At 67.8% G+C, this 114,709-nt stretch carries 102 protein-coding genes and 2 tRNA genes (2 of these 104 only partly in view); 58 read left to right on the forward strand and 46 right to left on the reverse strand.

What is annotated here, in order from left to right; all coding sequences use genetic code 11:
- The 16 genes from argS to DEW08_RS02115 all read left to right on the forward strand — a co-directional run.
- Positions 1-43, forward strand: partial view of an arginine--tRNA ligase gene (gene argS, locus DEW08_RS02040; RefSeq protein WP_109324063.1) — the final stretch only. Its footprint begins 1,718 nt before the window's first position; the window shows 43 of its 1,761 coding nt (coding positions 1,719-1,761); its start codon lies beyond the left edge, outside the window; the stop codon is at positions 41-43.
- Positions 40-1,038: an SPOR domain-containing protein gene (locus DEW08_RS02045; RefSeq protein ID WP_109324064.1), complete on the forward strand. Its 999-nt coding sequence runs from the start codon at positions 40-42 to the stop codon at positions 1,036-1,038. Before argS ends, DEW08_RS02045 begins: the two co-directional genes overlap by 4 nt.
- Positions 1,010-2,065, forward strand: coding sequence for a beta-N-acetylhexosaminidase (gene nagZ / locus DEW08_RS02050; protein ID WP_109324065.1), 1,056 nt, complete (start codon positions 1,010-1,012; stop codon positions 2,063-2,065). The genes DEW08_RS02045 and nagZ overlap by 29 nt, the downstream gene beginning before the upstream one ends.
- 13 nt (positions 2,066-2,078) lie before the next feature.
- Positions 2,079-2,756 (forward strand): site-2 protease family protein, encoded by a 678-nt coding sequence (locus DEW08_RS02055; protein WP_109324066.1) that lies wholly within the window; start codon positions 2,079-2,081, stop codon positions 2,754-2,756.
- On the forward strand, positions 2,749-3,558 hold the full coding sequence (locus DEW08_RS02060) for a segregation and condensation protein A (protein WP_109324067.1): 810 nt from the start codon (positions 2,749-2,751) through the stop codon (positions 3,556-3,558). Before DEW08_RS02055 ends, DEW08_RS02060 begins: the two co-directional genes overlap by 8 nt.
- A 16-nt stretch (positions 3,559-3,574) precedes the next feature.
- Positions 3,575-4,207: an SMC-Scp complex subunit ScpB gene (gene scpB, locus DEW08_RS02065; protein ID WP_109324068.1), complete on the forward strand. Its 633-nt coding sequence runs from the start codon at positions 3,575-3,577 to the stop codon at positions 4,205-4,207.
- A gap of 104 nt (positions 4,208-4,311) precedes the next feature.
- Positions 4,312-4,563 (forward strand): twin-arginine translocase TatA/TatE family subunit, encoded by a 252-nt coding sequence (locus DEW08_RS02070; RefSeq protein WP_109324069.1) that lies wholly within the window; start codon positions 4,312-4,314, stop codon positions 4,561-4,563.
- Between the two features lie 63 nt (positions 4,564-4,626).
- The gene (gene tatB, locus DEW08_RS02075; protein WP_109324070.1) at positions 4,627-5,145 is read left to right on the forward strand and encodes a Sec-independent protein translocase protein TatB; all 519 of its coding nucleotides are present in this window, start codon (positions 4,627-4,629) and stop codon (positions 5,143-5,145) included.
- Positions 5,146-5,151: 6 nt separating this feature from the next.
- Entirely contained in the window at positions 5,152-5,946 is a 795-nt protein-coding gene (tatC, locus tag DEW08_RS02080) for a twin-arginine translocase subunit TatC (RefSeq protein WP_109324071.1), read from the forward strand.
- 300 nt (positions 5,947-6,246) lie between these two features.
- A complete protein-coding gene (locus tag DEW08_RS02085; protein ID WP_146214614.1) occupies positions 6,247-6,498 on the forward strand; it encodes a hypothetical protein in 252 nt (83 codons plus the stop codon).
- Positions 6,499-6,571: 73 nt separating this feature from the next.
- Positions 6,572-7,330 (forward strand): hypothetical protein, encoded by a 759-nt coding sequence (locus DEW08_RS02090; protein WP_109324077.1) that lies wholly within the window; start codon positions 6,572-6,574, stop codon positions 7,328-7,330.
- A 129-nt stretch (positions 7,331-7,459) separates the two neighbouring features.
- Positions 7,460-9,178: a Na/Pi cotransporter family protein gene (locus tag DEW08_RS02095; RefSeq protein WP_109324081.1), complete on the forward strand. Its 1,719-nt coding sequence runs from the start codon at positions 7,460-7,462 to the stop codon at positions 9,176-9,178.
- A gap of 32 nt (positions 9,179-9,210) precedes the next feature.
- A complete protein-coding gene (gene serS, locus DEW08_RS02100) occupies positions 9,211-10,482 on the forward strand; it encodes a serine--tRNA ligase (RefSeq protein ID WP_109324085.1) in 1,272 nt (423 codons plus the stop codon).
- Positions 10,482-11,264 (forward strand): 5'/3'-nucleotidase SurE, encoded by a 783-nt coding sequence (surE, locus tag DEW08_RS02105; RefSeq protein ID WP_109324086.1) that lies wholly within the window; start codon positions 10,482-10,484, stop codon positions 11,262-11,264. The genes serS and surE overlap by 1 nt, the downstream gene beginning before the upstream one ends.
- A complete protein-coding gene (locus DEW08_RS02110; protein ID WP_109324087.1) occupies positions 11,261-11,926 on the forward strand; it encodes a protein-L-isoaspartate(D-aspartate) O-methyltransferase in 666 nt (221 codons plus the stop codon). The genes surE and DEW08_RS02110 overlap by 4 nt, the downstream gene beginning before the upstream one ends.
- 38 nt (positions 11,927-11,964) lie before the next feature.
- A complete protein-coding gene (locus DEW08_RS02115; RefSeq protein WP_109324089.1) occupies positions 11,965-13,254 on the forward strand; it encodes a LysM peptidoglycan-binding domain-containing M23 family metallopeptidase in 1,290 nt (429 codons plus the stop codon).
- Here DEW08_RS02115 and DEW08_RS02120 read toward each other — a convergent pair.
- Complete coding sequence (locus DEW08_RS02120) at positions 13,211-14,071, reverse strand: ATP-binding protein (RefSeq protein ID WP_109324090.1); 861 nt, start codon at positions 14,069-14,071, stop codon at positions 13,211-13,213. The two genes, DEW08_RS02115 and DEW08_RS02120, sit on opposite strands and share 44 nt — an antisense overlap.
- A gap of 240 nt (positions 14,072-14,311) precedes the next feature.
- On the opposite strand from DEW08_RS02120, the gene yajC reads away from it, so the two are divergent.
- The 5 genes from yajC (at position 14,312) to ltrA (ending at position 19,610) form a co-directional block, all read left to right on the forward strand.
- Entirely contained in the window at positions 14,312-14,731 is a 420-nt protein-coding gene (yajC, locus tag DEW08_RS02125; protein ID WP_109324097.1) for a preprotein translocase subunit YajC, read from the forward strand.
- A gap of 66 nt (positions 14,732-14,797) precedes the next feature.
- Entirely contained in the window at positions 14,798-16,396 is a 1,599-nt protein-coding gene (gene secD, locus DEW08_RS02130) for a protein translocase subunit SecD (protein ID WP_109324101.1), read from the forward strand.
- An 11-nt stretch (positions 16,397-16,407) separates the two neighbouring features.
- The gene (gene secF / locus DEW08_RS02135) at positions 16,408-17,367 is read left to right on the forward strand and encodes a protein translocase subunit SecF (protein ID WP_109324102.1); all 960 of its coding nucleotides are present in this window, start codon (positions 16,408-16,410) and stop codon (positions 17,365-17,367) included.
- Between the two features lie 26 nt (positions 17,368-17,393).
- Positions 17,394-17,771 carry an Mth938-like domain-containing protein gene (locus tag DEW08_RS02140; protein ID WP_109324103.1) on the forward strand — a complete coding sequence of 126 codons (378 nt, stop codon included), beginning with the start codon at positions 17,394-17,396 and terminating at the stop codon, positions 17,769-17,771.
- A 684-nt stretch (positions 17,772-18,455) separates the two neighbouring features.
- A complete protein-coding gene (gene ltrA, locus DEW08_RS02150) occupies positions 18,456-19,610 on the forward strand; it encodes a group II intron reverse transcriptase/maturase (RefSeq protein WP_245986077.1) in 1,155 nt (384 codons plus the stop codon).
- Positions 19,611-19,718: 108 nt separating this feature from the next.
- Here the strand turns inward: ltrA and DEW08_RS02155 are convergent, their stop codons facing one another.
- The 3 genes from DEW08_RS02155 to hpnD are packed head-to-tail and all read right to left on the reverse strand — an operon-like array spanning position 19,719 to position 23,501.
- Complete coding sequence (locus tag DEW08_RS02155) at positions 19,719-20,315, reverse strand: superoxide dismutase (protein WP_109324106.1); 597 nt, start codon at positions 20,313-20,315, stop codon at positions 19,719-19,721.
- A 4-nt stretch (positions 20,316-20,319) separates the two neighbouring features.
- Complete coding sequence (gene hpnE, locus DEW08_RS02160; RefSeq protein ID WP_245986078.1) at positions 20,320-21,693, reverse strand: hydroxysqualene dehydroxylase HpnE; 1,374 nt, start codon at positions 21,691-21,693, stop codon at positions 20,320-20,322.
- Between the two features lie 11 nt (positions 21,694-21,704).
- Complete coding sequence (gene hpnD, locus DEW08_RS31895; protein ID WP_245986080.1) at positions 21,705-23,501, reverse strand: presqualene diphosphate synthase HpnD; 1,797 nt, start codon at positions 23,499-23,501, stop codon at positions 21,705-21,707.
- 122 nt (positions 23,502-23,623) lie between these two features.
- On the opposite strand from hpnD, the gene DEW08_RS02175 reads away from it, so the two are divergent.
- Together DEW08_RS02175 and DEW08_RS02180 are read left to right on the forward strand one after the other, a co-directional pair.
- Positions 23,624-24,478 (forward strand): phytoene/squalene synthase family protein, encoded by an 855-nt coding sequence (locus tag DEW08_RS02175; protein WP_109324112.1) that lies wholly within the window; start codon positions 23,624-23,626, stop codon positions 24,476-24,478.
- Between the two features lie 17 nt (positions 24,479-24,495).
- Positions 24,496-24,900 (forward strand): VOC family protein, encoded by a 405-nt coding sequence (locus DEW08_RS02180; RefSeq protein ID WP_109325240.1) that lies wholly within the window; start codon positions 24,496-24,498, stop codon positions 24,898-24,900.
- A gap of 121 nt (positions 24,901-25,021) precedes the next feature.
- Here the strand turns inward: DEW08_RS02180 and DEW08_RS02185 are convergent, their stop codons facing one another.
- From DEW08_RS02185 to uvrA, 5 genes are all read right to left on the reverse strand, one after another.
- Positions 25,022-27,067 (reverse strand): methyl-accepting chemotaxis protein, encoded by a 2,046-nt coding sequence (locus DEW08_RS02185; protein WP_245986081.1) that lies wholly within the window; start codon positions 27,065-27,067, stop codon positions 25,022-25,024.
- Between the two features lie 156 nt (positions 27,068-27,223).
- A complete protein-coding gene (trmFO, locus tag DEW08_RS02190) occupies positions 27,224-28,561 on the reverse strand; it encodes a methylenetetrahydrofolate--tRNA-(uracil(54)-C(5))-methyltransferase (FADH(2)-oxidizing) TrmFO (RefSeq protein ID WP_109324114.1) in 1,338 nt (445 codons plus the stop codon).
- 51 nt (positions 28,562-28,612) lie between these two features.
- On the reverse strand, positions 28,613-28,957 hold the full coding sequence (locus DEW08_RS02195; RefSeq protein ID WP_109324115.1) for a nucleotidyltransferase family protein: 345 nt from the start codon (positions 28,955-28,957) through the stop codon (positions 28,613-28,615).
- Between the two features lie 135 nt (positions 28,958-29,092).
- Complete coding sequence (locus DEW08_RS02200; protein WP_109324118.1) at positions 29,093-29,296, reverse strand: hypothetical protein; 204 nt, start codon at positions 29,294-29,296, stop codon at positions 29,093-29,095.
- 100 nt (positions 29,297-29,396) lie between these two features.
- Complete coding sequence (gene uvrA / locus DEW08_RS02205) at positions 29,397-32,246, reverse strand: excinuclease ABC subunit UvrA (protein WP_109324121.1); 2,850 nt, start codon at positions 32,244-32,246, stop codon at positions 29,397-29,399.
- Between the two features lie 443 nt (positions 32,247-32,689).
- Here uvrA and DEW08_RS02210 point away from each other — a divergent pair, with 443 nt between their 5' ends.
- Complete coding sequence (locus DEW08_RS02210; RefSeq protein ID WP_109324122.1) at positions 32,690-33,163, forward strand: single-stranded DNA-binding protein; 474 nt, start codon at positions 32,690-32,692, stop codon at positions 33,161-33,163.
- Between the two features lie 101 nt (positions 33,164-33,264).
- On the opposite strand, the gene DEW08_RS02215 is transcribed toward DEW08_RS02210, so the two are convergent.
- The 4 genes from DEW08_RS02215 to DEW08_RS02230 all read right to left on the reverse strand — a co-directional run bounded on the left by DEW08_RS02215 (position 33,265) and on the right by DEW08_RS02230 (position 35,378).
- Positions 33,265-33,717, reverse strand: coding sequence for a hypothetical protein (locus DEW08_RS02215; RefSeq protein WP_109324133.1), 453 nt, complete (start codon positions 33,715-33,717; stop codon positions 33,265-33,267).
- 207 nt (positions 33,718-33,924) lie between these two features.
- Positions 33,925-34,605 (reverse strand): calcium-binding protein, encoded by a 681-nt coding sequence (locus DEW08_RS02220; RefSeq protein ID WP_109324134.1) that lies wholly within the window; start codon positions 34,603-34,605, stop codon positions 33,925-33,927.
- 391 nt (positions 34,606-34,996) lie between these two features.
- Entirely contained in the window at positions 34,997-35,197 is a 201-nt protein-coding gene (locus DEW08_RS02225; protein WP_109324135.1) for a hypothetical protein, read from the reverse strand.
- A gap of 28 nt (positions 35,198-35,225) precedes the next feature.
- Positions 35,226-35,378 (reverse strand): entericidin A/B family lipoprotein, encoded by a 153-nt coding sequence (locus DEW08_RS02230; protein WP_109324136.1) that lies wholly within the window; start codon positions 35,376-35,378, stop codon positions 35,226-35,228.
- Positions 35,379-35,600: 222 nt separating this feature from the next.
- Between DEW08_RS02230 and DEW08_RS33055 the strand changes: the two genes are divergently transcribed.
- The 7 genes from DEW08_RS33055 (at position 35,601) to DEW08_RS33670 (ending at position 42,986) form a co-directional block, all read left to right on the forward strand.
- Complete coding sequence (locus tag DEW08_RS33055) at positions 35,601-36,590, forward strand: MATE family efflux transporter (protein ID WP_281262032.1); 990 nt, start codon at positions 35,601-35,603, stop codon at positions 36,588-36,590.
- Entirely contained in the window at positions 36,587-36,955 is a 369-nt protein-coding gene (locus DEW08_RS33060) for an MATE family efflux transporter (protein WP_281262033.1), read from the forward strand. Before DEW08_RS33055 ends, DEW08_RS33060 begins: the two co-directional genes overlap by 4 nt.
- Positions 36,956-37,098: 143 nt before the next feature.
- Positions 37,099-39,897: a DNA gyrase subunit A gene (gyrA, locus tag DEW08_RS02240; protein ID WP_109324137.1), complete on the forward strand. Its 2,799-nt coding sequence runs from the start codon at positions 37,099-37,101 to the stop codon at positions 39,895-39,897.
- A gap of 26 nt (positions 39,898-39,923) precedes the next feature.
- The gene (coaD, locus tag DEW08_RS02245) at positions 39,924-40,484 is read left to right on the forward strand and encodes a pantetheine-phosphate adenylyltransferase (RefSeq protein WP_109324138.1); all 561 of its coding nucleotides are present in this window, start codon (positions 39,924-39,926) and stop codon (positions 40,482-40,484) included.
- A 186-nt stretch (positions 40,485-40,670) separates the two neighbouring features.
- Positions 40,671-40,746, forward strand: a tRNA-Lys gene (locus DEW08_RS02250).
- Between the two features lie 242 nt (positions 40,747-40,988).
- Positions 40,989-42,464 carry a DNA primase family protein gene (locus DEW08_RS02255; RefSeq protein ID WP_109324139.1) on the forward strand — a complete coding sequence of 492 codons (1,476 nt, stop codon included), beginning with the start codon at positions 40,989-40,991 and terminating at the stop codon, positions 42,462-42,464.
- Between the two features lie 162 nt (positions 42,465-42,626).
- Positions 42,627-42,986 (forward strand): DNA methyltransferase, encoded by a 360-nt coding sequence (locus DEW08_RS33670; RefSeq protein ID WP_109324140.1) that lies wholly within the window; start codon positions 42,627-42,629, stop codon positions 42,984-42,986.
- On the opposite strand, the gene DEW08_RS02265 is transcribed toward DEW08_RS33670, so the two are convergent.
- Both DEW08_RS02265 and DEW08_RS33675 read right to left on the reverse strand, forming a co-directional pair.
- On the reverse strand, positions 42,950-43,180 hold the full coding sequence (locus DEW08_RS02265; RefSeq protein ID WP_109324141.1) for a hypothetical protein: 231 nt from the start codon (positions 43,178-43,180) through the stop codon (positions 42,950-42,952). The genes DEW08_RS33670 and DEW08_RS02265 overlap by 37 nt on opposite strands.
- A 142-nt stretch (positions 43,181-43,322) precedes the next feature.
- On the reverse strand, positions 43,323-43,559 hold the full coding sequence (locus DEW08_RS33675) for a transposase (RefSeq protein ID WP_109324142.1): 237 nt from the start codon (positions 43,557-43,559) through the stop codon (positions 43,323-43,325).
- A 263-nt stretch (positions 43,560-43,822) separates the two neighbouring features.
- On the opposite strand from DEW08_RS33675, the gene DEW08_RS02275 reads away from it, so the two are divergent.
- From DEW08_RS02275 to DEW08_RS30595, 3 genes are all read left to right on the forward strand, one after another.
- A complete protein-coding gene (locus DEW08_RS02275) occupies positions 43,823-44,560 on the forward strand; it encodes a Hachiman antiphage defense system protein HamA (RefSeq protein WP_211107098.1) in 738 nt (245 codons plus the stop codon).
- On the forward strand, positions 44,550-47,666 hold the full coding sequence (locus DEW08_RS30590; protein WP_146214615.1) for a DEAD/DEAH box helicase: 3,117 nt from the start codon (positions 44,550-44,552) through the stop codon (positions 47,664-47,666). The genes DEW08_RS02275 and DEW08_RS30590 overlap by 11 nt, the downstream gene beginning before the upstream one ends.
- Before the next feature lie 208 nt (positions 47,667-47,874).
- Entirely contained in the window at positions 47,875-48,741 is an 867-nt protein-coding gene (locus DEW08_RS30595) for a hypothetical protein (RefSeq protein ID WP_146214616.1), read from the forward strand.
- Positions 48,742-49,163: 422 nt separating this feature from the next.
- On the opposite strand, the gene DEW08_RS02290 is transcribed toward DEW08_RS30595, so the two are convergent.
- The 7 genes from DEW08_RS02290 to DEW08_RS30980 all read right to left on the reverse strand — a co-directional run bounded on the left by DEW08_RS02290 (position 49,164) and on the right by DEW08_RS30980 (position 55,995).
- The gene (locus DEW08_RS02290) at positions 49,164-49,721 is read right to left on the reverse strand and encodes a recombinase family protein (RefSeq protein ID WP_109324145.1); all 558 of its coding nucleotides are present in this window, start codon (positions 49,719-49,721) and stop codon (positions 49,164-49,166) included.
- 836 nt (positions 49,722-50,557) lie between these two features.
- Complete coding sequence (locus DEW08_RS02295) at positions 50,558-50,878, reverse strand: hypothetical protein (RefSeq protein ID WP_109324146.1); 321 nt, start codon at positions 50,876-50,878, stop codon at positions 50,558-50,560.
- Between the two features lie 78 nt (positions 50,879-50,956).
- Complete coding sequence (locus DEW08_RS02300) at positions 50,957-51,853, reverse strand: DNA primase family protein (RefSeq protein WP_109324147.1); 897 nt, start codon at positions 51,851-51,853, stop codon at positions 50,957-50,959.
- A 39-nt stretch (positions 51,854-51,892) separates the two neighbouring features.
- Complete coding sequence (locus DEW08_RS02305; protein WP_146214617.1) at positions 51,893-53,161, reverse strand: hypothetical protein; 1,269 nt, start codon at positions 53,159-53,161, stop codon at positions 51,893-51,895.
- Positions 53,162-53,605: 444 nt separating this feature from the next.
- A complete protein-coding gene (locus tag DEW08_RS02310; protein WP_109324149.1) occupies positions 53,606-53,845 on the reverse strand; it encodes a hypothetical protein in 240 nt (79 codons plus the stop codon).
- Between the two features lie 781 nt (positions 53,846-54,626).
- Entirely contained in the window at positions 54,627-55,787 is a 1,161-nt protein-coding gene (locus DEW08_RS02315) for a tyrosine-type recombinase/integrase (protein WP_168220236.1), read from the reverse strand.
- Positions 55,753-55,995 (reverse strand): hypothetical protein, encoded by a 243-nt coding sequence (locus tag DEW08_RS30980; RefSeq protein ID WP_168220237.1) that lies wholly within the window; start codon positions 55,993-55,995, stop codon positions 55,753-55,755. The genes DEW08_RS02315 and DEW08_RS30980 overlap by 35 nt, the downstream gene beginning before the upstream one ends.
- Here DEW08_RS30980 and DEW08_RS02320 point away from each other — a divergent pair.
- The 9 genes from DEW08_RS02320 to DEW08_RS02365 all read left to right on the forward strand — a co-directional run bounded on the left by DEW08_RS02320 (position 55,970) and on the right by DEW08_RS02365 (position 67,096).
- A tRNA-OTHER gene (locus DEW08_RS02320) sits at positions 55,970-56,042 on the forward strand. The two genes, DEW08_RS30980 and DEW08_RS02320, sit on opposite strands and share 26 nt — an antisense overlap.
- A 201-nt stretch (positions 56,043-56,243) precedes the next feature.
- A complete protein-coding gene (locus tag DEW08_RS02325; protein WP_109324151.1) occupies positions 56,244-56,693 on the forward strand; it encodes a MarR family transcriptional regulator in 450 nt (149 codons plus the stop codon).
- Positions 56,694-56,705: 12 nt separating this feature from the next.
- Positions 56,706-57,449: an MFS transporter gene (locus DEW08_RS33065; protein ID WP_109324152.1), complete on the forward strand. Its 744-nt coding sequence runs from the start codon at positions 56,706-56,708 to the stop codon at positions 57,447-57,449.
- On the forward strand, positions 57,392-58,171 hold the full coding sequence (locus tag DEW08_RS33070; protein ID WP_281262036.1) for an MFS transporter: 780 nt from the start codon (positions 57,392-57,394) through the stop codon (positions 58,169-58,171). The genes DEW08_RS33065 and DEW08_RS33070 overlap by 58 nt, the downstream gene beginning before the upstream one ends.
- 124 nt (positions 58,172-58,295) lie before the next feature.
- Positions 58,296-59,741: an aldehyde dehydrogenase family protein gene (locus tag DEW08_RS02340; protein ID WP_109324154.1), complete on the forward strand. Its 1,446-nt coding sequence runs from the start codon at positions 58,296-58,298 to the stop codon at positions 59,739-59,741.
- Positions 59,742-59,863: 122 nt separating this feature from the next.
- The gene (locus DEW08_RS02345; RefSeq protein WP_109324155.1) at positions 59,864-61,036 is read left to right on the forward strand and encodes an efflux RND transporter periplasmic adaptor subunit; all 1,173 of its coding nucleotides are present in this window, start codon (positions 59,864-59,866) and stop codon (positions 61,034-61,036) included.
- Positions 61,037-61,040: 4 nt separating this feature from the next.
- A complete protein-coding gene (locus DEW08_RS02350; protein ID WP_109324159.1) occupies positions 61,041-64,181 on the forward strand; it encodes an efflux RND transporter permease subunit in 3,141 nt (1,046 codons plus the stop codon).
- Positions 64,182-64,351: 170 nt separating this feature from the next.
- Positions 64,352-65,860, forward strand: a complete 1,509-nt coding sequence (gene scpC, locus DEW08_RS02355) for a succinyl-CoA:acetate CoA-transferase ScpC (RefSeq protein ID WP_109324160.1) — start codon at positions 64,352-64,354, stop codon at positions 65,858-65,860.
- 525 nt (positions 65,861-66,385) lie between these two features.
- The gene (locus tag DEW08_RS02365) at positions 66,386-67,096 is read left to right on the forward strand and encodes a glutamine amidotransferase (protein WP_109324162.1); all 711 of its coding nucleotides are present in this window, start codon (positions 66,386-66,388) and stop codon (positions 67,094-67,096) included.
- A gap of 11 nt (positions 67,097-67,107) precedes the next feature.
- Here the strand turns inward: DEW08_RS02365 and DEW08_RS02370 are convergent, their stop codons facing one another.
- From DEW08_RS02370 to DEW08_RS02385, 4 genes are all read right to left on the reverse strand, one after another.
- Positions 67,108-68,919 (reverse strand): ABC transporter ATP-binding protein, encoded by a 1,812-nt coding sequence (locus tag DEW08_RS02370; protein WP_168220238.1) that lies wholly within the window; start codon positions 68,917-68,919, stop codon positions 67,108-67,110.
- Positions 68,916-70,127 carry a nucleotidyltransferase domain-containing protein gene (locus DEW08_RS02375; protein WP_109324165.1) on the reverse strand — a complete coding sequence of 404 codons (1,212 nt, stop codon included), beginning with the start codon at positions 70,125-70,127 and terminating at the stop codon, positions 68,916-68,918. Before DEW08_RS02375 ends, DEW08_RS02370 begins: the two co-directional genes overlap by 4 nt.
- Positions 70,128-70,129: 2 nt before the next feature.
- On the reverse strand, positions 70,130-71,491 hold the full coding sequence (locus tag DEW08_RS02380) for an O-antigen ligase family protein (RefSeq protein WP_109324170.1): 1,362 nt from the start codon (positions 71,489-71,491) through the stop codon (positions 70,130-70,132).
- 261 nt (positions 71,492-71,752) lie between these two features.
- Positions 71,753-72,988, reverse strand: a complete 1,236-nt coding sequence (locus DEW08_RS02385; RefSeq protein WP_168220239.1) for a glycosyltransferase — start codon at positions 72,986-72,988, stop codon at positions 71,753-71,755.
- 361 nt (positions 72,989-73,349) lie between these two features.
- Here DEW08_RS02385 and DEW08_RS02390 point away from each other — a divergent pair, with 361 nt between their 5' ends.
- The gene (locus tag DEW08_RS02390; RefSeq protein WP_109324173.1) at positions 73,350-75,404 is read left to right on the forward strand and encodes a hypothetical protein; all 2,055 of its coding nucleotides are present in this window, start codon (positions 73,350-73,352) and stop codon (positions 75,402-75,404) included.
- A gap of 94 nt (positions 75,405-75,498) precedes the next feature.
- On the opposite strand, the gene DEW08_RS02395 is transcribed toward DEW08_RS02390, so the two are convergent.
- The 4 genes from DEW08_RS02395 to DEW08_RS02410 form a co-directional block, all read right to left on the reverse strand.
- Positions 75,499-76,137 (reverse strand): hypothetical protein, encoded by a 639-nt coding sequence (locus DEW08_RS02395; protein ID WP_146214619.1) that lies wholly within the window; start codon positions 76,135-76,137, stop codon positions 75,499-75,501.
- An 88-nt stretch (positions 76,138-76,225) separates the two neighbouring features.
- On the reverse strand, positions 76,226-78,463 hold the full coding sequence (locus DEW08_RS02400; RefSeq protein ID WP_109324180.1) for a GumC family protein: 2,238 nt from the start codon (positions 78,461-78,463) through the stop codon (positions 76,226-76,228).
- 47 nt (positions 78,464-78,510) lie between these two features.
- The gene (locus DEW08_RS02405) at positions 78,511-79,866 is read right to left on the reverse strand and encodes an outer membrane beta-barrel protein (RefSeq protein ID WP_168220240.1); all 1,356 of its coding nucleotides are present in this window, start codon (positions 79,864-79,866) and stop codon (positions 78,511-78,513) included.
- A gap of 211 nt (positions 79,867-80,077) precedes the next feature.
- Positions 80,078-80,887 (reverse strand): metallophosphoesterase family protein, encoded by an 810-nt coding sequence (locus tag DEW08_RS02410; RefSeq protein ID WP_109324184.1) that lies wholly within the window; start codon positions 80,885-80,887, stop codon positions 80,078-80,080.
- A 253-nt stretch (positions 80,888-81,140) separates the two neighbouring features.
- Here DEW08_RS02410 and DEW08_RS02415 point away from each other — a divergent pair, with 253 nt between their 5' ends.
- The 6 genes from DEW08_RS02415 to DEW08_RS02440 all read left to right on the forward strand — a co-directional run bounded on the left by DEW08_RS02415 (position 81,141) and on the right by DEW08_RS02440 (position 86,701).
- Positions 81,141-81,623 carry a polysaccharide biosynthesis/export family protein gene (locus tag DEW08_RS02415; protein WP_245986083.1) on the forward strand — a complete coding sequence of 161 codons (483 nt, stop codon included), beginning with the start codon at positions 81,141-81,143 and terminating at the stop codon, positions 81,621-81,623.
- A 148-nt stretch (positions 81,624-81,771) separates the two neighbouring features.
- Positions 81,772-82,827: a hypothetical protein gene (locus DEW08_RS02420; protein ID WP_109324186.1), complete on the forward strand. Its 1,056-nt coding sequence runs from the start codon at positions 81,772-81,774 to the stop codon at positions 82,825-82,827.
- A complete protein-coding gene (locus DEW08_RS02425) occupies positions 82,811-84,250 on the forward strand; it encodes an O-antigen ligase family protein (protein ID WP_109324187.1) in 1,440 nt (479 codons plus the stop codon). Before DEW08_RS02420 ends, DEW08_RS02425 begins: the two co-directional genes overlap by 17 nt.
- 164 nt (positions 84,251-84,414) lie before the next feature.
- Positions 84,415-85,242 (forward strand): hypothetical protein, encoded by an 828-nt coding sequence (locus DEW08_RS02430; RefSeq protein ID WP_109324188.1) that lies wholly within the window; start codon positions 84,415-84,417, stop codon positions 85,240-85,242.
- A complete protein-coding gene (locus DEW08_RS02435) occupies positions 85,161-85,865 on the forward strand; it encodes a sugar transferase (protein WP_146214620.1) in 705 nt (234 codons plus the stop codon). The genes DEW08_RS02430 and DEW08_RS02435 overlap by 82 nt, the downstream gene beginning before the upstream one ends.
- Positions 85,865-86,701 carry a WecB/TagA/CpsF family glycosyltransferase gene (locus DEW08_RS02440; protein WP_109325242.1) on the forward strand — a complete coding sequence of 279 codons (837 nt, stop codon included), beginning with the start codon at positions 85,865-85,867 and terminating at the stop codon, positions 86,699-86,701. The genes DEW08_RS02435 and DEW08_RS02440 overlap by 1 nt, the downstream gene beginning before the upstream one ends.
- 10 nt (positions 86,702-86,711) lie before the next feature.
- On the opposite strand, the gene paaK is transcribed toward DEW08_RS02440, so the two are convergent.
- The 13 genes from paaK to DEW08_RS02505 form a co-directional block, all read right to left on the reverse strand.
- The gene (paaK, locus tag DEW08_RS02445; protein WP_245986132.1) at positions 86,712-87,974 is read right to left on the reverse strand and encodes a phenylacetate--CoA ligase PaaK; all 1,263 of its coding nucleotides are present in this window, start codon (positions 87,972-87,974) and stop codon (positions 86,712-86,714) included.
- Positions 87,975-88,140: 166 nt separating this feature from the next.
- Positions 88,141-88,581, reverse strand: coding sequence for a hydroxyphenylacetyl-CoA thioesterase PaaI (gene paaI / locus DEW08_RS02450; protein ID WP_109324200.1), 441 nt, complete (start codon positions 88,579-88,581; stop codon positions 88,141-88,143).
- A complete protein-coding gene (paaH, locus tag DEW08_RS02455) occupies positions 88,574-90,091 on the reverse strand; it encodes a 3-hydroxyacyl-CoA dehydrogenase PaaH (RefSeq protein ID WP_109324201.1) in 1,518 nt (505 codons plus the stop codon). Before paaH ends, paaI begins: the two co-directional genes overlap by 8 nt.
- Positions 90,091-90,879: a 2-(1,2-epoxy-1,2-dihydrophenyl)acetyl-CoA isomerase PaaG gene (gene paaG, locus DEW08_RS02460; protein WP_109324202.1), complete on the reverse strand. Its 789-nt coding sequence runs from the start codon at positions 90,877-90,879 to the stop codon at positions 90,091-90,093. Before paaG ends, paaH begins: the two co-directional genes overlap by 1 nt.
- On the reverse strand, positions 90,879-92,558 hold the full coding sequence (paaN, locus tag DEW08_RS02465; protein WP_109324203.1) for a phenylacetic acid degradation protein PaaN: 1,680 nt from the start codon (positions 92,556-92,558) through the stop codon (positions 90,879-90,881). The genes paaG and paaN overlap by 1 nt, the downstream gene beginning before the upstream one ends.
- A 67-nt stretch (positions 92,559-92,625) precedes the next feature.
- Positions 92,626-93,705, reverse strand: coding sequence for a 1,2-phenylacetyl-CoA epoxidase subunit PaaE (gene paaE / locus DEW08_RS02470; RefSeq protein WP_109324204.1), 1,080 nt, complete (start codon positions 93,703-93,705; stop codon positions 92,626-92,628).
- Positions 93,706-93,721: 16 nt separating this feature from the next.
- Positions 93,722-94,243 (reverse strand): 1,2-phenylacetyl-CoA epoxidase subunit PaaD, encoded by a 522-nt coding sequence (gene paaD, locus DEW08_RS02475; protein WP_109325243.1) that lies wholly within the window; start codon positions 94,241-94,243, stop codon positions 93,722-93,724.
- An 11-nt stretch (positions 94,244-94,254) separates the two neighbouring features.
- A complete protein-coding gene (gene paaC / locus DEW08_RS02480; protein WP_109324205.1) occupies positions 94,255-95,025 on the reverse strand; it encodes a 1,2-phenylacetyl-CoA epoxidase subunit PaaC in 771 nt (256 codons plus the stop codon).
- Between the two features lie 2 nt (positions 95,026-95,027).
- Positions 95,028-95,330 carry a 1,2-phenylacetyl-CoA epoxidase subunit PaaB gene (gene paaB / locus DEW08_RS02485; protein WP_109324206.1) on the reverse strand — a complete coding sequence of 101 codons (303 nt, stop codon included), beginning with the start codon at positions 95,328-95,330 and terminating at the stop codon, positions 95,028-95,030.
- A gap of 58 nt (positions 95,331-95,388) precedes the next feature.
- Positions 95,389-96,384: a 1,2-phenylacetyl-CoA epoxidase subunit PaaA gene (paaA, locus tag DEW08_RS02490; protein WP_425429089.1), complete on the reverse strand. Its 996-nt coding sequence runs from the start codon at positions 96,382-96,384 to the stop codon at positions 95,389-95,391.
- A gap of 396 nt (positions 96,385-96,780) precedes the next feature.
- Positions 96,781-99,054 carry a hybrid sensor histidine kinase/response regulator gene (locus DEW08_RS02495; protein WP_109324208.1) on the reverse strand — a complete coding sequence of 758 codons (2,274 nt, stop codon included), beginning with the start codon at positions 99,052-99,054 and terminating at the stop codon, positions 96,781-96,783.
- A gap of 17 nt (positions 99,055-99,071) precedes the next feature.
- Positions 99,072-100,268, reverse strand: coding sequence for an ABC transporter substrate-binding protein (locus tag DEW08_RS02500; RefSeq protein ID WP_109324209.1), 1,197 nt, complete (start codon positions 100,266-100,268; stop codon positions 99,072-99,074).
- Between the two features lie 568 nt (positions 100,269-100,836).
- On the reverse strand, positions 100,837-101,262 hold the full coding sequence (locus DEW08_RS02505) for an OsmC family protein (RefSeq protein ID WP_109324210.1): 426 nt from the start codon (positions 101,260-101,262) through the stop codon (positions 100,837-100,839).
- A gap of 275 nt (positions 101,263-101,537) precedes the next feature.
- On the opposite strand from DEW08_RS02505, the gene DEW08_RS02510 reads away from it, so the two are divergent.
- From DEW08_RS02510 to DEW08_RS02530, 5 genes are all read left to right on the forward strand, one after another.
- A complete protein-coding gene (locus DEW08_RS02510; protein WP_168220241.1) occupies positions 101,538-102,116 on the forward strand; it encodes an ANTAR domain-containing response regulator in 579 nt (192 codons plus the stop codon).
- Positions 102,117-102,488: 372 nt separating this feature from the next.
- Positions 102,489-103,835, forward strand: coding sequence for a CmpA/NrtA family ABC transporter substrate-binding protein (locus DEW08_RS02515; RefSeq protein WP_168220242.1), 1,347 nt, complete (start codon positions 102,489-102,491; stop codon positions 103,833-103,835).
- Positions 103,836-103,952: 117 nt separating this feature from the next.
- Positions 103,953-105,302 (forward strand): CmpA/NrtA family ABC transporter substrate-binding protein, encoded by a 1,350-nt coding sequence (locus DEW08_RS02520; protein WP_109324216.1) that lies wholly within the window; start codon positions 103,953-103,955, stop codon positions 105,300-105,302.
- Positions 105,303-105,329: 27 nt separating this feature from the next.
- The gene (gene ntrB, locus DEW08_RS02525) at positions 105,330-106,256 is read left to right on the forward strand and encodes a nitrate ABC transporter permease (RefSeq protein WP_245986084.1); all 927 of its coding nucleotides are present in this window, start codon (positions 105,330-105,332) and stop codon (positions 106,254-106,256) included.
- 13 nt (positions 106,257-106,269) lie between these two features.
- Positions 106,270-107,064: an ABC transporter ATP-binding protein gene (locus DEW08_RS02530; RefSeq protein WP_109324217.1), complete on the forward strand. Its 795-nt coding sequence runs from the start codon at positions 106,270-106,272 to the stop codon at positions 107,062-107,064.
- A 20-nt stretch (positions 107,065-107,084) separates the two neighbouring features.
- Here the strand turns inward: DEW08_RS02530 and DEW08_RS02535 are convergent, their stop codons facing one another.
- Positions 107,085-108,620 carry a sigma-54-dependent transcriptional regulator gene (locus DEW08_RS02535; RefSeq protein ID WP_109324218.1) on the reverse strand — a complete coding sequence of 512 codons (1,536 nt, stop codon included), beginning with the start codon at positions 108,618-108,620 and terminating at the stop codon, positions 107,085-107,087.
- A gap of 252 nt (positions 108,621-108,872) precedes the next feature.
- On the opposite strand from DEW08_RS02535, the gene DEW08_RS02540 reads away from it, so the two are divergent.
- Positions 108,873-110,174 (forward strand): D-amino acid dehydrogenase, encoded by a 1,302-nt coding sequence (locus DEW08_RS02540; RefSeq protein WP_109324219.1) that lies wholly within the window; start codon positions 108,873-108,875, stop codon positions 110,172-110,174.
- Between the two features lie 28 nt (positions 110,175-110,202).
- Here DEW08_RS02540 and DEW08_RS02545 read toward each other — a convergent pair whose 3' ends face one another.
- The gene (locus DEW08_RS02545) at positions 110,203-111,561 is read right to left on the reverse strand and encodes a TylF/MycF/NovP-related O-methyltransferase (protein ID WP_245986086.1); all 1,359 of its coding nucleotides are present in this window, start codon (positions 111,559-111,561) and stop codon (positions 110,203-110,205) included.
- Between the two features lie 2 nt (positions 111,562-111,563).
- Entirely contained in the window at positions 111,564-112,040 is a 477-nt protein-coding gene (locus DEW08_RS02550; protein WP_245986087.1) for a class I SAM-dependent methyltransferase, read from the reverse strand.
- A gap of 383 nt (positions 112,041-112,423) precedes the next feature.
- Here DEW08_RS02550 and DEW08_RS02555 point away from each other — a divergent pair, with 383 nt between their 5' ends.
- Entirely contained in the window at positions 112,424-114,574 is a 2,151-nt protein-coding gene (locus DEW08_RS02555) for a methyl-accepting chemotaxis protein (protein ID WP_109324221.1), read from the forward strand.
- Positions 114,575-114,700: 126 nt separating this feature from the next.
- Positions 114,701-114,709: the beginning of a chemotaxis protein CheW gene (locus DEW08_RS02560; RefSeq protein ID WP_245986088.1), read on the forward strand. 525 nt of this gene lie beyond the right edge of the window; only the first 9 of its 534 coding nucleotides appear in the window; the start codon lies at positions 114,701-114,703; its stop codon lies beyond the right edge, outside the window.

Consider the following 114,709-nt stretch of genomic DNA (forward strand, 5'->3'; position numbering starts at 1 on the left):
CGCCGTGATGGGGGTGGAGCCGGTGGAGGAGATGCGCTCGTGAAGTATGAGGGCGACGTGAACTACGCGACGGATCCCTACGGCTACCGCCCGGCGCAGGCGCCCAACCGGCGCGGGCTGTGGACGCTCGGCTTCGCCGTGGTGGGGATCGTCGCCTTCGCCGGGACCATCCTCGTCGCCTACCGCGGCGGCGACCGCCTGTCGGCCGACGGTACCCCGCCGCTGCTGACCGCCGACCCGTCGCCGGCCAAGTCCAGGCCCGAACAGCCGGGCGGGCTGGAGGTGCCGCACCAGGACAAGCTGGTCTACCAGCGGCTGAACGAGCGTACCACCCAGCCGAACATCGAACGGCTGCTGCCGCCGCCGGAGACCCCGCTGCCGCGCCCGGTGGTGACGCCGTCGATGCCGTCCCCGCCGCCGCTGCCCTCCGCCCCGTCGATCGGGCAGCTTCCGCCGGGTTCGACCGCCACGGTGCCGCGCGAGCAGGTGGAGGCGCCGCCTGCCGGCGATGCCGCCGCTTCGGCCGCTGCGGCGGCATCGCCGGCGCCCGCCGCTGCCGCCCCCGCCGCTCCGGGCGTCAAGCCCGCCCCGGCCGCCAAGCCGGCGGCCCCGGTGCAGAGCGCGGCGCTGCCCTCGCCCCCGCCCGGCGGGAAGCCCGCCGCGGCGTCGCAGCCGGCGGCTCCGCCGGCCGCCAAGGCCCCCGCTCCGGCGCCGCAGGCTGCCGCCCCGCAACCCACCAAATCCGAACAGGCCAAATCCGAACAGACCAAACCCGCTGCGGCCGGCGGATCGGGCGGCTGGCGCGTGCAGCTCGCCTCGGTGAAGAGCGAGACGGAGGCCGCCGCGGAGTGGAAGCGCCTCGCCGGCAAGTACGGCGGCGCGCTCGGCGGGCTGAGCTTCCAGGTCGCCAGGGTCGATCTCGGCGAGAAGGGGATCTTCTACCGCGTGCAGGGCGGCGGGCTGGACGAGACGCGCGCCAAGTCGGTGTGCGCCCAGCTCCGGTCGCAGAATGTGGGGTGCGTGGTTGTCCGTCCCTGAGGCGCAGAGGCCGCGCGCGGTTGTCTTCGGCTGCGCCGGGCTGGAGCTGGAGGCGGCGGAGGCCGCCTTCTTCCGCGATGCCGATCCGCTCGGCTTCATCCTGTTCCGCCGCAACTGCGACACGCCCGACCAGGTGCGGGCTCTGGTCGCCGCGATGCGCGAGTCGGTCGGACGGCCGGACGCCCCGGTCCTGATCGACCAGGAGGGCGGCCGGGTCGCCCGCATGCGTCCGCCGCACTGGGCGGCGCATCCGCCGATGCGCGTCTTCGGCGAACTGGCCGCCCGCGACCGCGCCGCCGGGCGCGAGGCCGCCTGGATCAACGGGCGGCTGCTGGCGGCGATGCTGGCGGACGCCGGCGTGACGGTCGATTGCGCGCCGGTCTGCGACGTGCCGGTGGAAGGCGCCCACGACATCATCGGCGACCGCGCCTTCTCCCGCGATCCCGCCCTGGTGGCCGAGCTTGCCCGCGCCATGGGGGAGGGGCTGCTGGCCGGCGGCGTGCTGCCGGTGGTCAAGCACATCCCCGGCCACGGCCGCGCCTTCGCCGACAGCCATGCCGAGCTGCCGGTGGTCGAGGCCAGCCGGGCGGAGCTGGAGGCGACCGACTTCGCGCCCTTCCGCGCGCTGGCCGACCTGCCGCTGGGCATGGTGGCGCATGTGGTGCTGAAGGCCGTCGACCCCGATGCGCCGGCCAGCACCTCGGCCATCGTGATGCGCGAGGTGGTGCGCGGGCCGGCCATCGGCTTCGGCGGACTGCTGTTCAGCGACGACCTGTCGATGGGCGCCCTGAAGGGCGACATGGGCGAGCGGGCGCGTTCCGTGCTGGCCGCGGGGCTGGATATCGTGCTCCACTGCAACGGCGTCATGGCGGAGATGGAGACGGTCGCGGCCGTCGTCCCGCCGATGGGCGACGAGACGGCCCGGCGCTGGGCGCGGGCCGAGGCGGCGCGCGGCCGGCCGCAGCCGGCGGACCTGGAGCAACTGACCGCCCGCCTTGCCGAGTTGCTCGGCATGGCCGCGGCCTGACGGGAGGGTGCGGGTGGAGCAGTGGATCTTCAGCGTGACCGCGGTGGCGCTTCCGGCCATCCTCGCGATCACGCTGCACGAGGCGGCGCACGGCTATGTCGCCTGGCGTCTCGGCGACGATACCGCCTACCGCATGGGCCGGGTCACCTTCAATCCGTTGCGCCACATCGACCCGCTCGGCACCGTGCTGCTGCCGGCGGTGATGTATTTCACCACCGGCTTCCTGTTCGGCTGGGCCAAGCCGGTGCCGGTCAATTTCAGCCGCCTCGACCATCCGCGCCGCGACATGGTGTGGGTGGCGCTGGCCGGGCCGGGGACGAACTTCCTGCTCGCCGTGCTGTCGGCCGTGGTCTGGGGCTTCACCGGCGAGGACGGCGGTCCGGCCGAGCAGTGGCTCGCCATGGCGATGCAGGTGTCGATCCTCATCAACGTCATCCTGATGGTGTTCAACCTGATCCCGCTGCCGCCGCTCGACGGCGGCCGGGTGGCGGTCGGCGTCCTGCCCGACGCGCTGGCCTTCCCGCTGGCGCGGCTGGAGCGGTTCGGCCTGCCGATCCTGCTGGCCGCCTTCTTCCTGCTGCCCATGCTGGGCCGGCAGATCGGCGTGAACCTGAATCTGGTCGGCTGGGTCCTCGGGCCGCCGGTCGACGCGGTGATCAACTTCATCCTGATGCTGACCGGGAATGACTGACGACGTCGCCGGACAGGTTGGCCAAGGAGCCGGCAAAGGGGCAGACGGCGGTCCCGACCCGGTCCTCGAACCGCTGGTGCTGGTGCTGGACGGGTTCGAGGGGCCGCTCGACATGCTGCTGGCGCTGGCGCGCGAGCAGAAGGTCGACCTGACGCGCATCTCCATCCTGCAGCTCGCCGACCAGTATCTCACCTTCGTGGCCGAGGCGCGGCGGGTCCGGCTGGAACTGGCGGCCGACTATCTGGTGATGGCGGCCTGGCTCGCCTACCTGAAGTCCCGCCTGCTGATCCCCGAGCCCGAGGGGGAGGAGCCGTCCGGCGAGGACATGGCGGCGGCGCTGGCCTTCCAGCTCCAGCGGCTGGAGGCGATGAAGGCAGCGGCCGACCGGCTGATGGCCCGGCCCCGGCTGGGGCGCGACGTCTTCGCGCGTGGTGCGCCCGAGGACATCGACATCCGCCGCAAGTCGGTCTTCGAGGTGAGCCTCTATGACCTGCTGAAGGCCTATGGCGAGCATCGCAAGCGACAGGAGACCTCGGTCCTCCACATCGCGCCGGTGCGGCTCTACTCCATCGAGGACGCGGTGCAGCGCCTGTCGGAGATGCTCGGCCGCATGCCGGACTGGGCGACCCTGTCGAGCTTCCTGCCCGCCGACGGCGGGGGCGAGCTGCTGAGCCGCTCGTCGCTCGCCGCCCATTTCGTGGCGACGCTGGAACTCGCCAAGGCCGGCCGGATCGAGCTGCGCCAGGACGGGGCCTTCGCCCCCCTCTATGTCCGCCGGGCCGGGACGCGTCCGGACGAGTGAACGGGTAGCCGAGACGATGATCAAGGAAGTCACCAACGCCGAAGAGGTCGAGGCCCGCATCGCCAAGCTGCGGCTGCTCGAGGCCCTGCTGTTCGCCTCGGCCGACCCGCTCGACGAGGAGACGCTGGCCGGCCGGCTGGGGGCCGGGACCGACGTCGCCGGACTGCTGGACGAGCTGCGTGCCCATTATGCGCCGCGCGGCGTCAACCTCGTGCGGACCGGGGCGGGATGGTCCTTCCGCACCGCCATGGATCTGGCGCCCCTGCTGCGCCAGGAGGAGGAGGTTTCCAAGAAGCTGTCCCGCGCCGCCATCGAGACGCTGGCGATCATCGCCTACCACCAGCCGGTGACGCGGGCGGAGATCGAGTCGATCCGCGGGGTGGCGACCAGCAAGGGCACGCTCGACATCCTGATGGAGCATGGCTGGATCCGCCCCGGCCGCCGCCGGGAAACGCCCGGCCGGCCGCTGACCTGGGTGACCACCGACCACTTCCTCGACCATTTCGGGCTGGAGACGCTGCGCGACCTGCCGGGGGTCGAGGATCTGCGCGCCGCCGGCCTGCTCGACTCCCGACCCGTGCTGCTCGGGCTGGGCACCGGGGAGGCCGACGGCGGCCCCGCTGCCGGCGAAGCGGACGATGAGGACTGAACGGAAGGTATCACAATACCGCGAGCTGCAATCATTGCGGCTAGGGGGCCTTTCTGCCATAGTGCCGGCCCACCGAAAGGACGTTCGCCTAGGATACGCGTGTCATGGGATTTAGCAGCATCTGGCACTGGGTCATCGTTCTTGTGATCGTCCTTCTGCTGTTCGGCGCCGGAAAACTGCCGAAGGTGATGGGCGACCTCGCAAAGGGCGTGAAGTCGTTCAAGGCCGGCCTGAAGGAAGAGGACGAGCCGGCGGATCCCGCCGCCAGCGCGAAGGTCATCCCCAATCAGCCGGCCAACCACCCGACTCCTGCCGCCGATGCCGGCGTGAAGAAGGACGACGCGGTCCGCGGCTGATCCATCGGGACGCGCCGGCCGGTGCCGCGCGTCCTTCGCCTCCCGCGTTGAAGCCGGAAAACCATGTTCGACATCGCCTGGTCGGAAATAATGCTGATCGCGGTCGTGGCCCTGGTGGTCATCGGACCGAAGGATCTGCCGAAGGCCATCTTCACCCTGGGCAAATGGGTGCGGAAGGCGCGCGTGGTCGCGCGGGAATTCCAGGGCCACCTCGACGACATGATGCGCGAGGCGGAGCTGGACGAGCTGCGGCGCGAGGCGCTGAAGACCCGCGAGATGAACCTGAAGAAGATGATGGAGGACACGGTCGACCCGAAGAACGAGCTGCGGCAGGCGTTCGACGTCGGGCTCGACGGCCACGCCGGCAGCCCGGCGGAGGCGGACGAGAAGCCGGCGGCCCCCGCCGCTGCCGCTCCGGCCGCCGGCTCTGCCACCAGCCCGGCCGCCAGTCCCGCCACGGTCTCTTCGGCTCCGCCGCCCGCCGCCGTGCCGGCCCCGGCGTCTTCGCCGTCGTCCTCCCCGGCTCCGGCCATTTCCTCCACCGCTCCGGCTGAGACGTCCGCCCCGGACAAGCAGGCATAACCACCGATGACCGGCGAAACCGAAGACGAGCTTGAAGAAAGCAAGATGCCGCTGATCGATCATCTGATCGAGCTGCGGAACCGTCTGATGTATTCGATCGCCGCGATCCTCGTGGCGTTCCTGCTGTGCTACGCCGTCTCCGACCGGATCTACAATTTCCTGGTGCAGCCGCTGGCCGACATCCTGGCCGGACAGGGGCGCCGGATGATCTACACCGGCCTGACCGAGGCCTTCTTCACCTACGTGAAGGTGGCGTTCTGGGCCGGCTGCTTCGTCTCCTTCCCGATCGTCGCCAGCCAGATCTGGATGTTCGTGGCGCCCGGCCTCTACAAGCACGAGCGCAAGGCCTTCCTGCCCTTCCTGGCCGCCACGCCGGTGCTGTTCTTCCTCGGCGGGGCGATGGTCTACTACTTCATCTTCCCGCTGGCCTGGCGCTTCTTCCTGGGCTTCGAGTTCCATCCCGGCGGCGACGGCAACGCCCTGCCCATCGAGTTCGAGGCGCGTGTCGGCGAATACCTGCATCTGGTGATGCAGCTCATCTTCGCCTTCGGCATCGCCTTCCAGCTTCCGGTGCTGCTGACCCTTCTGGTGCGCGCCGGCCTGCTGACGACCGAGACGCTGGCGGCCAAGCGCCGCTATGCCATCGTCTTCGTCTTCGTCGTCGCCGCCATCCTGACGCCGCCGGACGTCATCAGCCAGGTCGGTCTCGCCATTCCTCTGCTGGCGCTCTATGAGGTCTCGATCTGGATCGGCCGCGGCATCGAGAAGAGGCGCGCCGAGCGCGATGCGGCCGGGGTGTAGGGGCAGGGCCGATTCCAGGTGGCACGGTTTCATTATGTTCCAAAGACGGTAATGTTCCGAACCCCTGGGATCCCCTTCCGTCGTCTTGCAGTTCTGCCGTGACCACTTAACGGTCAGGATCGCATTCAGTGGGCGCCTCTCTGGAGTGTTCGGCGTTGCTTGTCTACTCCGGCGCGCTGTTCTTGAATACGAATGTAACCGTACATTGAGATTTCCGGCTTTATTGAAACTGACTCTTGCTTGCTGCGGATTGCACGCGCTATAGGTTTCTCTCATCGCTGAAGTTCGAGAGCAGGCCCGATGGCAGCAAAGTCGACCAATGATGGGTCTTTAGCACCCACGACGGACTACGTCTTTCCTGTCGATCTGGTGGGCCGCGAGGGCGAGGGCGCCGATGCCGCCGCCTTCAACGCGGAAAAGAAGATCAATTGGGCAAAGCCTTTCGACGAGCGCAAGGAAGGCTATACCGCTGTCAAGCGCGTCTCCCCGGGGTTCTTCAGGGCTTTGCGTGGCGCGCTGGTCAGCATGAAGGGCGGCTCCGCGAAAAAATGAGATGATCGATGCCGGCTGCTTCGCTTCGGCGCGGAGCAGCCTTTTTTGCGACCTTTTTTGACGAGTAGAAAAAATGGCTCGCGCCACAACGGAAGAAAAAGAGAACCGTATTCTCTTCCTGAGGGACGTGGCTGAAGGTGTAATCGAAAGCGCCATCGCCTCCACCAGGCTGGACTATGGCGAGGATCAGGCGAGACAGGTTGCCGGCTGCATTCGCGTTGATAATCGCAGGCTTGCAGCTGCTGTTGAATACTATTACGATTATCTTCTGTATAACTATAAGAAGTTCAACGGATATATCGATGAGGAGCGTCTGGCCGGCCGCGACAAGATGGCGGCTCTGACGGCCATCGCCCTGCTGACCTTCAAGCCGATCGACGTGAAGCCCTACTCCGGCCGAGCCACCGGAGTCGCGGAAATCAACGAGTCGTTCGCCCTGTACTTCGCGTCGATCGTGCTTCACGTGGACGTCGAGGATCCCTCCCCGACCTTTGTCTCGACCCGGCGGACGGAGTCTCCGAAGCCCTGGTTCAGGTCTCTGCTCCGCCTGAGATCGGGTCTGCATCCGGCGACGTCCTGTTCCTGCGCCAAGGACAGCTGGTGGAGACGGAGGAAGCCGGCGACCTTGCGTCGGGGTCATGCGAATGCGGAGCCGGTTCCCAACATCGTCGTGCGGACTCTCCTGCTGAACTTCCGCGATCTCGGTGCCGAAGCCCGGCAGAGGGCCCACCAGAACAAGCCGGTCCAATCGACCGAGCCGCTGGCGGATTGGGTTATTCAGTCGATGCAGTTGTATGCTCTCGCCTTCGGCATCATCGACTTGCGGCTCTGACGCGGACGCGGGATCAATCCTCGTCCAGTCTCGGATTCGTCGACGTCCGGTCTTTCGCTGTAACATAATCGTCATATTGCCGGACCGCCGCCTGCCCACCACCTTCCCTGTAACGGAAAGGGGGAGGGAGTGTCGGCAACGCATGTCCTGCTGGAACTCGCCGGGAACGTCGTGCTGCTCCTGTGGGGGCTGCACATGGTGCAGAGCGGGCTGACGCGCGCCTTCGGGGCCGACCTGCGCCACATCCTGGGGGCGGGACTGCGCAACCGCTGGAGCGCCTTCCTCGCCGGGCTGGGCGTCACCACCCTCTTGCAGAGCAGCACCGCGACGGGGCTGATGGCCGCCGGCTTCTCCGCCACCGGGCTGATGCCGCTGGCGCCCGCCCTGGCGGTGATGCTCGGCGCCAATGTCGGCACGGCGCTGATCGTCCAGCTCCTCTCCTTCGACGTGGCGCCGCTGGTGCCGGTGCTGCTGGTGACTGGCTTCGTCGCCTTCCGCCGCGGCGGGCGGACGCGGACCCGCGGCCTTGGCCGGGCGGCGCTCGGGCTCGGGCTGATGCTGCTGTCGCTGCAGCTTCTGGTCGCGGCGGTCGAGCGGTCGGCCGAGGTGCCGGGGCTGCGCAGCCTGCTCGGCCTGCTGACGGCCGATCCGCTGGTGGCGCTCGCCCTCGCGGCCGTGCTGACCTGGGCGGCCCATTCCAGCGTCGCGGTGGTGCTGCTGGTCGCCTCGCTCGCCGGCGGGCAGGTGATCGGGGTGGAGGCGGCGCTCGCCATGGTCGCCGGCGCCAATCTCGGCAGCGCCGTCAATCCGGTGCTGGAGGGGCCGGGCGGCAACCCGGCGGCCCGCCGGCTGGCGGTCGGCAACCTGCTGAACCGGCTGGCCGGCTGCGCCCTGCTGCTGGCCGCGCTCGACCCGGCGGTGCGGCTGCTCGGCGGCTGGACGGATCCGGCACGGCTGGTCGCCGACGCGCATGTCGCCTTCAACCTGCTGATGGCGCTGCTGTTCATCGGGATCCTGCCGTGGATCGCCGCCGGCCTCTCCCGGCTGTTCCCCGACAGGGTCACCGCCGTCGATCCCGGCGCGCCGCAGTATCTCGATCCCGCGGCACTGCGGGCGCCGCATGTCGCCATCGCCAATGCGGCGCGCGAGGCGATGCGCATGGCCGACACGGTGGAGGCGATGCTGCGCGGCACGCTGGAAGTGCTGCGCACCGACGACCGCCGCGTCCTCGACCAGGTGCGGGCGATGGACGATGTGCTCGACCGGCTGCACGCCGCCATCAAGCGCTACCTGACGCAGATCAGCCTGGAGGACCTCGACGAGCAGGATGCCCGCCGTGCATCGGACGTCCTGACGCTGACCATCAACCTGGAGCATGTCGGCGACATCATCGACCGCAACCTGATGGACCTCGCCGCCAAGAAGATGCGGCGGCGGCTGCGCTTCTCCGAGGAGGGGGCGGCGGAGATCGCCGGCCTGCTGGAACGGCTGATCGAGACGGGCAGGCTGGCCGCCGCGGTGTTCGTATCGGGCGACGCGCGCTCCGCCCGCGCCCTGCTGAAGGAGAAGGAGGTGGTGCGCACGCTGGAGGCCCGCGCCATCGAGGCGCATGTCGCGCGCCTGCGCGCCGGCCGGATGGAGAGCCAGGAGACGAGTACGCTGCACCTCGACATCCTGCGGGATCTGCGGCGGATCAACGCCCATCTGGCCTCCGCCGCCTACCCCGTCCTCGACCCGCTGGGCGAGCTGCGGTCGAGCCGCCTGAAGGAAGCGGATGGCGGCCTTGCGGCCGTCGCAGCGCCCGATAGCCGGCCGGAGACTGGACCTTCCCCCGGTGGCGCACTATAACCAGCGTCCCACCACCCGATTTGGTCCGAACCATGCACGACCTTCGCGCCATCCGTGAGAATCCCGAAGCCTTCGACCGCGGCCTGGGCCGTCGGGGGCTGTCTCCGGTGTCGTCGTCCGTGCTGGATCTCGACGCCCGCCGCCGCGCCGCGCAGACCCAGCTCCAGGAGATGCAGGCCCGCCGGAACGAGGCGGCCAAGGATATCGGTGTCGCCAAGCGCGAGGGCCGCGATGCCCAGCCGATCCTCGACGAGATGGCCCGGCTCAAGGAGCGGATGCCGCAGGTCGAGGAGGAGGAGCGCGCGCTCGGCGTCGAACTCGACGCGCTGCTCGCCGGCCTGCCCAACATTCCCGGCGACGACGTGCCGGACGGCAGGGACGAGACGGAGAACAAGGAGGTCCGCCGCTGGGGCGAGCCCCGGCCGATCGCCAACCCCAAGCAGCATTTCGAGCTGGGCGAGGCGCTGGGCCTGATGGACTTCGAGGCGGCCGCCCGCATGTCGGGCGCCCGCTTCACCGTGCTGAAGGGCGGCCTCGCCCGCATGGAGCGCGCGCTGGCCGACTTCATGCTGGACATCCACACCAGCGAGCACGGCTACACCGAGGTGTCGCCGCCGCTGATGGTGCGCGACACCGCGCTGTTCGGCACCGGCCAGCTTCCGAAGTTCGAGGAGGATCTGTTCCATACCTCGCCGTCGGACCATTACCTGATCCCGACCTCCGAGGTGCCGCTGACCAACCTGGTCAACGACCAGATCGTGGCGGCGGAGGAACTGCCGCTGCGCGTCACCGCGCTGACCCCCTGCTTCCGGGCGGAGGCCGGTTCGGCCGGCCGCGACACCCGCGGCATGATCCGCCAGCACCAGTTCTGGAAGGTGGAGATGGTCAGCATCACCACCCCCGACCAGTCGGAGGCGGAGCATCAGCGGATGACCCGCTGCGCCGAGACGATCCTGGAGCGGCTGGGGCTGCCCTACCGCACGGTGGCGCTGTGCACCGGCGACATGGGTTTCTCCTCGCGCAAGACCTATGACCTGGAGGTCTGGCTGCCGGGCCAGAACACCTACCGCGAGATCTCCAGCTGCTCGAACTGCGGCGACTTCCAGGCGCGGCGGATGAAGGCGCGCTGCCGGCCGAAGGGCGAGAAGCAGACCCAGTTCGTGCACACCCTCAACGGGTCGGGCGTGGCGGTCGGCCGCTGCCTGATCGCGGTGATGGAGAACTACCAGCAGCCCGACGGCTCGATCCTGGTTCCCGAAGCGCTCCGGCCCTACATGCGCGGAGTGGAGAGGATTTCGCTTTGATGTTCGACCTTCCGGTGGACCTGTCGAAGGCCCGCATCCTCGTCACCAACGACGACGGCATCCACGCCAACGGCCTGAAGGTGCTGGAGCGGATCGCCCGCTCCCTCACCGACGACGTCTGGGTGGTCGCGCCGGAGACGGAACAGTCCGCCGCCAGCCATTCCCTGACCATCAACCGCCCGCTCCGCCTGCGCAAGCTGGAGGAGAAGCGCTTCACGGTCGACGGAACGCCGACCGACTGCGTGCTGCTGGCGGTGAACCATGTGATGAAGGACGCCCGGCCGACGCTGGTGCTGTCGGGCGTCAACCAGGGCTCCAACATCGGCGAGGACGTCACCTATTCCGGCACCATCGCCGCCGCGATGGAGGCGACGCTGCTCGGCGTTCCCGCCATCGCGATGAGCCAGCATTACGAGAACGGCAGCCCGATCGACTGGTCGGCGGCGGAGGCGCACGGCGCCGACGTCGTGCGCCGGGCGGTCACCGTCGCCTGGCCGAAGAACGTGCTGCTGAACGTCAACTTCCCCGCCCGCCCGGCGAGGGAGGTGAGCGGCATGCAGGTGGTCCGCCACGGCAAGCGCAAGATCGGCGACGAGCTGCTGGAGCGGGTGGACCCGCGCGGCAAGCCCTATATCTGGATCGGCACGCTGCGCGGCGAGGCCGACGTGGCGCCCGATACGGACATCCACGTCGTCTTCTCCGGCGGCATCTCGATCACCCCCGTCTATCTCGACCTGACCCATGTGCCGACGCTGCTGACGCTGAAACAGGCCTTCGAGTGACGACGAACGCGCGCAGGATCCGTCTTCTGATGGCGCTTCGCCGGTCCGGCGTGACCGACACGAGGGTTCTCGGCGCCATAGAGACGATCCCGCGCGACGCGTTCGTTCCCGACGCCTTCCAGGATCAGGCCTGGGAGGACACCGCCCTGCCCATCGACCTGGGCCAGACCATCAGCCAGCCGCTGGTGGTCGGGCTGATGACCCAGGCGCTGGAGCTGGGCGAGCGGCAGAAGGTGCTGGAGGTCGGCACCGGCTCCGGCTATCAGGCGGCCATTTTGTCGCGGCTGTGCCGCCGGGTCTATTCCATCGAGCGGCTGAAGCCGCTGCTGGACGAGGCGAACCGCCGTTTCCAGGCACTGCGCATCCACAACATCACCACGCGGCACGGCGACGGGACCAGGGGGTGGCCGGAGCTGGCGCCCTTCGAGCGCATACTGGTCACCGCCGCCGGTGGCCCGGAGCCGCCAAAGGACTTGACGGATCAGCTCGCGGTTGGTGGTGTCATGGTCATTCCGCTGGGTGGGGATTATCGCGAACAGCGTGTGGTCCGCATCCGCCGCACCGACACTGGCTTGACCCGGGAGGATCTGTGGCCCGTCCGTTTCGTTCCCCTGCTGTCCGATCCTCCGGCCGAGGCGTCGCCGCCCGAGCGGCCGGCGTGAGCGTCGCAGCGCGGGAGGCCGGTCGCGCGCACCGGTCCATGGTCAAGACCCTCCTGGTCTCCGCAACGCTCGCGCTGGCGCTCGCCGCCTGCGAGCGGACGGGCGGGCTTGCCCCGGTCACCAGCGTGTCCTCCCTGCCGGAGTCGGCAGGCGGCAGCGTGACGGTGCAGAAGGGCGACAGCGCCTACCTGATCGCCAAGCGCTACAACGTGCCCTTGCGCGACCTGATCGACGCGAACCGGCTGAGCCCGCCCTACAAGCTGGAGGTCGGGCAGCGCCTGACCCTGCCGACCTCGCGGCAGTATGTGGTCCAGAAGGGCGACACGCTCTACGGCATCTCGCGGATGCACAATGTCGACGTCAGCGAGCTGACCCGCATCAACAACCTGACGCCGCCCTATGCCGTGCAGGCCGGCCAGACGCTCCGCCTGCCGGGCGAGGGGCGCGGCGCCGGAACGGCTGTGGCCGAGGGCGGCGAGGGCGCGGGCGCCCCGGTGCCGCTCACCCCGCCGGCCGGCGGGACGGCCAGCCGCGGCTCCGTCCAGGCGACCGAACTGCCGCCGCCGGGCAGCAGCTCCGCCGGCGGTGCCTCCAGCGTCTCCGGCGTGACCGCCACGCCGCTGCCGCCGCCCAAGCCGGGCAGCGGCGCCCCCGCCACGGCCGACGCGCAGCAGCCGGGCGAGCCGGGGACGGCCTACCAGCCGGGGCAGGCCCCGACCTATCTGCGGCCGCCCGGCTCCAAGCCGGCGGATCAGGCGCCGCAGACCGCCCCGCCGGCCGTCGCCCAGGCCCCGGTTCCCGTCCCCTCGCCGCCGCCGGCCAACCGCAACGCCCCGTCGCAGCCGCAGCAGGACGTGGCGGCGGCCGAGCCGCCGAAGGCGGACGCCGCTCCGCCGCCGCGCGGCGGCAAGCGCTTCCTGTGGCCGGTGAAGGGCAAGCTGATCTCGGGCTACGGCCCGAAGCCGGACGGCATGCACAATGACGGGCTGAACATCGCCGCGTCCAAGGGGGCGGCGGTGGTCGCCGCCGACAACGGCGTGGTGGCCTATGCCGGCAACGAGCTGCGCGGCTTCGGCAACCTGCTGCTGATCAAGCACGCCGACGGCTGGATCACCGCCTACGCCCACCTCGACCGCATCGAGGTGGAGCGCGGGGCGAGCGTGAAGCGCGGCCAGCTCGTCGGCCGGGTCGGCCAGACCGGCTCCGTCACCAGCCCGCAGCTCCATTTCGAGCTGCGCAAGGGGAGCCAGGCCGTCGATCCCGGCGACCAGATGGAGCCGAAGCCTAGCGAAGGGGCTTCCCGAGACGACCGGCCAGGTCCTGGATGAACTGCCACGCGACGCGGCCGGACCGGCTGCCGCGCGTCACGGCCCATTCCACCGCCTCCGCCCGGAGCTGCTCGACCGGCAGGTCGAGTCCGAAGCGGCGGGCATAGCCGTCGATCATGGCGAAGTAGGTCGCCTGATCGCAGTTGTGGAAGCCGAGCCACAGGCCGAAGCGGTCGGAAAGCGAGACCTTCTCCTCCACCGCCTCGCCGGGGTTGATGGCGGTCGACCGCTCGTTCTCGATCATGTCGCGCGGCATCAGGTGCCGGCGGTTGGAGGTGGCGTAGAACACGACGTTGTCCGGCCGCCCCTCGATCCCGCCTTCCAGCACCGCCTTCAGCGACTTGTAGTGCGCGTCGTCGTGGTCGAAGGACAGGTCGTCGCAGAACAGCACGAAGCGCCGCGGTTCGCCCTTCAGGCGGCCCAGCAGGCGGGGCAGGGTGGGGATGTCCTCGCGGTGGATTTCGACCAGCGCCAGGGTGCCCGGCTTCTGCGCGCAGACGACCGCATGGACCGCCTTGACCAGGGAGCTCTTGCCGGTGCCGCGCGATCCCCAGAGCAGGGCGTTGTTGGCCGGCAGCCCGGCGGCGAAGCGGCGGGTGTTGTCGAGCAGGATGTCGCGCTGCCGCTCCACCCCCTGCAGAAGGTCGATCTCCACCCGGTTCACGGCGGCGACCGGGTCGAGGCGGTCGGGGTCGGCGTGCCACACATAGGCGTCGGCGGGAGCGAGCGCCAGAGCGTCGGCCGGCGGCGGGGCGAGCCGCTCCAGCGCCTCGGCGATGCGGGTCAGCAGCGGCAGAAGTTGCGTTTCGGTGGTCATCGAAGTCCGGATGTTGCGCAAAATTCCATGGAAACCGGCCGCGCGCGCAGCCATCTTTCCGTCGCGATCGCACGGTATCACAGCCGGACGGCCGCACAAGCCATCCGGGAGCCGCGGGACCCCTCCGGAATCGCCCGGAATCCATTGCATCGCGGATACGGGCGGCTATAGTCGCGGCGTCCCGGTCCGTGGCCCCGTTGGCGGCCAGGCCGTCCCGGGACCAACCACAAGGAGCTCCAGATGTTCGTTTCGACGGCTTATGCACAGACCGCGGCGCCCGCCGGCGGCGGCGACATGATCGTGCAGTTCCTGCCGCTGATTCTGATCTTCGTCGTCTTCTACTTCCTGCTGATCCGTCCGCAGCAGAAGAAGATGAAGGAGCACAAGGCGATGCTCGAGGCGATCCGCCGCGGCGACCGCGTGGTGACCGGCGGCGGCATCATCGGCACCGTGATCAAGGTCGGCCCCGAGGACGAGGTGACGGTGGAGATCGCGGAGAATGTGCGCGTGCGCTGCCTGCGGTCCACCATCAACCTCGTGCTCGCCAAGACCGAACCGGCGGGCAAGGGCGGCGGCGACGCCACGACGGCCGAGGCTGACAAGCCGGCCGACGCCCCGGCCGCCGGCGGCGGGATCGGCAAGCTGTTCGGCCGCAAGTAACCGGTCGTGGCGCTGTCGGCCCCCGGTGGTCCGGCCGGGCCGACGTCCTACAGGATTGATTGACGCATGCTGTATTTCGCGCGCTGGAAGATCTACGCGATCGTCCTGATCTGTGCCCTCGGCTTCGTGCTGAGCCTGCCCAATTTCCTCAGCCGCGAGACGCTGGCGAGCCTGCCCTCCTGGTACGCCAACACGCGGATCTCGCTCGGCCTCGACCTGCGCGGCGGGTCGCACCTGCTGCTGGAGGTCGACATGGCCGCGGTGATCCGCGACCGGGTCGAGGGGGTGGTCGACGGCGCGCGCCAGCAACTGCGTCAGGCCAATGTCGGCTACACCGCGATCAATGCCGGCGAACGGGCGGTCACCGTCCAGCTCCGCGACCCCGCCCAGTCGGACGACGCGGTCAAGGCGCTGCGCTCGCTGGTCAACCGCGTGGGGGGCGGGGCGCTGGGCGGCGGCGTGCCCGATCTGGAGATCGCCTCCAGCGGCAGCACCGTGACCGCGACGCTGAGCGACGTGGCGCTGCGCGACCGCGCCACCCAGGCCATCGAGCAGTCGATCGAGATCGTCCGCCGCCGCATCGACGAGACCGGCGTCAACGAGCCGATCATCGCCCGCCAGGGCACCGACCGCATCCTGGTCCAGTTGCCCGGCGTCGAGGATCCCGACCGGGTCAAGCGGCTGCTGGGCACCACCGCCAAGATGACCTTCCGCCTGGTCGACGTGAATGCCGACCCGACGACCGGCCGCGCGCCTCCGGGCTTCGAGATCCTGCCGTCGGCCGAAGGCGGGCGGACCCAGTCCAGCTACGTCGTGCGCAAGAAGATCGAGGTCGACGGCGCCAGCCTGAAGAACGCGCAGGCCTCCACCAACTCCCAGACCGGCGAGTGGGTGGTGAGCTTCGAGTTCGACAGCGTCGGCTCCAGCCGTTTCGCCGAGATCACCAAGGCCAATGTCGGCCGGCCCTTCGCCATCGTGCTCGACAACAAGGTCATCAGCGCCCCGGTCATCCGCGAGCCGATCACCGGTGGCCGCGGCCAGATCAGCGGCAACTTCACCGCCGCCTCGGCCAACGACCTCGCCGTGCTGCTGCGCGCCGGCGCCCTGCCCGCGCCGCTGAAGGTGATCGAGGAGCGCACGGTCGGCCCCGACCTCGGCGCCGATTCGATCCGTGCCGGCCTGATGGCGGTCGGCGTCGGCTTCGTCATGGTCTGCATCTACATGATCGCGTCCTACGGGCTGTTCGGCTCCTTCGCCTGCTTCGCCCTGCTGGTCAACATCGTGCTGACGCTGGCCGCCCTGTCGATCCTGAACGCCACGCTGACGCTGCCGGGCATCGCGGGCATCCTGCTCGGCCTCGGCCTGTCGGTGGACGCCAACATCCTGATCAACGAGCGCATCCGCGAGGAGACGAAGAAGGGCCGGGGCGTCTTCGCCTCGATGGAGGCCGGCTTCAGCCGCGCCTACAGCACCATCGTCGACTCCAACCTGACGACGGCGATCAAGATGGCGCTGCTGTTCATCTTCGGCACCGGCACCATCAAGGGATTCGCGGTCACCATCACCTTCGGAATCCTCATCTCCATGTTCACCGCGACGGTGCTGGTGCGCCTGATGATGGTGACGTGGCTCCGCCGGACGCGCCCGGCCACCCTGCCGGTCTGAGAGGTATCGCCATGTTCCGGCTTCGCCTGGTTCCCGACAACACCAAGATCCCGTTCATGAACGGCCGCATCGCCGGCCTCGTCGTGTCGGCGGTCCTGTCGATCGCTTCGGTGGTCCTGTTCTTCTATCCCGGCCTGAACTACGGCATCGACTTCCGCGGCGGCATCGTGATCGAGGCCCGCACGCCGCAGGCCGCCGATTTCCCGTCGCTGCGCCACACGCTGGGGCAGCTCGGCATGGGGCAGGTCGCGCTGCAGGAGTTCGGCTCGCCGCAGGACGTCCTGATCCGGCTGGAGCGCCAGCCGGGCGACGACGCCGCCCAGCAGGTGGCGGCGGACCGGGTGCGCAATACGCTGGCCCAGGCGGTGCCCGGCACGCAGGTGCGCCGCGTCGAGGCGGTCGGCGCCTCGGTCAGCGGCGAGCTGTTCGCCAACGGCATGCTGGCGCTCGGCCTCGCCATGCTGGCGATGCTGGTCTACATCTGGTTCCGTTTCGAATGGCAGTTCGGCTTCGGCGCCGTGGTGACCCTGCTGCTCGACATCACCAAGGTGGTCGGCTTCTACGCCGTCACCGGCATGCAGTTCAACCTGACGGCGATCGCGGCGATCCTGACCATCATGGGCTATTCGGTCAACGACAAGGTGGTCGTCTATGACCGGATGCGCGAGAACCTGCGCATTTACAAGAAGATGCCGCTGCGCGACCTGATCGACCTGTCGATCAACGAGACGCTGAACCGCACGCTCGGCACCTCCATGTGCACGCTGCTGTCGATCATCCCGCTGGCGCTGTTCGGCGGCGAGGCGTTGCAGGACTTCGGCATCGTGCTGATCTTCGGCATTTTCCTCGCCACCTCCTCGTCGATCTTCATCGCCGCCCCCATCTTGCTGTTCCTGGGCGAGAACCGGCTGCGCCGCGGCTCGCCCGACGCGTCGGCCTCCGCGTCCGGCGGTGCGGCGGCGTCCTCCTGAGTCCAAGCGGGTAAGGGTCCTTCGCCATGGCGGACATCACGCCGATCATCCCCTCCGACCGGCAGGTCATCGACGGCTACGGCGGCGGGCAGATCTGCGTCTCCGGGGTGTGGCGGGACGGCAGCCTGATCGTGCTGCCCGACCGCACCCTGTCCTGGGAGGTGGGCGACATCGCCTCCCTGTCGGCGGAGGACTTCGCGCCGGTCACCTCGGCGGAGCCGCGGGTGGAGATCCTGCTGCTCGGCTGCGGCCCGACGATGAAGCTGATTCCCCGGGCGCTGAGGCAGGCCCTGCGCGAGGCGGGGGTGGTGGTCGAGCCGATGGATACCGGCGCCGCCTGCCGCACCTACAACGTCCTGCTGGCCGAGGGGCGGCGGGTCGGGGCCGCCCTGTTCCCGGTCTAGGCGCGGGCGGTCCGGCGCCCGGTGGGCCGGATACGAACCGCTCCTGCCCAAATAAAAAGGAGCCCCGGGCGGGGCTCCTTTTCCATGTGCGCCCAGCATGGGCGCGTTCTTGAGGGTGTAAGTCCCTCCGTAAGCTGGTCACGGCGAACGAAGAGAAGCGCAACTGCGGAAGGGCAACCGACCGTGGGAAGGAAGCGTGGATCGCAGCTGCGGGCCGATGAACAAGAACCGGATATGAGGCGGTGCCGACCAGGGCGAGCGGGCATGGAACCGCGAAGCTCTTGTGACCAAGGGTCGGTGGCGTAAATCCGGCGGTCGTGCAGCGAAGGAACGCGTTCTTACCTGGGGAGATCCCGCCTTGCGCCTGAAAGGGCGACGGCGTCGAGCCGGAGCGGGAAGTCAGCAGAGGCCATAGTAGGCGAGGCGCGAGCCGGACCGAAGGGCCGAACGAGGGAGAATGGAGTCCACCCGACGATGCGTGAGGCCATGCGTCAGATGCCGGAGCGATCCGGGAGGCGGGAGAGGAGGACGGGTGAAGCCCGTCCGGAGGCCCGTCTTGACGAAGCCGAGCGCCCGCGCCGGGACACGGACGCCATGGGGCCGGGGCTGCTGGATGCGGTCCTGGCGCGAGAGAACCTTCTGCGAGCGTTGAGGAAGGTGCGGGCCAACGGGGGTGCAGCGGGAGTGGACGGCCTGGACATCGACCAGACCGCCGCACTGCTGAAGAGCCGCTGGCCGGCGATCCGCGACAGCCTGCGGGAGGGGACGTACCGGCCGCAGCCGGTGCGTCGCGTGATGATCCCGAAACCTGGGGGTGGCGAGCGCGCACTCGGCATTCCCCCGGTGACGGACCGCCTGATCCAACAGGCGATGCTGCAAGTTCTCCAGCCGATCCTCGATCCCGGCTTCAGCGACCACAGTTACGGCTTCCGTCCCGGCCGGAGTGCGCACGACGCCGTCCTTGCGGCGCAAAGCTTCGTGCAGTCCGGCCGGCGGATCGTCGTGGATGTGGACCTGGAGAAGTTCTTCGACCGGATCGACCATGACCTTCCGATCGACCGTCTGTCCAAGAGGGTCCCGGACCCGGCCATCATCCGGCTGGTGCGGGCCTACCTGGATGCCGGCGTCATGGAGGACGATGGGGCGGTCGCACGGCGTCGGACGGGCTCCCCGCAAGGGGGACCGCTGTCGCCGCTGCTGGCCAATCTGATCCTGGACGAGGTGGACAAGGAACTGGAACGCCGGGGCCATGCCTTCTGCCGCTACGCCGACGACTGCAACGTCCATGTGCGGTCGCGTCGGGCGGGAGAGCGGGTGATGGCCCTGCTGCGGCGCCTCCATGGCCGGTTGCACCTGACGGTGAACGAAGCCAAGAGCGCCGTGGCCCCCGTCTTCGGCCGCAAATTCCTCGGCTATGCCTTCTGGGCCGGACCGAAGGGAGAGGTCAGGCGGAGGGTCGCCGACAAGGCGATCACGGCGTTCAAGGACCACATCCGCGACCTGACGCCCCGGCTGACGGGACGGTCGATGGCCGCGGTGGTGGCGAGGCTGCGCGATTTCCTGCTGGGCTGGAAAGCCTACTTCCGACTGGCGCAAACTCCAAAGGTCCGGCGAACGCTGGACGAATGGATACGCCACCGGCTGCGGGCCATTCAGCTCAAGCAGTGGAAGCGGGGGAAGACCATCTTCCGGGAACTGACGGCCAGAGGGGCCAAGCCCGCCGTCGCCCAACAAATCGCGGCCAATGGCCGACCCTGGTGGGGCAACAGCGGCAAGCTTCTCAATGCAGTCCTCACGATCAAATGGGCAGACCAACTCGGACTGCCCAGGCTCGCATGACCTCAATCCCCCGAACCGCCCGGTGCGGACCCGCATGCCGGGTGGTGTGGCAGGGGGCGACCTTCTCGGGTCGCCCCCTATGCCGATTTCGGCTGGTCGGCGGACCGATCAGGCCGGGAGCTGCCGGGCGACGAACTCCCAGTTCACCAGATTGTCCAGGAACGCCTTCACGAAATCCGCGCGGCGGTTCTGGTAGTCGACGTAGTAGGCATGCTCCCACACGTCGATGGTCAGCAGCGGCTTGTGGCCCTTGGCCAGCGGGCTGTCGGCGTTGCCGGTCTTGGCGATCTTCAGCGTGTCGCCTTCCAGGTACAGCCAGGCCCAGCCCGAGCCGAACTGGGTGATGGCGGCCTGCGACAGCTCTTCCTTGAACTTGTCCACGCTGCCGAAGGCGTCGTTGATGCGCTTCTCCAACTCCGAGGGGAGGGCGCCGCCGCCGTTCTTCTTCATGCACTGCCAGTAGAAGGTGTGGTTCCACACCTGACCGGCGTTGTTGAAGATGCCGACCTTGCCGGCGTCGCCGGCCGACTGCTGGATCAGCTCCTCCAGGCTGGCGTTGGCCAGCGGGCTGTCCTTGGTCAGGTTGTTCAGGTTGGTGACATAGGTCTGGTGGTGCTTGTCGTGGTGCAGATGCAGGGTCTGCGACGACATGTACGGCTCGAGAGCGTCGTAGCCGTAGGGGAGCGGCGGAAGTTCGAACGCCATTCGGTTACCCTCTCTTCTTGGATTGTCCTTCCGGGCCGAGCCTTTTCGGCGCAGCGCCTCCGTCCGACCAAATAGGCCGATGGCGCAGCAATGTGAAGGCTGGAAAAAGTCCAAACTGCGCAGAAGGGGTATTCCGCCCGGCCAGAAGCGCCCCGGCGGCCCGCTCTCCCGACCTCACGGCAGCCTCCAACGTGGCTGGAAGCCCGGTTTCCGTCCAATCCCCAGCTAGAGTAAGGTTGTCGACGGTCAGGCCTGGGGCCGGTCGCCGCAGCACGCTGTCCGGGGCCTGATCGGGGGTGGCGCGGCGCTCCTTGACGATGCGGACCGGGCGAATCGGGCCGTCGAGTCGCAACGCGGAGGCGACGTCGCGCCACAGCGCCGCAGCGACCTCCTCCGCCGGCCGGGCGGCGAGGGCGTCGGCGTCGCTGACGGTGACGGAGACGATGTCGCCGCGAGCGAACAGCCACTCCGCGGTGCCGCCGACCAGCCCCAGGAAGGGCAGGCCGCCCGGAAGGGAGGCGGGCCGGTCCAGACGGAAATGGGCGTTGACGATGGCCGGCCCCGGCGGCGGCACGGTCAGGCCGGGCAGCAGCCGCTCGGCGGCCCAGGCCGGGGCGGCCAGGACGACGGCGTCGCCCGGCGCCAGCGCCACCCGCTCCCCGGCGACGGACAGGGCCGTCACCCGCCCGCCGGCCAGTTCCATCCCCTCGACCCTCGCACCATACCGGACCTCGGCCCCCTGCCGGGCGAGCCAGTGCAGCGCCGGCTCCACGAAGGCCGCCGACAGCCCGCCGGCGGCGATCATCGGCCGGCAGGCCGCCTCGCCGCGCAGCAGGGTCTCGCGCAGCACGGCGCCGAACAGCCGGGCGGAGATGCGCTCCGGCGCGCCGTTCATCACGGAGACCGCCAGGGGGCGCCACAGCCGCTCGTAGAGCCGCCCGTCCCGCCGGAGCAGGTCGGCCACCGTCGCCCGCCTGCCGGCCACCACGACCCTCAGGGCGGCCAGATAATCGGCTGCCCGGCTGCCCGGCACCCGCCGCCGCTCGTCGAACAGCCACAGCCCGCCCGGCCGCAGGCACCAGGAGGTGCCGTCGCGCAGGTCGAGGAAGGGGAAGGCCGCCGGCCGCAGGACGGTCAGCCGGTCGCCGGCGCCGACGCGGTCGAGATAGCGGCGCAGCGCGCGGTTGCCGCTCAGCACCATGTGGCTGCCGTTGTCCACCGTGCGGCCGAGCGTGGCGTCGAAGAAGGAACGGCAGCGCCCGCCGGCCTGCGGAGCCGCCTCGTACACCACCACGCGCCGCCCGGTTCCGGCCAGCCGCGTCGCGGCCGCCAGCCCGGCGAGGCCGGCGCCGACGACATGGACGGTGGAAGGAGCCACGGGTGCGGCGGTCACTGGGCAGGCGGCGTGCCGAGCGCGCAGCGCAGCGCCACCCAGGCGCTCTCGCGTCGGCCCACCCGAACGCGCCGGGACAGGTCGGTCCAGCCCCGCGCGCGCAGCCGGCGCAGCAGGCGGTGGTACAGCACCATCATGGCGACCGCGGCCCAGAGCGAGCCGCGGCGGGATCTGTGGGCCGCGCTGTCGATGGCGCGGCGGGCCTCCAGGAAGCGGGCTTCCGCCAGCCCGGCCAGCGCCTCGCAGGCCTGCGGCAGGTTCGGGTGGGTCAGCACGATCGCCGGATCGTCGGAGCCGATGCCGGCGTCGTCCAGCAGTTCCCGCGGCAGGTAGAGCCGGCCGAGCTGGGCGTCCTCCGCCAGGTCGCGCAGGATGTTGGTGAGTTGCAGCGCCTCGCCCAGCGCCAGCGCGAAGGACTCGGTCGCGGCGTCCGCGCGGTCGAACACCCGGATCGCCAGCATGCCCACCGCCCCGGCGACGCGGCGGCAGTAGAGCCGCAGCGTGGGCAGGGCGGGGCCGCGCAGGCCGTCCCCGACATCCATCGCCATGCCGTCGATCAGCGCCTCCAGCTCCGCGCGCGGCAGCCCATAGCGGTCGATGGCACCCTTGAGCGCGGCGGCCAGCGGGCTGGTCGGGGCGCCGCCGGCATAGAGGCTGCGGATCTCGCGCCGCCAGCCGTCCAGCGCCGCCCGCTTCTCGGCGGTCTCCCCCGGCTCGTCGGCGATGTCGTCGATGCGCCGGCAGAAGGCGTAGATGGCGAACATGGCCGCCCGCTTGGAGCGCGGCAGCAGCCGCATCGGCCAATAGAAGGTACTGCCCGACCGCTCCGCGACGGCGGAGGGGGACTCGGCGGAAGCCGGAGGGGCTTGGTCGAGCAGCGGGCGTGTCATGAGGCTTCCCTGGGGCCGTGGCCCGGGGAGTTTATTGACCTCCGATGCTCCGCGCCAGCCCCCGCGCCATGGCCGCCAGCTTGTGGTGCGGCCCAGCGCCACCCGCTTGCGCATGGGATCCTTCGCCTTCAGGCGGCGGGACAGCGACTCGGCGATGGACAGGATGACCCCGGCCTCCATCCTGAGGCCGCGGTGGCGGATCAGGCTGGGCAGCGGGGCCGCCCGCTCCAGCAGCTTGTCGGTGTGGTCGAGCAGCCGGTCGAAGATGGCGCGCAGCTTCGGATCGGTCTTCGATTCGACCAGACGCTCGACGCTGATGCCGGCCTCCTCGAACCAGCCGAGCGGGACGTAGCAGCGGCCGAGCGTGCTCCAGTCCTCGCGGCAGTCCTGCAGATGGTTCAGCACCTGCAGCGCGGAGCACAGCGCATCGGAGGCCGGTCCGGCCGCCGTCCCCTCGCCGTGGAGTTCCAGCAGGTAGCGCCCGACCGGATTGGCGGAGAAGCGGCAGTAGAGCAGCAGGTCGCTCCAGGTGTGGCAGCGGGCGCCGACGGCGTCGCGGCGGAAGGCGCGCAGGACCTGCCGGGCGTGGCGGTCGCTCACCCCCGTGGCCGCCAGGCTGCTGCGCAGCTCCAGCGCCGGTTTCAGGTAGGCGTGCCTGGCCTGGCCGGTGGTCAGCGTCCGTTCCAGCGCCTCCAGATAGGCCAGCTTGGTCTCCGGTTCGAGGTCGGGGTCGTCGGCGATGTCGTCCGCCAGCCGCACGAACCTGTAGAAGGACAGGACATGCGGGCGGAGATGCTTGGGCAGCAGGCGCGAGGCGACGGGGAAATTCTCCTGTCCCGCATCCTTGCGCGCAATGGGGTTGGGCCTGCGGAGCTTCGTCGGTGCGATGTTGAAATCCGTCATGGGATCCATGCCTGCTGCGCGTCGGGGCTGGCGGTGCGACCTTCCCTGCTTAATATAGACCCAAGGCCGGCTTTGCCCCGGCCCGAAACCGCGTCCACCTCCATTTTTCCATCGGGCATCACATGGTAAAGGCTGACGCCGCCCTGTCCTATTCCGGACGGGAGGTGAGGAAATATGACAACGACCACTTTCTGACAGGTCTGTTCGCTCCGGCGGACCGGCGGGAGGCGATGTTCGCGCTTCATGCCTTCAACCTCGAGATCGCCAAGACCAGGGAGGTGGTCACCGAGCCGATCATGGGCCAGATGCGTCTGCAATTCTGGCGCGACGGCATCGCGGCTGTCTATGAGGGCGGATCCGTACCCCGCCATGCCGTGATGGACCCGCTGGCCGCGGCGATCGGCGGGCTGGGGCTCAGCCGCCCCCTGTTCGACAAGCTGATCGACGCGCGGGAAGCCGATCTGGAGGACGATCCGCCGGCCAACCTGACCTGCCTCGTCAACTATGCCGAGGTGACCGGCGCGCCGCTGGTCGAGCTGTCGCTGGAGGTGCTGGGCGTGCGGGACGAGGCGGCGCGGGCGGCGGCGCGCCATGTCGGGATCGGCTATGCGCTGACCGGAATCCTGCGCGCCGTGCCCTTCCATGCCCGCCAGCACCGCCAGATGCTGCCGCTGGACCTTATGGTGACGCATGGCGCCCGCTCCAGCGACCTGTTCGAGCTGCGCTCCAAGCCGGAGTTGCGCCCCGTAGTGGCGGAGGTCGCGGCAGTGGCCCGCCGGCACCTGGAGGAGGCGCGGTCGCTGCGCCGCAAGCTGCCGAAGGCGGCGCTGCCCGCCCTGCTGCCGGCGGTGCTGGCCGACCTCCACCTTTCCGTCATCGCGCGGGAAGGGAACGACGTCTTCGCTCCGCGCGTGCTGATGCCCAACCCGTTCCGTCAGGCGAAGCTGGCCTGGGCCGCCCTGCGCGGCCGCTATTGAGGGAGGGCGGCGTGCCGGTGCGCGGGCTGAACCACCTGACCCTGGCGGTGAGCGATCTCGACCGGTCGCTCGGCTTCTACCGCGACCTGCTGGGGTTCCGGCTGCGTGCCCGCTGGCCGGCCGGCGCCTATCTGGAGGCCGGGCCGCTGTGGCTCTGCCTGTCGGTCGATCCGCAGGCATCGCGGGCGGTGCGCTGCGACTACACCCACGTCGCCTTCGACGTGGCGGCGGAGGGGTTCGCCGGCCTTGCCGAGCGTGTCCGGGCCGTGGCCCCGCTGTGGCGGGAGAACCGCAGCGAGGGCTGTTCGCTCTATGTCCTCGACCCCGACGGCCACCGGCTGGAACTGCATGTCGGGTCGCTGGACAGCCGCCTGGAGGACTACCGCCGCCGCCGTCCGGAGGGGATGGTGCTCTACGACTGAGCGCGGTCGGCGGCCCCTCCTTGCCGGCACCCGCACTCTCTCCGCCGTTCGGACCGACCCCTAGGTCAGGGACGAGCGGCGGAGAGACGGCTGGTCACGGCCCGGGGGAGGGCCGATGCGGTCACGCCGCCCGGATGGTCGAGACGAAGCGCTCGACCTCGGTGCGCAGGCGGTCGAAGCGGCCGTTCATCTCGCCGACGGCCACGCGCATGCGGTCGGCCATGGAGCCGGTCTCGCCGGCCACCCGCGTCACCTCCACGATGTTTTCCGACACGCTGTGGGTGCCCGACGCGGCCTCGTGGACGTTGCGGCTGATCTCCTGGGTCGCCGCCCCCTGCTCCTCGGCGGCGGCGGCGACGGCGGAGATGGTCTGGTCGATCGACAGGATGGTCTGGCCGATGCCCTGGATCGCCTGGACCACCCCGGCGCTGGCCGACTGCATGTCGGCGATCTGGGCGGAGATCTCCTCGGTGGCCTTGGCGGTCTGGTTGGCGAGGCTCTTCACCTCGCTGGCGACGACGGCGAAGCCCTTGCCGGCCTCGCCGGCCCGCGCCGCCTCGATGGTGGCGTTCAGCGCCAGCAGGTTGGTCTGGCCGGCGATCGACTGGATCAGTCCGACCACGTCGCCGATCTTCTGGGCGGCCGACGCCAGTCCTTCGACCGTCGCGTTGGTGCGCTTCACCTCGCCCACCGCGTCGGAGGTCAGGCGCGAGGACTGGGCCAGCCGCTCGTTGATCTCGCGGATGGAGTGGGACAGCTCCTCCGCGGCGGCCGAGACGGTCTGGACGTTGACGCTCGCCTGGTCGGCGGCGCTCGCCACCTCCTGCGCCTTGCGGTCGGCCTGTTCGGCCATGGCGGAGAGCCCCTGGGCGTCGGCGGTGAGCGCGGTCGCCTGGCTGGCGGCCTCGCGGACCTCGGTCCCCACCGATGCCTCGAACTGGCGGGCGACGGCGGCCAGTTCCGCGCGGCGGCGTTCGGCGGCCTCCTCCTCGTCGCGGCGGCGCTCCGCCTCGACCTCCTGCAGGCGCAGCGTGTTCTGCTGGAAGCGCAGCAGCGCCTGGCTGATCAGGCCGATCTCGTCGGAGCGGTCGAGATCGGTGACCCGGGCCGTGGTGTCGCCGCTGGTGACGGCGTTGAGCGTGGCGATGGTGCGGCGCAGCGGACGTCCGAGGATCTGGCGGCTCGCCACCGCAAGCGCGGCCAGCAGGGCGGCAAGCATCACCAGGCAGCCGGCGATCAGGAACGTGTTGAGCTCGTGCACCGGCGCGCGGACCTTGTCGAGCGGCAAATTGACCAGCACCGACCAGGGGGCCGCCGAACCGCCGACCTCGACCGGCAGGAAGAGCTGCTTGACCTCGGTGCCCAGCGAGGCGGAGACGGAGAACTGCTGGTAGGGCTTGCCGTCGCGGATGAAGGGCTTCACCGCCTCCAGCCGCGGGTTGGTCTTCTCGATCGGCTGGCCGAGGTGTTCGGTGTTGGAGTAGGCGATCCACTTGCCCTTGTTGGAGATGGCGAAGATGGCACCGGTGCCGAAGGGCTTGGCGGTCTTCAGAATCTCCCACACGCCGTCATTGCTGATGTCGACGCCGGCGACGCCGATCACCTGGTCGTTGACGATCACCGGGACGGAGAAGGACACCATCAGCACCTGCTTGCCGCCGACGGCATAGCTGTAGGGCTCGATCACCTGCTCCTTGCGTGTCTTCATCGGCAGGTTGTACCAGTCGCTCTCCTCGCCCGGAGAGTCGTAGGTGGACAGCGCTTCCAGCGCCGGGGCGCCGTTGGCGCGGTTCCAGTAGGTCAGGTAGCGGCCGGTCTTGTCGCTGCCCGGAGAGTTGACGAACTCCCGGTCGCGGCCGTCCAGCGCATTCGGCTCGAACCCCAGCCAGATGCCGAACAGCTTGGGATTGGTGTCGAGCAGCCCCTTCAGGACGGCGTTCAGGGCGGCGCGGTCGGTCGTGCCGGCCGCCTTCATGCGAGCCGCCGTAACCGCCACCACGCGCGCGATATCCATGGCGTCATTGGCCTCGCGGCGGACCATCTCGGCGTAGCGGTGCGCCATCTGGTTGCCCTGGTCGAAGGACAACGCCTCGATATCCCCGGTCGCCTTGATGGACAGGGCAACCGTGCCGGCTGTCAGGCCGGCAACGGTGACCAGGGCGATCATGATGAGCAATTTTGTTGCGACCGACAGGTTTTTTAGCATCGCCACTCCCGAAAGAATAGTTTGCACGCAAAAAGGTGCTCCTATCATCCCGGAAGCATAGTCGCTTAATCGTTACCGCTTCAAGCGATCCCCCCTTTTGTAGAAATTTGTCGCAACTTAGATCCAGCCGGCGAGGTCTGCGAGAGCCCGGCGGGTGTAGGCCAGTTTCCTTTCGCGCCCCCTGATCTTTTCATCTACCGGCGGGAACAGCCCGAAGTTCACGTTCATCGGCTGGAAGGTCTCGGCATCCGCCCCGCCGGTGATGTGGCCGAGGATGGCGCCGAGCGCCGTGGTGGCCGGCGGCGGCAGGATGTCCTGCCCCAGCCGCTCCGCGGCGGCGAAGCGGCCGGCCAGCAGCCCGACCGCCGCACTCTCGACATAGCCCTCGCAGCCGGTGACCTGTCCGGCGAAGCGCAGGCGCGGCTGTGCCTTCAGCCGCAGGGCGCCGTCGAGCACGCGGGGGCTGTTGAGGAAGGTGTTGCGGTGCAGGCCGCCCAGCCGGGCGAACTCCGCCTTCTCCAGGCCGGGGATCATGCGGAAGATGCGAAGCTGCTCGGCATGGCGCAGCTTGGTCTGGAAGCCGACGAGGTTGTACAGCGTGCCCAGCGCGTTGTCCTGGCGGAGCTGCACGACGGCGTAGGGCCGGCGCTCCGGCTTGTGCGGGTTGGTCAGTCCCACCGGCTTCATCGGCCCGTAGCGCAGCGTGTCGACCCCGCGCTCGGCCATCACCTCGATGGGCAGGCAGCCTTCGAAGTAGGGGGTGGTCTTCTCCCACTCCTTGAAGTCCACCTTTTCGCCGGACACCAGGGCGTCGATGAAGGCGCGGTACTCGTCCTTCTCGAAGGCGCAGTTGATGTAGTCCTTGCCGGTGCCGCCGGGACCGGGCTTGTCGTAGCGCGACTGGAACCACGCCTTCGACAGGTCGACGCTCTCCAGGTAGACGATGGGCGCGATGGCGTCGAAGAAGGCCAGCGACTCCTCGCCCGTCAGGGTCCGCACCGCTTCGGCGAGCGCGGGGGAGGTGAGGGGGCCGGTGGCGACGACGACGCTGTCCCAGTCCTCGGGCGGCAGGCCGGCGATCTCGCCGCGCTCCACCGTGATCAGCGGGTGGCCGGCGATCGCTTCGGTCACGGCGTCGGCGAACCCGTCGCGGTCCATCGCCAGCGCTCCGCCGGCCGGCACCTTGTGCGCGTCGGCGCAGCGCAGGATCAGCGAGCCGCAGCGCCGCATCTCCTCGTGCAGCAGCCCGACCGCGTTGTATTCGGCATCGTCGGACCGGAAGGAGTTGGAGCAGACCAGCTCCGCCAGCTTGTCGGTGCTGTGCGCCTCTGTCCCGCGGACGGGGCGCATCTCGTGCAGCACCACGGGAATGCCGCGCGAGGCGAGCTGCCAGGCGGCTTCCGACCCGGCGAGACCGCCGCCGATGACATGGACGGGACGAGGGGAATTGGTCATTGCTCGACTTTCAGACGGACAGGAGGTGACGGGGGTCGCGGGGCCGCGCCGTCAGGCGCGGGAAACAGGGCGAGGGTCTTCTGGAGCCTTCGGAGGATGCCATTCCACGCTTTCCCGTTTCACGGCATCGCGCAGCTTCGATCCGGCGGTGGACAGGTCCACGACATCGACGAAATAGGGCACCGTGCTCTCTTCCAGATCCTCGTCGATCAGCGCGATCAGGCCGGGCTGCCGCGGCTCGGGCGGCTCGATCGCCACATCGATGCCGCTCCGCTGCCCGGCGTCGCCCCGCGCGCGGGAGCCGAACAGGTACACGCGCGCGGGATGGCCGGCAAGCCGGTCGAAGACGGTCCGCTTGACGGTGTCCAGCGCGCGGAGGCGGACTTCGTTCATCATCGCCCGATCATAGCACAGCCGGGCGGGGCTCCGGTCGGGTCCGCCTGCCGGTTCCGGCGCCGGAAACAGGACGGCCGGCCTCCGCAAGCCGCGGATGGCCGGCCGCCGGTCGGGTCCGCCGCCGGGGCGGAGGGCCTATTCGGTCTTGGTCGTCGTGCTGCGCTCGATGGTGGTGGAGCCCGAGGGCGCCGGCGTCACCACGGTCGAGGAGCCGGCGGACGGCACGGTGGTGGTCGTCGTCGAGGTCGTCGTCCGGGTGGTGTCGCTGGAGCCGCAGGCGGCGAGCAGCACCGCCGCGCCGAAGGCGGCCCCGACACCGGTGAGGAGAGTCTTCGTCATGATGGGTTTCCCTTCCTTCGAAGCGAAGCGTGCCGGGGAAACGCCCATCCCGCGTGCTTTGTTCACCGGTGCCGGGGGCGGTGGCCCTTTCGCGCCCCCGTCACGCCCTCTTCCGGGACTTGGGCTTCGCCGTCAGGTAGGGGGCGAGGTACCGGCCGGTGTAGCTGCGCTGCACCTTCACCACCTCCTCGGGCGTTCCTTCGGCGACGATCTCGCCGCCGCCGGTACCGCCCTCCGGCCCCAGGTCGACGATCCAGTCGGCCGTCTTGATGACCTCCAGGTTATGCTCGATGACCAGCACGGTGTTGCCCTGGTCGACCAGCGCGTGGAGCACCTCCAGCAGCTTTTCCACGTCGGCGAAATGCAGGCCGGTGGTCGGCTCGTCGAGGATGTAAAGCGTGCGGCCGGTGGCGCGGCGGCTCAGCTCCTTGGACAGCTTGACGCGCTGCGCCTCGCCGCCGGACAGCGTCGTCGCCGGCTGGCCGATGTGGATGTAGCCGAGCCCGACGCGCTCCAGCGTCTCCAGCTTGTCCCGGATGCCGGGAACGGCCTTGAAGAACTCCTTGCCCTCCTCGACCGTCATGTCGAGCACGTCGGCGATGGTCTTGTCGCGGTAGGTGACCTCCAGCGTCTCGCGGTTGTAGCGCTTGCCGTGGCAGACGTCGCAGGTGACGTAGACGTCCGGCAGGAAGTGCATCTCGATCTTGATGACGCCGTCGCCCTGGCAGGCCTCGCAGCGGCCGCCCTTGACGTTGAAGGAGAAGCGGCCGGGGCCGTAGCCGCGGGCCTTCGCCTCCGGCAGGCCGGCGAACCAGTCGCGGATCGGGGTGAAGGCGCCGGTGTAGGTCGCCGGGTTGGAGCGCGGCGTGCGGCCGATCGGCGACTGGTCGATGTCGATGACCTTGTCGAGATGCTCCAGCCCCAGCACCGCGTCATGCTCGGCCGGATGCTCGCGGGCGCCCATCAGCTTGCGCGCCACCGCCTTGTACAGCGTCTCGATGATCAGGGTCGACTTGCCGCCGCCCGACACGCCGGTCACGCAGGTGAAGGTGCCCAGCGGAATCTTCGTCGAGACGTCCTTCAGGTTGTTGGCCCGCGCGCCCGTCACCTCCAGGAACTGGCCGGGATGGCCCGGCCGGCGGGCCTGGGGCACCGGGACGAAGCGGGTGCCGTTGAGGTACTGGGCGGTGATGCTGTCGGGGTTCTTCTGCACCTCCGCCGGCGTGCCCTGGGCGATGACGGTGCCGCCGTGCTGGCCGGCGCCCGGTCCCATGTCGACCAGATAGTCGGCGCTGCGGATGGCGTCCTCGTCATGTTCGACGACGACCACCGTGTTGCCGATGTCGCGCAGCCGCTTCAGCGTCTCCAGCAGCCGGTCGTTGTCGCGCTGGTGCAGGCCGATGGAGGGCTCGTCCAGCACGTAGAGCACGCCGGTGAGGCCGGACCCGATCTGCGAGGCGAGCCGGATTCGCTGGCTCTCGCCGCCCGACAGCGAGCCGGATCCGCGGCTGAGCGTCAGGTATTCCAGCCCGACCGCGTTGAGGAAGCCCAGCCGCTCGTTGATCTCCTTCAGGATGCGGTAGGCGATCTCCTTGTCCTTCGGGCGGAGGTGGTCGTTCAGCGAGCCGAACCACGCGCCCGCCTCGGCGATCGACATTTCCGCCGCCTGGGAGATGTTGAGTCCGCGCACCTTGACCGCCAGCGCCTCCGGCTTCAGGCGTGCCCCCCGGCACGCCTCGCAGGGTTGGGAGGACTGGTACTTCGACAGCTCGTCGCGCATCCAGGCGCTTTCCGTCTCGCGGTAGCGCCGTTCCAGGTTGTTGACGATGCCCTCGAACGCCTTGTTCGTCTGGTAGCTGCGCAGGCCGTCGTCGTAGGTCATCGTGATCGGCCCCTTGGAGCCGTAGAGGATGGTCTGCTTCACCTCCTCCGGCAGCTCGGCCCAGGGCGTCGCCGTCGACACGCCGAAATGCTTGGCGATGCTCTCCAGCGTCTGATCGTAGTATTTGGAGGTCGAGCCGGCCCACGGCGCGATGGCCCCCTTGGCGAGCGTCAGCCGCTCGTCCGGCACCACCAGCATCGGGTCGAAGTAGATCTTGCTGCCCAGCCCGTCGCAGGCCGGGCAGGCGCCGAACGGGTTGTTGAAGGAGAACAGCCGCGGCTCGATCTCCGGGATGGTGAAGCCGGAGACCGGGCAGGCGAACTTCTGCGAGAAGACGGTCTGTTCGCCCGAATCGGCGTTCTCGACGAAGACGATGCCGTCGGCCAGCCCCAGCGCCGTCTCCAGCGAATCGGCGAGCCGGTTGCCCAGCCCGTCGCGCACCACGATGCGGTCGACGACCACCTCGATATCGTGCTTCAGCTTCTTGTTGAGGGCCGGCACCTCGTCGATCTCGTACATGGTGCCGTCGACCCGCACGCGCTGGAAGCCGCGCTTGCGCAGGTCCTGGATTTCCTTCTTGTACTCGCCCTTGCGACCGCGCACGAAGGGGGCGAGCAGCAGCAGGCGGGTGCCCTCCGCCATGGCCAGGATGCGGTCCACCATCTGGCTGATCGTCTGGCTTTCGATGGGCAGGCCGGTCGCCGGCGAATAGGGGATGCCGACCCGCGCCCACAGCAGGCGCATGTAGTCGTAGATCTCCGTCACCGTGCCGACGGTGGAGCGCGGGTTCTTCGACGTCGTCTTCTGCTCGATCGAAATGGCGGGCGACAGCCCCTCGATCGAATCGACGTCCGGCTTCTGCATCAGCTCCAGGAACTGGCGCGCGTAGGCCGACAGGCTCTCGACATAGCGGCGCTGACCCTCGGCGTAGATGGTGTCGAAGGCCAGGGACGACTTGCCGGATCCCGACAGGCCGGTGATCACGATCAGCTCGTCGCGCGGCAGGTCCACGTCGACGTTCTTCAGATTGTGTTCGCGCGCGCCGCGGACGCTGATGAATTTGTTCATGGAGTGTTCTTAACCGAACGGAAGGCGGTTGGGAAGAGGCCACGATATCGGGATATGGCCGCCGGGCAGGCCGGGGCCGGACAGATATGTGCCGGGAGCAGGAGGATTGCCACCTCGGCCGCAGGGATGCAGGGCAGTGTCCGGAAAATCGCGGAGCGGGCCAAGGAATCGGTTTCACGGACCATCCGGGTCTGCTATATTTGTTCCTGTAGTGTTCTCATTCCGGTGGCGGAGCGCATGCGCCGGGCGGGAATGGGGCGGACACTGCGACGGCGGTTGACCTCCGCCGAGTCGGCATGCTTCGCTGCGCGCCGATCCGGCAAGGTCGTCCCTCTACGAGGCCGGCCCTGCGAACGGGACTCCTCGGCATCCGGACGCCTCTCCGCCAGGCGTCGACCGGGTCGGCTGGATGCCGGGACATGCGCGCTTGGGAGTAGCGAACGATGAATGTATGGACCTTTACGGGACGCCTGGGCGCCGACGGTGAACTGCGCACGACCCAGAGCGGGGAGAAGGTGCTGGGCTTCCGCGTCGCCAATGACGTGGGCTTCGGCGAGCGCAAGACGACGCAGTGGGTCGACTGCTCGATCTGGGGCCGCCGGGCCGAGGCGCTGGCCCCGCATCTGACCAAGGGCAAGCAGGTGGTCGTTTCCGGCGAGGTCACGATCCGCGAGTACGAGAAGCGCGACGGCACCCGCGGCGCCGGGCTCTCGGTCCGCGTGAACGAGATTGACTTCACCGGCGGCGCCCGTGAGGGCGGCGAAGGCGGCGGCTATGGCGGCGGCGGTGGCGGCTACGAGTCGCGTGGCGGCTCGGGCGGTGGCGGCGGGTATGGCGGCGGCTCGGGCGGCGGTGGCCGCAGCGGCGGCAGCACCCCGCCCCGGCATGAGGATCTGGACGACGAGATCCCGTTCTGAGGCCGCGGCGCGACCTTCTGTCTTCAAGGTCGCGACCGACCTGCTGTCGAACGACGGGACCGGCGTTGCCCGATGGGGTGGCGCCGGTTTTCTTTTGCCGCTCAGCGGACCCGGACGCCGTACCAGTTGGTGGCGGCGCCGTCGGCCGGACCGGTGGCGGGGTAGCCGGCCGGCGCACTGCCCGGAGCCGGCAGGGCCGCGAACTCCTCGGCGCTCATGCCCGACAGGCGGACGGTCTGCAGGTTGGGGGCATAGCGCAGCGCGCTGGAATCCACCGCCACCCGGCGGGCGGTGGTGTACATCGGCGACCCGCTCTCCACGATCGCCTGCTGGATTCTGCCGTCCGGCGCGATCACCAGGTCCTTGATGTTGCCCAGCACGCGCGACCCGTCGCGGGATTGCAGCGTCAGCCCCACCACCTGGAGCGGCGGCAGTTCGGCGACCGGGGGCGCCGGGTCGTTGACCGTGCCGGCACAGGCGCCGAGCGCCAGCATCGGGGCGCACAGGGCGAAACCCGCCAGGGCGGCGGCCGGGCGGCGCGTGGGCGTCTTCATCGTGGCTTTCTCCTCCTCTCGGGACCGCACTTCCGTCAGGGACGGGGCGATATCCGGTGAAACGCCGGCGGCGAAGCTTGCGGTTCCCCGCCTCCGACGGGTGACTGCGGAAGAGCAGGGCGGCAGAAGGCAGATTGTCCGGGAACCGGATGAACGAACAGGCGGGGCTCCCCTTGCCCCGCCTGTTCGTTCCCGTCGCGTGCCGGATCAGGTGAAGGCGTAGTCGCGGCCGGCGAGCAACCCGACAGCGTTCACCGTCAGCCGCGATCCGTCGGTGAAGGCGAAGGTCGTTCCGCTCTCCGAATTGGTCACGGTAAGCTCGGCGGCGGTGAAGCCGCTGAACTCGATCCGGTCGATCGCCGGTTCGAAGTAATAGATCTGGTCGTGGCCGAACCCGCCGGTCGTCTTCTCCAGCAGGAAGAGATCGGTCTGGCCGTCGAAGTAGCTGACCATCGTGTCGTCGCCGGCGCCGGGCTGGAAGATGTCGCGGCCATCGTCGCGATAGGTGTCGGTCAGGACGTCGTTGCCGGCGCCGCCGATCAGCCGGTCGTCGCCGCGGCCGCCCTTGACGGTGTCGTCGCCGATTCCGCCGTCGAGCGTGTCGTTGCCCGGCCCGCCGAAGAGCTGGTCGTTGCCGTCGTCGCCGAACAGCTTGTCGTCGCCCAACTCGTTGCCGTAGGGGTCGCCGATCCAATCGTTGCCCGCCCCGCCATACATCGTGTCGTTGCCGATCCCGCCGATCAGCGTATCGTTGCCCGCCTCCCCCAGCAGCTTGTCGTTGCCGTCCAGCCCGTTCAGCCAGTCGTCACCCTGCAGGCCGTGCATCGTGTCGTTGCCCGTGCTGCCGGACAGGGTGTCGTTGGTGGTCTTCCCCCAGTAGGTGCCCATTTTTTGCTCCTCCATCAGCTCACTGCCCGTGAGTTAACGAAATGTTAACCAGAACAACGGCACTGCTGGAAATAGAAAAACGAAGCACTCCCCTCGGCTCAGGGTCACTTGACACAGGTATATAAATATTTAAGCAAATTTTCTTTTTGAATTCGTTCTGAACATGAAGCAATGATTCCGGGTTGTTTCTTTGAGGTGAGATTTTTTGGTCGTGGCTGCGAGGCGACATTCCGGTGTCGACTGCCGAGCTCAAGCTGGGAACTGGGGCGATCGACCGCGATCAACCGCCGCGATCAGCCTTCGTGATGGTCGGCGATGACCGGGCACCGGGCATGGAAAAGGCGGGGCCGCCGGCCACCGCCTTTCCTGGTCTTCGGGGGAGGGCCGCGGGTCAGGCGGTCGTCGGGTTCGGCGCTCCCGGGACCGGCTGCTCGGCCGGCGGCGGCATCTCCGGCGGCACGTCGGGATTGGCCGGAATCGGATAGGGGTCCGGGGCGCCCGGATGGGTCGGCTCCGGCGTGACCGGCGTGCCGGGGGAGGGGATCTCCGGCGGGTTTCCCGCCGCGGACAGGCCATGGTTGTAGGATGTCATCCGGCTGCTCCTCATCGCTGTCGGCGGGTCATTGGGCGGTTCGTTCGATGGCGCGCCCGCCGGATTGCACGTCCTGCCCCATGCCCTCGACGGTGTTGCAGCCGCCGAGCATGGCGGCGAGCGCCAGGAAGACGCTGGCCAGGGCGATCTGGTGGACGGGAAATGGGATCGTACGGCTCATCGTCGGCTCCTTTCCCAATGGCTGGTCGCATAAGGACCGTGCGGCGCCGGTCCCCGATGTCCTCTCGTCCTGACAACGGCGCCGGCGGGAGGTTGGTTCCGGCAAGTCATGCGTGCCGCGCAAGGGTCCTCCCGCCGTGCCGGAGCGGCCTTGACGCGCTCCGGCGGACCGTCAAGATGGCCGGCCGCCCTCCGGCGAACCTGCAACCTCTGGTGCGCGACGATGACCGACACGATCTGTGCCGAACCCCGCCTGGGCCGTCGCCTGCGCGGCCATGTGGGGGAGCTCGCGCGCCTCGCCGCTCCGGTGATCGTCTCGCGCGCCGGGCTGATGGTGATGATGGCGGTCGACACGGCCATCGTCGGGCGCTACGCCGCGCAGGAACTCGCCCTTTACGGGCTGGCCCATCTGCCCGCCAACATCATGACGGCGAGCGGCGTCGGGCTGCTGATGGGGACCGTCACCACCACGGCCCATGCGCTCGGTTCGGGAAACGAGGCGGACTGCGGCCGGGCGTGGCGGCGCTCGATCCCCTATGCCCTGATGCTGGGCGTCCTGTTCGCCGCGGTCTCGCTTCTCGGCCTGCCGATCTTCCGCGCCGGCGGCCAGACGGAGGAGATGGCGCGCGGCGGGGCCGAGGTGCTGGCCGTGCTGGGGCTCGGCAGTCCCGGCATGATGCTCTACATCACCACCGGCTTCTTCCTGGAGGGGATCAAGCGCCCGACTCCGGGCATGGTCGTGATGATCGTCGGCAACATCCTGAACGCCCTGCTGGCCTGGGTGCTGGTCTGGGGTCATGCCGGGCTCGACCCGATGGGCGCGGTGGGCTCCGCCTGGGCGACCACCGTGGTGCGCTGGGGCATGGGGCTGGCGCTGGTCGCCCATGTCTGGTCGATGGCCGACCATGACCGCTGGCAGGTGCGCCGGCCGGTGGGGAACTGGTGGAGCGGGGCGAGGCGGCAGCGCAACCTCGGCTATGCCGCCGGCCTCAGCATCGGGGTGGAAAGCGCGGCCTTCGCGGCGCTGGGGCTGTTCGCCGGCATGATCTCGCCGCTGGCGCTGGCCGCCTATGCGATCGGGCTGAACCTGATCGCGCTGCCCTTCATGGCGGCGGTCGGGCTGGCCTCGGCCACCGCGGTGCGGGTGGGGGTGGCCTACGGCCGCGGCGACCGCAGCGACATGGTCCTGGCCGGCTGGACCGGTCTGGGGTGACCAGCGCGATCCTGGCCGGAGTCGGGGTCCTCTACCGCCTGCTGCCGGAGGAGATCGGCCGCATCTACACCGGCGATCCGGATCTGCTGTCCCACGTCGCGCCGCTGATCGCCTTCGGCGCCTGGGTGCTGGTCGCCGACGGCGGGCAGACGGTGATGGCCAATGCGCTGCGCGGCCGCCACGACGCCTGGGTACCCACGGCATTGCACTTCGTTTCTTACGCCGTGGTGATGATTCCGGTATCCGCCTACCTCTCGCTGGGTCTCGGCAGGGGTGAACGTGGTCTTTTTGAGGGTATTCTGATCGCCAGTGTGGTATCCGTCACCGTCCTTTCGCTGCGCTTTGCGATGCTGAGCCGTCGTTGATCCGTCACGCGACTGATCATTGGTGGTCCGAGCGTTGTGTGCATATGCGAAAGCTGGTAGGAATTACTATATACCGAACGCGGTCCTCCCGGGCCGCGCGGGCCGCGTAAGCGGCGCTGCAGACCGAAGAACGAGCCTGGTCCTTGAGCAATACGCCTCTGCCTCCCGCTTCCGACATCGCGCCGGTGACCATCGAAGACGAGATGCGCCGGTCGTATCTCGACTACGCGATGAGCGTGATCGTCAGCCGCGCGCTGCCCGACGTCCGCGACGGGCTGAAGCCGGTGCATCGCCGCATCCTGTATGCCATGAAGGAAGGCGGCTACGACTCCTCCAAGCCCTACAAGAAGTCGGCGCGCATCGTCGGCGACGTGATGGGTAAGTACCACCCGCACGGCGACAGCGCGATCTACGACGCCATGGTCCGCATGGCGCAGGACTTCTCGATGCGCCTGCCGCTGATCGACGGGCAGGGCAACTTCGGCTCGATGGACGGCGACCCGCCGGCGGCCATGCGCTATACCGAGGCGCGGCTCGCCAAGGCGGCCGAATCGCTGCTCGACGACATCGACAAGGACACCGTCGATTTCCAGCCGAACTACGACGATTCGGGACGCGAGCCCGCCGTCGTGCCGGCGCGCTTCCCGAACCTGCTGGTGAACGGCGCCGGCGGCATCGCCGTCGGCATGGCGACCAACATCCCGACCCACAACCTGGGCGAGGTGATCGACGCCTGCTGCGCCTTCATCGACAACAACGACATCACCGACGAAGAGCTGCTGGAGCATGTGCCGGGTCCGGACTTCCCGACCGGCGGCCTGATCCTTGGCCGGTCGGGCAGCCGCAGTGCGCTGCTGACCGGGCGCGGCACCATCATCCTGCGCGCCAGGACCGAGATCGAGGAGGTGCGCAAGGACCGCCTCGCCATCGTCGCGACCGAGATCCCGTATCAGGTCAACAAGTCGAAGCTGATGGAGCGCATCGGCGAGGTCGTCAACGACAAGATCGTCGAGGGCATCTCCGACCTGCGCGACGAATCGGACCGCGACGGCGTGCGCGTGGTGATCGAGCTGAAGCGCGACGCGGTTCCCGACGTGGTGCTGGCCCAGCTCTTCCGTCACACCCAGCTCCAGACCTCCTTCGGCGTCAACATGCTGGCGCTGAACGGCGGCCGGCCGGAGCTGATGAACCTGCGGCAGGTCATCGCCGCCTTCGTGCGCTTCCGCGAGCAGGTCATCACCCGGCGGACCGAGTTCCTGCTGGGCAAGGCGCGCGAGCGGGCGCACACCTTGGCTGGTCTGGCCGTGGCCGTCGCCAACCTCGACGCGATGATCGGGCTGATCCGCAGCGCCCCCGACCCGGTCTGGGCGCGCGAGGAGATGATGGCGCGCGAGTGGCCGGTCCATGACGTCGGCCCGCTGATCGAGCTGATCGACGAGCCGGGCCGCGGCGTCAGCCCGCAGGGCACCTACCGCCTGTCGGAAGTCCAGGCCCGTGCCATCCTCGACCTGCGCCTGCACCGCCTGACCGGGCTGGAGCGCGACAAGATCGGCGCCGAGCTGCGCGAGGTGACCGACCAGATCGCCGACTTCCTGGAGACCCTCTCCAACCGCACCAAGCTGCTGGGCATCCTGCGCGACGAGCTGGTGGAGATGAAGGAGCGGTTCGGCAACCCGCGCCGCACCGAGATCCAGGATCTCGAGTTCGAGGCCGACATCGAGGACCTGATCCAGCGCGAGGACATGGTCGTCACCGTCAGCCAGTCGGGCTACGTGAAGCGCGTGCCGCTGTCGACCTACCGGGCGCAGAAGCGCGGCGGCAAGGGCCGCACCGGCATGGCGATGAAGGCGGAGGACGCGGTCAGCGACCTGTTCGTCGCCAACACCCACACGCCGCTGCTGCTCTTCTCGAACCGCGGCATGGTCTACAAGCTGAAGGTCTACCGCCTGCCGCTGGGCAACCCGCAGTCGCGCGGCAAGGCCTTCGTCAACCTGCTGCCGCTGATCGACGGGGAGACCATCACCACCGTCCTGCCGCTGCCGGAGGACGAGGCGACCTGGGCCGACCTGCACGTCGTCTTCGCCACCTCCAGGGGCAATGTCCGGCGCAACCGCATGTCGGACTTCGCCAACATCCGCTCCAACGGCCTGATCGCCATGAAGCTGGAGGAGGAGGGCGAGCGGCTGATCGCCGTCCACACCTGCCAGGAGACGGACGACGTGCTGCTGGCGACCCGCGACGGCAAGTGCATCCGCTTCGCGGTGGACGATGTGCGCGTCTTCGCCGGCCGCACCTCCACCGGCGTGCGCGGCATCCGGCTGGCGGAGGGCGACGAGGTCGTCTCGATGTCGATCCTGCGCCATGTCGAGTCCGGCCCCGAGGAGCGTGCCGCCTATCTCAAGAAGAAGCGCGAGGACGGCGTGGAGATGGAGGGCGAGGCCGCGCCCGAGGCCGACGAGGTCTCGGCCGAGGCGGTCACCCTCACCCAGGAGCGCTATGAGGAGCTGAAGCGGCTGGAGCAGTACATCCTGACCGTCTCCGACCGCGGCTACGGCAAGCGCACCTCGTCCTACGAGTACCGGGTGACCGGGCGCGGCGGGCAGGGCATCTGGAACATGGAGATGGGCGAGCGCAACGGCTCGATCGTCGCCGCCTTCCCGGTGGAGGAGAGCCATCAGGTGATGATGGTGACCAACAGCGGGCAGGTGATCCGCATGCCGCTGCACGACGTCCGCATCGCCGGCCGCAAGACCCTCGGCGTCACGCTGTTCCGCGTCGCCGCGGAGGAGCGGGTGGTCTCGGTCGCCTCCATCGCCGACGAGGAGGGCGAGAACGGGAACGGCTCGGATCTGGGCGGCTCGGATCTGGGCGGTTCGGATCCGGGTGCTCCTGAGGATGGCGGCGAGACCGGGGCCGGCGACGCCGGTGTGACGGGCGAGTAACGTAAAGGGCGGAAAGGGTATCTTCCATGTCCAAGCGCCGCATCGGTGTCTATCCCGGCACCTTCGATCCGATCACCAACGGGCACCTGGACATCATCCAGCGCGCCTCGCGGCAGGTCGACCATCTGATCGTCGGCGTTGCCCGGAACGCCGGCAAGGGCCCGCTCTTCTCGACGGACGAGCGGGTCGCGATGGTGCGGGAGGACGTGGCCGCCCTGACCAACGGCACCTCCCACAGCAACGGCGCCAGCGTCGAGGTGCGGGCCTTCGACACGCTGCTGATGCATTTCGCGGTGGAGATGAACGCCAGCGTGATCATCCGGGGCCTGCGCGCCGTCTCCGATTTCGAGTACGAGTTCCAGATGGCGGGCATGAACGCCCGCCTGAACCCGAACATCGAAACCATTTTTCTGATGGCATCGGACAGGCACCAGTTCATCTCCTCCCGGTTCGTGAAGGAGATCGGGCGGCTTGGCGGCGACATCCGCGGCTTCGTCTCGCCGCGGGTGGCGCTGCAGCTTGCCGAGCGCTTCGCCCTGGAGGATGCCAAGGCCAACCCCGCGCCGATCACCCAGCCGCAGGGCTGACGGCGATAGGTCTGGCGGTGCAGGTCCGGGTCCCCGCGGAGAGCCTTCGGAGGGCCGTTCGGGGGTGTGTCGGAAAGCGCCGGGGGTTGACCTATGCGGTGCACATCCCTATGGTGCGCCAACCTGCGCAGGGGGCGGTTCGGCAGCACCGAAACCCGTCCGCCCGAGAGGGCTTGCAACGGGCACGATCCGGTAGCTCAGTCGGTAGAGCACGTGACTTTTAATCATGTGGTCGTGGGTTCGAGTCCCACCCGGATCACCATCTCTTTCAAGCAGTTAGGTAGGTGTTGCAGCGAAGACCAAGCCAGTGATTGAGGCTTCGGTCCGCGCTTGGTCCGCCGGTCGCAACGGTCTGCGTTTCTACGGACCAAGGCGATGCTTGCGTTGGTGAAGGCGAGTGCGCCCGAATCACCATCCTCCTCGTCCTGCTGGGCCTTGAAGGCGGTAACGTGACCTTAAGCGGGCGTGTGGTAGGGCGTGCACAGGCACCCGAAAGGCTCTCCCATGTCCACCCAACTGTCCACGTCACCGGCATTGGTACCCTCTCGGGACACGCAGGGTGCGATTGTCCCGTACGATCCGTTCGCGGTCGCTCCGAATCCGGAGTTCGCGCTCCCGAGCGTGCTGGAGCACGGTTCCGACGTGGAGATGTCCTACCTGACGCGGGATATGCTGATTTACCAGTACGGCAGTGTGGTTTTCACGGAGGGTGAGTTTTGGTCTTTCTCGGCTACCCACTGGGTTCCGCTGCCGGATGAAATCCTGCGCCAATACGCGCACAAATTCGATGGCAAGTTCTACCTGAAGCCGGGTGGTAAGCGCGACAAGGTGCTGTTGAACAAGGGGCGTATCGATTCGATTTTGCACGAAGTCGCTATGCTGATGACGGTGCGCAACTTCTTCTCGGATGCGCCAATCGGGATCAACTGCCTCACAGGCTTTGTCGAGATCGGGCCGAACGGCGGAACAATCTACGAGCACAGCCCGCGACACAAACAGCGGCATCTGATCGAAGCACACTACGACGCCGAGAAGCCGGCGCTGCCGGGTCCGCTGCTAACGAAGTTGCTGAACGGCTGCTTTGCCAACCTTGAACCCGATGAATCGGCTGCACGGATCCTCATGCTCAGTCAGATCGGCGGGGCGGCTATTGCTGGCATGGCGACGAAGCTGAAGAAACCGAAGGCGGCTGTGTTGCACGGTCAGACCGCAGAAAACGGCAAGAGCCAGTTCCTTGAGTGCTTCCGCGCGTTTCTGCCTGCCGATGCCGTGTGCGCCTTCTCCATCCAGCAAATCGGCGACGAGCGCTACATACCGCGCCTGTCGGGCAAGCTGCTGAACACCTGTGACGAGTTGTCCGCCGCTGCGGTGACTTCAGACACCTTCAAGCGCGTCGTTACGGGTGAAGCGCTGAGCGGGCGGGAGGTGAGGAGGCTTGCGGTGGAAGTCCGCCCTGTCGCGCAGCATGTCTTCAGCACGAACGTCCTCCCTAGTTTCATCGGCGGCGCAGATCGCGGCGTGCGTCGGCGACTGCTGATTGTGCCGTTCGAGCGGTCGATCCCCGACTCGGAGAAGGTGGAGAACATCGGCGCACGGATCGCGGACGAGGAAGCGGATGGGCTTCTGGCTTGGCTGATCGCAGGAGCGGTGTCACTGGTGCAGGCGGGATTCTTCCATGAGTCCCAGGCATGCAAGCAGGCACTGGATGACTGGCTGTTCAATTCGGACGTTGTCCTGGCATGGCTGAACGAAGAGTGCGAGGTGACGGGGAAGGCAGAGGACGCAGTTCCGTCCAGTTTGGCGTATTCAGCATTCAGTGTGTGGGCAAAGGGCGAAGGTTACGATAGGATTCCAAACGCCAACATCTTCAAGCAGCGCATGCTGGCTGCGGACCCTCAGTCGCGCATCGCATGGAAGCCAACAAACAAGGGGAAGGTCATCACCGGATTGCGGATGGAGAAGACCGGCTTTGCGACGTAACGCACGTGCGCGGAAGCGGTGGTGCCGCGTGCGAGAGGGCTCCATTAGGCGCCTCCCGGTTAGTGGGCATCACCCGTCACCGCAGCCGTCCAATCCATTGATTTTTCACATGATTCTGTCACTCTGAGGCGTCACCAATTCAATGCAGAGGCGTCAGCCTGAATGCGGGATACGTTTTGTGCGCTGCCTCCCGAACGCCACAATGCTCCGGCGCTACAAAAGACCCACCAGCCTGCGCTTCGCGTCTGTGCCGCGCTGGATGAAGCCCTGTATCGCGGCAAGCGACAGCTGACCGGCATTATAGCACAAACGATCGTCATTGACCCGCCTTACAACTCCGGCCGTGAAGACCTGCTTTACGATGATCACTTATCGGAGGACGCCGCTCACCGAGACTCATCTTGGCTCGAATGGCTGCACCGTCGATTGTTGCTTGCACGTGACCTTTTAGCCGCGGATGGCGCAGTCCTTGCCTGTATCGACGATCAGAGGCGCGCGTTGATGGAACTCCTAATGGAATAGGTGTTTCCGGGAATGCGCGTCGGCAGTTTTGTTTGGAATCCCGCAAACCAGCGGGTCCCCATCAGGGTGGCGAAGGCCTTGCTGTCGTGCACCACGCCGCTGGTCAGCGTGAAGGTCACCGGCTTGCTGAAGCCTTCGCCGCGGATGTTGATCTTGGTCGAGAAGCGGCCGCGAGCGGCCGAGTGCGTCATCATTGATTCCCTTTTTCGCCGCTGGTTTTGCGGACGTCATCGGCGCGCTGACGAGCGCGGACGATGGTACTGTCCAAAAAATGCAGGTTCCAATCCACCACACCCGCCGGTCGGTGCGGGCTCGCAGCGCTTCAAGGATACGCTGCTAAATCCCGGCGCGCCGCCAGCGGTAGAACCGGCTCGACACGGTCCCGAACGGGCCATACTGCTCCGCCAAGCCGCGCCATGTTGCTCCACTGCGGGCGATCCAATGCATGCCGTTGATCATCCGCCGGTGAGAGTGGATCGGCCGTCCGGTACGAGGATTCTCTGGAGGAAAGCGCGGCTCCAGCCGCTCCCATTGTGCATCGGTCAGTTCATAGCGTCCAATTAGGCAAAAAATTGGGAACGCATCCTCAACCTACCACGCCTTAGCTGACACGGTCTAACGCCAACTGATATAAGAGCCATCCTGAACCCACTGCACAATGGGTGGCGCCGCCTCCCACATAACATAGAAGTTGACACATAACTCATTGCATAGCCATTTTAGGCGTACTTACCAACCAGTCCGAAAGTCACATTATGCCAGCGCATCCGCCCCATTTAAGCTGGCTGACGGAAACCGGAGAAACTCTCGTTTCGGCCGACGGACGGCAGATCAAAGTGTTGGAGCTGAAGTATCATGAAGACGACGCGGTAATGTCGGCATGGGCAAAGCATTTTAGGCATCATTATTGCGATGATGAAGAGCTTAGGATTATGGTTAAAGGATCAAAGAAAACGCGCTCTGAATATCTTCATGCCATTATCTTTCCAGATGAGTCATCTGCGCCCGGCCCGAGCATAAGATCTGGAGACTTTGCAGAAATATTGCTAGCAGACTACTTAGAATATGCTCTCGGGTACTGGGTGCCTAGGAACAAATATGCTGAAAAGGGTGCCCGAAATGAGTCAGTAAAAGGCTCTGATATTATAGGATTCAGAGTAACTGACTGGTATTCAGACAGTAATGATGATGAGCTTTATATCTGTGAGGCGAAAGCTCAACTATCTGGGAATAAGCCGCACCCCCGCTTGCAGAATGCGATTGATGATTCGGCGAAGGATATGGTTAGGCAGGCCGAGTCTCTGCATGCGATCAAACGTCACCTTTACAGGAGGTACGGCGAAGAGGAGGCAAGCAAAATTGAGCGCTTTCAGGACGTTGAGGACCGACCCTACCGCCGTTCATATGGAGCCGCTGCGGTATTCAATAACTCCATATTCGACAAGGACTCGATTCAACAATCAGACAGCAGCAAGCACCCAGAGAAGGATAGTCTCTATTTAATTACCATCAAAGGCGAAAGTTTGATGGAGCTAGTGCGCAATTTATACAACAGAGCTGCAAATGAAGCCTAAATCTAAGTCAAATAATCTTTTGGCGAAGACCCGGTCTTTGGCAAAGATGTACGAATATGACGTTCCTCAAGAACATCACTTGAAGATTAAAGATGACCCAAGAAACCTGTTCCCATTGTCAATTGGCATGCTCGGTGATATAGCCGCTGCAATTGCCGACGGTCGCGACGCGGAGGAAGATCTGCGTGCAGCTACAGAGGAGCTTCGTTTCTCTTCATTCTTTTTTGATGCATACCATAGCAGCGGGCTTGATGGTGCAAACAACTCCTACGTAATTTTGCTGGCTTCTTCGGCATATTATCTTTGTGATCTCCCTGGGAGTTCAAGCGTACTGATTAACCAGTTGCCGCTCGAACTCGATCTTAATGCCCAGTGCATCGAGCATCTACTTATTTGGCTCCTAAAAGGAGATTTATCACTCGTAACCACCCTAGGCGGAAGCATATATGAAGAATACTTAGAAGATATTATGTCGTTGTTCCGCCAGATATACGATAGTGCCATAGATGAGCCCGTGTTGGTCACAGCAACAGACTCGCTCAGAGATGCTGTATATGCCTATGGGACTCCACGTGAGTTGTTCCTATCCGACCTCGTTGCTGCAGTTGCTATATGGCGCTATAGAAACTCGGCCAGATATTGCCTGCCAGCTTACACTGGCCTGCCTCTTGACGTTTGGATGCCCACCCTCACGAAGCCGTCCTTCGTAAAGGAGTTGTGGCCTGCTCAACGAATCCTGGGAGAGCGAGGCATCTTCCAAGGTGCTTCAGGTGTTATTCAGATGCCGACCAGCGCAGGGAAAACGCGTGCGACAGAAATAATAATACGTAGTGCGCTTTTATCTGGCAGGACATCTACCGCTATCATAGTAGCGCCCTTTCGTGCGCTGTGCCACGATATAAAGGCAGATCTCGTCAATGCGTTTCGGGATGAGGCCGTCCATGTCGATGAGCTCACAGACGATTTCACAATTGGCGAAGATTTTGACTTGTCGGTTTCAAAACGGGGCATACTCATTGTTACACCCGAGAAGTTAGCCTACATAATTAGACAGGACTCCACCTTGCTGAGCTCTGTTGGACTCGTTGTACTTGATGAAGGACACCAACTCGACTGCGTGGGCCGAGGCGCAAACTATGAACTTCTGGCATCTTACCTACGTTATAATGTAGATAAGCATGCCCAATTCATTGTGATATCGGCTGTGGTCAGCAATGCGGAGGCTATAAACGAGTGGATAAACAGCGATAAAGGGGTTGTGGTGCGTGGTATACGGTTACTGCCAACGCAGCGAAGTATAGCTTTCACCAGTTGGACAAAAGGTCTAAGATCGCAGAAATCAGTTTCGGGATCTCTAGTCTACGTAAATGACAAAGATCCGAACGTTCGTGAATTTTATGTTCCTCGTGTAATTCAGACGCAACAATTGAAGCGGCTTCCGAGAGAGCGAAAGGTCCCGCCATTATTTCCTCAGTGCGACGATGGAAGTTCAATCGCTGTCTACCTCGGGCTGAAACTATCGAAAGTTGGCGGAGTAGCCATATTTTGCGGAACAAAGATTGTCGCCAAAGGAGTGTGCGACAGAATCGTGGAAGCTTATTCACGAGATGTCGATTTGGCAACGCCGCTTAACTATTCTAACGAGCATGAGATCAAGCTTATTGGTGACCTTTATGAAAGAAATATTGGCGCCGATGCAGCCTATACGAAATGCGCTAGGATGGGGGTGCTAACGCATCACGGAAACACACCTCACGGTATAAGATTGTCGGTCGAGCATGCGATGAAAATGCGTCATGCTAAGCTAGTCGTGTGCACATCGACCCTGGCTCAAGGAGTTAATCTTCCGATTCGCTATCTAATTCTATCATCACTACGCCAAGGATCCGAAAAAATCTCTGTCCGAGACTTCCACAATCTCATGGGAAGAGCGGGGAGGTCGGGCATGTATACAGAAGGAAGTGTGATTTTCACTTCTCCGAATCTCTACGATAGCCGACAATACCGAAATGGAAACTTCAGCAAGAGCTGGACTGAGGTACTGCATCTGCTCAATCCAGAAATGGCAGAGCCTTGCATTAGCGAGATACAAAAATTAGTGATGCCTATAGAGGCGAAGGCAACAGAACGTCAATATGACTTGGCCCCTGACGAACTGCTAACCATGTACTCTTCGTCATCGGAGGAGGCGCTAGATCGCGTACGACAGATTTGCTTGGAATTGGGAGAAGATGATTCCGACAAAATTGAAGAACAGCTTGCAGATAGATTTAAGACTCTTTCGGTGATTGAGAGCTACATGACTGCTCTTGAGGAATTCGATAGCGGATCTGTGGCAAGATTGCTTGAGACGACATTTGCATTTATGCAGAGCAGCTCTGATGAGCGTACCAAGTTAAGTCGCATTTTTACGTGGTTGTCAAGTAGAATAGCGGACACTTTGACCGAAGCAGAAAAGAGGCGGTCGTATGGGAAGACCCTTTTAGGCATTAGCGACGCTATGCAAGTAGAAGCATGGGTTAACCAGCACAGAGAAAATTTGCCGTTTATAGTAAGCTACGAGGATATGCTCGTAGCAATATGGCCTCTGATGCAGGACACAATGAAGAACAAGACGTTCATCAAGTGTGTTCCAAAAGCCGACATGGTTGTGTTTGCATTGGAATGGATGGCTGGCCATACGTTCTCTCAACTGCATGAAAGCATGAATAGGGTTGGCGTAAAAACAAAATGGGGAAAAGGTTTCCGGAAAGTCACAATTGACCAAGTTGTTGAGATATTCGAGGGTGGAATCGCGTTTGACGGCATGCTTATAGTAAACGCTGTAGCTGAGTTTTTAGGGGAAGAGGACCCATCTTACACCATAGTCAAAGGTCTCCAGAAAAGGATTAAATATGGACTATCTGATGATAGTTCAATCTCATTATATGAGATGGGCTTCTCCGACAGGTTAGTTGCGCAAGAATTGTCGGTCGTCACCAGCCCGCACCATCGCCGCCTTGATGTGATTGATGTGCTGCGAGAGAAGAAGGATCAAGCTTCGGAGATACTGCAGCGATACCCGTCTTATTATTCGGGTGTGCTCGCAACCCTAATCGGAGGGTAAGATCTCTTCTGGGAGTGACGGTCTGTCTACGGAACAGCGGGCACTACACTGGAACAAGCCAATGCGGGGGCTGTAGCGGCATTATGTCGCCATATCATAATATGCACGCTGGAATCCCATCCTTTGCCGATAGGCCGGGGCGTACTTTAATGCCTGCCCCTCTCTACCGACGTGGGGGGGTGAGGGGACTCATAGCTGCTGGTGGACCATGGATATCTTCAAATTGCGCCCCGAAGATGACGACTGCATCAAGCTGAAAGAAGAGAATTTTCACAGGGCCACCGGGAAGCAGTACCCATACTACCAAGTGAAGTGCGGTAAAACTCAGCATTACGCAACGTGCCCGGCGTGTGATAATCCGATTCACATCATCAACCTGGACGTTGATGAGAAATATGACTCCCTAGGCCGTAAACTCTCACTCTTCGCGAAGCATGCGAAGTCGGATGTTCGCGGAATTGCAAAATTTGTACAGGAGGAGTACGATGATTGTCCTCTGGCGAACCCCGAGGCTTTTACGGGGCGAAGCAAGAGGGTTCGTGGAAAGACTTCTGCCGAGCTCATCGAGCTCTTGATTGAGTTCTCCGATATCGTTGAAATGGCCATTCGGTCTGCGACTGGGGTTCACTTCACGGAGAAAGCGTTTGAAAGAATACTCCGTGCGTTCCGGGCGGAGGAAGGGTACTTGTATCGGCACACGACGAAGTTCAATTTGCCTTATGGTGTTCTCTATATGGCAGAGTATCTGAGTATCGTCGACTCAAGGGTTGCCGATAAGTCGCAAATTAGGAATGCTATAGAGACAAGCAGCAAGTATTTCTATGTGAATCGGGCTGGGAAGGTGTTGCCTAAGACGGGGTACGGAAGGGCTGACATCGGGTTTTTTCTAACTAAGCATGTCATCCCCTCCGATGCGGAGGCTCCACAGACTATGACGATGGTCGTAGAAGAGCGCCTTGGCGAGCCGAGACGAGGAGTTGCAGAGATCATTGTAGAAATAGATCAAACCTACTTCAACAATACTGTCGCCAAAAGGAGGCGGTTCCGCAGAATGGCTGAGGCCGTATTTCGGTAGGAATGGCTGAAATCAGCTCGGGATATTGTCGCGATAGTTCGTAGCAGAGATGTTGCTCGTTTTTTTGCAGGTGGCGCGAAGAGCGTCGAGCGGATGGACGCGAACAGGGAGGCCGGTCCTGACCTTGCGGATTGGGCGGTTTATCAGATGCGGCTGCGGGCGACGTGGATAGGAATGAGGGGATGCCGGATTGGGCTTGTGAACCAGTGGACCGAGGCAGACGGATGGTGCCGTTTGTAGGGTGGTGGACCCGAGCCATCCTGCGGACTGCGCCAAGCTACATACGTAGCGGTCTGTCTGGCGCACACCACTAGAAAGGCTGCACCGCGCGCCGCCTGCCCCGTGAACAATGAAATGCTTACAAAACGTCAAGAGGCGGAGCAACAATTGCTCGCTTAATGTATTTCCTCGAGTGACGTTGCCTATGCCTCCTCCTTGAGCAGACGGAAGACGCTGGCGCGACTGATCCCCAGCTTCTCAACGATCTGTTTGGGAGTGCGCCCTTCGGCGTGCAGCTTGCGTACCTCGTCGCCCTTCTCCCGTGCGGTGGGCTTGCGGCCGCGATACTTCCCTTCAGCCTTCGCCTTGGCGATGCCTTCGCGCTGACGTTCAAGCATCACTTCGCGCTCGAATTGGCCGATTGCCCCCAGCATGGTGAGCATGAGCTTGCCGGTAGGCGTCGAGGTGTCGAGGTTCATAGCCATAATGCGGAGAGACGCGCCCTTGGCTTCGATCCGGTCAACGATTTGGAGGAGGTGGGCGACGGAGCGGGCCAAGCGGTCCAGCTTCGTTACAATGAGCGTATCGCCGTCGCGCAGATAGTCGAGGGCGCTTTCCAGAGCTTCCCGCCGCGCCACGTCGACGGACGACACTTGCTCGCTGAACAGCTTCTCCACCCCAGCGGCGGCAAGCTCGCGGTGCTGCGCCTCCAACCCCGCCTGTTGGTCCAATGTGCTCGTACGTGCATAGCCCAGCAACATGGCAGTTCTCCATCTCAGAGTCTCACAGACATCTAAGATGTTGTCTCACGGAGGTCTCAAAATGGCAATACCATTCGTGTGAGACTGCCGAGCCAGCGCTTGGGCGGGTTGATGAGACGACTCACACGGGCTTGCTCTATTGAGACTTTCCCTTCAGCGCATGTGACTATTTTGCAACGGTTGGAAACGCGACCCGGAACGTTGTGGACTCGGCGGAAATGGCGATTTTGCCAGGAGCAGAAGCGTTGCGGTCGAAATACGCGCAATGCTGTCGCTGTGAGACGCGGCGCTGGCGGTAATGCGGGCAATGCCGATGGGGTAGCAGCGGCAACGCGGCAGAGTGTGGTGGAGAAACGTTAGGGGGACCCGCCGGGGGTAGTACCCCCCTTTCCAGCCGAACCGTCCAGGTGGCGGGGCGGGCGCGATGTAATGCTGTGGAACCCAAACAGAGATAACGGCGCGGGGGTGATTTTGACGGCGGGATGCGAGGGATTGCGGACTGCACGCCCGCGTGGATGGTGCCTTCCGTTTTCCCTGCTTTCCCTGCTTTTCCCTACCGTTGGGAAAGCTGAACCCATTGGAAATGCTTGTTATTTTGCGTGTTTTCCCAAATTTCCCTGATTTTCCGGGTTGAGTTCCGTAGCAAGTCTTCAGAACAACACACATCCCCCACGCGCTATGCACAAGCACCATATCGAAAAACTGGGAAAAATGGGAAATCGTTGAGAAACCCAGGGATACCAACGGGTTCAGCTTCCCCCGCTAGAGGGAAATTTCCCGCCTGATCTGGGAAAAACGAAAAGCGGGGCACACAATCGCACGCCCCTGCCTCCTCGTTAGAACTTCCTGCGACCGGGGAAGTTGACGACCTTTGCAGGTCGCTCCTCCTCTTCCGTATCGTCCTCATCAATCTTCAGCCCGAAGTGGTGTGCCGCGACGCGCGTCGCAGTGTCACTCTTCAGCCCGATACCGATGGCACACACCTTGCCGGTCCCGAGGTAGAAGCCGTCGTTGTTGGTGTTCCACTTCGCCTTCCCGACCTTGATGCCGCGCTCCTCCAGCATTCCTTCGATGAGGCTTCGGGTCATCTGGTTCACGCCCTCGTCGCGCGCCCATTCGTTGTACTCGTCCACCAACGCGGCGATGGAGGCGATCATCTTCGGATGTGTGACGCACCGGTCACCCAGGAACTGGCCGAAACGATCCTCGCTGCGGATGTACTCCTCCGTCCGCGCCTACACCAGCGCCGGTACTGGAACCCCGTCTACCTGACCAAAGAACTTGGCTGCGGCCTTGATGGCCTTGAACAGGATGCCGGGGTACTCCTTCACCAGCTTCAGCTTCAACATCACGTCGGGCTTCGCCACCGCTGGCCCTGTCGGGACGATGCACAGGCGGCGTGCAACGGCGAAAGACATCTTCTGCACGGCGGGGAGCTTGTTCATCACGACCCAGATTTTCGCCTGCGACATGAAGCTGAAGTTGTCCCCGCGCATGAACCGCGCTGAGATCACGTCGTCGCCGGTCAGGCGTTTAAACCGATCTTCGTTCAGGAAGCCCCCATCCGGCCATTCTGAAGTGATGGCGAGACGGGCACCGACGAACTGTGCGATCTCCGTAGGGTGCCGGTCGTTCTTCTGCTTCTCCAAAACGCTCGCGTCGAAGGAGATGGCGTAGGAGCCGAACAGGCCAAACAGCGTGTTGAGGAAGGTGCTCTTGCCGTTCTGCCCCGATCCGGTGAGCCAGAAGCTCTTTTGAAGCCGCTGGTCACCAGACAGGGTGTAGCCGAGGAGTTGCCAGAGGTATTCTTCGGTCTCCGCGTCGTTGTTCGCCATGTTCCGAAGCAGGCTGTCGAACATCGGCGTCGGAATATCGACCACGCCTGCGGCGGTTTGCTTTGTGCAGAGGTACTTCGCACACTCCTCTGCATCGCTCGCCACCAGTTCACCGGATTCCAGGCTGTAGATGCCGGAAGGCGTGGCGATGACCATCGGGTCAGCGTCCAAGTCCCTCATGCCGATCATTAGCCCAGGCTTTCGCGCCAGCATGTCGGATACGGCTCGAACCGTGTTGTTGGCTCCGAGCTGCTTGTAAATCCGCGCGGCAATCGCGTCGGCTTTCTCGTCGTCCATTCCGTCGGTGATCGCTGCAACGATCCCCCCCGCAAGGACCTACAAGCCGTTGGTGACATCGTTCCGAAGGTGGTCAGAGGCGCCGAATTCCCAAATCAGCCGATTCGCGTCGAACCGCATCCACTCTCTCCGATCAGTGTTGAAGCGGTAGAGCTTCGCGACGTCCTTCAGCAGAGCGTCGGCAAGCGCCGCGTCGGACAGGGCGTTCTGATTGCTGGCGTGCTTGAACACGGTGCCGTCGCCCAGGTTGGCCGATTCTCTCGGCTGGACGTTCGTCCGCTCGCCCAAGAACAACTCTCCATGCGTCGGTCGGCCCTCTGCGCCCCCGACCTCGATCTGAAACTCGTCGGCGCATAGGTCTTCGGTGGTCAGCCAGTCCCGCTTGATCATCTCTGCCAGGAAGTCGAGCCGATCCCGTCCGGTGCAGGCGTTGTGCTGACACCCGATGACGAATCCGCCCTTATGGGACTCGCCGGCGTTAATGACGAAGCTTCCACCAAAGGCCGAAGGGTCGGTGTGCTCGTCTTGGAACGGACATTCGATGTGGTGAACGTCACCACGGTCCTTTTCGGGATGCAGCACGTCAGGGCTGCGGGCTTCGAGAGCGTCTGCGATCAGGAACGTGTCCGCGTATCCCGTTGCCGCCCACCGTTTCAGCTTGCGCATCAGGTCGTCGGCGCTGCCCTCCACCTTGGCGCCCATGGCGCTGGCAGCGGCGAGGAAGGGATTGCTCGTCGCGCTGGCGTCCGTCTTCACGCTCGGCAGGGCGAAGATGTCCACGGCCTTGCCCTCATGCACCACCGCTTCGTAGGGCGCTCCGTCCGAGTGGCGCGGGGTGAAGTAGAGCCTGGATACGTCGGTGCAGGCTTCGTCCACCTGGATGCCCAACCAAGCCGCGAACGCCAGATACGACCGCCTCCATGCGGCGAGGGCTTCAGCCTGCGTCGGGTAGTCCGCGACACTCCACGGCTGCGCCAGGATGAACACCAAACGGTTCTTTGGCATCGGCGCGTGCTTGATCCGCGTGACGATGCCGCTGCCGGTCTGCTTCTCCTCGATCACTTCGGCGGTTTCGGCAATCGCCGGAATGAACCGCTTCTTGGTGGTCAGGTAGTCACGAACGTCAGCTTCGGGGCTCTCGCGCAGGAAGCGGTTCAGGTCGTCGCGGCTGACCTCCGTCACCTCGCGCCCGCTGCTGTGAGTGGTGTAGCGTATGCAGAACACCCCGCGTTCCCTAACGATGCGGTCCAGTTCCTTGCTCGCCATGCCGTTGTCCACGTCGATGCCGACAATGAACAGGCGCTCCATGGCCTTGGCGGATCGCACGCCGTCCACGCAGGAACCCTGAAGGAAGCATAGGCCGTCCTTGTGCCCGACTTTGTGGGTGGTCAGTCCCTCGACCAGCGCAGGCAGGTCGAAGGAGTGATTCTTCCACTTCCCGTTTGGGGTATCGCTCTTAGAGCCGTAAGCAAGAGTTGCGGTCCAATCGTCCGCAATTTTTCGTAGATACTACATTGTCGTTTTCTCCAAATCAGCGTTGTTTCAAAAATGAGGAATCGGCTATCAGATGATTACCGATCAACGATACACGTAATCATTAGGCCGCGCGTTCAGATACCCGCGCGGCTCGACGTTCAACTTTTCCATGATTGGCTGGAACTGTTGGCGGCAACGGAACGTGCCGAAGCCCTCGTTTTCTGTGCCCTGAATCCATCGGCCTTCGGCGCGTTCCAGCCAACCCGAAGCGATCACCTAGCCGACCTCGAACCCAGCACCCATGCAGGGCAGCCACTGTTCAGCGTTCTTCGTCGGGCAGACCGCGACCCGAAAATGCAATTCATCCGCGCCAAGGCACTGAACGAACACTTTCGTCGGGAACCCTCCGACGCGGCACTCGTACATGCGGTAGTCGCCGCGTGACAGGCCGTCCGCGCCGACCTCCAGGGAAATCGCGCCCTGCTGTAAACCCTCGTTGATCGTGGCGACGAGCACGTTCCGCCACGCCTTGTATCTCTAAATCTGGTGTATCATGACTTGATCTCCACAATTGGTTTCTTTCCTGAGTAATCTGAAGTAAAAACGCCAAACCGGAAAAGAGGTGGGCACGCGTTCGTAAGGCGAATGCCCACCCTGTCAGTGCTGCCGATTTGGTGAGAAAACCTCTTTCGAGATTGACAACAGGATAGCAGTAAATTATTTCAAATACAATACTTGCGTAGTAAAAAATTTTGTGTTAGACTAGTGCAAATTATGAAAAAGGAGAATGCACATGAACCCAACTGATTTCGTTAGCCTCGTAGAGCTAGCTGCTCTGCTTGGTGTCTCAAAATAGTGTTTGTACTATCGCGCTTCCCGTGCTGGCGCCCCTGCGTCGATTAAGATCAATCGCCGCCGTTACTTTCTCCGCTAGGAAGCCCTGAACAATCTGGTCCTCCGCCTGCCATGATGACCGACCGCACCGAAACCTTGCTGGCGGCAGCCACGGTGCTTCTGTTCGATGCAGCGTTCGCCATGCAAGACGCCCTTGACGCATAGCGGGCAGAGCGCGCGGCGAAGGCCAAGCGCCGAAAGTCTAAGAAGCGCCGTAACTGCGATCCCCGCGCCGCCGTCCTCGAATGGGGGCGGAAGCATAGGCCGAGATACTGATCCACCGAAACAACGCCACACGGCCCACCAACACCGAAGGCGCCACCCTTCCCAGGGTAGGCGCCTTCATCGTTTTCGCAAGCCAGCACCCCCAGCGCCACCCATCACCGACCGCGTAGGAGGCGGCTCAGGAAAGGCTTTTGAGAACCCGCTTTCCCATCAACCCAGCAACAGCAGCGCGCTGGTCATCGTTTACGACGTGAGCGTAGTGCTTCAGCAGCGTTTGCGGGGTGCTGTGACCGGTCAAACTCTGAACCGTCTTGATTGATGCCCCCTGAGACAGCAGCCGCGTGGCAAAGGTGTGGCGAAGGTCGTAAAGGTTCGCGTCACCAAGATCAGCGACCTTCCGCAACGTGGCCCAGCGGTTCTTGATGGTGGTGAGGTGTCCGACACGACCGGGATGAGGGGAGGGGAACACCCATTCGTTTGACCGCCCTTTCTCCTTAAGCGACCGCAGCAGTTCCACTGCTTCGGGCGCGAGGGGGACGGTGTGCGCCTTTTTCGTCTTCATGTTGGCGGCTGGCTTGCGCCACACCGCATCGTTAAGGTCGAATTGTTCCCAGCGCGCTTTGAACGCCTCGTTTGGTCGCGCGCCGGTCAGCATCAGGAAGGAAACACAATAGTCAGTTGTCGTGTCGGTCAGTGCGTCGATAAGTCGGTCAAGCTGCGCGTCCGTCAGGTATGCTTCCCGCGGTTGTTCCTTCTGACGGCCGATGTCACTGATCCACTGCGCATCGGTCAGCATCTCCCATTTACGCGCTTGCGTCAGCATGAGGGAGATCCACGCGAGGACGCGATTGTGCGTCGCCGGTTGGCTCACCAATGGGCGCAGCAATCGTTCCACGTCGAGACGCCGAACCTTGTGAACTTCAATGTGCCCGATGGCAGGATGCACATACTTGGTCTGGTAGCGTCGGCAGGCATCCACGTACGACTTTGATCGGCCTTGGCTCTCCAGATACGCGAGGGTGTCTGACGCGACATGCTCAATAGTTGTCTTATTGATTGTCTGGTCCTTGATCACCTTGAGGTGGGGAGGGTTGCCACGCGAAACGTCTGTGCGGATGGACTGTCCCCAGAGGCGCGCGCCGAGAAGCTTCTCGTCGCCGGTCAGCGTGACCATGTGCTCAACGCCTTCCCACCGATACCGCATCACCCACGTTTTGAGACCGTTCGACCTCACCCGCAGCGTGAGACCTCGCACGGTCGTGTCTTGGTAGGACGTGCTGTCCTTCTCCGGCGGCTTGACGGTGTCAATGAAGCGCTGGGTCAGATTGACGCGAGCCATAGTCATTTTCTCCCTGGCGAGGCATCTCGGTCCGCACTCGGTCCGCCGGTTGATACCACTTCAGGGCCATATTTTCCAACCTTCCGTGATCGAGTCGGTCCACAAAAATCAATTGCTCGGTTTGTGTGTCCTTGAAATCGGCCGTCTTTTGGCGTTTTTCGTGGGCAGTTCCGGCATAGGCCGTGCGGACCGAAATCGGTAAGAACATGACTTTTAATCATGTGGTCGTGGGTTCGAGTCCCACCCGGATCACCAACCGTTTCAAGGCTTTAGCCTTCCTCAAGGGGTCGCTTCGGCGGCCCCTTCGGCGTTTTGGGGCGCAAAGCCGCAGGCATCGCACGGGCGCCCAATCCCGCGCCGCGGCCCCGAGGGCGAGCGGCGGCGTCGGGTCCTTGCCAAGGTCGCGGCGAATTGATAGCTTGCTACCAAATAGCAAGCTCATGAAAGCCGGGTGCGATGCCAGACGAGTCCCGTCAGCAGGTCCTCTCCTCCATCGGTATCCTGTTGCAGGAGACGGCGCGGGCGTGGCGGCTGAAGCTCGACCAGCGGCTGCGGCCGCTCGGGCTCAGCCAGGCGAAGTGGCGGGCGCTCGTGCTGACCGACCGGGCCGGCGATGGCGTCACCCAGAAGGAACTGGCCGAGTTGATGGGGATCGAGGGGCCGACCCTGGTCCGCCTGCTCGACCGGCTGGAGGAGGATGGCTGGCTGGAACGCCGGGTCTGCCCGCAGGATCGGCGCAGCCGCCGCATCCACCTTTCCGCCCAGGCCAGGGACATGCTGGCGCGGATCGAGGCGGTGGCGGCCGAGCTTCGCGTGGAGCTGCTCGGCGGGCTGGCCGAGGACGACCTGCGGACGCTGGACCGGCTGCTGCGGGACATCCGCCGCCGCGTCGGCGACGCGCGATAGGGGGCGGCGGCGATGAGTTCCACCGACCAATCCGTCCCCGCGGTCACCGTCCGGGCGCGCTGGCTGGCGACCGCGTCGGCGATGCTCGGCACCTTCTCCGTCGTGCTGGCGGCGACCATCCTCAACGTCGCCCTGCCGCAGCTGATGACCGTCTTCGCGGTGGACCGCCAGACGATCCAATGGCTGGTGACCGGCTTCCTCGCCGCGATGACCACCGCCATGCTGCTGAGCGCCTGGAGCGTCGAGCGCTTCGGCATCCGGGCGACCTTCGTGGCCGCCATGCTGGTCTTCAGCGCCGGCTCGCTGCTCGGCGCCGCCAGTCCGGGCGTCGCCTGGCTGATCGTCGCGCGCATCCTGCAGGGGGCGGCGGCCGGCATCGTCCAGCCGCTCGGCATGATGGTCATCTTCCGCGTCTTCCATCCGGCCGAGCGGGGGAAGGGCTTCGGCATCTATGGCCTGGGAGTGATCCTGGCGCCGTCCATCGCGCCGGTGCTCGGCGGGCTGCTGGTCGATCTCTTCTCCTGGCGCGCAACCTTCCTGGTGGCGCTGCCGGTCTGCCTCGTGGCGGTCCCATGGCGCTCGTCCATCTGCCGGGCCGCGGCGACGGGCTGCCGGCACGCCGCCTCGACCTTGCCGGGCTGCTGCTGCTGGCGGGAACGCTGGCCGTCCTGCTCTGGGCCCTGTCGCGCGGCCTGCAGATCGGCTGGGACGAGCCGGTGGTGCGCGGCGGCCTCACCGCCGGGGGCGCCGGGCTGATCACCTTCCTGCTGTGGGAGTGGTTCTGTCCCTTCCCGCTGCTGGAACTGCGGGTCTTCCGCTCGCGCTCCTTCGTCGGCGGCTTCGTGCTGACCCTGTCGATGGGCGGCGGGCTCTATGCCTCGACCTATCTGATCCCGCTCTATCTGCAGCAGGTCGGGCATCTGAGCGCCAGCACCGCCGGCCTGATGATGCTGCCGGCCGGCCTCGCCATGGCGGCGACCTTTCCCTTCGCCGGCCGCATGACCGACCGGGTGTCGCGGGCCATCCCGATCCTGTGCGGCGGCCTCCTCTTCGCCGCCTCCTGCGTGCTGATCGCGCTGGCCGACCTCGGCACGGCCGTCATGCTGCTGGCCCTGTGGATCCTGCTCGGGCGCATCGGGCTCGGCCTGATGATGCCGCCGATCACCGCAGGCGCGCTGATGACGCTGGAGCCGCATCTGGTCCCACAGGCGTCGGGGGCGGTCAATTTCGGCCGCCAGCTCGGCGGGTCGTTCAGCGTCAGCCTGATCTCCATCGTGCTGGACGCCGCGGCGGGCACCCATGCCGCCGGCTATGCCCTGCTCGACGAGGCGGAGCGCCGGGCGGCGCTGGGTCACGGCTTCCACGTCGCCTTCCTCGCGCTGGCCGGCGTGCTGGCGCTCTCGCTGCTCGCCCTGCTGCTGATGCCGAGGGGCCCCGCGCGGGACGCGCGGCAAGATGGTGCGCGGGACGCGCGCTAGAGAAATGCGCGTGACGCGCGGTAACGGCTGCACGGGGCGTTTGGCGGAGGGGCTGGACCTTGCCGCCCGCCTCGGGCGACCATGTCCGCCGGAAGGGGACCAACAAGAACCGAGGGAACCGAGCATGAGGCAGTGCCTGAGCTTCTACATCGACGGCGGCTGGACCGAGCCCGCCGCGGGCGCGCGGCGCTTCGACGTCATCAATCCGGCGACGGAGCAGCCGTCCGGCGTCGTGGCGCTGGGCGGGGAGCCGGACGTGCAGCGCGCCGTGCAGGCAGCCCGCCGCGCCTTCGACCGCTTCTCGCAGAGCAGCCTGGACGAGCGGCTCGACCTGCTGGCCGCGATCTGCGCCGCCTATGAGAAGCGCATGGACGACATGGCCGATGCCATCACCGAGGAGATGGGCGCGCCGCTCGCCGGCCTGTCGAAGCCCGCCCAGGCCAGGATGGGGCTGTCGCATTTCCAGCACGCCCTGCGCGTCGCCCGCGACTACCCGTTCGAGCGGATACACGGCACCACCCGCATCGTCCGCGAGCCCATCGGCGTCTGCGCGCTGATCACGCCGTGGAACTGGCCGATGAACCAGATCGCCTGCAAGGTTGCCCCGGCGCTGGCGGCCGGCTGCACCATGGTCCTGAAGCCCAGCGAGTTCGCCCCCTATTCGGCCCGTCTCTTCACGGAGATCCTGCACGAGGCCGGGGTGCCGGCCGGCGTCTACAACATGATCTTCGGCGACGGGGCGGAGATCGGTCCCGTCCTGTCCTCGCACCCGCTGGTCGACATGGTGTCGCTCACCGGCTCGACGCGGGCCGGCGCTTCGGTCCTCCACGCGGCGGCCGACGGCATCAAGCGCGTCTCGCTGGAGCTGGGCGGCAAGTCGGCCAACATCCTGTGCGAGAGTGCCGATCTCACCCGCGCGGTCACGCATGGCGTGCGGTCGATGATGTCCAACACCGGGCAGAGCTGCAACGCGCCGTCCCGCCTGTTCGTCCCCGCCGCCCGGCTGGCGGAGGTGGAGGCCCTGGCCGTCCAGGTCTGCGCCAAGCTGGTGGTCGGCGACCCGCGCAAGCCGGAGACCAATGTCGGTCCCATCGCCAACCGCCGCCAGTACGAGCGGGTGGTCGGCCTGATCCGCCAGGGCATCGAGGAGGGCGCGGTCCTGCTGTGCGGCGGACCGGAGCGGCCGGAGGGGCTCGATCGGGGCTTCTTCGTGCGCCCGACCGTGTTCAGCCGGGTCACCGACGACATGACCGTCGTGCGGGAGGAGATCTTCGGCCCGGTGCTGGTCATCCGCCCCTATGACGATCTGGAGGAGGCGATCCGCAGCGCCAACGACACCCCCTACGGCCTGTCGGGCTACGTGTCCGCCGGGACGGTGGAGGAGGCGAGGGCGGTCGCCCGCCGGCTGCGCACCGGCATGGTGCACCTGAACGGCGCCTCCGGCGACCTCGGCGCCCCCTTCGGCGGCTACAAGCAGTCGGGCATCGGGCGCGAGTGGGGCGAGGCCGGCTTCGAGGAGTTCCTGGAGACCAAGTCGCTGTTCGGCAGCGAGCCGGCTCCGGCGAAGTAGGGCGACCGGAGGCGAGGGCGGGGCCGCGGCGGTCTTTGCTGCGCGGTCCCTTTTGTTTTGGTGGCGGGAGCCGAAAGCGCTGCCGGGCTGTTGTGCGCTCGGACGCTGACGGAGTTGCCCAGATGAAGCCCTGCCGCCGCCTTTCCCTTGCCGTCCTGGCCGCCCTGTCGCTCGGGACGGCGGGTGTCGCCGCGCAGCAGCCGCAGGGCGGGCCGCCGCCCGCGGTGACGACGGCCCCGGTGGAAAGCCGGGACGTGGCGCCCTCGTCCGAGTTCATCGGCCGCGTCGCCGCCATCCAGTCCTTCGATGCGCGGGCGCGCGTCGAGGGGGCGGTCGAGAAGGTGGTGTTCCAGGAAGGGCAGGACGTCCGCGAGGGCGACCTGCTCTACGCCATCGAGCAGGGGCCCTTCCAGGCGTCGCTCGACAGCGCCAAGGCCCAGCTTGCCAGTGCCGAGGCCAAGCTGCGCGAGGCCGAGCGGGCCTTCAACCGGGCGGGCGAACTGCGCGAGCGCGGCAACGTCTCGCAGGCGCAGTACGACCAGGCACTGGCCGAGCGCGACGCCGCCCAGGCCGGCGTCCTGCAGGCCCAGGCGCAGGTCCGCACCGCCGAGCTGAACCTCGGCTATACCCGCGTGACCAGCCCGATCGACGGGCGGGTCGGCGCCACGGCGGTGACGCAGGGCAACCTCGTCAATCCCGCCACCGGCGTGCTGGCCACGGTGGTGCAGCTCGACCCCATCCGGGTGGTCTTCTCGGTCAGCGACCGCGACCTGCTGGCGACCCAGCGCCAGTTCGACGTGCGCTCCCCCGCCGATGCGGTCGACAAGTTCATCCCGACGCTGCGCTTTTCCGACGGCTCCGATTACGGCGAGGTCGGCAAGGTGGAGTTCGTCGACAACCGCATCGACCCGCAGACCGGAACCATCGGCATCCGCGCCCTCTTCCCGAACCCGCAGCGCCTTTTGCTGCCCGGCCAGTTCGTGACGGTGCGCGTGCGGCGCGACGAGCCGGAGCAGCGCCCCGTCGTCCCGGTCGCCGCGATCCAGCAGGACCAGCAGGGCCGCTACGTGCTGGTGCTCGACCAGGACAACCGGGTGCAGCAGCGCCGCATCGAGGTCGGCCCGCAGATCGAGCAGGTGATCGCGGTGGAGAAGGGGCTGAACCCCGGCGAAACCGTCCTGGTGGACGGCGTGCAGAAGGTGCGGCCGGGCATGACGGTGCAGCCGGTCGCCTCCAGCCAGACGGCCGAGCGACCCGACGCCCCGCGCAAGGGCGCCCCCCGCAAGGGGGAGTAAGCCGATGTTCTCCGCCCTGTTCATCCGGCGCCCGAACCTCGCCATCGTCATCGCCGTCGTCACGCTGATCGCCGGCCTGCTCGCCCTCGTCGCCATCCCGGTGGCGCAGTATCCGCCGATCACCCCGCCCTCGGTGCAGGTGACCGCCAACTATCCCGGGGCAAACGCCCAGGTCGTGGCGGAGAGCGTCGCCGCCCCGATCGAGACGCAGGTGAACGGCGTGGAAGGCATGCTCTACATGTCCTCCACCAGCACCGACACGGGCAACTACCAGCTCACCGTCACCTTCGCGCCGGGCACCGATCCGGACATCGCCGCCGTCAACGTGCAGAACCGCATGTCGCTGGCGACGCCCACCCTGCCGTCGGAGGTCAGCCGCCAGGGCGTCACCGTGCGCCGGCAGTCCTCGAACATGCTGATGGCGGTCAACATCTACTCGCCCGACAGCAAGTACGACGCGATCTTCATCTCGAACTACGCCAGCATCAACCTGCGCGACGCCATCGCGCGGGTGAACGGCGTCGGCGATGCCCAGGTGCTGGGCGCGCTGAACTACTCCATGCGCATCTGGATGAACCCGGACCGCATGGCGGCGCTGGGCATCGCCGCGTCGGACGTGGTCGGCGCCATCCAGCAGCAGAACATCCAGGCCTCCGCCGGCCAGATCGGCGCGCCCCCGGTGCAGGGCGACCAGCAGCAGCAACTGACCATCCTGGCCCGCGGCCGGCTGGACGATCCGAAGCAGTTCGGCGACATCATCATCCGCACCAACGAGAATGGCGGCGTGGTCCGGCTGCGCGACGTGGCGCGGGTGGAGCTGGGCGCCCAGACCTACAGCGCCTCGTCCAAGCTCAACGGATCGCCGGCGGCGACGCTGGTCGTCTACCAGTCGCCCGGCGCCAACGCGCTGGACGTCGCCAACGCCGTGCGGGCGGAGCTCGACCGGCTGTCGCAGCGCTTCCCCGAGGGGATCGAGTACGCCGTCGTCTTCAACACCACCAACTTCGTGACCGCGACGATCGAGGAGATCGTGCTGACGCTCGGCATCACCTTCCTGCTGGTGGTGGCGGTCATCTACGTCTTCCTGCAGGACTGGCGGGCGACGCTGATCCCGACGCTGGCGATCCCCGTGTCGATCATCGGCGTCTTCGCGGTGCTGCTGGCGCTCGGCTACAGCGCCAACACCATCACGCTGTTCGCGCTGATCCTCGCCATCGGCCTCGTCGTCGACGACGCCATCGTGGTGGTGGAGAATGTCCGGCGCGTGATGGAGGAGCATCCCGAGCTCTCCCCGCCCGAGGCGGCGCGGCAGGCGATGGGGCAGGTGACCGGCGCCATCGTCGCCTCCACCCTGGTGCTGGCCGCCGTCTTCATACCCGTGGCCTTCCTGCCGGGCATCACGGGGCAGCTCTACCGCCAGTTCGCGGTCACCATTTCCGCCTCCTTCATCATCTCGGGCATCAACTCCCTGACGCTGAGCCCGGCGCTCTGCGGACTGCTGCTGCGCCCGCCGGGACGGCCCTGGCGGCCGCTCGCCGCCTTCAACGGCGGGGTCGAGCGGGTGCGCGGCGGCTATGGCCGGCTGGTGCACGGGCTCGGGCGGCGGCTGGCGGTGGGGCTGGTCCTGTTCGCGGCGATCACCGCGGGGGCCTTCCTGCTGCTGCGCTCGCTGCCCACTGCCTTCCTGCCGGCGGAGGACCAGGGCTACTTCTTCGTCAACGTCCAGCTTCCCAGTGCCGCCGCCCTGACGCGGACGGAGCCGGCGATGGACCGCATCGCCGCGCTGGTGAAGGACACGCCGGGCGTCGCCGACACCATCGCGGTGTCCGGCTACAGCATCCTGAGCGGCCAGGGCTCCAACGTCGGCCTGATCATCGCCGCGCTGAAGCCCTGGTCGGAGCGCGGGGCCGACCAGACGGTGGACGCCATCCTGGGGCGGCTTCGCCCGCAGTTCGCCGCCATGCCGGAAGCGACGATCACCGCCTTCAACCCGCCCTCCATCCCCGGCCTCGGCGCCACCGGCGGCTTCGACCTGCGGGTCCAGGCGACCGGCGGGCAATCGCCGCAGGACCTGGGATCGGTGTTGCGCGGGCTGATGGTGGCGGCCAACCAGGACCCGAACCTGCGCGCCGTCTTCAGCACCTTCTCTGCCGACGTGCCGCACCTCTACGTCGACCTCGACCGCACGCGGGCGTCGCTGCTGGGGGTGACGCCGGGCGACGTCTTCACGACGCTGCAGGCCCATCTCGGTTCGGTCTACGTCAACGACTTCAACCTGTACGGCCGGGTCTTCCAGGTGAAGGTCCAGGACGAGGCCGACTTCCGCGAGCAGGCGGAGGCGATCGACCAGCTCTACGTCCGCAGCGCCAGCGGCGACATGGTGCCGCTGCGCACGCTTGTCACCATCCGCACGGTGCCGGCGCCGGACAGCATCACCCGCTACAACCAGTTCCTCTCGGCCTCGGTGAACGGGCAGGGGGCGCCGGGCATCAGTTCCGGCCAGGCGTTGCAGGCGATGCAGCAGGTGGCGGACCGTACCCTGCCGCCAGGCTATGCCACGGAGTGGTCCGGCCTGTCCTATCAGGAGAGCCGGGTCGGCAACCAGGGCATCCTCGTGTTCGGCCTCGCCCTGCTGTTCGGCTATCTGTTCCTGGTGGCGCAGTACGAGGACTGGCTGATCCCGCTGGCGGTGCTGCTGTCGGTGGCGGTGGCCGTGCTGGGGGCCGGGGCCGCGCTGTGGATCGCCGGCATTCCCAACGACGTCTATGCGCAGATCGGCCTCGTCCTGCTGGTGGGCCTCGCCGCCAAGAACGCCATCCTGATCGTGGAGTTCGCCCGCGAACAGAGGGCGGCCGGCCTGTCGATCATCGACGCGGCGGTGACGGGTGCGCGCCAGCGCTTCCGCGCGGTGCTGATGACCGCCTTCGCCTTCATCCTCGGCACGGTTCCGCTGCTGGTGGCGACCGGCGCGGGAGCGGCCAGCCGGCGGTCCATCGGCACCACCGTCTTCGGCGGCATGGTGGCGGCGACGGCGATCGGCATCCTCTTCGTGCCCGTGCTGTTCGTCGCCTTCCAATATCTGACCGAGCGGCTTCATCGCAGGAAAGCCGTCCCTCCCGCCCCGTCGCCGAGCCCGGCGGAGTGAGAGGCGCATCCTTCAACCGGAGGTAAGTGGTCTGACCATGTAGTTTAGGGGTGTCTGATATGTCCGCGGTGCAGTTGTTGCCGTGGAACCGGGGGGCCTATTAGTCGCTGGTCGGGCAATGGAAGTAATGGTTTGCGGCCCCCACGAATAATAATCGAAGGAAACCCCTGATGTACCGCGATAGAATCCGGATGAAATCCCTGTGGGGCAAGGTGGTCACGCCGGAGGAGGCCGCCCTCCTCATCAAGGACGGCATGACCATCGGCATGAGCGGCTTCACCCGGGCCGGCGACGCCAAGGCCGTCCCGCTGGCGCTGGCCGAACGCGCCGCCAACGAGCGGATCAAGATCACGCTGATGACCGGCGCCTCGCTCGGCAACGACGTGGACAAGATCCTGACGGAGGCCGGCGTGCTGGCCCGCCGCCTGCCCTTCCAGGCCGACCCGGTGCTGCGCAAGGCGATCAACCGCGGCGAAGTGATGTTCGTCGACCAGCACCTCTCGGAAACGGTGGAGCTTCTGCGCTCGCGCCAGATGGGACCGGTCGACGTGGCGGTGATCGAGGCCTGCGCCATCACCGACACCGGCGGCATCGTCCCGACCACCTCCATCGGCAATTCGGCCACCTTCGCCATCCTGGCGGAGAAGGTGATCGTCGAGCTGAACCTGACCCAACCGCTCGACCTCGAAGGGATGCACGACGTCTACATCCCGACGCGCCGTCCCTTCCGCGAGCCGATCCCGGTGGTGACGGCGGAGAGCCGGGCGGGCCTGCCCTATATCCCGATCGATCCGTCGAAGATCGCCGCCATCGTGGTGACGCGCAAGCAGGACAGCTCCGCCAGCATCCTGCCGCCGGACGACGACACCAGGGCGATCGCCGGCCACCTGATCGAGTTCTTCGACCGCGAGGTGCGGCAGGGACGGCTCGGCCGTTCGCTGAACCCGCTGCAGGCGGGCATCGGCACCATCGCCAACGCCGTGCTGCACGGGCTGATCGACGGGCCGTTCCACGACCTGACCATGTACAGCGAGGTCCTGCAGGACAGCACCTTCGAGCTGTTCGACGCCGGCAAGCTGACCTTCGCGTCGGGCTCCTCCATCACGCTCAGCGCCGGCAAATATGCCGAGGTGCTGCCCAGGATCGGGTCCTACAAGGGGCGGCTGCTGCTGCGTCCGCAGGAGATCTCCAACCATCCGGAGGTCATCCGGCGGCTTGGCGTCATCGGCATCAACACGGCGCTGGAGTGCGACATCTACGGCAACGTCAACTCCACGCATGTCAACGGCACCCACATGATGAACGGCATCGGCGGGTCGGGCGACTTCGCCCGCAACTGCCACCTCGCCGTCTTCGTGACCAAGTCGCTGGCCAAGGACGGCGCCATTTCCAGCGTGGTGCCGATGGTCACCCACGTCGACCACAACGAGCATGACGTGGACGTGCTGGTGACCGAGACCGGTCTCGCCGACCTGCGCGGGCTGGCGCCGCGCGAGCGGGCGGAGACGATCATCCGCAACTGCGTCCATCCCAGCTATCGCGAGTTGGCGATGGACTACTTCCGCCGGGCGACCCAGCGCGGCGGCCACACGCCGCACCTGCTGGAGGAGGCCTTCTCCTGGCACCTGCGCTACCAGCAGACCGGCAGCATGCTGACGAGGACGGTGGCCGCGGAGTAGGACGCTCGGTCATCCGGCTGAAACGAAAGGGCCGCGCCCAGATCGGCGCGGCCCTTTCGCTGTCTTCAGGCTCCGGTGCCGCTGGCTGACGGCTGACCGGCGTGCCTTTCAAGGTACATCAGCAGAGCCGGATAGTAGTGCTTCCGGGTTGCCGAGATGCGCTGGCAATAGCGCCGCGCCTCCCCTCTGCGAATCCAAGCGTCTAGCTCGCCGCTCTGTCGCTTTTGCGCGACCATGCGGTCGATCTTGTCGAGAATTTTGTGGAGCACCGTTCTCTCTCGTTTGTCCTTGTCTTCCGTCGCGCACGGTCTTCTTGGCCGGACCGGCGGGGAACACCTGATTATTATGGTCAAGCTTTCCGGGAGGAGGCGTGCGTAATCGACATGCCAAGCATGCCGCATCGCACAATGACGAATGCCGCCGCTGGACAAGCTGAACCGGTCACAGGTAGCTTTATGTCATGCCAATTTGAATTATTGGCATAGGACATAAAGCGGGACAGGGATGGCGTGAGGAGGGTGGAGCATGCTGAAGACCGCGGTGGCGATCCGACATGTGCAGTTCGAGGATCTCGGCAGCTTCGAGGAGGTGCTCGAGCGGCGCGGCTACAGGGTTCACTACTATGACGCGGGGGTCGATCCGCTCTGGACGCTGGAGCCGGTGAAGACCGAATTGCTGGTGGTCCTCGGCGGACCCATCGGCGCCTACGAGGAGGCCGGCTATCCGTTCCTGGAGGAGGAGCTGCGGCTCCTGCAGGCGCGGCTGGCCGCCGGGCGTCCGACCATGGGGATCTGCCTGGGGGCGCAGCTCATGGCCCGCGCGCTCGGTGCCAAGGTCTATCCGGGTCCCTGGCCCGAGATCGGCTTCGCGCCGATCCGGCTGACGGCGGAGGGACGGGAGTCCTGCCTGGCGCCATTCGCGGAGGAGGGGGCGACGGTCCTGCACTGGCACGGCGATACCTTCGACCTGCCGGACGGTGCGGTCCGCCTCGCCTCTACCGCGGTCTGCCGCAATCAGGCCTTCGCCTGGGGGCGCAACGCCATTGCCTTCCAGTTCCACCCCGAGGCCCGGCTGGCGGGGTTCGAGCGCTGGCTGATCGGCCATGCCTGCGAGATCGCCAGGACGGAGGGCGTTACCGTACCCGGCCTGCGGGCCGACGCCGACCGGCATGCCCCGGCCATCGAGGAGCGGGCGGCGCGCTGCCTGTCCCGCTGGCTGGACGGGCTGGACGTCTGACCGCAGGGGAATCAGGCAGCCGTTGCGAGCAGGCCGAGGCGGGCGAGCAGCGGGGCGGAGCGGGCCTCGACCTCCTCCCACCGGCCGGCCGCGACCAGCCGTCCGCCCTCCATCACCAGCAGCCGGTCGGCGCATCGCGCGGTGGCCGGCCGGTGGGTGACGACCAGCACGGCCATGTCCCGGCCCAGCGCCTCGATCACCGACAGGATCCGGCGCTCGCTCTCCGCATCCAGCGCGCTGGTGGCCTCGTCCAGGATCAGCAGGGCGGGGCGCCGCAGCAGGGCGCGGGCGATGGCGATGCGCTGGCGCTCGCCACCGGACAGCCAGCCGCCGCGGTCGCCGACCACGGTGTCGAGCCCCGACGGCTGCGCCCGCAGGAAGTCCGCCGCGGCCGCCCGCTCCAGCGCGTCCCACAGCTCGGCGTCGGAGGCGTCCGGGCGGACCATGGCCAGGTTGTTGCGCACCGTGTCGTGGAACAGGAAACTGTCCTGCGGCACATAGGCGACGCGCTGCCGCCAGGCGAGCCGGTCGCTCCCCTCCAGCGGCCGGCCGTCCGCCAGGATCCGCCCCGACTCCGGCGTGATCAGGCCGAGCAGCAGGTCGGCCAGCGTCGATTTGCCGGAGCCGGACGGGCCGATGACGGCCGTGATCCCGCGGGCCGGAATCTCGGCGGTCACGTCGTTCAGCGCAGGCGTCTCGCCGCTGCCATGGCGGTAGCACACGCCCTCGACCCGCAGGCTGCGCTCGAATGGGGGCGCCTTTCCGGCGGCCACCGGTTCGGCGCCCTCGCGCAGTTGCCGGAGCAGGTCGCCCACCGCGGCATGGGCGGGCAGAGCGTGCAGGATCATCGTCTGCCCCTGGCGAAGCGCCATTCCGGTCGACAGCAGGCGGGCGAAGGCGACGATGACCGCCAGCGTGTCGGCCAGCGGCATGTCCAGCCCCTGCACCGCGGTCAGCACGACGCCGGCCGTCACCGCCGCCGCCGCGGTCCGGGTCAGCGCCTGCTCGGTCCCCGCGAGACTCATGTAGGCGAGGTGGCTGTCGCGGACCTGCGCGATGCGCTCCGCAAAGCGCCGGCGGCGCGCCGCCTCCAATCCATGGCTGCGCACCACCCGCATGCCGGCCAGATCGTCCAGCAGGTCGGCGTTCATCCGTCGCCCCGCCTCCTGGAGCATCTGCCCGAGCCGGTAGGTCAGGCGGTTCATCGGCCGCATCGTCAGCCCGGCGACCGCCGCCAGCCCCAGCAGCAATCCGGCCAGCGGCGGCGAAACCCAGGCGGCGGCGGCCAGCAGCGTCGCGATCTGGAGCCCGTTGGTGCCCAGCCGCAACAGGAACTCCACGCCGATTCCGGCCTTCACGCACTCCTCGGTCAGCGCCTGCGACAGGGCCGCCGAGCGCAGCCGGGAGAAGACCGGCCATTCCGTCGCCAGGATCGCATCGTGCAGGCGGCGGCGGAGATCGTCGACATAGGCCAGACGAAGCCGCAGGACCGTCAGCGTCCGTGCCCGGACGACCAGCGATGCGACCGCCATCAGGACCACATAGAGGGCGAGCGCGCCGCCCAGCCCGACCGGCGGCAGCCCCATCGCGCCGAGCCAGCCCGACACCCGGCCCGACCCGCTGATCCCCAACAGGTCCAGCAGCGGCAGCAGCAGCAGCAGCCCGGCTCCTTCGGCGAAGGCCGTGGCGCCCATCAGCATGATGGTCGAAACAAGACGCCGCGGCCCGGCGAAGCGCGCCACGTCGCGGACCAGCGCAGCCAGCCGGCGCAGCCGCTCGCGCCCGCCGATCGGTGGCGGTTGGGGAGTGGCGTCGCCGCTCATCGGCGCGGCCTCCCGGTCAGGGACCGGCGGCGGCGGAGCGTGCGGACGACCCATCCGATCGGACGCAGGGCCGGATAGAGCCAGATCAGCCGCGCCGGCAGCGGGATCACCCCCCAGTCCGCCGGATTGCGCAGATCGGCCTGCAGCTCGTTCCAGCGGTGGCGCCAGCCGGGCTTCAGCGCGTAGACGTGCAGACGCTGCCGCAGTTCGCGCCGGACCCAGGCGGCGGTCCCCTTGGCCGGCTCCTCCAGCCACGCCGTTCCGCCGAAGACGCTGTGGATGAAGCGGTCCACCCGGCGCGCCCACGGGCCTGCGGGCAGGGCCTCCTCGGGCAGCGGCAGACCCAGCAGCCGGTTGCAGAGCCCCACAGCCAGACGCATCGAGCGGCCGAGACCAGCGGCTTCCGCATCGTCGAGCGTGCGGCGGACGGCGTCCGGGCTGTCGAGCAGCGCCGCGAGGTCGGCCAGCCAGCACAGCCGCTCCCAGCAGTGATGGGCGCCATGGACGCACAGGTAGAGCGGCAGGATGCGGTCGGGCAGGGTGGCCACGGCGCGTCCCGCCAGCCGCACCTCGCCATGGGCGCGCCAGAGCGCCTCGAAGGAGCAGTCGAGCCGATGCGGATTGGCGGTGAGCCGCTGGTGCAGCTCGACCAGGGTTCCGCGCGCCCGGTTCCGGTAGGACAGGTCGCGGAGCAGCGCCTGTCCCGCCGCCCGGTGGCTGCCTGGGATCAAGGGGCCGTCGGGCTCGTAGCCGGCCTGCAGCAGGACCGCTTCGGCGTCCCAGAACCGGGCGGGGTCGACCAGCAGGTCGATGTCCCCGGCATCGCGCCGGGCGGGGTCGCCATGGAGCTGTTGCGAGAGCACCACCCCTTTCAGGACCATGACGCGGATCCCGGCCGCCTGCAGCATCCCGGCGAGGCGAAGCGTTTCCGCCGCATTGGCGAGGCAAACCCTGGCCAGGGCCGAGGCGTTGCGGCGCAGTTTCCCCATCTCCGCGGCGGGCGGGGCGGGAAGGGCGGCGGTCTGCAGGCCGGCAAGGACAAGTCCCGTCGCGCGATGCCGGGCGGCCCCCCTGACGACGGCCGGCCAGTCGATGGCCGTTTCCGGCTGTGGCGGGACAGGTGGGGCGGCGGCGGGAAGGGATGCACGAACCGCGGCACACAGATAGCGGAACTCGGGCGCGAGCCGGTCCTGCGACTGCGGCGGCATGGTCACGTCCCGGCGCCGGTCGGCCGCAACGCTTGCGCAGGGGCCGGTTCTGCCACGAGAAGCGAACGTTCCAGCACCAGGACGCCGATGCCCAGCCCCATGATCGACCAGAACCAGATGCCGCCCTGCGGTCCCTCCAGATAGACGTCGAACGACGCGTTGACGAGGGCGGCGAGCCAGTAGGCGAGGATCCAGACGTTCAGGCGCGCCCAGTTCTCCAGGCCGGCGCGCTGGAGCCGCACCGTCATCCTGGAGAGCTGGAATGCGAAGGTTCCGAGGACCGTCAGCCAGAGCGCCAGGCCGGGAACCCCGGCGCGGGCCAGGATCGTGAAGTGTCCGTTGTGCGGGCTGCGCAGGCTGTTGTCGTAGTAATCGGTCTGGTAGCCGTCGGAATCGGCGAGGTTCTCCCCGAACCCTTTGCCGGTCCAGAAATAGGGCCCGTGGACGGTGTAGTCGATGATGTCTCCCCACCACTGCAGGCGCCAGTTCATCGTGCCTTCGAGGTCCTTGCTGTCGACACGGGAGAAGGCCTCACCCTCCGGCGTGATGCCGCCGATGCTCAGGATGTTGGCAATCAACTGTGCCGCCGACAGGTTGCGGCGCTCCAGGTCGATGCTCAGGTCGAGGGCCGCGAGCGCCAGCAGGGCGACGATCCCGACTCCGGCCAACTGCATCACCCGGCGCCGCGCGTACCCGAAGACGACGACGGCCAGCGTGCCGCAGGTCAGGGCCAGGAAGGCGCCGCGGCTGAGGACGGACCAGAACAGGCTGCCGGTCCAGCAGGCCCAGAAGGCGATCTCGATCAGGCGGTGGACGTGGCTGTGGCGGCCCGTCGCCATCCGGTCGAGCAGCAGCAGCCGGAAGGCGAGCATGCCCGTCAGGTGCACGGCGACGTCGCCGGCCTTGACCAGGACGAACCGGCTTTCCTCGTCCATCAGGTTCATCGTGTACAGGATGGCGACAGGAAGGGCGATGGCGGCGATCCGGATCATCCTGGCATAGAAGGTGATCACCCGGTCGACGGCGTCGATGTCGGATACGCTCGCCGCCACCAGAACGGCGAAGGCGGAGTAATAGTAGATCGCCGAGTCACGGGCGGCGTCCAGGCCGAACTCGCTCAGGTACGGCCATGTCCGGGAAAAGCACCACAGGCAGTAGATGGCGATCAGCCATACCAGGCCGGAGCTCTTGACGATGCGGTAATCGTTGGCCGCCAGGAACAGGACGGCGGCGGCGGCAAGGGTGATCTCGCCGATGTACACCGGAGGAATCTGGATGTAGGCGAAGGCCTTGCCACCCATCAGATAGCCCGACAGCAGTGCGCCGATCAGGAGAAGGCAGAAGGTCTTGACCCTGGAAACCATCACTCTGTCCGGAATGGTGGCGGCGGTGGCGCGGATGCGCTTTCCGCCCGGTCCGCTCGCCTTGCGCAGGACATTACCGGGCCGGGGTAGGTTGTTCAAGGATCGCTGGTGTTTCTCCCAAAACGGTCATCCTCCGGGTGGGACGGGGACGGCTGCCGGCCGCGGTACGCGAGAAGCGTGGCCTTGTGCGTCCCGATGCGCCGGCCATCCAGGTCGTCCGGCAGCCCCGTGCAGCCTGCCGTGTCGCCGCCGGCCGGCGGATCAACCGGCCTTGCCCTGGTCCTGCCCGTCCGCGATGATGCCGCGGGCCTTCCGGCCGGCATCCGGCGCAGGATGCGCGCGGGCCGCCAGCACCTGCCGATAGAGGGCCATCCGCCGCTCGTATGCGGGCGCATCCGAAAAGCGGGTCTCGAACATGGTGCGGGCCGCCCGGCCCATCCGGCGGAGCCGGTCCGGCCGCGCCATGAGTGCGGAGAGGCGGTTGCGCCAATCGGCCACGTCGCCGGCAAGGGCGAAGGCTCCTGTCTCGCCGTCGCTGATCATATGGACGACGGCACTGTCGGCGGAGGCCAGAACCGGAAGGCCATGGGCCATCGCCTCGGCGACGACCAGGGGGAAGTTCTCGTACCACAGCGACGGGAACAGCAGGATCGAGGACCGCGTCATGGCCGCCGACACGCCCTCGTAGGACATGCCTCCCAGGAAGCGCACCTGCGGCGGAGCCTCGCGCGCCAGCCTTTCGCCAAGCGGCCCTTCGCCGATGATGTCGAGTGGGGCGTCGATGCCGCGCCATGCCTCGATGAGGGGTTCCAGCCCCTTTTCCTGGCTGAGGCGGCCGACGAACAAGGCACCGGCCCGGTCGTCGTTCTCCGCCGGCCGCGGCCCCGGATCGCGGACCGCCGGCGGGCACACCGCGACCCGGTCGGGGGGCAGTCCTCCCTTGATGAACAAGTTCCTCGAATGCGGGTTCAGCGCAAGGAACAGGTCGACCTTGCTGCGCCACGTTCCGATTCCATGATGGAAGCCCGCCATGGCAGCGACGGCCGCGCTCGCCAGCCGGCTGTCGCGGTAACAGGCGTGCCGGACCGCCGGCCATTTGACCGTCCGCTCGAGACAGAGGTCGCAGGCCTTGCCGTCGCGCAGCATGAATCCGTTCGCGCACATCAGGCGGAAGTTGTGCAGCGTCTGCACCACCGGGATGCCGTGACGCTGCGCGGCGTAATAGATGGACGGGGAGAGCAGAGGAAAGGTGTTGTGGACATGCAGGATGTCGGGCCGATGCTCCGCGACCGCCCGCGACACCATCCCGTATCCCTCGCGCGACCAGACGGTTCCGGCGGCCAGCCGCAGCGATCCGGCGTCGCCGATGCGGGCGTTGTCGTCGATCAGGGTGGCGACGTCGGCGCCGTGGGCCGCGAGCAGAGCCTGCTCCGTCTCGACCACGACGTCTTCGCCGCCGCGCTGGCGGTAACGTTCGTGGACCAGCAGGATCCGCATCGTCAAATCTCCTGTCCATCGGCACAGGCAGCAGCGCCGTGCTGGCCGCGGCGGGTTCCCGCCGAAAGCAGTATAACTTTCCGGCGAAGCATCCCGGAAGGAATTCCTCCCGGCGACCGGGGACGGAGAGGCGCGATCCGGGCCGGTCCCGTGCCCGCGCCTGCCGGCTCGGCCCCTGGGGCGGGGCGGCGGACGGGTCGGGTTCGGCAGAATATCATGATCACGGCGCTCCGTCCGGTGGTCTGTGGACCAATGATGCATAACGATGGTTGTTGAACCCGGCGGATATCGGATATACGGGCGCCTGCACAACAGATGCCGCGCCAATGACGGGGCACGGCCGTTCCGCGAAAGACCTGCGATGTTCGACCCGCTGCTGCCCTGTGCTCTTGCCGGAGGCTTCTCCCTCGGCTACTGGGCGATCGGCCGGCACACGACGGCGCCGGTCACGGCCACCCTGGCTGCGGGGCTGTGGACCGTCTACGCCGGCGTCGCCCTGCCTGGCTTCGCCGGCCTGCTCACCCTTCCCGGCATTGTCGCCGGTCTTCTCCTGTCGGCCCTGCTGATGGCGGTCGTGGGGCTGCTGCTGGGCCGCCACCCGGTTCCGCCCCAGCCCGCCGACCGGCCATTCTTCGACCCGCGGGGTGGCGGCCGGTGGGCGGAGCGGGGCCTGTTCGGCCTTGCCGTGGCGGTCGTGCTGCTGCCGCAGTCCGTATGGACCCGCGTGCCATTCTTCGACCGGGCGGTTCCCCTGCCGCAGATGTTCCGCGATTTCCTCGGCTATGCGGAGGACTTCACGGCTGTCCCGCTCAACAACATGGACGTGCTGGTCTACCACCTCCCGACCTTCGTCCGGTTCCTGCAGCAGGGGTCCTTCGCCATCGGGGCCAACCCGTTCGACAGCTACAGCTACGGCTGGGAGGCGATGTTCGGTCTGCCGCTCGCCTCCGGTCACGGTCTCCATGGAATGGTGGTCGGCACGGCGGTTGCGGCCCTGTTGGCCGTCGTTTCCGCCTACACCGTCGCCGCCGCCCTGAGCGCCGCCGCCACTCCCGATGCCGCGCCGGTCCATGGCCGGGCCTCCCTCGCCGCGGCGGGCTGCTTCGTATTCCTGTCCCTGACGCTGTCGGCGACCATCGGCAAGAACGACGTTGCCACGGCGGCATTTCTGCTCGCCGCGCTGGCGTGCCTGCTCGCTCCGCTCAGCGAGGGGCCGCGGATGGCTCCCGCCCGGTGGTGCGCCCACCTCCTCGCTTCGGCGATGGCAATGAGTCTGGCGCTGGCGGTGAAGCCGTCCGCGCTCGGCCTGATGCCCTGCTGGCTCGGTACTTTGGCGGTTCTGCTGCGGCCGGGCGGCAGGCCGCTGGTGCCGTCGCCGCTCCGGATGCTGACCGGCCTGGGCGTGGCCTTCGTCTTCCTGCTGGGCAGCGGATTCATGCTGCGCACCCTGGCGGTCCTCGGTGCCCTGTCGGATCCCGACTTCCGCTTCGCCTTCGACCTCACCCTGGTGAAGGCCCTGGCGACGCGGGGGGAGTGGTATCTGCTGGATGGTCTGCGCGACCGCGGCATCCTGGTGCTGTTCGTGCTCGGCACGATCGGTGCGGCGGCGTTGGCGATCACTGCCGGTCGGCGCGGCCGTCTCGTGGCGGCCGTCGTCACGGTCTGGGCGGCTGCGGCCGGCGTGTTGTTCACCATCACCCCCTGGTCGGTCTACTTCGACCAGGTGATCCAATGGCGGCTGGGCTTCGCCGCGATCCTGCTGAGCCTGACGGTGGTGGTGGTCGCGGGCCTGTCGTTGCCGCCGCTGGGGTGGCTCTTCGGTCGGCGAGGGGCGGCGGTTCCGCAGCCCGGCCCGCTGCGGTCAGACCGTTCGCAGATGGGGAGGCTCCTTGCCGGCCGGCTGGCCGCCGCCGGGGCACCGCTGCGGGTGTCGCTGGCTGTGGTTCCCATCCTGGTGCTGGCCCTCGCCGGGGCCGGCGGACGACACGAACTGATCGGCGTTCCATGGGCGGAGGCCTTCAACGGGCATCCCGACACCCTGTACCGCCGCATCCAGCAGGACCGCCGGCCGCACCGCATCTACGCGATGGGGCTGCTTCCCTATGGCCTGATGGGGCCGACGCTGGAGAACCGCGTGTTCTACGACGTCGAAACCCGCAAGCTCCGCGGCCCGGAGACGCGAGGACGCATCCGCGCGGTGATCGAGGACTTCAAGCCGGACCTCGTCATGACCGCCGCCGGCTTCGAGGATGCCGACCGCCAGCCGCCGCACCTGTCCTGGCTGCGTGGCCTCTCCTGTCTCACGGAAGTGCCCGTCGACCCGGCCTTCGCGGTGTTCGCCGTCACCGGGGATTGCGCCGCCGCCCTGGCGGACACCCCGCGCCCGTCCGGCCCGCTCCGGATGAGAACCTACTGATCATCTCGGGCTGGTCATCTTGGCGAATGCCGGCGGTGAGAGGGCCGTCCCCGTCCCGCCGGCGAGACGGCCCTCGCCACGGGGAAGGGGGCGGCTACCGTTTGCCGTGCAGGCGCTGGAACTGGAGCATGTCGGCGTCGGTCAGCCCGTTCAGCGCCTCGCGGACGATGTCATTCGCCCCGGGCCGTTCACTGAGTTCGGCCACCCGGTTCGGTTCGACCAGCCAGAACAGCCTGATCTGCCGGCGCAGAAGCTCGGTCGTCTCGGCATCGAGGGCAGGAAGCAGCCGCAGGCCCAGCTCGATCCGCGAGGCCATCATCGCCGGCACGAAGGACCCCGACAGCATGGACAGGCGCAGGGCTGCGGCGGCAGGGGCCGGTTCCCCCTGCAGAAGGCGCAGATAGGCGAGGCGGGCCCACACGCCCGGCTGTCCGGGGGCGATGGCCACCGCCGCCATGGCCGAGGCGGTCGCCTGCTCCAGCAGATCCTTGCGTTCGGCGGCCGTCTTCGCCGCTTCCGCGGCGCGCAGGAGGACGAGGCTGCGGTCGCCCTGAAGCTCGCCGTCGGGCATCCAGCGCAGTCCGGACGCCAGATCGGCCGCCGCGGCGGTGAGACGGTCGACGGGGAGATCCTCTCCCGCATAGACGTCCCACAGCACGCCGCGGGCATCGAGCGTCTGCACACCGGACAGCAGGCTCGGTGCCGAAAGCCCGAGCAGGAGGAGTCCGGCCAACCCGGCCACAACGGCCGGGCCACGATGGGACGGGCGCGCCGCCCGCGTCCCGTGGGAGGAGGAGCGGCCGGATCGGCGGCCGTCCACCCTACTCTCCATAGTAGTCGCGGTATCGGCCATAATACTGCCCGTAATCGCCATAGCCGTAGCCGGCATGCTTGCGCTGGTTCACCTGCGACAACACCACGCCGTAGGGGCCGATGCCGGCGCTGCGCAGCAGTTTCATGCCGTTGCGCACCGCATCGCGCGGAGTGGAGTTCCAGCGCACCAGATACACCACCCGGTCCGCCAGCCTCGCCAGCACCCGGGTGTCGGCGACCGCCAGGACGGGCGGCGAGTCGATGATGATCCGGGTATAGCGCCGGCGCAGGTCGGCGATCAGGGCTTCGACCTGGGTGCCCTGGATCGCCTCGGCCTGCTCCGGCATATGGCCGGCCGGCAGGAAGTCGAGCGATCCGCCCACCCCGCGGTGCAGAGCCTCGTCGAAGCTGCACTTGCCGGACAGAACCTCGGCGAAGCCCCGCCCCGCCTCCAGTCCCAGCGCCTTGTGGAGGCGCGGGCGGTGAACGTCGCCGTCGATCAGCAGCACCCGCTCGTCCACCTTCGAGAACAGCAGGGCGAGGCAGAGCGAGACGAAGGTCTTGCCCTCCTTCGGGACCGACGAGGTGACGAGCACCACATTGGGCGTTTCGGGTCCCTCCCCGAGATGCAGCGCGGTCCGCAGACTGCGCACACCGTCGGCCAGGGCGGAGCGGGGCCTCTGCAGCACCTCCTCCGCCGGGCGGTCGGCATTGCCGCGCTGGTACGGGATCATCGCCAGCACCGGCAGGCCGGTAAGCTCCTCCGCATCGTCGGCCGATCGCACCGCGTTGTCGAGGTGGTCGATCAGGAAGACCAGCGCCACGCCGCCGACCAGCGAGAGCAGGGCCGCGAGGGCGAGCATCGCCCGTTTCGGCGGATAGGACGGAACGACCGGGATATCGGCCGGCGACACGATGCGGGCGTTGGCGCGCTGCATCCGCTCCTGCTCCGCCTCGCGCTTGAAGCGGGACAGGAAGGCCTCATACAGGCTCTTGGTGGCGTCGGACTGACGTTCCAGTTCGCGCAGACGAACCTCGGCGGCGCCGGCGACGTTGTTCTGCTGGCGCAACCCATCCAGTTCGCGCTCGAGCGAATGGACGCCGGCCGCGGCCACCTCGACGTCGTTGGCGATGGAGGCGGCGATCTTCTCGATCTCGCTGCTGATCTTGCCGCGCAGGTCGTTCAGGTCGGCGCGCAGCCCGAGCATGCGCGGATGCCGCTCGCCGTAAGTCTTCAGGGCCTCGGACATCTCGCGGGACTTCTGCGCCTCCTGTTCGCGCAGACGCTGGATGAGGGGCGACTGGAGGACGTCCGACGAGGTGTCGACGCTGCCGCGCAGCCGGACCAGGACGCGGACCTGCTCCAGCCGTGCCTGTTTCTGCGCGAGGTCGGCCCGCGCCACCACGAGGCGGGAGTTCAGTTCGGAGAGCTGCTGGTCGTTGATCGTGACCTGCCGCTCGGTCTTGCGCCGCAGCCCGTGTTCGGAGCGGAACTGCTCGACCGCATTCTCCGCCGCCACCACGTCGCGGCGCAGCGTCTCCAGCCGTTCGCCCAGCCAGCGGCTGACCTGGCGGGCCTCGTCGAAGCTCGCTTCCAGACGGTCGACCAGATAGAGCTCGGCCAGCGTGTTGGTGATCAGAGCCGCCTTCTCGCGGTCCTCCGACACGAACTGGAGCGCGATGATATGCGACCGGCGCTGCGGCCTCACGCTCAGGCGGGTGGAGAAGGCACGCACGATGCGGGCGCGCTCCACCTCCTCGCGGGCAAGCGGGCCTAGTCTCTGGCCCTCGTCCTTCCTTTCGGTCCAGGAATCGGGGATCCAGGTCGCCGGGTTCAGCGAAGCGAGGAAGGCCGCGAGCGGCTTGGGCTCGCGCAGGGCCTCGTTGAACTCCGGATCCCGGTCCAGCCTCAGCTTCTCCACCGCGCGGCGGGCCAGGGTGCTCGACGCGATCAGCTCCGCTTCCGTCTGGATGATCGCGTCCGACATGAACGGACGGCCGAACATCATGCTGCGGTCGGACAGCACGTCGTTGGTGCCCGGCGCCTCGATCATGATCTGGGCGGCGGCTGTGTAGCGGGGGGTTGCCTGCTGCAGGAACAGGATGGTCGGAACCAGCACCAGCGCCATGACGGCGAGGATGAGGTACTTGCCGCGCCAGACCAGCCGCCAAGCCCACCGGGCGGTTTGACGAAAATCCTTGGTGGGCTGGGCGGTCGGCGCGGATAGCGGATCGCGAATGGTCATTGGCCCCTGACGGGCCTCCACGGTTAAGGGAACGGGATCGGCGGTGGTCAGTACTGCAGGCCGAGCCTCAGCATGAAGATGGTCTGGTTGTAGCTGGAGCTGCTGAGCTCCGAATGCTTGCTGCGGTAGGCGATCTCACCTCCGGTGAACAGTTCGGGCGTGAAGGCGTAGATGGCGCGGCCGCGCGCCTCATAGCTCCAGGCGTTCTGGTTGGTGATGCCGGACATCTGGTCGTAGGCGACGCTGCCGTAGCCGGTCAGCACGATGTTGCGCTCAAGCTCGTGACGGACGGTCACGCTGAAGGAGTTGCGCACCATGCTCGACGCGCCGAAGGTCGTGGTCTCGTTCACGGTCCGCTCGAGCGACGGAACGACGATCGTCAGCGGGGTCGGCGTCCAGTTGAAGGTGGCGCGCAGCGAGAACCCGTTCGGGTCCTTGAGGCGCTGGTCCCGGTAGTTCTGTGCGAAGTAGCCGACGAGGAAGTCGCCGCGCACCAGCTGGCTGATATCGACGCCGATACCGGTCTCGACGCGGTAGCCGTGGCTGTTGCGGTCGAAGCCGTTGCGGTCGCGCGAGGAGTCGTAGATCCGGTCGTTCGCCGACACCTCCGTCACGAAGGCATAGCCGGGGAACATCTCGTAGCTGCCGCGCAGCCGCCCCAGCAGCTCGACCCGGTCACGGTCGGAGTTGTCGATGGAGGGGCCGGCGGCGGTGCCGACCTTGCCGAACGCACGACGGTCGACCCCGACCTCCCCCAGGACCGTGTAGCGGCCGAACTGGTGCTTGACGCTGCCGCGGTTGATGACGCCGCTGGTGGGCGTGGGAGACAGGCCGCGCACGTCGTCCGGGCTGCCGCGGTCTTCGTGCCGGGCGAAGGCCTGGCCGTAATAGTTGGCCTGCGTGTCGCTCGAGAAATCGTAGCGGCCATCGACCTCCGCCAGCAGGTCGGTCCGGTTGTCGCGGTGATAGCGGCGGTGCAGGTACTGCTCGGCCATCAGCGTGACGTTGAGGGCATGCTCCTTGAAGCGGGAGCGCAGCTTCAGCTCCGGCCGCATGACCGAGAGGAACTCGCCGCGGACGTCGGTCTTCGTCGCGTAGAGGTTGCTGTTGTACAGCAGATCCGTCTCCAGCTTGGGCAGGAACAGGAACTGTCCCATCTCCACGCCCTTTGCCTGGTAGCTGTCGTGCACCCGCTCCGAGTCGGAGCGCGATCCCTTCGTATTGTCCTCCGGATCGAGCTCCTTCGTGACGTTGGCTCCGGATCCCTGGCGGCGGGGGTCCGTCTGGGACTGGGTTCCCTTGCTGTCGGCCAGAACGGGCTGCGACAGCGACAGGGCGAGCAGCATGCCCGTGGCGGCGAGCCCGGCTGGCCGGCCGGCGGTGGCCAGGAGGCGCCCCGACAACGCAGGGGTCACGAAAGGACGGGAAGAATGCGCTTCGGAATAGCCATTGGTAAGCAAAGGATGGCGGGTCATTGGCGTCGCATATGGCTTATGGAGGACGCGGGGAGCCTACCATCAGTTTACCCCCAAAGCGAGTAGCTGCGAGAGGGACCACAAAAAAATACCCGTCAGGGGAGGTATCGTGGCAATGGTCACCCGTTGCGGCCCCGTCTCAGGGCGCGGTCTGCAATATACCCCGCTCCCCGCCCTGCAGGACGAGTGCCGTCAGCACGCCCGTTGCATAGGCTCCGGTATCGATTCCGATTCGATTATCAAGGAGTTCCGGCTCATCGACCACGGTATGCCCGTGCACGATCATTTTCTCGTGGCGTCGCCGGTAGGACAGGAAGGGCTCCCGGATCCAGAGCAGATCGTCGGCCGATTGCCGCTCCAGGGGCTGGCCGGGCAGCACGCCGGCATGGACGAAGGCGTAGTCGCCGTAGACCGCCATCGGCTCCAGCGCCGTCAGGAAGCCGCGGTGGGCCGCCGGCAGCCGGGCCTCCATCTCGTCGCGGAGCGCCCGGCAGCGTTTCGGATCGCTGACCCCGACCGACGCGCGGATCCCGTAGCTGGCCAGCGCCTCGACTCCGCCGAAGGACAGCCAGGGGGCGCCCGCGACGGGATCCCTCAGGAACTCCAGGAGAGCCTGCTCGTGGTTGCCCATGAGGAAGCGGCAGGCGGGGCCGCTGCCGTCGGCGGACGCCGCGGCGGCGTCGCACAGCAGGTCGAGCACCCCGCGGCTGTCCGGCCCGCGGTCGACGTAGTCGCCGAGGAAGACGATCGTGCAGCGCAGGTCCGGCCCGCGGTGGCGGTCCATGTCGGCGGCAATCATGGCGAGCAGACGCTCCAGGCAGCGCTTCTCGCCGTGAATGTCGCCGACGGCGTAGAGGCGCAGGCCGTCCGGGATCCGTGGCGCACCGGCAACTGCAAGGCGGCGGCCCGGGCGGAGTCTTCCCAGAAGGGTGTTGAAAAAAGAGGCCATGATGTCCGATCACGCGCTTGCGCGGCAGTGTCCCGTTGCGGACGGGAGCGAATATCGTTTAATTGGCGTCGAAGTTGCGATGCAAGTCCCGCGAAGCGCAACCTCGCCATGCTCAAGGTGACAGGAGTTGGGTTCGATGCGTGTCGTTTCTCGCGGACGGTCCACCGTCCGTTTGGCGCGAGTCGTTTTGGTGGCCGCGTTGCTCGCCACGGGGTGCTCCTCGACTCCCGGTTTCCCGACCGAGGATGCGCCGATGAAGATCGTCAGCCCGGCGGAGGGCTATGTCCTCGAGCCCGGCAACCGCGTCCGGCTGACCGTCTTCGGTGAAAACGCCCTGTCCGGCGATTTCACCCTCGACCCGTCGGGCAACATCTACCTGCCGCTCGTCGGCAATGTCAGCGCCAGCGGCATGACGGCCAAGACGCTGTCCAGGCGTATCGAGGATCTGCTGAGGAAGGACAATTACCTGCAGGATCCGAAGGTCGCGGTCGAGGTGCAGACCTTCCGGCCCTTCTACGTCCTGGGCGAGGTGCGCGCCCCCGGCGAGTTCCCCTACACGACCGGCATGACGGTGCTGAGCGCGATCGCACGCGCCGGCGGCTACGACTACCGGGCGCGCGAGGGCGAGGTGGTGCTGGTCCGCGTGGTCGACGGGGAGCAGAAGGATTATCGCGCGGTGGAGCGTGCGCCGATCCTGCCCGGCGACATCATCCGGGTGCTGCAGCGCCGGTTCTGAGTCGGCGCCGGTACGGGCATACCGTCCATCGGTGCGCGTGGGGCTGGCACTCACGCCGGGTTGTATAGTAATGTCGCCGAAAGCGTATGAGGATGCGCCGCATCCTGCGCGCTTGCGCTGTCCGGGCATGGGAAGGAGTTCAGGGAACATGGGACGTTTCCATAGTGCGATCACCGTGGCGCTGCTGAGCGCCGGGCTCGGGCTGTCGTCGGTCGCGCTGGCCCAGCAGGCCCCGCAGGGCAATCGCGGGCAGCAGGGACAGCAGGGGCAGAGCCAGGCCGCCCAGCCGCTGCCGCCGGCCCTTCAGGCCGCGCTGCAGAGCGGAAACCCCCAGGCGGTCGGCCAGGCGATCGCCACGCTGAGCGGCGGCAATCCGCAGCGGGCCGCGGCGCTCGCGGAACAGACCGTCAAGGCGGCGGAGCAGCTTCTCAACACCAACCCGCAAGCGGCGGTGCAGATCGCGGCGGCGGCGGTGGAAACCGTCAGGAACACCTCCGTGCAGCAGTCCGCACCGCAGCAGACCGAATCGGTGGTGACGACCGCCGCGCGCATCTTCGTCACGCCGCAGGCCCAGCGCGTCGTTCCCGAGGCCGCGGCACAGCTCGCCGTCGCGGCGGTGCAGGTGGCGGCGGCGACCGGCAACCCGACCCTGACCGCCAGCGTCGCCAACCAGGCGGTGACCGCCGCCGAACGCATTCTGACGGTCGCTCCCGCCGCCGCGGTGCAGATCGCCGCGGTCGCCGTGCAGACGGTGAAGGACCAGCCCGTCCAGCAGAATGCTCCGCAGCAGACCATGCAGGTCGTGACCACGGCGGCCCGCATCATCGTGCAGCCGGAGGCGCAGCGGATCGCTCCGCAGATCGTCGCGACGATCGCGGCAACGTCGGTGCAGATCGTGAGCAACCCCGTGGTCTATCAGGCCGCCCCCACCGCCGCGGTCAGCGTCATGGCGAACGCCTACTCCGCGGCCACCAGCCAGACCGTCACCGCAGCGGTACCGACCGCGGCCGCCACGGTGCGGAGCGAACTGGTTCAGGCCTCGCAGACCCAGAGCCTCACCCAGGCGAATCCCACCAACCCGGCGGCCATCAACTCCATTCTTGCCGGCACCAACCCCGTGACCGGCCAGCCGCTGGTCGTGAACAACCAGGCGGTGCAGCAGCCGATCTCCGAGAACCGGAACCTCAATGCAAGCCCGAGCTGACGCTCTCGAGGGCGGACCCCGGACGGAGTCCGCCCACTCCGGCTCCGGCCACGTCAATTTCCTGATCTTCCGTATTCTCCTCGGCATCGTCGTCCTCGCTCCCCTGCCGCTGGGGTCCAACCGGCCGCTGGCGTGGAGTGCGATCGCCTTTGCCGTCGCCCTGCTGATGGTGGGGTGGGGGAGCGCCGTGGTGACCGGCCGGGCGCGTGCACCGGTGCCGCTCGGCTGGCTGGGCGGCATCGCGACCTGCTTCGCCCTTGCGCTGGGCTGGGGGTGGGTGCAGTCGACCGGTGCGGTGCCGCAATCGGTTTGGCACCCGCTGTGGGCCGAGGCGTCCCAGGCGCTCGGCAAGCCGGTGGCGGGCGGCATCTCGATCGATCCGACCCTGTCGCATGCCGCCATCCTGCGGCTTCTGTCCTATGGCGGGGTCTTCTGGCTCGCCGCCCAGCTCTGCCGGGAGCGCAGCCGGGCCCGCGAGGCCCTGGTCGCCGTCGCCGCCGCAGGCGTCCTCTACGCGGCCTACGGGCTACTCGGTCACTTCGCCGGGTGGGAGCGTATCCTGTGGCTGGAGAAGTGGGCCTATATCGGCGATCTCACCAGCAGCTTCGTCAATCGCAACGCCTATGGCGCCTATGCGGGCATCGGGCTCGTCTGCTGCACGGCGCTGTTCCTGCACGAGTTGCGTCCGCCGCGCCGCGGTGAGACCCGGCGTGTCTATGACATGACCGAAATTCTCCTCCTGCGCGCCATGCCCTTCATGATCGGCGGGGTCGTGCTGGGCACCGCCCTGCTGCTGAGCCACTCCCGCGGAGCCTTCCTCAGTACGGGCGCCGGGATCCTGGTCCTGATGGCGGCCGTAATGATGTCGCGCCTCGTACGTCCGCGGACGGCGCTGCTGGTCGGGCTGGTCATCGCCGTTGCCGGCACCGCGGTGCTGGGGATGAGCGGCGACGGAACCTTCTCGCGCCTCGCCGATACGGACATCCAAAACGGTGACAAGGATCGGGCGGAACTCTACCGGATCGCCCTGCAGGCCATCGGCGATGCTCCCCTGACCGGACACGGCATCGGTACCTTCGCGGCGGCCTTCCGGATGTACCGCGAGACGTCGCTGTCCGCCCCCACGGTCTGGGACTACGCCCACAACGTCCATCTGGAGATGGCGATGGATCTGGGCCTGCCGGCGGCGATCCTGCTCTACATCGGCTTTGCGACCATCCTCGGGGTCTGTCTGCGCGGGCTGTTGCGGCGGCGGCGCGATCAGGTCTATCCGGCGGTCGCCCTGTCCGTGGCCGCCCTGATCGGCCTGCATGGGCTGGTCGATTTCAGCGCCCAGATGCCGGCGATCGCCCTCACCCTCTCCTTCCTCCTCGGTCTCGGCTTCGCCCAGTCCTGGCGGACGTCGGATGGCGGCAACGAGTAGGGTGGGTGCGAGGCGCGCCCGTCGGTTGAGAGAGTCCCGGCCGCAGCAGCCGTGGAAATATTGTGCCATGGCATGCGCGTCCGTATGTTGAGCTTCCAGGGGGTGGATTATCTGATTTAACATATGCCGAACGTCTAGTGCGGCATAACGCTTCGGTCTCTCCCATGACAGTCCACAGCCTGGACGAGGACGCTTCCACCCCCGCTCTTGCGCCCGACAGCCTGGCTTCCGCCGGCGGCCTGGTGAAGCCGTGCGGCCGGCCGCCGCGGGGCGTCGCCGGTGCCGTCCTGTTCCTCGGCGACCTTCTGGTGCTGGCGGCGGCGGTGTTCCTGGCCGTCCTGTTCCGCATGCAGTTGCGGTGGCTGCTCCCCATCGAGATCAGTCCGGAGAGCTTCGTCGGCGTCGCCGTCTCCGCCACCTTCCTCCCGCTGGTCTTCGCCGCCGCCGGCCTCTATCCCGGCTACGGACAGGGGACGGTCGAACGTCTGCGCAAGCGGGTGATCGTCACGGCGCTCTGGTTCGGGATGATGATCCTGTTCGACCGGCTGGCCCAGGACGGCCAGTGGTCGCGCGGCATCCTGCTGGCCGCCGCCGTGATCTCGCTGATCGCCCTGCCGCTCTGGGACGCAGCGGCGCGCGGCATCCTGATCCGCCGCGGCTGGTGGGGGGAGCCGGTGGTGGTTCTCGGCTCGGCCAAGCGGCGGGCGATGCTGGTGAAAGCTCTGGCGGGGCTGCCCGATCTCGGCTGGGTCCCGGTCGCGGAGGGAGAGATTCCCGGGCAGGATGGCCCGGAACATGGCAAGCCCCTGGCCGCCGGGGTGGCCGTGGCGGTGGTGGTGCCGGAGGGCGGCCTGGGTGTTTCCAGCCTGGCCGATCATCTGCCGTATCGCCGGGTCGTGCTGGTCCCGAGGTGGACGCCCTGCAGAGCCTGTGGGTCACGGTGCGCGATCTCGGGTCCCACATCGGGCTGGAGATGCAGCGCAACCTGCTGATCCCGACCAACCAGCTGGTCAAGCGGGCGCTGGACCTGGTGCTCGGCACGACGGCGCTGCTGTGTTCGATCCCGATCATCGTCCTGTTCGGCGCTCTCGTCGCCGTGATCTCACCCGGCCCGGTCTTCTACCGGCAGACGCGAATCGGCATGGACGGCCACCTGTTCAGCCTGTGGAAGCTGCGGACGATGGTGCCGGATGCCGACAAGATGCTGTTGCAGGTCATCCAGGCATCGGTCGATGCGCAGTCGGACTGGCACCAGTCCATGAAGATCAAGAGCGATCCGCGGATCATCCCGGTGCTCGGGCATATCATGCGGCGCTTCAGCATCGACGAACTGCCGCAGTTCTGGAACGTGCTGCGCGGCGACATGAGCCTCGTCGGACCTCGCCCGCTGCCCTCCTATCATGTGGAGCGGCTGGACCCCGCCGCCGACCGCATCCGCCGCCGCGTGCGGCCGGGCGTGACCGGGCTCTGGCAGGTCTCCGGACGCAGCGCCACTTCGATCGACGACCAGGAACGGCTGGACACCTACTATGTCCGCAACTGGTCATTGTGGCTGGACATCCACATCCTCGCGCGCACGGTCCTGGTGGTGCTGACCGGCCGGGGGGCATGGTGATGGAGAGCGGCCGGTGCATACCGCCGATCGTCAATGTGCTGGGCGTCGGGCTGCGCGCCCAGCGCATGGCCGACGCGGTGGAGAGCGTCACCCGCTGGATCGAACGGCGGGTGCGGACCTATGTCTGCGTCGCCGACGTCCACAGCGTGGTGCGCTGCCAGGACGATCCGGCGCTCAAGTCGCTCTACAACGATGCCGGCATGGTGGTGACCGACGGCATGCCGCTGGTCTGGCTGGCGCGCCGTGCCGGCCACGAGGCGGTCGAACGCGTCTACGGCCCGGACCTGATGCTGGAGCTCTGCGCCCTGTCGGTCGAGCGCGGGTGGCGGCACGCCTTCTACGGCGCCACCGACGAGGTGCTGGCGAAACTGCGCGGCCGGCTGGAGTCCCGCTTCCCCGGGCTGCGGATCGTGGACTGCCAGGCCCCGCCCTTCCGTCCGCTGACGGAGGATGAGGACCGCGCGGCAGTGGAACGGATCAATGCGGCGCGCCCCGACATCCTGTGGGTGGGGCTGGGTGCGCCGAAGCAGGAACGGTGGATGGCCGGGCATCTCGGACGGCTGGACGTACCGGTCATGATCGGCGTCGGCGCCGCCTTCGACTTCCATGCCGGGACCAAGCCGCAGGCTCCCCGCTGGATGCAGCGGAACGGGCTGGAGTGGCTGTTCCGTCTGGCGAGCGAACCGCGCCGGTTGGCGCGCCGCTACGCCGTTCACAACACGCGGTTCCTCTGGCTGATCGCGCAGCAGCAACTCGGCCTGCGGGAATTCCCCTTGATCGACGGCTCCCGGCCGACGGTTCCGGGGCCGGACGGGCCGGCTCCGAAACCGCTGTAACCGAAGCGCCTCAAGCCTTCGGCCGGAGGTCGCGCACGCGCTTGGCCTTGCCGATCGAGCGCGCGATGGAGCCGGGATCGGCGACTTCCACCGCCGTGCTGATGCCGATCATCGACTTGATGGAGTGGCGCAGGTTCTTCGCGTGGCCGTCCCAGGTCGAGGGGTGGGTGTCCGGCGCCATTTCCACCCGAACGGTCAGGCTGTCCATGTGGCCGTCGCGGGTCACCACCAGCTCGTAGTGCGGCGCCAGCGCCTCGTCCTTGCAGATCAGCTCCTCGATCTGGGTCGGGAAGACATTGACGCCGCGGATGATGAGCATGTCGTCCGAGCGGCCGGTGATCTTGTCGATGCGCCGCATGCCGCGGGCGGTCGGCGGCAGCAGGCGGGTCAGGTCGCGGGTGCGGTAGCGGATCACCGGCATGCCGCGCTTGGTCAGGGTAGTGAAGACCAGCTCGCCATAGGCGCCGTCAGGCAACACCTCGCCGGTGTCCGGATCGATGATCTCCGGATAGAAGTGGTCCTCCCAGATGACCGGACCATCCTTGGTCTCCACGCATTCCGACGCCACGCCCGGCCCCATCACCTCCGACAGGCCGTAGATGTCGACGGCGTCGATGTCGAAGGTGCGCTCGATCTCCGCCCGCATCGCGCCGGTCCAGGGCTCCGCCCCGAAGATGCCGACCTTCAGCGAGGTGCTGCGCGGGTCGATCCCCTGGCGCACCATCTCCTCGGCGATGTTCAGCATATAGGAGGGGGTGACCATGATGATGGTCGGCTTGAAGTCCATGATGAGCTGGACCTGCTTTTCCGTCTGGCCGCCCGACATCGGAATGACGGTGGCGCCCAGCCGCTCGGCGCCGTAATGCGCCCCCAGCCCGCCGGTGAACAGGCCGTAGCCATAGGCGATGTGCACCCGGTCGCCGCGCGAGCCGCCGGCCGCGCGGATGGAGCGGGCGACCACCTCCGCCCAGACGTCGATGTCCTCCCTGGTGTAGCCGACCACCGTAGGCCGGCCGGTCGTGCCGCTGGAGGCATGAACGCGCACGATGTCGTCCATCGGCACGGCGAACATGCCGAAGGGATAGTTCTGGCGCAGGTCGTCCTTCACGGTGAAGGGGAACAGGGCCAGGTCCTTCAGCTCCTTGAAGTCGTCGGGATGGACGCCCTTCGCATCGCACTTGGCGCGGAAATGCGCGACGTTGTCGTAGCTGTGCCGCAGCGACCAGGCCAGCCGCCCGGTCTGCATCGCCGCGATCTCGTCCCGGCTGGCCATTTCGTAACGGTCGAACGCAGTGGCGCTGCCGGTGGAGGCGGTTTCGGATGGCGGGGGCTTGGTCGCTGTCAGCATGGTGCGTTTCTCCCGTCGAGAATGGTCGTTGTTCTTTTCGTTCGGCCGGGTCTTGCGCCCGGGCCTTCCGGCCGGTCGGGTGGGGCCGGGATCAGCCGGCGTCCACCACGCTGCCCTGGATGCGCGTGGACTGGCCGCGGAACAGTCCGGTCACCGTGCCGTCCTGGGTGGTCACGGTCACGTCGTAGACGCCGGAGCGTCCGCGCTGGTGCGTGCGCCGCGCCTCCGCCGTCAGCACGTCGCCGAGCCTGGCCGGGGCGGGAAAGATGATGGAGCAGCCGGAGGCAACCGTCACCTCGTTGCCGGCGTTGCAGGCATAGGCGAAGGCGGTGTCGGCCAGCGTGAAGGTCATGCCGCCGTGGCAGATGTCGTGCCCGTTCACCATGTCCTTGCGCACGGTCATGGTCATGCGGGCGTAGCCGGGCGCGATCTCCAGCAGTTCGATCCCGTGGGCCTGCGAGCAATGGTCCCGCTCGTACATGCCCTTGCCGACCGCCTCCGCAAGGCGCTGGGCGTCGTTCTGGTCAGCCATGAAACCCGGTTCCTCCCGAATGTTTGCGGCGCAGCAGCGCCGAGGCGCGGTAGCGGTCCTCGCCGTAGGTGCGGGCGAGCGCGTCGAGCACCCCCAGCACGGCGCCGATCCCGATCCGCCCCGCCCAGGCCAGCGGGCCGAGTGGGTAGTTGACGCCCCTGGTCATGGCGATGTCCACGTCGCCGGCGGTGGCGACGCCCTGCATCACCGCGTCCGCCGCCTCGTTGGCGAGCATCGCGACGGTTCGCATGACGATCAGGCCCGGCGCATCGTCGATCACCGAAACCGCCTTGCCCAGCGTCTGGAACAGGCCGGCGGCCGTCGCCACAGCCTCGGCCGGGGTGCCGTCGGCCGGGGCCAGCGCCACGCGGGACGCCTTGGCGTAATCGAGCGCCAGATCGAACAGCACCAGCGGCCGGCGTCCGTCCCCGGCGGCCCGCTGGGTCGCGGTCCGGCCATCGGTCAGCGCCAGCGTCACCCCGTCCACCACCAGAAGCCCGTCGCCGTCGGTCTCCTCGACCGCGATGCCGGCGGCGCGCAGCAGGTCCGGCAGTGCCGAGGCAGCGCCGAGATCGCCGCCGACCACCACCCGATGCGGCTTCGGCCCGGCCGGAGCCTCGGCCGGGGCGGGCCTGGCCGCGTCTGCGGCGTGGTCGTAGAAGCCGCGCCCGGTCTTGCGGCCGAGCCGCCCGGCCTCCACCAGCTCCTGCTGGATCAGCGACGGCTGGAAGCGCGGGTCGCCGAAATAGGCGGCATGGACCGAACGGGTGACGGCGAAGTTCACGTCATGGCCGATCAGATCCATCAGCTCGAACGGCCCCATGCGGAAGCCGCCGGCCTCGCGCATCACCGCGTCGATGGTCGCGGGAGCGGCCGCCTGCTCCTGCAGCAGCCGCAAACCCTCGGCATAGAAGGGACGGGCGACGCGGTTGACGATGAAGCCGGGGGTGGAGCGGCAGCGCACCGGGCTCTTGCCCCAGGCGGCGGCGGTGTCCACCAGCGTGTCGAGCACCGCCGGTCCGGTGGCGAGGCCGCTCACCACCTCCACCAGCGCCATCAGCGGGGCGGGGTTGAAGAAATGCAGGCCTGCCAGCCGCTCCGGCCGCTTCAGCGGCGCCGCGATGGCCGTGACGGAGATGGAGGAGGTGTTGGTCGCCAGGATGGCGTCCGGGCCGACCAGCGTCTCCAGCTCGGTGAACAGGCGGCGCTTGGCGTCCAGATCCTCGACGATCGCCTCGACCACCAGCCCGGCGGGGGCGAGATCGGACAGGCTGGCGACGGGAGTCAGGCGCACGACGACGGCGTCGCGCTCGGCCTGCGTCTTCTTTCCCTTGGCGACCAGCCCGTCCAGCGCCTGGGCGACCGAGCGGACGGCCGCCTCGGCGGCGCCTTCACGGGCGTCGAGCAGCAGGACGGGATGGCCGGCCTGGGCCGCCACCTGGGCGATGCCCTGGCCCATGGCGCCGCTGCCGACCACCGCGACGGTAAGGGAGGAGGGAAGCGCCGCCATCACCGGCCCTCGAACTGCGGGGCGCGCTTGGCCACGAAGGCGCTGACGCCCTCGCGATAGTCGCGGGTGCGGCCAGCCTCGCGCTGCAGGTCGCGCTCCAGGTCGAGCTGTTCGTCCAGGCCGTTGGTGGAGGAGGCGTTCAGCGCCTGCTTGATCAGCGCCAGACCCTTGGTCGGCTGGGTGGCGAGGTGGCGGGCGAGTGCCTTGGCCTCGTCCGCCAGCTTGTCGTCGTCCACCGCCTTCCAGATCATGCCCCAGGCCTCCGCCTGCTCGGCGGTGACCTTGTCGTCCAGCATGGCGAGGCCCATGGCGCGGGCATGGCCGACCAGCCGCGGCAGGGTCCAGGTGCCGCCGGAATCGGGGATCAGCCCGATCTTGCAGAAGGCCTGGATGAAGCTCGCCGACCGGGCGGCCAGCACGATGTCGCAGGCGAAGGCGAGGTTGGCCCCGGCGCCGGCGGCGACGCCGTTCACGGCGCAGACCACCGGCATCGGCAGGCTGCGCAGCGTGCGGACCAGCGGGTTGTAGTTCGTCTCGATCGAGGCGCCGAGGTCCGGCATCTCCGCATCCGGCGACACCGCCCGGTCGGACAGATCCTGCCCGGCGCAGAAGCCGCGGCCTGCCCCGGTCAGCAGGAGACAGCGGACGCCGCTGCCCTCCCTGCCCACTTCGGCCAGCGCCTCGCGCACCTCCTGGTGCATGGCGGCGGTGAAGCTGTTCAGCCGGTCGGGCCGGTTCAGGGTCAGCGTGGCGACGCCGTCGGTGATCTCGAAGAGGATACTCTCCATCACGCGGCCTCCACGACCGGCACGCGGCTCTGCACGACGTGGAAGCGGTTGGCGACGAAGGCGAGGTCGCACAGCGCCGCGTTGGCCGCCGGGTTGGCGCCGGTGCCATGGAAGTCGCTGAAGGCGGCGGACTGGTTGACGAAGACGCCGCCCGTCAGGTTGACGGACAGCGCGACGCCGGCCTCCACGAAGGCCTCCGTCGCCTGCTCGACCACCGCCGGGTCGGTGGAATAGAGGCCGGCGGTCAGGGCGCCGCGGGTGCGCACCAGCCGGGCGGCCCGCTCCAGGCTGTCGGCGGTGCTCTCCGTCTTCACGATGATGGAGATCGGGCCGAACAGCTCGTGCCCATACTTGTCCTCCTCCGCGGCGTCCATGGTGAGGATCAGCGGCGTGCGGATGCGCGCCTCCGGGAACTTCGGGTGGGGGATGGCGCGCGACGGCAGCACGACGGTGCCGAGCTTGGCCGCATCCTCGATCCGCTGCAGGGTGGCGTCGGACTGGATGGCGCCCAGCACCTCCACCGCGCGCTCGGGGTCCGACAGGAACTTGTCGACGCCGCCGGCCAGCGCCTGGACCACCTGATCGAAGCTCATGCGCTCCGCCCCGGCCTGGATGCCGTCCTTCGGCACGAAGATGACCTGGGTGGTCGTGCACATCTGTCCGGAATAGAGGCTGAGCGTGAAGGCGAGGTTGCGCACCATCCCCTTCGGGTCGTCGGTGCTGTCGATCGTCACCGTGTTGACGCCGGCCTTCTCTGTGTAGACCTGGGCATGGCGGGCGTTCTGCTCCAGCCAGTCGCCGAAGGCGGTGGAGCCGGTGTAGTCGATGACCGCCACCTCCGGCCGCATCGCCAGATCCTTGGCGATGGTGTCGCCGATCGCCAGCGAGACGAGGTTGGGGTCGAGGCCGGCCTCCTCCAGAACCTCGCGGCAGACGGCGACGGTGATGGCGAGCGGCAGGATGGCTGTCGGGCCCGGCTTCACGATGACGGCGTTGCCGGTGACGAGGCTGGCGAACAGCCCGGGATAGCCGTTCCAGGTCGGGAAGGTGGCGCAGCCGATGACGAGCCCGACGCCGCGGCCCACCACCTCGAAGCGCTTGTCCATCACCAGCGGCGGGTTCTTGCCCTGCGGCTTCTCCCAGCGGGCGGCCGGCGCCTGGTCGGTCATCGCCTTCCAGCCATAGGCGACGGCTTCGAGCCCGCGGTCCTGGGCGTGCGGGCCGCCGGCCTGGAAGGCCATCATGAAGGCCTGCCCTGTGGTGTGCATCACCGCCGTCGCGATCTCGAAGGAGCGGGCGTTGAGCCGCTTCAGGATCTCCAGGCACACGCCGGCGCGGCCGTCGGGGCCGGCCTTGCGCCAGCCCGGCATGGCGGCCTTGGCGGCCTTCACGAGGGCGTCGATGTCGGACACCGGATAGGTGATGCCGAGGTCGAACCCGAAGGGCGAGCGCTCACCGCCCGCGCTGCCGGTGGCGCCCGGCTGGTTCAGGGCGAAAGGCTTGTCGCGATAGGCCTGGAAGGCGGCTTCGCCGTCGGCCGCGGCCGTCTCGCCATAGGCGCGGGGGCTCGGCATCTCGGGAAAGGCCGACCAGTAGCTGCGGGTGCGGCTGGCCTCGACCGCCTGGCGCAGGGTGGCCTCGTGCTTCTCGAACAGCGCTTGCGGGGTGGTGGTCGTCATCTGGGCGCTTCCTTCTTGTCCGGGCTTCGTTTTCTTTTGGTCGGTTCGGCGAGCGGTCTTGGGCGGGTCAGGTGGCGTCGAAGTCGACGACGACGCGTTCGGTCAGGGGGCGGGACTGGCAGGTCAGGATGTAGCCGGCCTCCACCTCCCACGGTTCCAGGGAGTAGTTCTCGGCCATCGCCACCTTGCCCTCGCGCAGCTTGGCGCGGCAGGTGCAGCAGACGCCGCTCTTGCAGGAATAGGGCAGGTCGGCGCCGTGGCGGTGGGCCGCCTCCAGGATGCTGTCGCCGTCGTAGGGCAGCGCGAACTCCTTGCGCTTGCCGTCGAGCAGGACGGTGACGGCGGCGGCGTCGGTCGGGCTGTCCACCGGGTCCGGCCGGCGGGCGGCGGGCTTGGCGCCGGTGGGGGCGCCGAACAGCTCCAGATGGATGCGGTCGGGTGGGGTTCCGACCTCGGCCAGGGCGGCGCGCACCTCCTCGACCATCGGCTGCGGGCCGCAGAGGAAGGCGGCGTCCACCGTGGCCGGATCGACCAGGGTGCCGCACAGCTCCTTGACCAGGCCGGCGCCGATGCGGCCGGACAGCAGCCCGGCCTCCTCCGGTTCACGGCTCAGCACATGGTGGATCACCAGACGGCCGAGATAGCGGTTCTTCAGATCCTCCAGCTCCTCGCGGAAGATGATGGAGGAGACGGTGCGGTTGCCGTAGATCAGCACGAAGCGGCTCTTCGGCTCCTCGGCCAGCGCCGTCTTCAGGATCGACATGATCGGCGTAATGCCGCTGCCGGCGGCGAAGGCGAGGTAGGTCCGCGCCTGGTCCGGGGCGAGCGGGACATGGAAACGCCCCATCGGCGTCATCACGTCGATGACGTCGCCGGGGGTCAGGCCGTCGTTGGCATGGGTGGAGAAGAGGCCGCCCGGCACCTTCTTCACCGCCACGCGCAGTTCGCCGTCGTTGATGCCCGAGCAGATCGAGTAGGAGCGGCGGACCTCCTCCCCCCCGATCACAGCCTTCAGCGTCAGATACTGGCCCTGGATGAAGCGGTAGCGCTCGGCGAGATCCGCCGGCACGTCGAAGGCGATCGAGACCGTGTCGTCGGTCTCGCGCCGGCAGTCGCGGATTTTCAGGGAATGGAAGCTGGGAGTCATGATGTCCTTGCCGGCTTCAATGACATTTGAATACGTCGAAGGGCTCCAGGCAGGCGTTGCAGCGATGGAGCGCCTTGCAGGCCGTGGAACCGAAGGGGCTGACCACCGAGGTGTCCGGCGAGCCGCAGCGCGGGCAGGCCACCGTCTCGTCCGGAGCGGTCAACGCCCGCTTGCCGGCCTTCGGCGGCGGGACGATGCCGATCTCGGCGAGCTTCGCCCGGCCCGTCTCGCTGATCCAGTCGGTGGTCCAGGGCGGAGCGATGGTGGTGGTCACGCGGGCATCCGTCAGTCCGGCACGGGCCAGCGCCAGCTCCGCCTCCAGCACGATCATGGCGGTGGCGGGACAGCCGGAATAGGTCGGGGTCAGCACCACCTCCAGCCGGCCGCCGTCATCGCGCCGAACGGCGCGGACGATGCCGAGCTCGATGATCGACAGGACGGGGATTTCCGGATCCATCACCTGGGCCAGCGCCGTCCAGGCGGCCCTGACGGCGGCGTCCGCAGTCTCCTCCGGTCCCCAGCAGGCTCCGTCGGGCATGGCGGCCTCGCTCACCAGGTGGCGTCGGGATAGGCGCGCTGCAGGAACTGCATCTCGGCCAGCAGATAGCCGAGGTGCTCGCTGTGCTCGCCGCGCAGCCCGCCGCTCTGCATCCAGCCGTCGGCCGGGCGGGGCAGGGTGGCCTCCTCCAGCACGGCCGAGACGCGGGCGGTCCAGGCGGCCTTGAGCTCCGCCGCGTCGACCGCGATGCCGGCGGCGGCAAGCTCCGCCTCGCCGGCCGTGCGCTCGAACATTTCGCCGGTGTAGGGCCACAGCCGGTCCAGGGCGTCGGCCATCCTGGCATGGCTGGCGTCGGTGCCGTCGCCGAGGCGCACCACCCATTCGCCGCTGTGGCGGACGTGGTAGCGCACCTCCTTCACCGCCTTGGCGGCGATGGCCGCCAGCGTGGCGTCGGCCGAGCCGGCGAGCCGCTCGTACAGTTCCACCGCCCAGGCGTCGTGCAGGAACTGGCGCAGGATGGTGTGGCCGAAGTCGCGGTTCGGCTGCTCCGCCAGCAGGTGGTTGCGATAGTCGAAGACGTCGCGGCGGTAGGCCAGACGATCCTCGTCGCGGCCCTTGCCCTCCACGTCGCCGGCGTAGGTCAGCAGCAGCCGGGCATGGCCGACGAGGTCGAGCGCGATGTTGGTCAGCGCGATGTCCTCTTCCAGCTCCGGCGCGTGGCCGCACCATTCGGACAGCCGGTGGCCCAGCACGAGGCTGGTGTCCCCCAACCGCAGCGCGTACGCGAAGAGCGCGTCGCGCGAGGAAGCCTGCGTGCTCATGGTCAGATGTTCTTCACGTCGTCGGGGATCTGGTAGAAGGTCGGGTGCCGGTAGATCTTGTCGTCCGCCGGCTCGAACAGGCTGGCCTTCTCCGACGGGTCGGACGCGACGATGGACGCGGCCGGGACCGCCCAGATGCTGACCCCCTCGCCGCGCCGGGTGTAGACGTCGCGGGCGTTCTCCAGCGCCATGCGGGCGTCGGCGGCGTGCAGGCTGCCGACATGCTTGTGGCTGAGGCCGTTCTTCGGCCGGATGAAGATCTCGAACAGCGGCCACTCGCTGCGGTCGCGGTCAGTGCGGTCCATCGTCTCTATTCCCGTTCTGCCCTCTTCGAGGGTCGTTTCCTGTCTGGGGAGGGCCGGTTCAGCCGGCCTTCTTCATGTCGCGCGCCTTGCGCTTGCGGGCATGGGCCACCGCGGCCTCGCGCACCCAGGCCCCGTCGTCCCAGGCCTTGCGGCGCGCCTCGATCCGCTCGCGGTTGCAGGGGCCGTTGCCCTTCAGCACCTGCTCGAACTCCGTCCAGTCGATCGGGCCGATCTCGTAATGGCCGGTCTCCGTGTTGAGGCGCAGCTCCGGGTCGGGGATCGTCAGGCCGAGATACTCCGCCTGCGGCACGGTCGCGTCGATGAAGCGCTGGCGCAGGTCGTCATTGGAGAATCGCTTGATCTTCCAGGCCATGTTCTGGGCGGAGTGGGCGGAATGCTCGTCCGGCGGGCCGAACATCATCAGCGACGGCCACCACCAGCGGTTCAGCGCGTCCTGGGCCATCCGCTTCTGTTCCGGCGTGCCCTTGGCCAGCGCCATCATCAGCTCGTAGCCCTGGCGCTGGTGGAAGCTCTCCTCCCGGCAGATGCGCACCATCGCGCGGGCGTAGGGACCGTAGGAGCAGCGGCACAGCGGCACCTGGTTCATGATCGCCGCGCCGTCGACCAGCCAGCCGATGGCGCCGATGTCCGCCCAGGTCAGCGTCGGGTAGTTGAAGATGCTCGAATACTTGGCCTTGCCCGACAGGAGCTGCTCGACCAGCTCGTCGCGCGAGACGCCCAGCGTCTCCGCAGCGCTGTAGAGGTAGAGGCCATGCCCGCCCTCGTCCTGCACCTTGGCGAGCAGGGCGACCTTGCGGCGCAGGCTCGGCGCGCGGGTGATCCAGTTGCCCTCCGGCAGCATGCCGACGATTTCCGAGTGGGCGTGCTGGGAGATCTGGCGGACCAGGGTGCGGCGATAGCCATCGGGCATCCAGTCGCGCGGCTCGATCTTGTCTTCGTTGTCGATGCGCTGCTGGAAGCGGGCATCCTCCTCCGTGACGGGACTGAGCGGGACCGGCTGGCCCGATGCCTGAGCACCCTGCTCGGCCTTCATGTCCAAACCCTGTGTGTACATCCGTTTCCTCGCAATGGATTGCGCGCCCAGCGAACAGTCTTGAGATGATAAATATGATACAGATTTAGTCCTGTAAAGGGCGATTATGTGTCATGTATGCGAAAGGCCGGCCAAGCCGCGCCTGCTGACCGAGCGCAGCGGTTCATGTGCGGCAAGGCCTGCCGTCTCCGCGAAGACGGCGGCGGGGTTGGGGAGGCAGGGGGACGGCTGCGATACAGGATCGTCCGGCGCGGCAGGCCATTGTGCAGTGCGAAGGGGCAGGGATGCGCTCGCCGTCGCGACGGACGTCCCGCGTTCGGGCCGCCGGTTGCTATCCGGGCGGCATGCTCGGTTACTCCGCGACGGGCACTGGTGGAGCGGCGGCGCTCACGCCGGTCAGCCGGACATCGCCCCGGCGGGGGCCGTCCGCCGCGCCGCCGCTTCGTGCAGCAGGTTGGCGACCTCGGTGGCGGTGATCGGCTTGTGCAGGATGCGGTAGCCGCTGGCCTGGGCGTCGGAGATGCGTTGCGGAGCGGTGTCGCCCGTCAGCACGACGCTGAGCGGCGGCTCGTCGAGCAGGGCTTCCACGTCGCGGATCGCCTCCAATCCGGTGGCCCCGCCTTCCAGCCGGTAGTCGGCGATCAGCAATGCCGGCGTCTCGCCGCCCTTGGCAAGCTGCTCCAACGCGGTCCGTGCGCTGTCGGCGGCGAGGACCCGCCAGCCTGACTGCTCGATCAGCAGGGCGAGCCCCTCGCGCACCAGCGGGTCGTCGTCGATGACCAGCGCGGTGCCCGGACCGGCCGAGACGGCCGGGGCCGCCGCCTGCGGCGCCGGGGCCGGCTGGACGGGTGCCGCCTCCACCGGAATCTCCAGGGTGAAGCAGGAGCCCTTGCCGGGCTGGGAGGCGACCTGCACCCGGTAGCCCAGCAGGCGCGCCAGCCTCTCCACGATGGCGAGGCCCAGCCCCAGCCCCTTGCCGCGGTCGCGGGCCGGGTTGGAGACCTGGTAGAATTCGTGGAAGATGCGCTCCAGATGCTCGGGCGGGATGCCGATGCCGGTATCGCAGATCTGGATGCGCAGGCTGTTCCGGGTGCGCCGGCAGCCCAGCAGGATGCGGCCCTTGTCGGTGTAGCGCAGGGCGTTTTCCAGCAGGTTGCGGATGATCCGCTCCAGCAGGGCGGGATCGGCCTGGATGGAGAGGCCGGTGCCCACCGTGTGGAAGCCGATGCCCTTCTCCGCCGCCCGCATGCGGTATTCGCTCTCCAGCCGTTCGAAGATGGTGCCGAGCGGGACGGTCTGCACGTTGGGGGAGACGGTGCCGGCGTCGAGCTTGGAGACGTCCAGGATGGCGTCGAGCAGGCGGCACAGCGCCTCGACCGCCGTTTCGATGCTGCCCACCAGGGCCGCGGCCGGATGATCGGCCAGCCGGCCGGCCAGCGCCGAGGTCAGCAGGACCAGCGACTGCACCGGCTGGCGCAGGTCGTGGCTGGCGGCGGCCAGGAAATGGGTCTTCGCCGCGTTGGCGCGTTCCGCCAGCATCAGGGCGACGACCGCCTCGTGCCGCGCCCGTTCCGCCTCGTTCTTGGCGGCCTCGGCCTCGGTGCGGGCCTGCTCGGCCCGTTCGGCGAGCGTGCGCTGGACCGTGATCTCCTCCACCGCGCGCTGGTCGCGCTCGCGCTGGATGGCGGCGATGTGGTCGAGCATGGTGTTGAAGGTGCGGGCGAGCCGCGTCACCTCGTCGTCGCCATGGATGCGGGCGCGCTGGCCGGTGAAGCCGTCGCTGACGATGGTGGCGGCCAGCCGCTCCAGCTCGCGCAGCGACCGGGTCAGGTGGTTGCCGACCGCCCGGCTGCCGAAGAAGATCGCGATCAGCGAGGCGAGGCCGACCAGCCCGTAGACCGGAAGCACCCAGGCGATGAAGGCGGCGGTCGGCGCCTGGGGCGCCACCAGCCGCAGGGTCAGCCCCAGCCCGGCCAGACGGTCCGGCACGGCCAGGGGGACCGAGACGGCGATATGCTCCTCCGGCACCGGCGGCGGCGGTACGCCGGCGGGGATCAGCATCGCCTCGGGGTGGAGGACCAGCGTGTCGAGCGGCACCTTGTAGAGGACGGCCCCCTCCGGCGAGGCGGTGCGGGAGTAGATCAGCATCTCCGCGCCCAGCAGATAGGCGTCCGTCCCGCGGCCGACCACGCGGGTCGCCGGGTTGCCGGTCGCCATGATCTCCGCCAGCCAGACCATGTCGTCCTGCGTCATCGTCACGCGGCCGTTGTCGCCGATCGGCACCCCTTCGAAGTCGGTGAACACCATCGAGACGGGGACGCCGGCGATGTTCTCGAAGCTGCGCAGGAAGGGGACGAGATAGGTTTCCTTGCCGGCGGAATCGACCAGCGCCGTCGCCAGCACGCTGTTGTTGGAGAGGTCCTTGAAGGTCTCCGTCAGGGTGCCGAGGGCGGCTTCCGCCTGCCGGGCGATCAGCCGGGCATTGGCCTCGACGTTGCCGCGATGCTGCTGCACGAGGTGGCGGCTGGAGACGATGTAGAGGCTGGCGCCGACCAGGATCGTCAGCACCGCCCCCAGCATCAGCGACATCAGCGCGAAGCGGCGTGCCAACTGCCCCGGTGCAAGGCGGTGCTGCAGGCGGGTCAGGAAGGAGGGGGGGCGGGTCGCCATCTGGTCCGGAGGCCCGCTCAGTCGATGGGGACGAGCACGCCTTCGGGCGTGAAGCGTGCCATCAACAGGTTGTCGGGGGCCAGCGCCTCGTGTTGGGTCGGGGTGAAGGGGTGCTTATAGTACTTCACCAGTCCGTCGTAGTCTTCCACCTTCTCCAGCGCGTCGCGCACCGCCGCGCGGTCGGTGGTGCCGGCGAGGTCGATGGCGCGGGCCAGGATGTGGGTCAGGTCGTAGGCATGGGCGAAGCCGACGGGCGACACGACCTCCTCGATCCGGCCGATGCCGAAGAGCCTCTCGGTCACCGCCAGCACGCGGCGCACCTTGGCGGGGTCGCAGCGGAACAGGCTGACCGTCTGGATGACGCGGAAGTCGACCTCCTGCAGGGCGGGGCCGGCCTGACCGACGAAGTTGCCGCCGGTCACCCCCCAGTGGCTGATGATCGGCAGCCGCTGCGCCCCGGGCAGGGCCGCCATCTCGCGGACCAGGATCGCCGCCTCGTCGTCGTTGGCGACCAGCACGACGGCCTCGGCCCCGGCCTCCAGCAGGCGCCGGTACTTGTCGATCAGCGACGTGTCGCGCCAGTTGTACCAGACGGTCTCGACCAGTGCCGGCCTGCCCGCCGTGCCGAGATGCCTCTCCGCCGCCGCGAGGTTGGAGCGGCCCCAGGCGGTGTTGGTCAGCAGCAGCCCGACCCGCTTCGCCCCGATCGCCTCGGCATGGCGCAGCATGAAGGGCATCGCCAGACTGTCCCGCAGCGACAGGCGGAAGATGAAGTTCGGCTCCATCCCGTTGTCGACGATGGCGTCCGCCGACGACCAGGGAGCGAGAAACAGGGTCTTGGTCTCCAGCAGCGTCGGCAGCTCCTCGATCACCACCGGGCTGAAGCGTCCGCCGAACACGGCGACCAGGTCGGGCATGGCGGCCAGCTCGCGGATGTTCTTGATGCCGCGGGCGGAGATGGAGCGGTGCTCGCGGGTGATGAGCTGCAGCGGCCGGCCGTTCAGCACGCCGCCCGCCCGGTTGATCTCGTCGATGGCCGTCAGGATGCCGCGCTGGATGGATTCGGCGGAGGTGCTGTTGGTCAGGCCGAACTCGCCGTCCAGCGCAACCGTAACTGGCGTGCTGGTGGCGGGGCGCGCGTCTTCGGCTCCGGCTTCGGCAGAAATGCAGAGGAGGAGCAGAAGAAACAGCGCGCGCGCGGCTGCAAAAACCATCGTCCGTGTTCTTTAGATAGCTGCGAGGGTACCGGCCCCCGCACTATGGAAGGGCGCGAAGGAGTGGGTCAATCGGCCGTTAGGCTAGTCATATAGCTTGCGGATATTGTCCGGATCGGTTGGTGGTGCCAACGATAGACGTTCGGCAATAAAGCCTGCGACTGCGCAATGCGTTGAATCCCTTTGCCCCCCAAGTGGAATGGGACGGAACAGTTTCCGCGGCCGCCAGACTGTTCCGTCCGGTCCGTACCCGCTGTGGTCGCATATTCGTCACAGAGCCGCGGGAGAGCGGTGTCTCGGCACCGGGTGTGCGTCACGGTTCACATTGTGCAGCGTTCTTTCGCCGCCCAACGCGTTTCCCGGTGTTTTTCCGGGGAAAATCAATGGCTTGTCTGGATCGTTCGCAGGCGGTCGTTGTGCATGGCCTGCACAACGGCGCCGGCGCCGCGGCGCAGGCGGACACGGGAAGACGGTCTTCGGGCGGGGACGGACCGAGACTAGCGCGCCGGCGGACCCGCGGCAAGGCGGGCGGGAAAACGGACGAGCGCCGCTCCCGCCCGCGCCCCCGTCAGGCCAGCCTGGCCGTCAGCGTGATCTCGGTTCCGGCCAGCGCCTTGGAGACGGGGCAGTTGGCCTTCGCGCCGTCGGCCTGCTGGAGGAAGGTCGCCTCGTCGATGCCCGGCACCTCGGCCTCGCAATCCAGCTCGATGCGGGTGATGGCGAAGCCGCCCTCCGCCTTGTCCAGATGGACGCGGGCCGTGGTGTGGACGCGGGTCGGGGTGTGGCCGGCCTGGGCCAGGCCGTGCGACAGCGCCATGGAGAAGCAGCCGGCATGCGCCGCCGCGATCAGCTCCTCCGGATTGGTGCCCTGGCCGTTCTCGAAGCGCGAAGGGAAGGAATAGGAGCCCTCGAAGGCGCCGCTGCCCAGCCGCATCGTGCCGCTGCCCTTGGCGAGGTCGCCCCGCCACTCCGCATCCGACTGCCGTACCGCCATGGTGGTTCCTCCTGTTTCGGATCCGATGGTGCGGAGTTGAAGCTAGGACGGCCCGGCGGCGGGGCAAACGGTTACCCCGAATGTCCAGCTCTTGGGCATGCTGCTTTAATGGGCAGTATTTCCACCGCCGGTCGTCACGCGCCAGGGTCCGGTCGCGGGATTCCGTGGGTTCCCGCTGTGGCTCGCATCTTGCTAGTCATCCTTTGGTCCATCGGCTTGGTCCTTTGGGACGAAGCCGGGGCGATGCAGCGAACGAAGCGGCAAAGGGGGCGCCGGTGCGGGTTCTGGTTGTTGACGACGATGCGGACCGGGCCTCCGTCGTGGAGGCCAGCCTGCGCGAGGCGGGGGCGGAGATCGCCGCGGTGATCGGCGTGGAGGCCGATCTGCGCGCGGCTATCGGGCGGCACCGGCCCGACCTGATCATCGTCGATCTCGCCTCGCCCTACCGGGACTATCTGGAGGATCTGATGACGATCAACCAGGAAAGCCCGCGCCCCATCGCGCTTCTGGTGGGGGAGGAGGACCGGACGCTGATGGCCAGCGCGGTGCGGGCGGGCGTCAGCCTTTATGCGGTGGACGGGCTGAGCGCCAAGCTGGTCCGTTCCATCACCGAGACCGTGCTGGGACAGTTCCGCCGCTACGAGCAGCTCAACGAGGAACTGGCCAGGTCGCGCGCCGCGCTGAACGACCGCAAGGTGATCGAGCGGGCGAAGGGGCTGCTGATGGCGCACCGCGACTTCACCGAGGATCAGGCCTACAAGATGCTCCGCAAGATGGCGATGGACCAGAACAAGCGACTGGTGGACGTCGCCGAGGCGGTGCTGAACATGGCCGACCTGCTGAAGCGCACCTGACCGAAAGGACCGGTCCGGGTGCCGGTCCCGCCTCTGCTCAGATCACGGGCACTTCCCAGCGAAGCCTAAATTCCGGGCGGTTCTGCCCCGCTCTTGTGCAGTGCACACGCCGCTGTGGCCGACGGTCGGACACCGGCCCTTGCCATTCCACGGTTCCCCCGTCTGGCACGCGGCGTGCTTGGGGATAGTCGCCGGATGGGCGCCAACGATGGCGACCGCCGGCGCATTGCCGGTCCAAGGATGGGCCGGCATCGGATAAAGGCGTCCGGGCGGGGCAGCAGAGCTGCCTGCGTTTGGCCGCCTTTTTTCTTGTCCGCACCGCTCCTTTCCGCACCGTCTTTCCCGCCGCCTCTTGCCTGGGAGACCCGTCCGATGACCAGCCGCCTCACCACCCTGCCGCCCGGAAGCGAGGCGCTGGAGAAGACCGCGCTGACGCTGGGCTTCGTGCCGCTGACCGACTGCGTGCCTCTGGTGGTGGCGCTGGAGAAGGGCTTCTTCGCCGGGCAGGGGCTGACGGTCACGCTGTCGAAGGAGCCCTCCTGGTCGAACATCCGCGACAAGCTGATGGTCGGGCTGCTCGACGGCGCGCATATGCTGACCGGGCTGGCGCTGGCGATGAGCGCCGGGGTGGGCAGCCTGACCGCCCCGACCCGCACCGCCCATGCGCTGGGCCTCAACGGCAACGCCATCACCGTATCGGAGGAGCTGTACCGCTCGATGCTCGCCGCCGATCCCGAGGCGATGGCCGGGCGGCCGATGAGCGCCCGCGCCCTGAAGCGGGTGGTGGCGGCCAACGCGGCGGCCGGGCTGCCGCCGCTGACCTTCGGCGTGGTCTTCTCGGTCGCCAACCATGCCTACCAGATCCGCCACTGGCTGGCCGCCGCCGGCCTCGATCCCGACCGCGACGTCCGGCTGATCACCGTGCCGCCGCCGCGCATGGTCGCGGCGCTGAAGGCGGGGGACATCGTCGGTTTCTGCGTCGGCGAGCCATGGAACAGCCTGGCGGTCCATGAGGGCGTCGGCCGGGTGCTGATCACCGGCCATGAGCTGTGGAACAACGGGCCGGAGAAGGTGCTGGGCGTGCTCGCCGCCTGGGCCGACGCCAATCCCAACACCCACCGCGCCGTGATCCGCGCGCTGATCGAGGCGCAGCGCTGGCTGGACGAGCCGGCCAACCGGGTCGAGGCGGCGGCGCTGCTGGCCGACCCGCGCTATGTCGGGCTGCCGGCCGACGTGCTGGAACCCTCGCTGACCGGGCGGTTCCGCTACGGGCAGGGCGAGGCGGAGGTGGCGCTTCCCGACTTCCACGTCTTCCACCGCTATGCCGCCAGCTTCCCCTGGCGGTCGCACGCCCTGTGGCTGCTGGCGCAGATGGTGCGCTGGGGCCAGATCGCCGACAGCACGGACCTCGCCGCCCTGGCGGCCGGCGTCTATGACGCGGAGCTGCACCGGCAGGCCAAGCGCGACCTGGGCGAGGCGGTGCCGCTGACCGACACCAAGCTGGAAGGGGCGCATGCCGCCCCCTGGCTGCTGGAGGAGGCGACGGCCCCCATCCCCATGGGGCCGGACCTGTTCCACGACCGCGGCATCTTCGATCCGACCGACCCGCTGGCGGCCCTCCGGCCGGAGACGCCGCGGGTGGTTCCGGGCCCGCCGCCGCCTGTCTCTCTGCCGGCGGCCGGCGCGCCGGCCGATGGAGCGGCGAAGCCGGCGGACTGACCCGGCGGACTGACCCGGCGCAGCCCCCACCCGAAACACCTGGACTGGTGAACCGGCCGAACGGCCGGAACGCCCGACCTCACCCCGACGGTTCCCCCAAGACGGAAGGCGCATCCCATGAGTGACGACGTGACGACGGTTCCCGGCCGCAAGGCCTGCTCCGCCCTCTCCCCGGCCGGCCTGACCCGCCGGTCGCTGCTGACCGGAACGGCGCAGGCGCTGGGCACCGCCGCCCTGCTGTCGGCCGCCCGCGCCGTGGTGCCCGGCGGCGCCTGGGCCGCCGGCCTAGATACGCCGGAGACGACCAAGGTGGTGCTCGGCTTCATCGCGCTGACCGACAGCGCGCCGCTGATCGTCGCCAGGGAGAAGGGGCTGTTCGCCAAATACGGGCTGCCCGACGCCGACGTGCAGAAGCAGGCCTCCTGGGGGACGACCCGCGACAACATCGAGCTGGGCTCGGCGGCCGGCGGCATCGACGGGGCGCACATCCTGACGCCGATGCCCTACCTGATCAGCAGCGGCAAGGTGACCAAGAACAGCCAGAAGCTCCCCATGGCGATCCTCGCCCGGCTGAACGTCAACGGGCAGTGCATCTCGGTGTCGAACCGCTACAAGGCGGGCGGCGTGACGACCGAGGCGAGGTCGCTGAAGGCCGCCTTCGCCGACGCCCGCAAGGCCGGCAAGGAGGTGAAGTGCGCCATGACCTTCCCCGGCGGCACCCACGACATGTGGCTGCGCTACTGGCTGGCCGCCAACGGCGTCGACCCGGACCGCGACGTCTCCACCATCGTCGTGCCGCCGCCGCAGATGGTGGCGAACATGAAGGTCGACACCATGGAGGCCTTCTGCGTCGGCGAGCCGTGGAACGCCCAGCTCGTCGCCCAGAACATCGGCTTCACGGCGCTGACCACCGGCGAGCTGTGGAGCAACCATCCGGAAAAGGCGCTCGGCCTGCGCGCCGACTGGGTGGAGAAGAATCCCAAGGCCGCCAAGGCGCTGCTGATGGCGGTGCTGGAGGCGCAGATGTGGTGCGACAAGCCGGAGAACAAGGCGGAGATGGCCCGCATCCTCGCCAGGCGCGAGTGGTTCAAGGTGCCGGCCGAGGAGATCCAGGGCCGCAGCGAGGGGACCTTCGACTACGGCACCGGCCGGGTGGTGAAGGACAGCCCGCATGTCATGAAGTTCTGGCGCGACCATGCCAGCTATCCCTTCAAGAGCCATGACCTGTGGTTCCTGACCGAGAACATGCGCTGGGGCTACCAGCCGGCCGACCTCGACGCCCGCGCGCTGGTCGATCAGGTGAACCGCGAGGATCTGTGGCGCGAGGCGGCGAAGGCGCTGGGCGTGCCGGCCGCGGAGATCCCGGCCTCTCCCTCGCGCGGGAAGGAGACCTTCTTCGACGGCAAGGTCTTCGATCCGGAAAGCCCGGCGAGCTACCTCGCCAGCCTCGACATCCGCCGCGCCTGACCGCCCCTACCAGAAGGAGCCATCGACATGACGAGCGTCACGAACGGCGAGGAGCGGGCGGCGGAGCCCGCGGGCATGCCCGGCACGGGAATGGCGGGCTTGAGAATGGCGGGCTTGGGACCGTCGGGTATCGGCATCGCCCTCGCGGCGGGCGGGCGGGCGATGCTCGTCCGGCTGCGCGACGCGGTCCTGGCCGCCCTGCCGCCGCTGGTCGCCCTGCTGCTGCTGGTCGGCCTCTGGCAGATCGCCTGCTCGGGCAGCGGCGCCATGCTGCCGCCGCCCAGCAAGGTCGTGTCCGACACCTGGGAGCTGATCGCCAACCCCTTCTTCGACCATGGCGGCACCGACAAGGGGCTGTTCTGGCACCTGACCGCCAGCCTGAAGCGCGTCGCCGTCGGCTTCTCGCTGGCGGCGGTGGCGGGGGTGCTGCTGGGCGTGCTGATCGGCCAGTCGAGCCTCGCCTACCGCGGGCTCGATCCGATCTTCCAGGTGCTGCGCACGGTGCCGCCGCTGGCCTGGCTGCCGATCTCGCTGGCCGCCTTCCGCCATGCCGACCCGTCGGCGATCTTCGTGATCTTCATCACCTCGGTCTGGCCGATCATCCTCAACACCGCGGTCGGCATCCGCCAGATCCCCGAGGACTACCGCAACGTCGCCCGCGTCATCCGCCTGACCGGTCCCGAGTATTTCTTCAAGATCATGCTGCCGGCGACGGTGCCCTACATGTTCACCGGCCTGCGCATCGGCATCGGCCTGTCCTGGCTCGCCATCGTCGCGGCGGAGATGCTGATCGGCGGCGTCGGCATCGGCTTCTTCATCTGGGACGCCTGGAACAGCTCGCTGATGAGCGAGATCATCCTGGCGCTCGTCTATGTCGGCATCGTCGGCTTCCTGCTCGACCGGCTGATCGGCCTGCTGGCCGCCCGCGTCACCGGCCGCAAGGCCCGCAGCTAACAGGGGACCCGTCATGAGCAGCTATCTGAGCCTCGAATCCGTGGGCATGGAGTTCAAGCGGGGCGGCCTGACCTCCGTCGTGCTGAAGGACGTGGACCTGAAGATCGCCAAGGGGGAGTTCGTCTCCATCATCGGCCATTCCGGCTGCGGCAAGTCGACCGTGCTGAACATCATCGCCGGGCTGCTGCGCTGCACCAGCGGCGGCGTGCTGCTGGAGAACCGCGAGGTGGACAGCCCCGGCCCGGACCGCGCGGTGGTGTTCCAGAACCACTCGCTGCTGCCCTGGCTGACCGTCTACGAGAATGTGCGGCTCGGCATCGACAAGGTGTTCGGCCGGAGCAAGAGCAAGGCCGAGCGGCACGACTGGACGATGCACAACCTGTCGCTCGTCCACATGGACCATGCGGTGAGGAAATACCCGGAGGAGATCTCCGGCGGCATGAAGCAGCGGGTCGGCATCGCCCGCGCGCTCGCCATGGAGCCGAAGGTGCTGCTGATGGACGAACCGTTCGGCGCGCTCGACGCGCTGACCCGCGCGCATCTCCAGGACAGCCTGATGGAGATCCACGCCACGCTCGGCAACACCGTCATCATGATCACCCATGACGTGGACGAGGCGGTGCTGCTGTCCGACCGCATCGTGATGATGACCAACGGCCCCGCCGCCACGGTGGGCGAGGTGCTGGCGGTCCCGCTGCCGCGCCCGCGCCACCGGCTGGCGCTGGCCGAGGACAAGACCTATGTCCACTGCCGCAGCGAGGTGCTGCGCTTCCTCTACGAGCGGCACCGGCACCCGGCGGCTGCCTAGCCCGTGCCGTTCCGGGACCGTCACCGCTCGGGGATGCCGTACTTGCGCAGCTTGTTGGCGATCATGGTGTGGGAGGTGGCGAGCCGGGCGGCCAGCTTGCGGCTCGACGGGTAGCGCGGGTAGAGGCGGCGCAGCAGCGTCCGCTCGAAGCCCTCCACCGCCTCCTCCCAGCTGGCCGCCGGGCCGGCCGTGCCGTCGGGCGGCAGGTCCGTCTCCGTCATGCGGGCGCCGGCCAGCTCCAGGTCGGCGGCGTCGAGCAGGGGATGGTCGGTCATGGTGACGGCGCGGAAGATGACGTTCTCCAACTGCCGCACGTTGCCCGGCCAGGGGTTCGACAGCAGCACCTCGGCCGCCTGCCGGGTCAGGCGGCAGGGCGGCCGGCGGGCCTGGGCGCAGGCGCGGGCGATGAAATGGCGGGCGAGCAGCAGGATGTCGTCGCCCCGCTCACGCAGCGGCGGCACCTGCAGGGTCAGCACGTTGAGGCGGTAGAACAGGTCCTCGCGGAAGCTGTGGTCGGCGACCATCGCCTCCAGCGGGCGGTGGGTGGCGCTGATGACGCGGACGTCCACCTGCTGCTCCCGCTCGCCGCCGACGCGGCGGAAGCTGCCGTCGTTGAGGAAGCGCAGCAGCTTGGCCTGGAGGTAGGGCGACATCTCGCCGATCTCGTCCAGGAAGACGGTGCCGCCGTGGGCGAGTTCCAGCAGGCCGGGCTTGCCGCCGCGCTGGGCGCCGCTGAAGGCGCCGGGGGCGTAGCCGAACAGCTCGCTCTCCGCCAGGCTTTCCGGCACCGCGGCGCAGTTCAGCGCCAGGAAGGGCTTGCCGCGGCGCGGGCTGGCGCGGTGGCAGGCGTGGGCGATCAGTTCCTTGCCGGTGCCGGTCTCGCCGAGGATCAGCAGCGGCGCCTCCACCGCGGCGACGCGGGCGGCGCGCGCCTTCAGGGCGCGGACCGGCGGGGAGTCGCCGAGGATCTTGTCGAAGCCGCCGTCGTCGAAGTTCTGCAGCGCGTCGAGCCGCTCGCCGAGGCGGCTGGGCGTGAAGAGCGTCACCACCGCCCCGGCCCCCTCGCCGATCGGCGTCAGGTCCATCAGGAAGGGCTGGCCGTTCAGCGTCACCTCGCGCGAGGGGATGCGGAAGCCGCTGGCGGTCAGCGCGGCGGGCAGGCCGGGGTCGCCCAGCAGGCTCCCCAGATCCCCGCCGGCCAGGTCGGCCTCGCTGCGGCCGGCGACGGTCGCCGCGGCGGCGTTCGCCACCACGATGCGCGCCGCACCGTCCACCGCCAGCACCGGGTCGGGCAGGGCGCTCAGCAGCGCGTCGAGGTGCAGCCGGCGCCGGGTGCCCGGCAGGATGTCGATCGGCGCCACCGACCGCACGCCGGCCACCGTGCGCAGCGCCTCCTCCAGCGAGGCGAAGCCGGCGGCGTCGAGCTCCGGCGCGTCGATGTGGATGTGCGGCGGATCGACCTCCACCGCCACGACGTTCAGCCGGCGGCCGGCGAGCACCGCCAGGATCTCGTGCGCGATGCCGACCCGGTCGGCGAAGCTGACGGCGATGCGCAAGGAGGGCTCCGGCGTGGCGGGGGCGTAACGGAACCGTTACACTGTACTGGATCGTATACAGTCGCTCAACCGCTTATTTTTCATGGGTTTTGTGCATTGCAGCGGGAGCGTCGCCGCGCCGCTGTAAACGATGCGTTACGGCGGGCGGGGACGGTGGCGCCGCGAGATCCAGGCAAACCGGCACTCCCGGCGGTTGGCATCGCGTTTGCTGAGGAGGAGGGGTCGTATCGTCATCCACGGGAGCTTGGTCTCATGCGTGTCATCGTCCTCGGCAGCGGCGTCATCGGTGTCACCACCGCCTATTACCTGGCGCGGGCGGGCCACGAGGTGACGGTGGTCGACCGGCAGACCGGCCCGGCGCTGGAGACCAGCTACGCCAATGCCGGCGAGGTGTCGCCCGGCTATTCCGCCCCCTGGGCGTCGCCGGGGCTGCTGTTCAAGGCCATCAAGTGGATGGCGATGAAGCACTCCCCGCTGGTCATGCGGCCCAAGCTGGATCCGGCCATGTGGACCTGGTGCATCAAGCTGCTGGCGAACGCCAACGAGGACTCCTACCAGATCAACAAGAGCCGCATGGTGCGGGTCGCCGAATACAGCCGCGACTGCCTGCGGGCGCTGCGCGCCGAGACCGGCATCCGCTATGACGAGCGCACCCAGGGCACGCTGCAGCTCTTCCGCACGCAGAAGCAGATGGACGCCGCCGGCTACGACATGGCGGTGCTCGACCGCTACGGCGTGCCCTACCGGCTGCTCGACCGCGCCGGCTGCGTCGAGGCCGAACCGGCGCTGGCGCTGGTGAAGGAGAAGTTCGTCGGCGGCCTGCAGCTTCCCGGCGACGAGACGGGCGACTGCTTCCTGTTCACCAACCGGCTGGCCGAATTCGCCGCCAAGCGCGGCGTCGAGTTCCGCTACGGCGTCACCATCCACCGGCTGGAGAGCGACGGCCGCGCCGTCACCGGCGTCGTCACCGACCAGGGCACGCTGACGGCCGACGCCTACATCGTCGCCATGGGCAGCTACTCGCCGAAGCTGGTGAAGCCGCTGGGGCTGTCGCTGCCGGTCTATCCGGTGAAGGGCTATTCGCTGACCCTGCCGATCACCGACGCCGCCGGCGCCCCGGAATCGACGGTGATGGACGAGACCCACAAGGTGGCGATCACCCGCCTCGGCGACCGCATCCGCGTCGGCGGCACGGCGGAGCTCGGCGGCTTCGACCTCACCCTGCGGCCGGAGCGGCGCCGTGCGCTCGACCATGTGGTGAGCGACCTGTTCCCGCAGGGCGGCGACCTGTCGCAGGCGGAGTTCTGGACCGGCCTGCGCCCGAACACGCCGGACGGCACGCCGATCCTCGGCAAGACGCCGGTGCGCAACCTCTACCTCAACACCGGCCACGGCACGCTGGGCTGGACGATGGCCGCCGGCTCGGGTCGCCTGCTGGCCGACGCGGTGAGCGGCCGGCGCACCGAGATCGAGATGGACGGCCTGACGGTCGAGCGCTACGGCCGCGCCGCCGTCGCCGAGCCGGCGCGTCCGGCAGCGGTCCGCCCGGCCTGACCGGACGGTCGCCGTCCGCCGCCCGACGTCACCATCCGGGGGCGAGCAGGCGGACGGCGACCTGTTTGGTGTACGGGCTGACGGCGAAATACTCGAAGCGCGCCCCGGTCTCCGCGGCGAACTCGTGGAAGGCGCGGAACTCGTCCTCGCGCCAGCTCCGGTTTCCGATGAACTCGTCGAAGACCAGGATGGAGCCGGGGACGAGGCGGCCGGCGAGCGCCGTCAGCACGGTGCGCGCCGAGGAGTAGAGGTCGCTGTCGATGTTGACGAAGCGCACCGGCTCCGGGTGGGCGGCCATGAAGCCGGGCAGCGTGTCCTCGAACCAGCCGACATGCAGCCGGGCGTTCGGCCGTACCGGCGGAAGCTGCTTCCCGGTGGTCAGCGCCCCGCGGGCGGTGTTCACCCAGCCCTCCGGCAGTCCTTCGAACGAATCGAAGCCGTGCACCGTCTGGCCGGCCGCCCCCGCGATGTGGTCCAGCGAGGTGCCGCGCCGCACGCCGAACTCCAGCACCAGACCGGGGACCGTCGCCTGCGCCAGCGCGTGGCGCAGCAGGCTGGCGCTGCTGCCGAACAGCCGGAAGCCGGGGGCGAGCTGCGGCCGCAGCGCCGCCGCCCCGTCCGGCAGGGGGCGCCGCTTCGGGTTGGGGCCGACATGGGCGCCGTCGACCGCGCGGGCCTCCTCTTCGCGGCCGAGCAGCAGCAGGTAGGCGCAGACGAATCCCCAGTATTTGCCGGCCGCCCCGCCGCAGCGGGTCGCCCGGTCCAGCCGCCGCAAGGCCTCGTCCGGCCCCTCCTCCTCCAGCGCCAGGGCATGGGTGCCGAACCAGGCGGCGGCATGCTCCGGATCATGGGCCAGCAGGGCGCGGAACGCGGCGAGGGCCTGCGCGCGGTTGCCGAGCCCGGCATGGCTCATCGCCAGTTCGTACAGAAGGTCCGGGAGGGAGGCCGGCCCCCGCTCCCCTCCCGCCAGCGCCCCTCCCGTCAGCGCCTCTCCCGCCAGGGCCGCCGCCTCGCCATAGCGGGCGTCGCGGCGCCAGGCGCCGGCCAGCGCCGCGCGCAGTCCGGGATAGTCGGGATCGACCGCAGCCGCCCGCTCCAGCCAGCGCGACGCGGTGAAGGGATGGTTGGCCGCCTGGTGCGCGAGGCCGGCCTGGACCAGCGCCTCCGGCCCGGCCGGCTGCTGCGCCAGCGCGAGCCGCAGGTGGCGCAGGGCCCGGCCGGGATCGCGCCGGCCGAGATGGGCGGCGGCGGCCGTGACATGGCCGCCGACGTCGAGGTGCGGCACCCCGGCGAGCAGCCGCAGGGCCGCCTTGAACCGCCGCGACTCGACCAGCGCGCGCGCCAGGGCGGAATCGCCGCCGGCGGTCCTCTCCTCCGAGTCGGCCACCGTCAGGGCAGGCGCCGGAAGGTCCAGACGGACGCGGGCGGCAGGTTGCGGGCGATCCAGCTATGGCGGCGCGGCCGCAGCCGCAGGCGGCGGATCAGCTCCGGATTGATCGGCGCGAAGGGGCCGTAGGTGAACTGGACGAAGACCCCGTCGGGCTTGAGCACGGAGAAGACGCCGCGCACCACCCGCGCCTGCACCGGAAGCGGCATGGCGATCAGCGGCAGGCCGGAGACGACGGCGTCGCAGCCGTCCCATCCCTGGTCGCGCAGGATGCGGGCGATCCGCGTCGCATCGCCGTTGACCACCGTGGTTTCGGGATGAAGCGTCGACAGATGGTCGACGAAGGCGTTGTCCAGCTCGATCAGCAGCAGGTTTTCCGGGGCGACCCCCTGGTCCAGCAGGGCCGCCGTCACCGGGCCGGTTCCGGGGCCGAGTTCCACCACCCGGCGCTGCGGGGCGCAGCCCGCCGCCCTGGCCATGGCGCGGCACAGTTCCGGGCCGCTTGGCGTTACCGAGGCCACTTTCAACGGAGAGCGAATCCAGCGTTCGACGAAAAGCCTGCGCTCAGCGAGTGTCATCGACTGAATACCTCCGACGATCCGGCTGCCCCCGTCGAGCGCCCGATCGGGATCGGCGCTCTCATCCGGCTCAACCCTGTTCTACTGGGATGCGTTGCGTCGCGCCAGCCCGTTGGAGCCCGCCATCGCGCCGGAAGGCAAATTCGCGTGTCGGAACTATCGTTTGAGATATTAACTGTTGACGTAACAATTTATCGGTATGGTATGCGGAAGATTGCATTCGTAACCCGCCCATAATCAACCGGAACCAACCGGCGGCGGGCCTCGGGGGGAGAAACGACGGTATGAAAGGTCTGCTTCTGCGGCACAAGATTCCCGGTATGGTGGCGGCGTCCGCCGTGCTGACCGCGCTGCTGCTCGGCAGCTTCGCCTATCTGACGGCCTCGGACCGGCTGCGCGACGCGGCCCAGGACAAGCTGGTGGCGCTCGCCAACGCGCGGGAGGCGAGCGTGCGCTCCTACATCGAGGGGCTGGAGGGCGACGTGGTCCTCACCGCCAACACGCGCTCGCTGCGCGACGCGGTGGTGGCGCTGAACAACGGCTGGCGGATCGAGGCCGACCGCGGCGATCCCACCACGCTGCTGCGCAAGCGCTACGTGGAGGGCAATCCCCATCCGCCGGCCGAGCGCCACAAGCTGGAGAAGTCGGACGGCAACACCATGTACGACATGGCCCACCTGCGGGTGCATGGCGGGATGCAGGACCTGATGCTGCGCCGCGGCCTGGCCGACGTGCTGGTGATGGCGCCGACCGGCACGCTGCTCTACACCGCCGCCAAGGGCGACGATTTCGGCATCCAGGCGGTGGACGGCCCGCTCGCAGCCCTGCTGGAGGACATCAAGCGCGATCCCCGGCCGGGACAGGCGCGCATGCTGGACTTCACCGCCTACAAGGCGGCGGCGGGCGCCCCCTCGGCCTTCATCGCCAGCCCGGTGACGCTGCAGCAGCCGGACGGCGGCGTGCAACTGCTGGCGGTCCTGGTCTTCCGGCTGCGTGCCGACGGGCTGGACCGCATCCTGCGGACCACCGACGGCATGGGCGATACGGGGGACACCTATCTTCTCGGCATGGACGGCCGGCTGCGCAGCACGCCGCGCTTCGCCACCGGTTCCGCCGTGCTGAAGGGCTACGAGGGCGGTGCGGCGACCGCCGTCGCCACCGCCCCCGGCCGCACCGGCGTGGTCGAGGCGCGCAACGAACGCGGCACGGCGCAGGCGCTGGTCGCCTTCCGCCCGGTGTCGCACGGCACGCTGCAATGGCTGGTCCTGGCCGAGGCGTCGGTGGACGAGGTGCTGGCCCCGGTCGCCGCCATGCGCAACCGGATGATCGGGGCGGGCGCCCTGCTGCTGGCGGTGATCTGTCTCGGCGGGGTGCTCTTCGCCCGCGGCATCGTCCGGCCGCTGACCGACATGAGCGTCGCCATGCAGCGGCTGGCCGACGGCGAGCGGACGCTGGACATCCCGGCGCGCGAGCGCAGCGACGAGATCGGCCGCATGGCCGCCGCCATGCAGGTGTTCAAGGAGGCGCTGATCCGTGCCGACGCCCTGCATGCCGAGCAGCAGCGCGTCCAGTCCCTGCGCGAGGAGCGCTCGCGCCACCTCGACCGGCTGATGGAGGGCTTCGACGAGCGGGTCGGCGGCATCGTGCGGGCGGTGGCGCAGGCGGCCGGCGGCCTGGAATCGACCGCCCGCGGCATGAGCGACGGCGCCGACAGGACCCTGCACGAGGCGACCAGCGTCGCCATCGCCGCCGACCAGACCGCCGCCAACGTCGGCACGGTGGCGACCGCCGCCAACCAGCTCCGCGCCTCGATCGGCGACATCGGGCGCCATATCGGCGAATCGCGGAAGATCACCGACGCCGCCATCACCGCCGCCGCCCAGGCCGGCGACACGATGCGGGTGGTGGTCGACACGGCCGGCCGGATCGGCGCGGTCGTCCAGCTCATCCACGACATCGCGGCGCAGACCAACCTGCTGGCGCTGAACGCCACCATCGAGGCGGCGCGGGCCGGCGAGGCCGGCAAGGGCTTCGCCGTGGTGGCGAGCGAGGTGAAGAGCCTCGCCAACCAGACGGGCAAGGCGACCGAGGAGATCTCCAGCCAGATCGCCACCATGCAGTCGGTCACCGACGGCGCGGCCTCCGCCATCGGGCAGATCATCACGGTGATCGAGGACATGGGCCGGATCTCCGGCGTCGTCTCCCAGGCGATCGAGGAGCAGGGGCAGGCGACCAGCGAGATCGCCAGCAACGCGCAGCAGGCCGCGCAGGCCACCCATTCGGTCACCAGCATCATCGACGGCGTCGCCCGCGCGGCCGATTCGACCAAGACCGTGGCAAATGAAGTTCTCGTCTCGTCGCAGGATCTGACGAGGCAGGCCGGGCATCTGCGCAGCGAGATCGAACAGTTCCTGTCGGAGATCAAGGCGGCATGACTATACGAAGGTCGGTGAAGTCATAGGACCAATCGCCGGCAACCATTGGGGTATTTCCCGCCGTGACGCGGATGCGGCATCTTGCCCGTGATTCTCAGGGTCGCCTCAAGGATGCCGCAGTCCCGCATGATCGAT

This window comes from Azospirillum thermophilum (assembly GCF_003130795.1).
Classification (GTDB): domain Bacteria; phylum Pseudomonadota; class Alphaproteobacteria; order Azospirillales; family Azospirillaceae; genus Azospirillum; species Azospirillum thermophilum.

Coding starts and splice junctions, on each gene's coding strand:
- nagZ (WP_109324065.1), top strand. CDS start 1,010: ATGTGGGGTGCGTGGTTGTCCGTCCCTGAGGCGCAGAGGCCGCGCGCG.
- DEW08_RS02060 (WP_109324067.1), top strand. CDS start 2,749: ATGACTGACGACGTCGCCGGACAGGTTGGCCAAGGAGCCGGCAAAGGG.
- scpB (WP_109324068.1), top strand. CDS start 3,575: ATGATCAAGGAAGTCACCAACGCCGAAGAGGTCGAGGCCCGCATCGCC.
- DEW08_RS02070 (WP_109324069.1), top strand. CDS start 4,312: ATGGGATTTAGCAGCATCTGGCACTGGGTCATCGTTCTTGTGATCGTC.
- tatB (WP_109324070.1), top strand. CDS start 4,627: ATGTTCGACATCGCCTGGTCGGAAATAATGCTGATCGCGGTCGTGGCC.
- tatC (WP_109324071.1), top strand. CDS start 5,152: ATGACCGGCGAAACCGAAGACGAGCTTGAAGAAAGCAAGATGCCGCTG.
- DEW08_RS02085 (WP_146214614.1), top strand. CDS start 6,247: ATGGCAGCAAAGTCGACCAATGATGGGTCTTTAGCACCCACGACGGAC.
- DEW08_RS02090 (WP_109324077.1), top strand. CDS start 6,572: ATGGCTCGCGCCACAACGGAAGAAAAAGAGAACCGTATTCTCTTCCTG.
- serS (WP_109324085.1), top strand. CDS start 9,211: ATGCACGACCTTCGCGCCATCCGTGAGAATCCCGAAGCCTTCGACCGC.
- surE (WP_109324086.1), top strand. CDS start 10,482: ATGTTCGACCTTCCGGTGGACCTGTCGAAGGCCCGCATCCTCGTCACC.
- DEW08_RS02115 (WP_109324089.1), top strand. CDS start 11,965: ATGGTCAAGACCCTCCTGGTCTCCGCAACGCTCGCGCTGGCGCTCGCC.
- DEW08_RS02120 (WP_109324090.1), bottom strand. CDS start 14,071: ATGACCACCGAAACGCAACTTCTGCCGCTGCTGACCCGCATCGCCGAG.
- yajC (WP_109324097.1), top strand. CDS start 14,312: ATGTTCGTTTCGACGGCTTATGCACAGACCGCGGCGCCCGCCGGCGGC.
- secD (WP_109324101.1), top strand. CDS start 14,798: ATGCTGTATTTCGCGCGCTGGAAGATCTACGCGATCGTCCTGATCTGT.
- secF (WP_109324102.1), top strand. CDS start 16,408: ATGTTCCGGCTTCGCCTGGTTCCCGACAACACCAAGATCCCGTTCATG.
- DEW08_RS02140 (WP_109324103.1), top strand. CDS start 17,394: ATGGCGGACATCACGCCGATCATCCCCTCCGACCGGCAGGTCATCGAC.
- DEW08_RS02155 (WP_109324106.1), bottom strand. CDS start 20,315: ATGGCGTTCGAACTTCCGCCGCTCCCCTACGGCTACGACGCTCTCGAG.
- hpnD (WP_245986080.1), bottom strand. CDS start 23,501: ATGACGGATTTCAACATCGCACCGACGAAGCTCCGCAGGCCCAACCCC.
- DEW08_RS02175 (WP_109324112.1), top strand. CDS start 23,624: ATGGTAAAGGCTGACGCCGCCCTGTCCTATTCCGGACGGGAGGTGAGG.
- DEW08_RS02185 (WP_245986081.1), bottom strand. CDS start 27,067: ATGATCGCCCTGGTCACCGTTGCCGGCCTGACAGCCGGCACGGTTGCC.
- trmFO (WP_109324114.1), bottom strand. CDS start 28,561: ATGACCAATTCCCCTCGTCCCGTCCATGTCATCGGCGGCGGTCTCGCC.
- DEW08_RS02195 (WP_109324115.1), bottom strand. CDS start 28,957: ATGATGAACGAAGTCCGCCTCCGCGCGCTGGACACCGTCAAGCGGACC.
- DEW08_RS02200 (WP_109324118.1), bottom strand. CDS start 29,296: ATGACGAAGACTCTCCTCACCGGTGTCGGGGCCGCCTTCGGCGCGGCG.
- uvrA (WP_109324121.1), bottom strand. CDS start 32,246: ATGAACAAATTCATCAGCGTCCGCGGCGCGCGCGAACACAATCTGAAG.
- DEW08_RS02210 (WP_109324122.1), top strand. CDS start 32,690: ATGAATGTATGGACCTTTACGGGACGCCTGGGCGCCGACGGTGAACTG.
- DEW08_RS02215 (WP_109324133.1), bottom strand. CDS start 33,717: ATGAAGACGCCCACGCGCCGCCCGGCCGCCGCCCTGGCGGGTTTCGCC.
- DEW08_RS02220 (WP_109324134.1), bottom strand. CDS start 34,605: ATGGGCACCTACTGGGGGAAGACCACCAACGACACCCTGTCCGGCAGC.
- DEW08_RS02225 (WP_109324135.1), bottom strand. CDS start 35,197: ATGACATCCTACAACCATGGCCTGTCCGCGGCGGGAAACCCGCCGGAG.
- DEW08_RS02230 (WP_109324136.1), bottom strand. CDS start 35,378: ATGAGCCGTACGATCCCATTTCCCGTCCACCAGATCGCCCTGGCCAGC.
- DEW08_RS33055 (WP_281262032.1), top strand. CDS start 35,601: ATGACCGACACGATCTGTGCCGAACCCCGCCTGGGCCGTCGCCTGCGC.
- coaD (WP_109324138.1), top strand. CDS start 39,924: ATGTCCAAGCGCCGCATCGGTGTCTATCCCGGCACCTTCGATCCGATC.
- DEW08_RS02255 (WP_109324139.1), top strand. CDS start 40,989: ATGTCCACCCAACTGTCCACGTCACCGGCATTGGTACCCTCTCGGGAC.
- DEW08_RS33670 (WP_109324140.1), top strand. CDS start 42,627: ATGCGGGATACGTTTTGTGCGCTGCCTCCCGAACGCCACAATGCTCCG.
- DEW08_RS02265 (WP_109324141.1), bottom strand. CDS start 43,180: ATGATGACGCACTCGGCCGCTCGCGGCCGCTTCTCGACCAAGATCAAC.
- DEW08_RS30590 (WP_146214615.1), top strand. CDS start 44,550: ATGAAGCCTAAATCTAAGTCAAATAATCTTTTGGCGAAGACCCGGTCT.
- DEW08_RS30595 (WP_146214616.1), top strand. CDS start 47,875: ATGGATATCTTCAAATTGCGCCCCGAAGATGACGACTGCATCAAGCTG.
- DEW08_RS02290 (WP_109324145.1), bottom strand. CDS start 49,721: ATGTTGCTGGGCTATGCACGTACGAGCACATTGGACCAACAGGCGGGG.
- DEW08_RS02295 (WP_109324146.1), bottom strand. CDS start 50,878: ATGATCGCCTCCATCGCCGCGTTGGTGGACGAGTACAACGAATGGGCG.
- DEW08_RS02300 (WP_109324147.1), bottom strand. CDS start 51,853: ATGGACGACGAGAAAGCCGACGCGATTGCCGCGCGGATTTACAAGCAG.
- DEW08_RS02305 (WP_146214617.1), bottom strand. CDS start 53,161: ATGGAGCGCCTGTTCATTGTCGGCATCGACGTGGACAACGGCATGGCG.
- DEW08_RS02315 (WP_168220236.1), bottom strand. CDS start 55,787: ATGGCTCGCGTCAATCTGACCCAGCGCTTCATTGACACCGTCAAGCCG.
- DEW08_RS30980 (WP_168220237.1), bottom strand. CDS start 55,995: ATGTTCTTACCGATTTCGGTCCGCACGGCCTATGCCGGAACTGCCCAC.
- DEW08_RS02325 (WP_109324151.1), top strand. CDS start 56,244: ATGCCAGACGAGTCCCGTCAGCAGGTCCTCTCCTCCATCGGTATCCTG.
- DEW08_RS33065 (WP_109324152.1), top strand. CDS start 56,706: ATGAGTTCCACCGACCAATCCGTCCCCGCGGTCACCGTCCGGGCGCGC.
- DEW08_RS02340 (WP_109324154.1), top strand. CDS start 58,296: ATGAGGCAGTGCCTGAGCTTCTACATCGACGGCGGCTGGACCGAGCCC.
- DEW08_RS02345 (WP_109324155.1), top strand. CDS start 59,864: ATGAAGCCCTGCCGCCGCCTTTCCCTTGCCGTCCTGGCCGCCCTGTCG.
- DEW08_RS02350 (WP_109324159.1), top strand. CDS start 61,041: ATGTTCTCCGCCCTGTTCATCCGGCGCCCGAACCTCGCCATCGTCATC.
- scpC (WP_109324160.1), top strand. CDS start 64,352: ATGTACCGCGATAGAATCCGGATGAAATCCCTGTGGGGCAAGGTGGTC.
- DEW08_RS02365 (WP_109324162.1), top strand. CDS start 66,386: ATGCTGAAGACCGCGGTGGCGATCCGACATGTGCAGTTCGAGGATCTC.
- DEW08_RS02370 (WP_168220238.1), bottom strand. CDS start 68,919: ATGAGCGGCGACGCCACTCCCCAACCGCCACCGATCGGCGGGCGCGAG.
- DEW08_RS02375 (WP_109324165.1), bottom strand. CDS start 70,127: ATGCCGCCGCAGTCGCAGGACCGGCTCGCGCCCGAGTTCCGCTATCTG.
- DEW08_RS02380 (WP_109324170.1), bottom strand. CDS start 71,491: ATGGTTTCCAGGGTCAAGACCTTCTGCCTTCTCCTGATCGGCGCACTG.
- DEW08_RS02385 (WP_168220239.1), bottom strand. CDS start 72,988: ATGCGGATCCTGCTGGTCCACGAACGTTACCGCCAGCGCGGCGGCGAA.
- DEW08_RS02390 (WP_109324173.1), top strand. CDS start 73,350: ATGTTCGACCCGCTGCTGCCCTGTGCTCTTGCCGGAGGCTTCTCCCTC.
- DEW08_RS02400 (WP_109324180.1), bottom strand. CDS start 78,463: ATGACCATTCGCGATCCGCTATCCGCGCCGACCGCCCAGCCCACCAAG.
- DEW08_RS02410 (WP_109324184.1), bottom strand. CDS start 80,887: ATGGCCTCTTTTTTCAACACCCTTCTGGGAAGACTCCGCCCGGGCCGC.
- DEW08_RS02415 (WP_245986083.1), top strand. CDS start 81,141: ATGAAGATCGTCAGCCCGGCGGAGGGCTATGTCCTCGAGCCCGGCAAC.
- DEW08_RS02420 (WP_109324186.1), top strand. CDS start 81,772: ATGGGACGTTTCCATAGTGCGATCACCGTGGCGCTGCTGAGCGCCGGG.
- DEW08_RS02425 (WP_109324187.1), top strand. CDS start 82,811: ATGCAAGCCCGAGCTGACGCTCTCGAGGGCGGACCCCGGACGGAGTCC.
- DEW08_RS02430 (WP_109324188.1), top strand. CDS start 84,415: ATGACAGTCCACAGCCTGGACGAGGACGCTTCCACCCCCGCTCTTGCG.
- DEW08_RS02440 (WP_109325242.1), top strand. CDS start 85,865: ATGGAGAGCGGCCGGTGCATACCGCCGATCGTCAATGTGCTGGGCGTC.
- paaK (WP_245986132.1), bottom strand. CDS start 87,974: ATGGCCAGCCGGGACGAGATCGCGGCGATGCAGACCGGGCGGCTGGCC.
- paaI (WP_109324200.1), bottom strand. CDS start 88,581: ATGGCTGACCAGAACGACGCCCAGCGCCTTGCGGAGGCGGTCGGCAAG.
- paaH (WP_109324201.1), bottom strand. CDS start 90,091: ATGGCGGCGCTTCCCTCCTCCCTTACCGTCGCGGTGGTCGGCAGCGGC.
- paaG (WP_109324202.1), bottom strand. CDS start 90,879: ATGGAGAGTATCCTCTTCGAGATCACCGACGGCGTCGCCACGCTGACC.
- paaN (WP_109324203.1), bottom strand. CDS start 92,558: ATGACGACCACCACCCCGCAAGCGCTGTTCGAGAAGCACGAGGCCACC.
- paaE (WP_109324204.1), bottom strand. CDS start 93,705: ATGACTCCCAGCTTCCATTCCCTGAAAATCCGCGACTGCCGGCGCGAG.
- paaD (WP_109325243.1), bottom strand. CDS start 94,243: ATGCCCGACGGAGCCTGCTGGGGACCGGAGGAGACTGCGGACGCCGCC.
- paaC (WP_109324205.1), bottom strand. CDS start 95,025: ATGAGCACGCAGGCTTCCTCGCGCGACGCGCTCTTCGCGTACGCGCTG.
- paaB (WP_109324206.1), bottom strand. CDS start 95,330: ATGGACCGCACTGACCGCGACCGCAGCGAGTGGCCGCTGTTCGAGATC.
- paaA (WP_425429089.1), bottom strand. CDS start 96,384: ATGAAGGCCGAGCAGGGTGCTCAGGCATCGGGCCAGCCGGTCCCGCTC.
- DEW08_RS02495 (WP_109324208.1), bottom strand. CDS start 99,054: ATGGCGACCCGCCCCCCCTCCTTCCTGACCCGCCTGCAGCACCGCCTT.
- DEW08_RS02500 (WP_109324209.1), bottom strand. CDS start 100,268: ATGGTTTTTGCAGCCGCGCGCGCGCTGTTTCTTCTGCTCCTCCTCTGC.
- DEW08_RS02505 (WP_109324210.1), bottom strand. CDS start 101,262: ATGGCGGTACGGCAGTCGGATGCGGAGTGGCGGGGCGACCTCGCCAAG.
- DEW08_RS02515 (WP_168220242.1), top strand. CDS start 102,489: ATGACCAGCCGCCTCACCACCCTGCCGCCCGGAAGCGAGGCGCTGGAG.
- DEW08_RS02520 (WP_109324216.1), top strand. CDS start 103,953: ATGAGTGACGACGTGACGACGGTTCCCGGCCGCAAGGCCTGCTCCGCC.
- ntrB (WP_245986084.1), top strand. CDS start 105,330: ATGACGAGCGTCACGAACGGCGAGGAGCGGGCGGCGGAGCCCGCGGGC.
- DEW08_RS02530 (WP_109324217.1), top strand. CDS start 106,270: ATGAGCAGCTATCTGAGCCTCGAATCCGTGGGCATGGAGTTCAAGCGG.
- DEW08_RS02540 (WP_109324219.1), top strand. CDS start 108,873: ATGCGTGTCATCGTCCTCGGCAGCGGCGTCATCGGTGTCACCACCGCC.
- DEW08_RS02550 (WP_245986087.1), bottom strand. CDS start 112,040: ATGGCCAGGGCGGCGGGCTGCGCCCCGCAGCGCCGGGTGGTGGAACTC.
- DEW08_RS02555 (WP_109324221.1), top strand. CDS start 112,424: ATGAAAGGTCTGCTTCTGCGGCACAAGATTCCCGGTATGGTGGCGGCG.